Source organism: Streptomyces griseosporeus (assembly GCF_014656055.1).
In the GTDB taxonomy this organism is placed as follows: Bacteria; Actinomycetota; Actinomycetes; order Streptomycetales; family Streptomycetaceae; genus Streptomyces; species Streptomyces griseosporeus.
Genome location: NZ_BNBR01000008.1, coordinates 1 through 114,659, shown reverse-complemented (window position 1 = coordinate 114,659; position 114,659 = coordinate 1). Strand labels below are relative to the sequence as shown.

Below are 114,659 nucleotides of genomic sequence, written 5' to 3'. Positions count from 1 at the left end.
CAGCGGCTGGACGACGCGGGCGCCCGCGTGCTGCTCAACGCGGTGATCAACGCCCCGGACCCGAAGGAGGCCGGACCGGAGGCGCTGGACGCGACCCGGGTCGTACCGCTGCCCCCGCAGCCGGACGCGCCCTCGGGACGCGGCGGCGCGGCCCGGCCCGCCGGCAAGCGGGGCGAGGACGCGGCCGACCGGCTGCGCGGCGCGCTGCGGTCCGTGCGCAAGGCGGCCGGAGCGGTCGGGGCGTCCGGCGCGGCGACCGGCGCCGCCGGATCCGAGGCCGGTGCGGTCGGGACGGCCGCCGATGCCCGCACGACCACCGCGCGCGGGACGTCCGGCGCCGGTACGGCGGGCCCGGCCGCGGGCCCCGCAGCGGTCACCTCGGCGTCCCCGGCGCCGGGCATCGGGCAGCAGGGCACCGGCCGGCCGGGCGCCCGGTCCGGCTGGGGCGTCGTACCGCCGCCGGACCTCGACCTGCCGCCGCGGCCCGTGCCGCGGGCGCCGCTCACCGACGTCGTACCCCGCCGCACCCTGGTGATCATCGCGGTCGCGGTGGTGCTGGCCGTGCTGGGCACCGTCCTCGCCTTCGCGCTCAGCGGGGACGACGACGGCGGCTCCAACGGCGCGCGCGGCAAGGGCGGTTCGGGTGCCGTCGCCAGTGCCTCCCCCAAGGAGGACACCGGCGCCGCCACCGGCCCCGACGGGGGCGCGTCCGCCTCCGCGCCGAACGGCGCGGGCAGCACGCCCGGCACCGGCACGACGCCAAGCGGCGGCACGGCGTCCGCGAGCGCGGGCGGCGACGCGGACGCCGACGCGGTCGCCACCACCTACAAGGGCGGCCAGGGGTACGCGATCGGGCTGCCTGAGGGCTGGAAGTTCCAGAAGACGAGCTCTGCCGGCGACCGCTTCACCGGTCCGGACGGCCAGAAGCTGCTCATCGGCTGGACCACCACACCGAAGGACGACCCGGTCGCGGACTGGCGGAACCAGGAGCGCTCCATGCAGCGCGCCCAGTACGACCGCATCCGCATCGAGAAGGTGGGCTACCGGGGCTGGAACGCGGCCGACTGGGAGTTCACCTACGCCGACGACGGCACGACGTACCGGACCATCGACCGCGGCTTCGTCGTGAACAGCCACCTCGGGTACGGCCTGATGTACACCGCGAAGGCCGACGACTGGCACGGCGACCTGCGCAAGAACACCTGGCGGACGCTGACCGAGACGTTCGCGCCGAAGAAGTGAGGGAGCGCCCTCCGCAAAGTGGCAGCTGAGATACCGGCACAGGATCTCGCATCCCCTCTTTGCGGGTTGCCTCCGGCACGTATCGTGAGTGCTTGCGGACCGTACGCATCCGGGTAGAGGTGCGGAACGGGACGAGAGGCGAACGGAATTGACCGACCGGGCGGCCGGGGGAGGCACCGTGGACGACTACGCGGGACGGGTACTCGCCGACCGCTACCGCCTGCCGCTGCCCCCCTCCGACGAGTACGAACTCACCGAGACGCGGGCCTTCGACACCTACAGCGGACAGGAAGTCCTGGTCCGCCAGGTGCCGTTGCCGGAGGTCGTCGAGGCGGAGGTGCTCGACGCCGAGGGGCTGCCCGAGGGGTTCACGGCACGTGAGCGCACGGGCGGAGCGCGCGTCCCCGGTGCCCGCCGCCCCGGCGCCGGCCCAGGCACCAGCACTCGGCGGCCCGCCGACCCGGTCGTCCGGCGCGCGCTGGAGGCCGCCCAGGCCGCCGCGCGGATCCCCGACCATCCCCGGCTCGACCAGGTCTTCGACGTCTTCGCCGAGGGCGGCTCCCTGTGGATCGTCAGCGAACTGGTGGCCGCCCGGCCGCTGGCTGCGCTGCTCGCCGAGCAGCCCCTGACGCCGTACCGCGCGGCCGAGGTCGCCGCCGACGTCCTCACCGCGCTGCGCGCGCTGCACGCCCACGGCTGGGTGCACCGCAACATCACCGCCCGCACGGTCCTCGTCTGCGACGACGGCCGCGTGATGCTCACCGGCCTGGCGGTCGGCGCGGCGGAGGAGGCGCTGTGCGGGTACGACCCCGTGCCGCCGCCGGACGGCGAGGACGGGGGCGGGGGCGGGGCGGTGGCGCCAGGCGGCACGTTCGCCGGGCCCAACTCCGTACCCAATGGCCCGGGGTCCCGTCCCGGGTCCGTCGGTGCGCAGGGGGTGTCCGGGGCATACGGCGCTCCCGGTGGTCCCGGCCCGGGCAGCCCCGGTGGCCCCGGCGGTCCCGGTGGGGCACAGCAGCGCGCGTACGGCGGCCCCGCCGGCCCCGAGCCGCACGCCCCGTCCGGTCCCTACGGCGGCGCCGCAGCCCTGCGGCCCCCCGCGGGAGGCGCCTCCGCCGGAGGCGCGGGGCTTCCCGACCCCGAGGCCGCCCGGCGGGCCGCCATCCAGGCGCGGGTCTCCGGAGGGCTCCCGGCCGCCGGTGCCGAGCCGGGGCACGGGGCCTCGGGCGCCCTCGGCGACAGGACGGACGGCGGCGGGGACGTCCGCGCCGCCCGGGCCGGCGCCATCGCCGCCTACCGGGCCGGGGCACGCGCCGCCGCCCGCGTCCAGGAGGAGGGGCAGAACGGCCGTATCGCCCTGCCCGGCGCCCGGCCGCCCGCGGCCGGCGACACCGCCCCGGCGCCCCCGCCGGGCCAGATCGCCGACCCCTACGGCGTCCGTGGCGCCGCCGCCTGGCACGGCGCCACGCCCCGCCCCTCCGGCCCGGACCCGGCGGCCCCCGCCCCGGGCGCGCGGGACCACGCCCCCCTCGCGCCCGCCGGAGCGACCGCCCGCTGGGACGACCCGGCCGGCGCCGCACCGCCGCACCGGGGTCCCGCCACCGCGCTCGCCGCCGAGCGGGCCCGGCAGGCCCGGATGGCCGTGGTGGGCGCCGTCACCGAACGGTGGGCGCCCGAACAGGCCGGACCGGTGCACGAGAACTGGCAGCTGGCGGCGCCGATCGGGCCCGCCACCGACCTGTGGGCGCTCGGCGCGCTGCTCTTCCGCGCCGTGCAGGGGCACGCGCCCTACCCCGAGGAGTCCACGGCCGAGCTGGTGCAGATGGTGTGCGCCGAGCCGCCCGCGTTCGCCGAGGAGTGCGGACCGCTGCGCCCGGTCGTCGAGTCGCTGCTGCGGCAGGATCCCACCGAGCGGCCCGACGTGGAGGAACTGCGCGGCTGGCTGCGCTCGTTGGTGCGGTCCGCGCCCGAGCCGGAGGCCGGTGTGCACGTCATCGCCGCGCCGCCGGCCGACCCCAGCCGGCTGCCGATCGTGCGCCGGCGCGGCGAGCTGGTGCGCAGGCGGCGCGCCGGGCTCCCCGCGAACAGCGCGCACGGGCGGCACAAGCGGGCCCGGCAGGAGGGCCGTTCGGCCCGCTCCGGCTCCCCGCGCAGCCTCGGCCGTACGCTGCTCCTGCTCATCCTGCTGCTGCTGGCCGGAGCGGTCGCGTACGCCATGCTGTTCATGCCGAAGGCCGGCTCCGGCACCGGCGCGGGCGGCGGTGCCGCCGCCGACCGGACCGGCGCCGCCGGAGAAGCCGCCCCCGCCTCCGGTGCGCCCGAGGCGAGCAGCGAACCCCGGCCCGACCAGACGACCCCCGGCGACGACGACGAGGGCAGCCCCGCCCCGTCGTCCGACGCGCAGTCCGGCGGCGGCACCGAGGTCGCCGACGGCTTCACCCTGCGCACCGACCCCGCGGGCTTCCGGGTCGCCGTGGCCAACGGCTGGGAGCGCACGCCGGGCAACGGCCGCGGTCAGGTGGTCTACTCCCACGGCGACTTCGAGCTGATCGTCGTACCCGGCCGGGACAGCGCGGCCGCCTACGGCAGCGACCCGATGGTCTACCAGCGGGAGAAGGAGTACGAGATCCAGCCGTACCGCGACTCCACCTGGGCCACCGCGAGCGGCCTGAAGACCATTCAGGTCGGCGGGCGCACCATGGCGGAGGGGCAGTTCACCTGGACCGGCGCCGACGGACGCGAGCTGTTCGTGCGCAACCTCGCCCTCCTCGTGAACGGCCGCTACCACGTCGTCCAGGTGCGCGGGCCGGAGGCCGAACGGGACGAGGTGACGCGGCTGTACGAGCAGGCGTCGGCGACCTACCGCCCGGGGAAGTGACCTGAGGGAACCGTCACAGTGCGGTCACCGTGGCACCCCGCCCGTTCCCCGGACAGGGGCCTGTCTTTAGTCTGACCCTGTCAAGAGCATTGCGGGGCAACGTGAATCAGATGCAGGGCCTGCTCCTCGCGGGCCGCTACCGGCTTGCCGACTCCATCGGCAGCGGCGGCATGGGCCGCGTGTGGCGCGCGCACGACGAGCTGCTGCACCGGGCGGTCGCCATCAAGGAGCTGACCGCCGCCCTCTACGTCTCCGAGAGCGAGCGCGGCGTCCTGCTGGCGCGCACCCGGGCCGAGGCGCGGGCCGCCGCCCGCATCAACCACTCCGCCGTCGTCACCGTGCACGACGTCCTCGAACACGACGGCCGGCCGTGGATCGTGATGGAGCTGGTCGAGGGCCGCTCGCTCGCCGACGCCGTGAAGGAACAGGGCCGCGTCGAACCGGCGGAGGCCGCCCGGATCGGCCTGTGGGTGCTGCGCGCGCTGCGCGCCGCGCACGCCGCGGGCGTCCTGCACCGCGACGTGAAGCCCGGCAACGTCCTGCTCGGGCACGACGGCCGCGTCCTGCTCACCGACTTCGGCATCGCCCAGATCGAGGGCGACACGACCATCACCCGCACCGGCGAGGTCGTCGGCTCCGTCGACTACCTCGCTCCCGAGCGCGTCCGCGGCCACGACCCCGGGCCCTCCTCCGACCTGTGGGCGCTCGGCGCGACGCTGTACACCGCCGTCGAGGGCAGGTCGCCGTTCCGGCGGACCTCGCCGCTGTCCACCATGCAGGCGGTCGTCGAGGAGGAGGCGACCGACCCGCGGTACGCGGGCCCGCTCGCCCCGGTCATCAGCGGCCTGCTCCGCAAGGACCCGGCGGCCCGGCCGAGCACCGAACAAGTTGAGCACATGCTCGTCGAGGCAGCGGAGGGCCGTCGCCCATACGCGGTGCAGGCATTCGTGCCGACGCAGTCCGGAGGGTACGGACAGCAAAGGCGCTATGAGCAGCCGCAGGCCGTGGACACCCGGCCGCACTTGGCCCCCGTCACCCAGGCGGGTCCGCCAACAGCGCTCCGGAAGAAGCGGCGCCGTGTGCGTACGGTCGCGTTGGTCATTGCCGTGGCCGCGATCACCGGCGCTGGAGCCGCGGTCGGGTTGCGTGAGTGGAAGGCCGGCGACGCCAGCCATGCCAGTCAAAGTCCAAACCCCGGCCCCAGCCTCAGTGCCGGCCCCTCGCCGACGGTGGAGCCGCAGGGGACGGTTCCCGTGGGCTGGAAGCAGTACCACGATCCTGCGGGCTTCAGTCTCTACCTTCCGGAAGGCTGGAAGCGGTCGGTTTCCATCAAGAGCAAGAACGGCTTGCAGCAAATCGACTATTCGCCTGACGGGGGCGACCACCTGGTGCGCATTGCCGTCGATACTCTGCCGGACTTCGACGACCCCTATGCGCACCAAGTCGACCTGGACCAGCAGTTGAGCAGGCAACTGAAGGACTACGACCGGTTGGGCATGCAGCACCAGATTTACCGTGACCGCCAAGGCTCTCGGCTGGAGTACGAGTGGACAGCGGAGGCGACGGGTTTTCGTTCGCCTGGGGCGTACCGAGCCGTCGACCTGATGTACGTTGCGCGGAGCGGGGTCGAGTACGCGATCTACATGGCCTCTCCTGCCGGGGACTGGGCCACCACGCGTAAGCAGTTTGAGACCGTGCTGAAGACCTGGCGGGAGAACTAGTCTAGGGCGGAGTTCCGCACGGAGCTCCGCCCAACAGGGCCAATAGAGCGGCCTGGACGTTATGCGGTGAACGTAACTCAGGCCCAGAAGGTGCAACTGCGGAGAATGTGGCCTGTACTGTCAAAGACCGCCACCTGCCCGCCGATGTAGTCCAGCTGTCCGGCGGGCGTCGATGCATATGTCTTGAAGCTGATGGTCGACCCGGCCCCGCTGTTATTGTAGTGCCAGGGCCAATCCGTCACCCAGTCGTTGTCCATGGACCGGAAGCGGATTCCGACATTATGGCCATCTGCATAGGTGTCGCTGATATTAGCACTGATGTCGACGTAACTGCTGCTCCAGTTGGTGAACGTCATACCGCCCTTGGCGCCGGTAACAGAACAGGCGCCGTTGCCGCTTGCCGCGCTGGCGTCGGTCACTGTCGCCGCGCATATTGCCACCGCTGCGACGCCGGCAACGGAAAGGCGCTTCAATGTGTTTCTCATGAGGAGAAGCTAAGGCCTTCGTCATTCACAGGACAGCATGTTTTCAGCCGCCGTTTTGCCCCTTCTGGGGTGTACCTCCCGGTGATTTGCCGCAATTTGCGACCGTTTCCCAATCCGTTGTGGCTGGAAATGATTGTTCCCGAGGTGGGGCCACGGGCGGTGCTGAGTACGGTTGGGCTGTCACCCGCTGCCCACCACTGAGCCGTGGTGGCACATTCGGCCGGTCAGCGCCCCGGAGGCGGACCGTCCGGTGGGGCATGATGGGGCGCATGGGGACCGAGGGGGACGACGTCCGTGTGATCGCGGGCCGCTACCGGCTGCACACCCGGCTGGGGCGCGGCGGCATGGGCATCGTCTGGCGTGCCACCGACGAACTGCTCGGCCGCGAGGTGGCCGTCAAGGAGATCGCCCTCGACGAGCAGCTCGACGCGACCGAGGCGCGCCGGCAGCACGACCGGACCCTGCGCGAGGCGCGCGCGGTCGCGCAGCTGAGCCACCCGCACATCATCGTCGTCCACGACGTGGTGGAGTGCGGCGAACGGCCGTACATCGTCATGGAGCTGATCGACGGCGGCTCGCTCGCCGACCGGATCGCCCGGCAGGGCCCCGTCGATCCGGCCGAGGCCGCGCGGATCGGCGTCGCCCTGCTCGGCGCGCTGCGCGCGGCGCACGCGGCCGGGGTGCTGCACCGGGACATCAAACCCGCCAACGTCCTCGTCGAGTCCGCCACCGGCCGGGTCGTCCTCACCGACTTCGGCATCGCCCAGGTCGCGGGCGCCACCACGCTCACCGAGACGGGCTCCTTCGTCGGCTCGCCCGAGTACACCGCGCCCGAGCGGATGTCCGGCGCCCGGACCGGCCCGGAGTCCGACCTGTGGTCGCTGGGCGCGCTGCTGTGCACGGCCCTCAGCGGCGAGTCGCCGTTCCGCCGCGACTCCCTCGGCGGCGTCCTGCACGCCGTCGTCTTCGACGACATCCGTACGCCGCCGCAGGCCGCGCCGATCGAGGCCGTCATCCGCGGCCTGCTGGAACGCGACCCGGACCGGCGGATGAGCGCGGCCGAGGCGGAACGGCTGCTGCGCGCCTACCGCGACACCGGGCGTACCCCGGCCCCGCCCCCGGTCCCCTACACGCCCACCCGGCTCGACAACCCCGCGGACCCGCCGCGCCGGACGTACTCCACGCGAGGCGTGCTGGTGTCGGCGCTGCTCGTCGCCGCGATGGCGGGCGCCGGAGTGTCGGGGGCGGCGCTGCTGATGAACGAGCACGGCGACGGGGGCGGTACGCCCACCAGTTCGTCCCCGCACGGCCGGGACAGCCGCCCGGCCGGGACCTCGCCCCCGGCCGGCCAGGGCCCGGGCACCCATGCCCCCACCCCGACGGTCACCGTCACCCGTACCCCCTCCGCCGCCGGCGGGGCCTCCTCCGACGGCCGTCCCACCGCGCCCTCCGGTTACCGCCTCGCCCAGGACCCGGCCGGGTTCAGCCTCGCCGTGCCGGACGGCTTCACGCGCCGGCCGCAGGGGGAGCGCGTCTTCTACCTGTCGCCCGGGGAGACGTTCCGCCTGGGCATCAAGGTCGCCGCGCCCGAACCGGGCGGTCCGCTCGGGGTGATGGGCCGCGCCGCCGCCAAGGGCCCGGACACCAACCCCGGTTACCGCGACGGCCGGGTCAGCGCGACGACCCACGGCGGACGCCCCGCCGCGCTCTGGGAGTTCACCTGGGACGGCTTCAGCGCGGCGGAGGGCGCCCGGCACACGTACGACCTGTGCTGGGAGGAGAACGGGCGGATGTACGACGTGTGGGTGTCGGCGCCGGTCGGCAAGGTGCGCGAGGCACGGGAGTTCTTCGACGTCGCGGTCGACACGTTCGTACCGGTATGAGCGAGGGACGGGTGACGGTACGGGTCACGGGTCTGTGACCGGTCCGGCCCCTGGCTGGATACGGCTGCGGCGCGCGCGATATGGATGGACGCATGGACAACCACGGGGGCGCCGACGACACCACCAGCTTCGTGCTCCAGCCACCGAACCCGGCGATGGCCGTGCCCGCCCAGGGCCCGGGCGCGGGCGCTGGCGGCGGTGAGGGTGCGGGTTCGGGTTCGAGTTCAGGTGCGGGTGCCGGTACGGAACCCGGTACGGACGCCGGTGCCGGCCGGCTGATCGCGGGACGCTACCGGTTGCTCGCCAAGCTCGGGCACGGCGGCATGGGCACGGTGTGGCGGGCCAAGGACGAGACGGTCGACCGCGAGGTCGCCGTCAAGGAGCCCCGCGTCCCCGACCACCTCCCCGAGCGGGAACGCGCCAACGCCTACGAGCGGATGCGCCGCGAGGCGCGCGCCGCGGCCCGGCTCGACCACCCCGCGGTGGTGAACGTGCACGACGTGGCCGTCGTCGACGGCCGGCCGTGGATCGTCATGGAGCTGGTGCGAGGGCGCTCCCTCGGCGATGTCCTCCAGGAAGGCACCCTGGGCGCGCGCGACGCCGCCCGGATCGGTCTGGAGGTCCTCGGCGCGCTGGAGGCCGCGCACGCCGCCGGCATCCTGCACCGGGACGTGAAGCCGGACAACGTCCTGCTCGGCCGGTACGACCGGGTCGTCCTCACCGACTTCGGCATCGCCCAGATCGAGGGCGAGACCAACCTGACCGACACCGGCGGCTTCGTCGGCTCGCCCGAGTACATCGCCCCGGAGCGGGTGCTCGGCCAGCGCCCCGGCCCGGCCTCCGACCTGTGGTCGCTCGGCGTGGTGCTGTACGCGGCGACGGAGGGCGTCTCGCCGTTCCGCCGCAGCAACACGCCCGCCACCCTGCAGTCCGTCCTCAACGCCGTCCCCGCCCCGCCGGCCTCCGCGCAGGGCCCGCTCGCCGAGGCCATCAACGGCCTGCTCCAGAAGGACCCGGCACGCCGCCCCACCGCGGCGCAGGTCCGCGCACTGCTGGAGGCGGCCGCGCACCCGCCGGCGCCCGCGCCGGTGCCGCCGACCCAGGCGGTGGTGTACGCCGACGCGCCCCGGCGCGGCTTCCGGCCCGGCCGCAAGACGTGGCTCGGGCTCGGCGCGGTGGTGGTCGCGGCGGCCGTCGCCGGGTATCTGGTGGTCGCCGACCCGTTCGCCGGTCCGCTGCCCGATGGCTGGAGCACCCACCACGAGGGGACGCTGCGCGCGACGATCGCCGCGCCCACCGGCTACAAGCGTTTCGGCCCCGACTCCAAGACCGACCAGCGGCACTGGGTCGGCTACGGGGACCCCAGCGGCAGCATCTGGGTGGACCTGGCCCTGGAGAAGAAGTCCGAGGACACCTCGAACAACATCGCCGCCTCCGCGGCGGCCGAGATGTACCAGGACCAGGCCGAGTTCAAGGAGCGCGGCGCCTACGACTACGACATGCCGGAGAACCCGGAGACCGTCGTCGACGGCAACCGCACCTTCCAGGGGCACGAGGCGGCCCTGATGACGGTCACCTTCAAGACCGACGACAGCGAGCAACCGCGCCCGCGCGAGATGCAGTTCTTCTACTACCGGACCGGATCCGGTGACATGTACAAGCTCACCATCGGTTACCCGGGAGAGGGCGACTTCACCGAGCGGGGCCGTGAGGTGGCGCGGGAGGCGGTCGCCAACCTGGACGTGGACAAGCTCTGACGACGGGCGAGGGGCATGAGCGACGACGACGGCGCGCGCGGCGGCGACACGACCGGGGAGCGGCGGGTGGCCGGGCGCTACCGGCTGCTGGAGCGGGTGGGCGGCGCGGTGTGGCGGGCGCTGGACGAGCGTACGGGCCGTGAGGTCGCCGTACGGCAGCCGCCGTTGCCGTCGTCCGTGGCGTCCACCAAGGCTTCTTCCGTGGCCTCCTCCGTGGCCGGTGAGGAGCGCGAGCGCGTCGCCCATCGCCTGCTGCACGAGGCGCGCGCGGCGGCCCGCGTGGAGCATCCGTCGGCCGTCGCGGTGCACGACGTCGTCGCCGAGGCGGAGCCCGGGGGCGAGGGCGTAGGACCGCCGTGGATCGTCACCGAGTGGGTGCCCGGCGAGTCCCTGCGGGACCGGCTCGCCCGCGGCCCCCTCGACGCGGAGGAGGCCGCCCGCGTCGGCCTCGCCGTCCTCGGCGCCCTGCGCGCCGCGCACGCGATCGGCATCGTCCACCGCGACGTACGGCCGGCCAACGTCCTGCTGGCACCGTCGGGCCGCGTCGCCCTCGCCGGCTTCGGCTTTGAAGTGCCCGCGCGGGGCGGCGAGTTCGAGGCGCCCGAGCGGGGCGCGGGCCGGGGCGGCGGCCCGGCGTCCGACCTGTGGTCGCTCGGCGCGCTGCTGCGGGCGGCGGTGGCACCCGGGGACGCCGGTCCCCTGGAACCGCTGCTCGGCCGGCTGCTCGCACCGGAACCGGAGCGCCGCCCCGGGGCGGAGGAGACCGCGGCGGAGCTGGCGGCGGTGGCGGGGGAGACGGTGCCGGAGCCGGTGGTGGTGGGCGAGACGGCGTCCGAGCCGACGGCGGTGGTGTCCGAGCCGACGGCGGTGGTGGCGGAGCCGGCAGCGGTGCTGGCGGAGACAGTGCCCGAGCCGCCCCCCGAGCGGCGGCGGCCGCCAGCCGTGGCCGCGCTGCTGGAGGCGCTCGGCTGGGCCAAGGGGTAGCACCGCCGCGGGCCAAGGGGTAGCACCGGCGCGGACCGGCCGAGATCGAACCGTGGCCGACCCTCTTCGAACAATGGCCTGATCAGCGCATTTGTTGCCAGTGAGCACTGGCGCCATGTGAGCAGTCGGTGAATCCCGATTACCGACGGGTACACAAAGGCTCCGCGCGGGCATACCCTGCGCCCCATGACGGACTTGCAGGCCCCCGCAGAGACGGCCCCCGACGACCCGGCCCCTCAGACGACGACCAACCCCCTCGCCCCGGCCCCCGCGGGCGCCCGCACCGCCGCCGACGTGGTCACCCCCGAGCTGGTCGCCCAGCTGACCAAGGGCGTCGTCGGCTCGGGCCGTACCGCCAACCACACCCCGTTCACCGGGGAGAAGCTCGCCGACCTGCCCGAGTCCACCCCCGAGGACGTGGCCAGGGCCTTCGAGGCGGCCCGCACCGCCCAGGCCGTCTGGGCGAGGACGCCGGTGCGGGAGCGCGCCGCCGTCCTGCTCCGCTTCCACGACCTGGTGCTCGAACGCCAGGCGGAGATCCTGGACCTGATCCAGCTGGAGACCGGCAAGGCCCGGCTGCACGCCCACGAGGAGGTCCAGGCCGTCGCCGTCGCGGCCCGCCACTACGGCCGCCGGGCCGCCGCGTACCTGAGGCCGAAGCGGCACGCGGGCGCCGTACCGACGCTGACGAAGGTCGTCGAGCTGCGCCACCCGCGCGGGGTCGTCGGCCAGATCGCCCCCTGGAACTACCCGCTGGAGCTGTCGGTCGGCGACGCGCTGCCGGCGTTCGTCGCGGGCAACGCGGTCGTCATGAAGCCGGACACCGAGACCTGCCTGACCGCGCTGTGGGCGCGAGACCTGCTGATCGAGGCGGGCCTGCCGGCCGGGGTCTTCCAGGTCGTCATCGGCGACGGCCCGGTCGTCGGCCCCGCGGTCGTCGAGCACGCCGACTACGTCTCCTTCACCGGCTCCACCCGCACCGGCCGCGAGGTCGCCGAGCGCGCCGCAGCCCGACTGGTCGGCGTCTCCCTCGAACTGGGCGGCAAGAACGCCATGCTGGTGCTGGAGGACGCCGACATCGAGAAGGCCGCCGCGGGCGCGGTCCGCGCCTGCTTCTCCTCCGCGGGCCAGCTGTGCATCTCCATCGAGCGGCTCTACGTCCACGAGTCGATCGCGGACGCCTTCCTGGAGCGTTTCGCCGCCCGCACGAAGGCGCTGCGGCTCGGCACCTCTCTCGCCTACGGCGCCGACATGGGCTCGCTGGTCGGCGAACGCCAGCTGGAGACCGTGCGGCGGCACGTGGAGGAGGCCGTCGCCAAGGGCGCGAAGGTGCTGGCCGGCGGGGTGGCCCGCCCGGACGTCGGCCCGTACTTCTTCGAGCCGACGATCCTCGACGGCGTCAGCGAGCCGATGTCCGTCTGCACGGAGGAGACGTTCGGCCCGGTGGTGTCGGTCTACCGCTTCCGCACCGAGGACGAGGCGATCGAGCAGGCGAACGCCACGCCGTACGGCCTGAACTCCTCTGTCTGGACGAAGGACGCCCGCCGCGGCCGCGAGGTCGCCGCCCGCCTGCGCACCGGCACGGTCAACATCAACGAGGGCTACGCGCCCGCCTACGGCAGCGTCCAGTCCCCGATGGGCGGCATGAAGGACTCCGGCCTCGGCCGCCGCCACGGCTCCGAGGGCATCCTCAAGTACACCGAGGCCCAGACGGTGGCGCACCAGCGGCTGCTGCCGATGGCCCCGTCCCTCGGCATGGACGACGAGAAGTACGCGGCGTTCATGAGCACGAGCCTGCGCCTGATGAAGGCGTTCCGCTTCCGCTGAGCCACCCGGGCCGCCGGGCCGCCGGGTTCCCCCGCACTGCACACTCAAAGGAGAGAAGGCACGTGCCACAGGACGCTCCACAGGACGCTCCGCAGGACGCCTACGACTACGACGTGATCGTCGTCGGCTCGGGATTCGGCGGCTCGGTCTCCGCCCTGCGCCTCACCGAGAAGGGGTACTCGGTGGGCGTCCTGGAGGCCGGCCGCCGCTTCACCCGGGAGAGCCTGCCGAAGAACAGCTGGGACCTGAAGAACTACCTCTGGGCCCCCAAGCTCGGCCTCTACGGCATCCAGCGCATCCACCTGCTGGGCAACGTGATGGTCCTCGCCGGGGCGGGGGTCGGCGGCGGCTCCCTCAACTACGCCAACACCCTCTACGTACCGCCGAAGGCGTTCTTCGACGACCCCCAGTGGCGGGACATCACGGACTGGCAGGAGGAGCTGGAGCCGTACTACGACCAGGCCCGCCGGATGCTCGGCGTGCGCCTGAACCCGACCATGACCCCCTCCGACGTGCACCTGAAGGCGGCGGCGGAGCGGATGGGCTGCGGCGACACCTTCCATATGGCGCCGGTCGGCGTCTTCTTCGGCGACGGCGAGGACGCGGACGGCACCGCGCGGGCGAAGCCGGGGGAGCAGGTCCCGGACCCGTACTTCGGCGGGGTCGGCCCCGCCCGCAAGGCCTGCACCGAGTGCGGGGAGTGCATGACGGGCTGCCGCCACGGCGCGAAGAACACCCTCAACGAGAACTACCTCTACCTGGCGGAGAAGGCGGGCGCGAAGGTCCACCCGCTCACCACGGTCGTCTCGGTCACGGGCGACTCCCGGGGCGGCTACGCGGTCACCACGGTCCCGACGGACGACCGCCGCAAGGGCCGGGGCCGGACGTTCACCGCCCGCCGGGTGATCCTGGCCGCGGGCACGTACGGCACCCAGACGCTGCTGCACCGCATGAAGGCGACGGGACAGCTGCCGTACCTGTCGTCGCGGCTCGGCGAGCTGACCCGCACCAACTCCGAGGCGCTGGTGGGCGCGCAGACCGACGACCGCCGCTACCGCCGGGCGACCGGCGCGCCGAAGGCGGACTTCACGCGGGGCGTGGCCATCACGTCCTCCATCCACCCCGACGAGAACACCCACATCGAGCCGGTCCGCTACGGCAAGGGCTCCAACTCGATGGGCAGCCTGTCCATCCTCCAGGTGCCGTACGCGGAGGGCCGCTCCCGGGTCGGCGCATGGCTGGCCAACGCGGCCCGCCACCCCCTCCTGGTGCTGCGCTCCCTCTCCAACCGGCGCTGGTCGGAGCGGACGATCATCGGCCTGGTGATGCAGTCGCTGGACAACTCCCTGACGACGTACCTGAAGCCGAGCGGGGTCGGCAAGGGCCTGCTCACGGCCCGCCAGGGCCACGGCGCCCCCAACCCCAAGCAGATCAAGGCGGCGTCGGAGGGCGCGTCGGCGCTGGCCGCGGAGATCAACGGCTTCGCCGGCTCCAACGTGGGCGAGCTGATGGGCACCCCTCTCACCGCCCACTTCCTGGGCGGCTGCCCGATCGGCTCCTCGGCGGAGACGGGCGTCATCGACCCGTACCACCGCCTGTACGGCCACCCCGGCATCTCCGTCGTCGACGGGGCCGCGGTCTCGGCGAACCTGGGCGTGAACCCGTCCCTGACGATCACGGCACAGGCCGAGCGGGCGATGTCCTTCTGGCCGAACAAGGGCGAGGAGGACCAGCGTCCCCCGCAGGGCGCGGCCTACCGCCGCGTCACCCCGGTCGAGCCGAAGCACCCGGCGGTCCCCCCGGAGGCCTTCGGCGCCCTGCGCCTGCCGTTCCTGGGGATGCCGACGGTGCCGCCGAAGGCGGAGTGACCGTAAGCAAAAGGAAGGGACCTGCGCCCCCCTCCGAGCGCAGGTCCCTTCCGTTTTGTCTACTGCTGGTTACGCCTGAACGCCGGCCTTACGCCGCCGCACGACGAACATCGCACCGGCACCGGCGACGACGGCGACACCACCGACGAGCCCGATGACGGGGAGAGCGGAGCTGGAGCCGGTCTCGGCGAGGTTGCCGGAGATCTCCTTGACGCCGCCCTGCGGCTTCTTGTCCTGGTCCGGGCCGTTCGGCTTCTCACCGTTCGGCTTGGCGTCGTCGACGTCGCCCGGCTTGCTGCCGGCGGCGAGGATCTTGACGTCGTAGTAGTCGCCGTTGCCGTAGCAGGTTGTGTTCTCACCGGCGTAGACGGCGTTGCTCAGCGCGAGAGCGGAACCGGCCGGCGCCTTGGCGCTGACCTTGATCCGGAGGTCGAGCGTGGCGGTGGTGTTCTTCTCCAGGGTGTCGAGGACAGCGATGAAGGAGCCCGAGAAGTTGTAGGACTCGCCGCCTTCCTCGATGCCGTCCTGGTAGGCGTCAGTCCACTTGCCGTCCTCCTTGACCTGGATCTCGGCCAGGTCGGTGTAGAGGGAGGCGTCGGTCTCGTCGTTGTACTCCGCGAACGCCTCGATCCAGACGTTCTTCAGGTCCTTGTCGGAGCTGTTGTCGACGACGAACTCGAAGTTGTGCCAGCCGGAACCGGCGACGATCTTGTTCGGCAGGCCGGAGATCGTGGCGGTGAGCTTCTTGTCCTGCTTGTAGTCCTGGCAGTCGTTGTACGGGTCGAACGGCACGTCGTCGCCGGGCTTGGCGCTCGTGCTGGCGCTCGGGCTCGGGCTCGCGCTCGTCGAGGCGGCCGGGCTGCTCTGGCCGGCGGCGGGGGTGCTCTCGGCGGCGGCCGGGGTGCTCTCGTCCGCGGCGGGGGTGCTCTCGTCGGCCGCGGGGGTGCTCTCATCGGCGGCCGGGGTGCTCTCGTCGGCCGCGGGGGTGCTCTCGTCCGCGGCCGGCGTGTTCTCGTCGGCGGCCGGGGTGGAGGCGGTCGTGGTGGGCGTGTCACCGTCCGTCGCGAACGCGGCCGGAGCCGACAGCAGGGCGACCGGCGCGATGACAGCGGTCGCGGCCGCAACGGCCATGGCACGGCGAAGCTTCATGAAGACCTCAAGAGTCCAGTGTGATCCAGCGTGTGGAGGGCTCCGGCGTGGCGGCGCTTGGGGCCCTTGATGCAGCAGGTTTGATCCGTGAAACCTGTGAAGGGTTGTGCGATATTCACACGTCTCTTATGTGAACTGCGTCACGCCGGTCAGGCGCTACTCTGCCTCCCGCCTGATCACAACCCGCCAAGAGAGAGCGTCGCCGCATGTCCAACAGGTCGTCCGACGTGCCCGGTTCGGACTCCGGAGAGGAGCTTCCCTCCTCCATACCCGACGACGTCTGGGAGAAGTTCGTCCGTGACAGTGAGGCCGACATCCGGGCCTCCGCGCCCAAGGAGCCGTCCGCGCGTGCCCGCATGGTGACCGAGCGGCTGCGGCAGCAGGAGGCGCGGGGGGAGTTGCCCGGCGGGTGGCGTACGGGGCCCGAGCGGCGGGAGAGAGGGGCGCGGCGGCGCCGGTTGTGGGCCGTGATCGGGGTGCCGCTCGCGGTGGCCCTCGCCGTCGTGGCCGTACGGCCGTCCGTGCTGCCCGGCGACCCCTTCGGCACCGGCGGCGACGGTGACCGGGCCGCCTCCGCCACGCCCCTGCCGCCCGAGACCGCCGCGCCCACCGCCCCGCCCGAGGCGGCCGACCCGCAGACCCCCACCCTGGAGCGGCCGTTCGCCGGGTCCCCGGCCGAGCGGTGGGCCGATGGGGCGGACGGCATCCGGCCGCCGGCGGCGAGCGCTGTCGGGCCCTTCGGCAAGGAGCAGGTGAGCAAGGCCCTGGAGCAGACGAAGACGCTGCTCGTCGAGGCCAACCTCGACCCCGCCACCCTCCGCGGCTCCCGCCCCGCCGACGCGCTCGCCGTCATCGACCCCCGGCAGACCGATCTGCACGCCCACCTGGACACCGCCCTGCGCGCGCCGGACAAGGACCACGACCCGCTGACCATGTTCAGCCGCTTCGACCCGGCCGAGGTGCGCCTCGTCGGCACCGTCGTCAAGACGCGCGGCCGTATGACGTTCCGGCCCGGCAAGGAGAAGGACTCCGTCGACATCCACGCCGACTACACCTTCGTCTACCCGGTCGTCCGCGCCGAGCAGGGCGCCACCGAGGTCACCCGCACCGTCGTACGCCGCGTCCTCGACATCCGGCTCTACGACACCGCCCACTACCAGGCCACCCCCGGCCGGATCTCCGTCATCCGCTACGACGAGAACGCCGGCAACTCCGCCTGCGACGTGTACGACGGCTATCTGCACCCCCAGTTCCACTCCGCCGCCCCGACGGGCGCGCCCCCGACCGGCCCCACGGTCGACCCCTACGACCGCAGCAAGGAACTGGACCGTGACCGTCCGGAAAGCTGCGGCAGCGTCTCCCGGGTCTGACCCAGAACGCCGTACCGGCATGCGAAGGGCCCCGCGGGGTGCGGCCGCGGGGCCCTTCTTCTCGTCAGCACCGGCGTCAGGGCAGCGCCGGTGCCGGGGAAGCGGCGCCGGGGGGTCGCGCCGCCTGGGTGGCTGTGTGGGCCGTCCCGCCTCGGTGTCCGAGCCTCTGCCAGTGGGCCTTCAGAAGCCGGAGATACCGGGCAATGCAGTTGTGTTCAGGGGGACTTGGGTCTTCCACCGCTTTCTACGCATCGTGCTGGACGAACGCCGCCTCCGCAACCGTTTCACCCAGACTTGATGCATATATGCGCCGTTCCCGCCGGCCGGCCCCGGGCGTCCCCGGAGCCGGCCGTTCTCTTGGGTGACCGGGCTGCTGTCCCCTGCCGTCCGGTCACTTCCCTGGAGCGAGGTCCCACGACGCACGGCACGATCCGTACGTCTCATCGCTCCAGTGAGCCACGCGTGGTTCTTTCGGGCCCGCCCCTGGCTGGCACGGACACCGGTACCAACGAAGCCGTCCGGGACCGGTCACGCGCCGTACGGGTGAGAGGCGGGGGTGAACTCAAGTGCGACCGTGTGCCTCAGACGCGGCCCCGGCACAGCTCCAGCAGCGTCATCGCCAGCGCCGTACCCGGCTTGCCCAGCGCCTCCCGGTAGCGGCCGAGGACCTCCATCTCGCGCGAGAGGTTCACGCGCCGGCCGCCGGAGGCGATCCGCGCCTCCTGGATGACGGCGGACACGGCCATCCGCTCCTGGATCAGGCCGATGATCCGGTCGTCGAGCGCGTCGATGCGCTCCCGCGCGCCGGTGATCACATCGGCGGCCTCGGCCGTGTGCGCGCCGGTCTTCTCCGTGCTCTCGGTGGTGGTCGCGGTCATCTCTGGGGCTCCTCGTCTGGTGGCTGCGGTGCCCCGGAGCGGCAAGGTCCGGAAAAAACCAGGCGCCCCGGACCTTGTCGGCCCGGGGCGCCTGGGAAGTCGCTCGATCAGTTGCTCAAGCAGCACGACCATGGCAGCCGGCGGGCCGGGTGCCATAGGTAAAGACGTAGGTCACGTGCAGGAGCATGCGGTCAGTATGCCGCGCCCCAGCGGGGCGTCCAAGCCGGTTCGGATGGTGAGACGCCCGCCCGCTCCCGGCCCCGGCCCCGGCCCCGGCGCGTGAGATGCGCGACTGTCGGGCCGTACCGCTGGCAGACCGGACGGCGTCCCCCGGCCACTCGGTAGAATTGGCCAGCACAAGGACCCCGCCCCACCGCCGGAAGGCTCCCGTGTCATCAGCGACCCCCGCTGCCGCCGCCCCCGACACCGTCCTGGTCGTCGACTTCGGCGCGCAGTATGCCCAGCTCATCGCCCGTCGCGTCCGTGAGGCCCGGGTCTACAGCGAGATCGTCCCCAGCACCATGCCGGTGGCCGAGATGCTCGCCAAGAACCCGGCGGCGATCATCCTCTCCGGCGGCCCCTCGTCCGTGTACGAGGAGGGCGCCCCCCGCCTCGGCCGCGAGCTCTTCGAGGCCGGCGTCCCCGTCTTCGGCATGTGCTACGGCTTCCAGCTGATGGCGCAGGTCCTCGGCGGCACCGTCGACAACACCGGTGCCCGCGAGTACGGCCGCACCGACCTGCACGTCTCCAAGACCTCCTCCACCCTGTTCGAGGGCACCCCGGCCGAGCAGCACGTGTGGATGTCGCACGGCGACGCCTGCTCCGCCGCCCCCGAGGGCTTCACCGTCACGGCCTCCACGGACGTCGTCCCGGTCGCCGCCTTCGAGAACGACGAGAAGAAGCTCTACGGCGTCCAGTACCACCCCGAGGTCATGCACTCCACGCACGGCCAGCAGGTGCTGGAGCACTTCCTGTACCGCGGCGCCGGTCTGAAGCCGACCTGGACCACGGGCAACGTCATCGAGGAGCAGGTCGAGGCGATCCGCGAGCTGGTCGGCGACAAGCGCGCGATCTGCGGCCTGTCCGGCGGCGTCGACTCCGCCGTGGCCGCCGCCCTCGTCCAGAAGGCCATCGGCTCCCAGCTGACCTGCGTCTACGTCGACCACGGCCTGATGCGCAAGGGCGAGACCGAGCAGGTCGAGAAGGACTTCGTCGCCGCGACCGGCGTGCAGTTGAAGGTCGTCGACGCCGAGGAGCGGTTCCTCAAGGCGCTGGCCGGGGTCAGCGACCCCGAGGAGAAGCGGAAGATCATCGGCCGCGAGTTCATCCGCGTCTTCGAGCAGGCCCAGGCCGAGATCATCGCCGACGAGGGCCCGGCCGTGGAGTTCCTGGTCCAGGGCACCCTGTACCCGGACGTCGTGGAGTCCGGCGGCGGCACCGGCACCGCCAACATCAAGTCGCACCACAACGTCGGCGGCCTCCCCGAGGACCTCGAGTTCAAGCTGATCGAGCCGCTGCGCAAGCTGTTCAAGGACGAGGTCCGCATGGTCGGCCAGGAGCTGGGCCTGCCGGAGGAGATCGTCCAGCGCCAGCCCTTCCCGGGCCCCGGTCTCGGCATCCGGATCGTCGGCGAGGTCACCAAGGAGCGGCTCGACCTGCTCCGCGAGGCCGACGCCATCGCCCGCGAGGAGCTGACCGCGGCCGGCCTGGACCGCGACATCTGGCAGTGCCCGGTGGTCCTGCTCGCCGACGTCCGCAGCGTGGGCGTCCAGGGCGACGGCCGCACCTACGGCCACCCGATCGTGCTGCGCCCGGTGTCCTCCGAGGACGCCATGACGGCCGACTGGTCCCGCCTGCCGTACGACGTCCTCGCGAAGATCTCCACCCGGATCACCAACGAGGTGCGGGACGTCAACCGCGTCGTCCTCGACGTCACCTCCAAGCCGCCGGGCACCATCGAGTGGGAGTAGTCCTCCCGGTCAGGTCCGTCTGAGCGTGCGCACCGGCTCTCCGGGCTTCCAGACCTGGGCGACCAGATACGTGTCGTCCTCGACGTAGGTCCGCACGACCTCCGTCAGCTCGGTGCGGAAGAGGTGGAACGGCTCCGGCGGTTCCACCTCTTTCACGTACCGGTCCTTCACGGCCGGCTCCGTCACCTCGAACGCCCGCCCGGCGATCCGTACGTCCCCGCCGCCCATGCCCGTGCCCTCACCGGGGTTCGCCTGGAGCGCGAAGCGCGGGTCGCGGCGCAGGTCGAGCGCCTTGAGCGAGTTCCACATCATCCCCAGCCACAGCTCACCGCCGCGGAAGTCGGCCTCGATGCCGGAGGTGCGCGGGGCGCCGTCCTTGCGGAGCGTGGCGAGGACGTGATGCGTGAACGCCCGGAAACGGTCCTCGACGACCCCGGCGAGCGCGGGTTCGGCGGTGGCGAAGGTGTCCCAGTTTGCTGCCATACGACGAGTGTGGCGCCGAATCCCGACATCCTCTGTCGTCTTTCGGCGGGGTCTGTTCTCCTCGGCGGACCGGCGGTAACTTCCCGCCCGTACCGCACCCGAGTGCCGGAGGACCAATGCCCGGGCCCACTCCGCCCCCACCCCTGCCCACCGACCGGCTCCAGTTCGCGATGCCGCCGATGCACGGCTCCGTCGAGGAGGAGCGCCGGTACCGCAAGGAACGGCTGGCGGGCGCGCTGCGGATCTTCGGCCGGCTCGGCTTCGAGGACGGCGTCTCGGGGCACATCACCGCCCGCGACCCCGAGTTCAGCGACTGCTTCTGGGTCAACCCCTTCGGGCTGCCCTTCCGGCACGTCACCGTCAGCGACCTGGTCCTCGCCAACTCCGACGGCCAGGTCGTCGACGGCCGCTACCACGTCAACCAGGCCGCCTTCACCGTCCACGCCCAGGTCCACGCCGCCCGCCCCGACGTCGTCGCCGTCGCCCACTGCCACTCCGTGCACGGGCGGGCGCTGGCCGCGCTGGGCGAGGTCATCGAGCCGATCACCCAGGAGAGCTGCGCCTTCTACGAGGACGTGGCGCTGTACGACGCCTACACCGGTGTCGCCGTCGACGCCGAGGAGGGGCGGCGCGTCGCCGAGGTGCTCGGCAGCCGCAAGGCGCTGGTCCTGCGCAACCACGGGCTGCTGACCGTCGGCGACTCGGTGGACGCCGCCGCCTGGTGGTTCCTGTCGATGGAGCGCTCCTCCCAGGTGCAGCTCACCGCCAAGGCCGCCGGCCGGCCCGTGCTGATCGACCACCGGATGGCGTCCGCCACCCGTGAGCAGCTCGGCGGCGACCTGGTGGCATGGATCAACTACCAGCCGCTGTGGCAGGACATCACCCGCAGCGAGCCCGAGCTGCTGAGCTGACCAGGGGCGGCCGGCCGGCCGGTTCAGAAGCCGCGCAGCACGACCGCCTTCGTCCGCGCGAACTCCTCGTCCGTGAGCACCCCGTCCCGGTGCAGCTCGCCCAGCTCGCGCAGCCGGCGCAGCAGCACGTCGTGGTGGTCCGACCGCGACGGCGGACCGGCCGCGCCCGGCGGCCGGTCGCGGTCCGGCCAGGCGCCCCCGGTCCGGGCCGACGGGTGCGACAGCCGGGCCGTCACGGCCGTCGCGACCAGCGCCGTCAGCAGATCCCGGCGTACGTTGCCCCACAGGTCCAGGGCGTACGGGTCCTTCTCGGGCGGCAGCTTGGAGAACACCGTCTCCCGGGTCACGAACCGCAGGAAGCCGTCCTCGTACCCCGAGTTCGGCAGCCACTCCACCTGGAGCAGGTCGCCCAGGTCGATGATCCGCGGCCCGGTCGCGCGCTTGACCCGGTCGGAGGTGTCGGCCCAGTCGATGCGCACCCGCGTGCCGTCGAAGGACACCGTGCCGTCGGAGGAACGCACCGACACCGGCACCGGCGGCCCCGGCAGCAGATACGCCGCCGTCGGCTCCTTCGGCACCTGCTCCAGCAGCAGCGCGTGGCGGATCTCCTCCGCGACGTACTCCGCGATCCCCGCCCGGTCGACGTCCACCACCAGCCGGTACGGATCCGCCGCGTCCGGCAGCCGGCCGCCCGTCGCCTGCAGCAGCGGGTCGGCGCCCTCCCGCAGCGTCATCCGCAGCCGTCCGCGCCTGCGCTCCGGCTCGTAGACCACCCCCGCCACGGCCTCCAGCGGTACGGCGACCTCCCCGTATGTCTGCCGGAACAGCGGCACCGACCGGTGCAGGCCCGGCGTGATCCTGACCACCTGGCCGTCGAAGGCCCACGCCCCGTCGCGCTGGATGATCTCGGCCATACCGAAATTCTCGCAGCCAGGTCAACACGGCGGGCCCCACTTCACCCGCGCTGACCACACCCGTCAGCCGCGAGTGCCGTCCCGTAGGGCACAATTCGCTGTCGTCGCAGGGGAGTTGCCGGCCGTCAGGGCCGTACGGGACGTGGGGAAGGCGGGCATCGGCGTGGCGGTACAGGAGGCGAGAGGGGAAGCGGAGGCCACCGGGGCCCACGGGGGCGGCTGCACCTGCGGGGACTGCCCGCACGGCGCCCGGGAGGGACACCGCCGCGCGGTGGCCGAATTCCTGCTCAGGCGGGACGAGTTCGCCGCCGGACAGGGCCTGCCCGCGGCTGTGGCGCACTCGGTGTCGGCCTCCCGGCAGTGGGTCTCGGAGGAGCTGACCCAGTCCGCGGAGATCGTCGCCGCCCGCAGCCGCGCCGAGGGACAGGCCTGGCTCGCCCGGCTGGGGCGCCGCACCGTCCGCGCGGTGTGGGCGGCCGTCGTCGCCCTGCTGCTGGTGCAGGCGCTGACGGCGATCGGCACCGGCTGGACCGCCGCCCGCACCGCAGGTCTGTTCGCCGCGCTGGTGGTGGCGGGTGCCCTCACCGCGGCCTCCTGGTTCCACCGGGCCCGCGGCGGCGCCCTCGCCCCCGTCATCGGCGAGGACAACCGGCTGTCCACCTCCCGCGCGGTGGCCGCCGCCTGGGTGCTCTTCGTCGCCTACGCGGTGCTGGTGCTGGCCGGCCGCCTCGCCGCCGCCTCCGCCCCAGGGGAGCGGGACGCGCTGCTGTCCGGGCTGGAACTCGCCCGCGGTGCCGGTGTGGTGACCGTCCTCGCCGTGGTGTGCGGGATCGCCGTGCTGGTGCGGCGCGTGGTGGGCCTGCGGGTGCTCGCCCAGCGGCTGCAGAAGGTCCCCGCCGACCGCCCCCGGGCCGCCGACCTGCTCACCGACGACGCCGGACGGGGCACCTTCGCCGACCTCCAGTACGTCGTGATCGGCGCGGTCGCCCTGCTCTTCGCCGCCGTACGGCTGGCCCGCCGCCCCGACCAGTTGCCCGACCTGCCCTGGGGACTGGCCGTGATGGTGCTGATCTCGGCGGCCACCTACCTCGCCGGCAAGTGCGCCGAGGGCGGCCGCCCGGTGATCCTCTCCGTCGTCCGGGCCCGCGAGGCCGGCGACCTCGACGCCCCGATCCGCACCGGCGACGACATCGAGATCCGCGGCGCCGGGTTCGTTCCGCCGGGCGCGGGCGGCGCCGACCGGCTGTCCCGCATGGCGGTCCGCATCGGGCCGGTCCATGTGCACGTCCCCCTCGTCCCCGTCACCGGCGGCTTCAGCAACCCCACCGACACCGTCCTGACCGTGCCCGTCCCCGCCGACGTGGAGCCGGGGCGGGTGGAGGTGCAGGTGGTCACGGCGGCCGGGGTGGAGACCAACCGGTACGCCATCGACGTCACGGAGTGAACCGACCGCACCGAGACGGTTCCTCCGGCATTCCCGGGCGCCTGTCCTGCCGTTCATTGAGCACACCCCCCTTTGCGTACGTATCGTCTGGTAAGGGTTACGGCACTGCGGGCGAGAGGCGGCTGGGAGCAATGACCCACGGCATGCGCACGGACACGCGCACCCCCCATCTCGAAGGCGGCCGCGACTGGCGGGACACCGCCACCCGCTACGCCCTCCTTCCCCTACGCGTCTTCCTCGGCGTCACCTTCATCTACGCGGGCCTCGACAAGCTCACCGACAGCGCGTTCATGAAGGCCGACGGCGCCGGATCCATCGGCGAGACCATGCGCTCCGTGCGGGACTCCTCGGCCGTTCCCGCCCTCGTCGACCTGGCCCTGAAGAGCCCGGCCGGCTTCGGCTACGCCATTGCCCTCGGCGAGCTGGCCGTAGGACTCGGCGTCCTGTTCGGCCTGCTCACCCGTCTCGCCGCTCTCGGCGGCGCACTGATCTCCCTCAGCCTGTGGCTGACGGTCAGCTGGGCCACCGAGCCCTACTACTACGGCAACGACCTCATCTACCTGATGGCCTGGCTGCCCCTGGTCCTGGCCGGGGCGCCGCTCCTCTCCCTGGACGCGCTCCTGCGAGCGAGGCGACGAGCAGGCAACTACAGCTAGAGCCTGCTACGAAGGTCCGGGCATCAGAGGGCCGGGTCGCCCGCGGGGCCGTCCCCGTGGCCGCTCCGGCCCGCGCCGCGGCGTCTGCGGATCCCGCGGCCGATCACGCCCACCGCGGCGGCCAGGCACAGGCCCCCGACGACGAGCGGGATCAGCGCGAACCAGGGGGCGTCCCAAAGGCCGGCCGCGTCACCGGCGTAGACGGCGCCCGCGCTGGTGAGGAAGGTGCCGGCGACCAGTCGTCCGGGCTGGACGTCATGACGCAGCACGGCTCACCTCCGCCTGTCCCACGCCGACCTCAAGGTCGAGGTCGAGCGTGCCGGTGCTCTTGCCGCCCTTGACCGGGGCCAGGGTGATCCGCTGGTGCTTGTCCGGTGCCACGTCCACGTCCTCGCTGTCGTCCCCGGGCAACTGGATGTCGCCCACCCCCACCTCGATGTCCGCCCGCACCGTCATGCCCGGCGGCACGATCACCCGCACCCGGCCCACGCCGACCTCCACCTTGGTCGACACCGTCTGCCCCGCGGCCGGTCTCAGCCGGGACAGGTCCAGGGTGCCGACGCCGGTGCCGACGTCGTAGGACCGCTGGACGTCCGCGACCGTGGCCGGACTCCACGTCGTGCGGATCCACTGGGTGCCGATGTCCTTGGGCAGGGCCGCCGCGCCGGCCAGCAGGGCCGCCGTGACGATCGCCAGGAATATGGACCCGGCGCCGGTCCGGCCGAGGAACGCGCTGAGCGCGATGCCCAGCCCGAACACCATGAGCGCGCAGGCCAGGCCCGTCTGGAGACTGGTCCCGAGCGGCTGACCGTCCCACGTCAGGCCCGTGCCCAGCCCGGCCGCGAGCAGGGCCAGCAGGAAGACCCGGCCGCCGATCGAGCGGGGGCCGCGCGGTGCGGGCCGGGCGGTGTACGACGGGCGGGGGCTCTCCTGGGCGCCGCGGTGGCCGGTCAGGCTGACCTCGATGATCGAGGTGATGTCGGGCTCCCGGGTGTCCCGCGGACCCCACAGATAGCCGGTGCCGCCGTCATGCGTGCCGTCCTTGACGATCGGGTCCCGCCACCAGGACCAGGTCGCGGGCACAGGCGGCGCCTGCGCCTCCGGCGGGGCGTCGGCGGCGGCCTGCGCGGCGAGCGGGTCGGGGTCCGGGGCGCCGCGCCGCTGCGACCAGTAGCCGGCACCCGCGAGGAGGAGGGAGAGGACCACGGCGAACGCCAGCACGCTGCCGTTCTTCAGCATCGTCAGGAAGACCCCGCAGCCGACCAGCGCGAACAGCACCGCAGCCAGCGCCTGACCGTCGACGCGGCCGGTGAGCAGCTTGCGGACCTCGTTCTCCTCCTCGTCGTCGGCGGGCACGAAGAGCCAGGCGAAGCCGTAGAAGATGAGGCCGATGCCGCCGGCCGCGGCGAGCACCGCCAGCGTGATCCGGAAGATCACCGGGTCCATGTCGCAGCTGCGGCCCAGGCCCGCGCACACCCCGGACAGCATCTTGTGCCGCCGGTCCCGGCGGAACGGGCGCGGCGAGCCGGCCCCGTCGGCCGGGTCCGCCGCACCGCCCGCTTCCGCGTGCGCGCGCGGATCCTCTGAAGAGGAGGCCCGGGCGCCCGCGTCCGGCGCGGGGCCCCCGGTGGGCTCCGCGTCCGCGGCGTGCTGGTGATCAGTCATGCGTCCATGGTGACGGCCGAGCCGCCCCCGCGGCAGTCGGGATGACCCTGGCCCGACCCTGATATCGGCCCTGACCCGGGCCGGGGCCGGTGCGCGACGCCGGGCCCGGCGTCGACCGACGAAGATCAGGGGTGTCTCGGGGCTCGACCCTGATGCCCGGGGCGGGCCGTCGTGTGACCATCGATGGCATGCCGGAAGCCGCAGCGCCCCTCGTCGAACCGCGGCCGCCGCGCAAGCTCTACCGCAGCAGCGACGGACGCTGGCTCGGTGGCGTGGCGCGGGGGCTCGCCGGGCATCTCGGGCTGCCCGTGATCTGGGTCCGCCTGGTCTTCGCCGGGCTGTTCCTGGCCGACGGCCTGGGCGCGCTGCTGTATGCCGCGTTCTGGTTCTTCGTGCCGCTCGGCGTCGGCGGTGTCGAGACGCAGAAGCCGCCGTCGCTGGTCAGCACCGAGACCTCGCCGGACGGCCGGCGCCGCATCGTCACGCGCAAGCCGGACAGGGGCCAGATCGTCGCCCTGCTGCTCATGGTCGTCGTCGCGATGATCTTCGTCGGGAGCGTGGACCTGGGCAGCGGCACCAAGGCCTACCTGGTGCCCGCCGTCCTCGTGGCCGCGGGCGTCGCCCTGGTGTGGCGGCAGGCGGACAACGCCCGCCGGGCCCGCTGGGTCGAGGCCGGCCGCCGCCGGCGTACGCTCACGCTGCTGCGGGCGGGCGCGGGCGTCCTCCTCGTCACCGCGGGCGTCTCCGGCATCTTCGTGCTGCAGGGCTCCGCCGCCCACCTCGGCTCCGTCCTGCAGGCGGCCCTCGCGGTCCTCGTCGGGATCACGCTGCTCGCCGGACCGTATCTCGTGCGCATGACGCAGGACCTCTCCGAGGAGCGTCTGATGCGCATCCGCGCCCAGGAGCGCGCGGAGGTCGCCGCCCATGTCCACGACTCGGTGCTGCACACCCTGACCCTGATCCAGCGCAACGCGGACAACCCCGGCGAGGTGCGCCGCCTCGCCCGCGCCCAGGAGCGCGACCTGCGCACCTGGCTGTACAAGCCCGAGGGCACCGGCAAGGACGAGGCCGACGAGCCGGCCACCCTCGCCGACGCGGTCCGGCGCAACGCGGCCGAGGTGGAGGACAAGCACGGCGTCCCCATCGAGGTGGTCGTCGTCGGGGACTGCCCGCTCGACGAACGGATCGCCGCCCAGATGCAGGCGGCGCGCGAAGCGATGGTGAACGCCGCCAAGTACGGTGGCGAGGGCGGCGCCGTGCAGGTGTTCGCCGAAGTCGAGGGGAGGACCGTCTTCGTGTCGGTCCGGGACCGCGGTCCCGGTTTCGACCTCGACTCGATACCCGCCGACCGCATGGGCGTTAGAGAATCGATCATCGGCCGTATGGAGCGCAACGGCGGCACGGCGCGGCTGCGCGCGGTGCCCGGCGGCGGCACGGAGGTCGAGCTGGAGATGGAGAGGGCGGAGAAGACGTCATGAGCGACCCGACCGAGGCGAACACGGAGTCCGTGGAGCCGACCGGCGACGGCGCGGGCAGGCGGCATGTGCGCGTCGTCCTCGTCGACGACCACCGCATGTTCCGCACCGGGGTGCAGGCCGAGATCGGCCGCACCGAGGAGACCGGCGTGGAGGTCGTCGGCGAGGCGGCCGACGTCGAGCAGGCGGTCACCGTCATCACCGCGACCCGGCCCGAGGTGGTGCTCCTCGACGTCCATCTGCCGGGCGGCGGCGGGGTCGAAGTGCTGCGCCGGTGCGCCGCGTTGATGGCCGACGGCGAGCGGCCCGTCCGCTTCCTCGCGCTGTCCGTGTCGGACGCGGCGGAGGACGTGATCGGCGTCATCCGCGGCGGCGCACGGGGGTACGTGACGAAGACGATCACGGGCGCGGATCTCGTCGACTCCATCTTCCGTGTCCAGGAGGGCGACGCCGTCTTCTCGCCGCGCCTGGCCGGGTTCGTCCTCGACGCCTTCGCCTCCACCGACGCCCCGCCGGTCGACGAGGACCTGGACCGCCTCACCCAGCGCGAGCGTGAGGTGCTGCGGCTCATCGCCCGGGGGTACGCCTACAAGGAGATCGCCAAGCAGCTGTTCATCTCCGTCAAGACGGTCGAGTCCCATGTCTCGGCGGTGCTGCGCAAGCTCCAGCTGTCCAACCGGCACGAGCTGACCCGGTGGGCGACGGCTCGGCGCCTGGTCTGAGCCGGCCTCCGCGTCCGCACGGGACGGCCGCGCGCCGCGGTCGCCCCGGTGGTGCCTACCGGTGCTGCGGTGCCGCAGCGGTGCCCAGTGCCCGCAGTGCCCACCGGTAGTGCCGTACGGCCTTGGCCGCGCCCAGCATGCCCGTCAGCCAGAGGATCATGCCGGTGCCCATGCCGAGGAAGACCTCGTGGCCGACGGGGCCCGGGGCGGCGCCCGCCGCGGTGGCGAAGGCCGTCCACAGGCCGAGCGCGCACACCGCGAAGGAGGACAGCAGCCAGCACAGGCTCAGCCCGGGGGAGCGGAGTCCGGCGTCGGTGAGGGGGTGGCTGTCGAGGGCGAGCCAGGCGTCGAGCAGTCCGTGTATCTCCCGGTCGCGGCGGATGCCGGCGACGACACCGATGACGGCGGGGACGATCGCGGCCAGTCCGAGGACGACGCAGACGGGGCCGACGACGAAGAGGAGCGGGTCGTGCTCCTCGGCCTGCTGCATCGGCAGCGTCAGCAGGGCCCAGCCGACGATCGCCGCGAGGGCGAGCAGCCAGAGCAGCAGGAGCCGGTGGATGCCGAGGCTGCGCCGCCGCAGCACTTCCAGTGCCCGCCGCCGGTCGGCCAGCAGTGCCGTCCGGTCGGGCCAGGTCCGCAGAAAGGGCGGGGGAGGGGGCGGGGGCAGCGGGGTGCGGGGCATCGGGACGTCGGACCTCGGATCTGACGGACGGCAACGGCGTGACGGCATCGCACGTTACCGCGAGGCCCCGCTGGTCAGACCACCCGCGTCGCCCCCGTGAGCGGCATCTCGTCGATCGGGGCGATGCGCACCGGAGCGGAGGGATTGGGGGCGTGGATCATCTGGCCGTTGCCGATGTAGAGGCCGACGTGGCTGATGCCGGAGTAGAAGAACACCAGGTCGCCCGGGCGGAGTTCGGCGCGGGAGACGCGGCGTCCGGCGTCGATCTGCGCGTACGTCGTGCGGGGCAGGGACACTCCGGCGGAGCGGTAGGCCGCCTGGATGAGGCCCGAGCAGTCGAAGGCGTCCGGGCCGGTCGCGCCCCACACGTACGGGCTGCCGAGCTTGCTGTAGGCGTAGGCGATCGCGGCGGCGGCACGGGGGTTGGGGGCGGCCGAGTCCGGTGCGGTGAGGCCGTCGCGGCCGGTGGCCGTGGCGCGTGAGGCGCGGTCCGGGTGCGCGGAGCCGTCGCCGATCCGGGCGCGGTCCTCGGCGCTGAGCCGGTCCAGCAGCCGCTGGGCGGCGTCCAGTTTGCCGTCGATGGTCTTCTTCTGCCGGCTCAGTTCCGTCTGTCTGGAGCGCAGCGAGGCCAGCTGCACGCGCGCGGCACCGCGCAGTTGCTCGATCTCCCGCAGCTGCTTGCGGACGCGGGCGACGGCCGAGGCCTGCCGGTGGTCCGCGCGTTCGGCGAGGGCGGCGCCGTCGAGGTACCGGTCGGGGTCGGAGGACAGGACGAGCTGGATCGCCGGGTCGAGTCCGCCGCGGCGGTACTGCGCGGCGGCGACGGAACCGAGCGCGTCGCGCGCCTCGTTGAGCTGTTCCTGCCTGCGGGCCGCCTCGTCGCGCAGCGTGTTCAGCCGCCGCTCGGCCTTGCGGGCGTCCTCCTTGGCGCCGTTGTACTTCTCGGTGGCCACCTCGGCCTCCTGGTACAGCTTGTCGACCCTGGCCTTGACCTGGGCCGGTGTCAGGTTCGGCTCGGCGTGGCCGGTGCCTTCGAAGGCCGTCGCGGTCGCCGCTCCGGCGAGGGCGAGTGTGGCGGCCGTACGGGCCGTGTTGCCGCTGACCGAGCGCGGGCGGGGCTTGCGGTGCGCTGCCACGGGGACTGCACGTCCTTTCGGTGGGGTCGGTCACCTGGAGGAGGACGCTAGGCCTGCCGGTATCGGTCCGGTAACGCGATGTGCGGAAGTGGCGTCGGGGAATCGGCGAGTGACCACACCTGATCATGTGCGTGCACATTGGGGTGCATATATGCAGGCGAAGCTGTGCAACTAGGCTCCGGGCCCATGGACGTACTCATCCACCTCTTCGTCGGCCTGCACATCATCGGCATCGCCTCGCTCCTGGGCGGCTTCCTCACCCAGATGAAGGCGATGGGCCAGGGCACCGCCCGCTTCGTCCCCGCCATGCTGCACGGCGCGCTGACGATGCTGGTCACCGGCGTGGTCCTGGTCGGCCTCAACCAGGCCGACGACCACTCCGTCGACAACATCAAGATCGGCGTCAAGCTGGCCCTGCTGATCGTGATCCTCGGCCTGGTCTACGTGAAGCGGGACGACGAGAAGGTGGACAAGGGCCTCTTCGGGCTGGTGGGTCTGCTGACGACGGCGAACATCTTCATCGCCGTGCTGTGGACCTGACGTCCTCCCCGGCCGACCGCACCGCCCCGACGGCGACCACGATCCACGCGGCCACCGCCACCCACAGCAGCACCTGCCCCGGTCCCTTCAGCCACGGCACGTCCAGCGCGGCGGCGACGGACAGCGTCGCCGCCGCCGTCATGCCCATCGGGAACACGGTGGCCCAGCGCCGCACGTCGTAGCACGGCCGGGGCCGGGCCACCTCGGCGGCGAGCAGTACGACGTACCAGCCCAGGTCCAGCACGAGCAGCGTCGCGGTCACCGTGCGCAGGACGCCGCGGGCGTCGTCGTTCCACAGGTACAGGCCGGGCCCGTCCGCGGCGAGCAGCTTCGACCCGGCGAGCGCGCAGATCGCGAGCGCGCCGCCCGCCACCCACTGGTCCCCGGCGCCCTCCAGGACCTGCCGCGGGTCGAACCGCAGGAGGGCGAGGACGTACAGCAGCAGCCCGAGCCAGAACACCACCATCGCGGCCCGTGCGAGCCACCCCGTCGCCTCCTCGGCGGCCAGGGTGGCGCCGAGCACCGCGAGCCCCTGCGTGGCCACACAGCCCAGGAACACCGTCCCGGGCATGCCCCGCTCCCAGCGCCGTACGACACGGCCGATCAGCGCCGCCCACACCACCGTGGCCAGCGCCAGCAGTGCCCCGGCGAGGGCGGGCCGGTCGAGCGCGGCCACGCGCGTGCCCAGCACGGCGGTCGCCGCCGCCGACGTCAGCGCCGCGGGCGTCCCCGCCTCCGCCGTCCAGCGGGCGCGGTCCCGCAGCAGCTCCGCGGCGAAGTGCGCGGCGAGTGCCAGCCAGGCCGCGGCGGTCAGGGCGAGGGCGAGGCGCGACAGGGTCTCGTGCCCGGTCAGGTGCAGGCCGACCGAGAGGACGCCGGTCGCCATGACGGCGGCCCCGGCCGCCGGCGATCGCCGCGCCCACCAGGCGCGCAGGGGCAAGGGGGAGGAGCCGGGCATGCGGCCGATGCTAGGGAGCCGCCGGGCCGGCACGGTGCGGGCCACGCGCGCGGGGACGCGAAAACAGCGCGAAAACAGCCGGAAGGCCCGCCGCCCTCCGCACGCCGCCTCCCGGTGCCCCCTCGCGCCGGGCGGGGTCAGGCCGGCCGGACCACGCTGTGGATCGAGCCCTCGCCGTCGTAGTAGATCGACTCCTCGCGCACGTACGCGCCCGGCTTCGGGGCGTGGATCATCATGCCGTTGCCTATGTACAGGCCGACGTGGGTGACGTCGTCGTAGAAGAAGACCAGGTCACCGGGGAGCGCCTGGGAGAGCGGGACGGTCGTGCCGGCGTTCACCTGGTCGTAGGTGGTGCGCGGCAGGTCGACACCGGCGGCCTTCCAGGCGGCCTGGGTGAGGCCGGAGCAGTCGTAGGAGTCGGGGCCGGTGGCGCCCCAGACGTACGGCTTGCCGACCTGCGCGCGGGCGAAGGCGAGCGCCTTGTCGGCCTTGGTGGCGTAGGAGGGGTCCGAGGCGGAGGTGTCGCCGGACGTGCCGGAGGTGCCCGACGTGCCGGTCCCGGACGAGGCGCCCGACTGCTGCTCCTGCCGGGCCGCGGCGGCCTCCTCCTGGCGCTGCTGCTCCGCCTGCTGCTGCCGCGCCAGCTCGGCGGCCTTGCGCGCGGCCTCCTCCTGCTTGCGCTTCTCGATCGCGGCGAGCCGCGCCTTCTCCTCCGCGGTCAGCTTCGCCAGCAGTTCGCGCGCGTCGGTGAGCTTCTGCTGGACGGTGGCCTTGGCGGTCCTGAGGTCGTTCTGCGACGCGGTGAGCGTCCGCAGGCTCTCGGTGGCCTCCCAGCGCTGCTTCATCGTCTCGGACTGCTGGGTGACGTAGTCGTCGACCGCGGCTTTCTGGCGGCCGGTCAGCCGGTCCATGACCTGGGTCTGGTCGAAGTAGTCCTGCGGGGTGTCGGCGAGCAGGAAGGTCGCGGTGTCCGGCGCGGTGGCCCCGGTGCGGTACTGGGCGGCGGCGAAGGAACCCAGCTGCTCGCGTGCCTCGTTGAGCTTCTGGGTGCGCTGCGCGACGTCGTCGAGGAGGGTGTCGACGCGCTTGCGCTGCTTGGCGGTCTTCTCCTTGGCCGCGTTGTACTTCTCGGTCGCCGACTCGGCCTGCCGGTAGAGGTCGTCGACCTTCTTCTCGACCTCCTCCAGGCTCGGCCGGTCGTCGGCGGCCGGGGAGGCGTGGGCGGACTGGGAGAGCAGGGCGACGGAGGTGAGGGCGGCCGTGGCGAGGGCGGGGGTGCGAAGGCCGGCGACGAGGCTGCCCGTGGGGCGCGACTTGCGGTGCGACGCCAAGGGAGGCGACTCCTTCCGTGGTCCGCCTACCGGGTTAGCTGTCGGGTTCGGGCGGAAATCGGAAGGTTTGCCCTACGGCCGGTCCGTGCGGAAGGGCCGATTCACCCCAGGTCTCGGTGGGTCCCCGGCTCCGGGCGCGTACGGGCGCGCCGGACTCGGCGGAGGCCGCGCGGCCCGGCGACGTTCGCCGGTGGGGGTCGTACGGCCTGCCCGGCACGGTAGCCAACTCGTGTGGCGGCTGTGAAGGTTGGTGAGTGATATGCCCGATACATTTTCGTGACCTGGCGCTCGTTTCCGGCGGAATGCCCGACTCCGGCCGCTCTTCGGCGCTGACGTGACGAAGCTCTCGCGGGGCGGGCGGACCGGCGTGAAGGTGTCGTGTCCGGCGGGCGTCACCGTTCACCCCAGGGACCGAAAGGGCCGCGTCCCGGCCCGCACGGTCGCCGACCGTGAGCGCGGGGTCATCGACGGCGAGCGCACGTCGGGAAGATCGATTGCGCCCGACTTTCCCGGGCGGCGGTCGGCTGTCAGTGGGGCACCCTAGACTCGGAGAGCGATGAGCAGCCTCTTTGACGACAGCTTCCTGGCGGAACTCCAGGCCCCCCGGGCCCACGAGGAGGAACCCCCGCCGCCGCCCGAGGACGATCATGCTCCGGAGCAGGTTCCGGACGATCTGTTCGGCGGGAAGTTCGACGTGCCGCCGGACCGGGACGCGTACTACCGCGACGGCGCCCACCGGCCCCCGATCGACGCGTCCGCGCTGCTGGAGGGGCTGAACGACAACCAGCGCGCCGCCGTCGTGCACGCCGGCTCCCCGCTGCTCATCGTCGCCGGCGCCGGCTCCGGCAAGACCCGCGTGCTCACCCACCGCATCGCCCACCTGCTCGCCGAGCGGGACGTGCACCCGGGCCAGATCCTCGCGATCACCTTCACCAACAAGGCCGCGGGCGAGATGAAGGAGCGCGTCGAGCAGCTCGTCGGCCCGCGCGCCCACGCGATGTGGGTGATGACCTTCCACAGCGCGTGCGTGCGCATCCTGCGCCGGGAGAGCAAGAAGCTCGGCTTCACCTCCTCCTTCTCGATCTACGACGCCGCCGACAGCAAGCGCCTGATGGCGCTCGTCTGCCGTGACCTCGACCTCGACCCCAAGCGGTTCCCGCCCAAGTCCTTCAGCGCCAAGATCAGCAACCTCAAGAACGAGCTGATCGACGAGGAGGACTTCGCCGCCCAGGCCGCCGACGGCTTCGAGAAGACCCTCGCCCAGGCCTACGCGCTGTACCAGTCGCGGCTGCGCGAGGCGAACGCCCTCGACTTCGACGACCTGATCATGACGACGGTCAACCTGCTGCGCGCCTTCCCGGACGTCGCCGAGCACTACCGCCGCCGCTTCCGGCACGTCCTGGTCGACGAGTACCAGGACACCAACCACGCCCAGTACGCGCTGGTCCGCGAGCTGGTGGGGACGAACGAGCACCCCGTCGACGTCCCCCCCAGCGAGTACGACGTGCCGCCCGCCGAGCTGTGCGTCGTCGGTGACGCCGACCAGTCGATCTACGCCTTCCGCGGCGCGACCATCCGCAACATCCTCCAGTTCGAGGAGGACTACCCGGACGCGACGACGATCCTGCTGGAGCAGAACTACCGCTCCACGCAGACGATCCTGTCCGCCGCCAACGCGGTCATCGAGCGCAACGAGTCCCGCCGCCCGAAGAACCTGTGGACCAACGCCGGCGCGGGCGCCCGCATCACCGGCTACGTCGCCGACACCGAGCACGACGAGGCCCAGTTCGTCGCCGACGAGATAGACCGCCTGGTCGACGCGGGCGAGGCGAAGGCCGGAGACGTCGCCGTCTTCTACCGCACCAACGCCCAGTCCCGTGTCTTCGAAGAGGTCTTCATCCGCGTCGGCCTGCCCTACAAGGTCGTCGGCGGCGTCCGCTTCTACGAGCGCAAGGAGGTCCGGGACGTCCTCGCCTACCTGCGGGTGCTGGCCAACCCCGAGGACTCCGTCCCGCTGCGCCGCATCCTCAACGTGCCCAAGCGCGGCATCGGCGAGCGCGCCGAGGCGATGGTCGACGCCCTCGCCCAGCGCGAGAAGATCAGCTTCCCGCAGGCGCTGAAGCGGGTCGACGAGGCGTACGGCATGGCGGCCCGCTCGACCAACGCCGTCAAGCGGTTCAACACGCTGATGGAGGACCTGCGGACGATCGTCGAGTCCGGCGCGGGCCCGGCCACCGTCCTGGAGGCCGTCCTCGAACGCACCGGGTACCTCGCCGAGTTGCAGTCCTCCACCGACCCGCAGGACGAGACCCGCATCGAGAACCTCCAGGAACTCGCCGCCGTCGCCCTGGAGTTCGAGCAGGAGCGCGGCGAGGGCGAGCAGGGCACGCTCGCCGACTTCCTGGAGCAGGTCGCGCTGGTCGCCGACTCCGACCAGATCCCCGACGAGGAGGACGGCGACGGCGTCATCACCCTGATGACCCTGCACACCGCCAAGGGCCTGGAGTTCCCGGTGGTGTTCCTGACCGGCATGGAGGACGGCGTCTTCCCGCACATGCGGGCCCTCGGCCAGACCAAGGAGCTGGAGGAGGAGCGCCGGCTCGCCTACGTCGGCATCACACGCGCCCGCGAGCGGCTGTACCTGACGCGGTCGACGCTGCGCAGCGCGTGGGGGCAGCCGTCGTACAACCCGCCCTCCCGCTTCCTGGAGGAGATCCCGCCGCAGTACGTCGACTGGAAGCGCACCGGCGCCACCTCGCCCGTCTCCGCCGGACCGGCCTCCGCTATCGCGGCCTCGCTGTCCTCGTCGCGTTCACGGTCGTCCGCCTCGGGCGCGTCCGGGTTCGCCACGCGGCGCGCCGGGGGCAAGCCGCAGGCCTCGCTGGCCGTCGGGGACCGGGTCACGCACGACCAGTTCGGGCTGGGCACCGTCGTGGCGGTCAAGGGCGTGGACGACAAGGCGGAGGCGACCATCGACTTCGGCGACGGCAAGCCGAAGCGGCTGCTGCTGCGGTACGCGCCGGTGGAGAAGCTGTGAGGCGGTGAGCCACCGGGGGCCACGGCCCCCGGTGCTCGGGCTCAGGTCGGGTCGAGGCCGTGGCTGCGCAGCCACGGCAGCGGGTCGATCGCCGAACCGCCGTAGGGCCGGACCTCGAAGTGCAGGTGCGGGCCGGTGGAGTTGCCCGAGTTGCCGGAGTACGCGATCGGCTCGCCGGCCTTGACCGTCGTCCCCGACGCGACGCGGTAGCTGGAGAGGTGGCAGTACCACGTCTCCGTGCCGTCCTTCGCGGTCACGATCATCATGTTGCCGTAGGCGCTGTTCCACTGCGTCCGCACGGTGCCGTCCGTCGCGGCCATCACCGTCGTGCCGTAGGAGACGGGGAAGTCGATGCCGGTGTGCACGGACATCCAGTTGATGCCGGCCTGGCCGTAGTAGGCGCTCAGCCCGTGCTGCTCGACCGGCAGGGCGAACTTGGGCCGCAGCCGCTCCTTGCGGGCGGCCTCCTCCGCGGCCTTCCTCCGCTCCAGCTCCTGCTGCGCCTTGAGGTCGATGCGCTCCTGCGTGCGGCTGGCGCGGTCGGCGAAGTCGCTGGCGCCGGCGGACATGCTCCGCAGCTGGGTGTCCAGCTTGTTGTTGACGGCGGACGGTTTCACCGCGTGCGCGTCCGAGGCGGTGGCGGTCGTGTCCGAGCTGTCGTCGCCGCTGAAGGTGCCGACGGAGGCGGCGGCGATCCCGGCGACGCCCATCACACAGGCCGAGGGCACCGCGACGGTCAGCAGAGCGGAGCGCTTGGCGGGCGTACGGCGCCGGCCGCGCGAGCCGCGGGCGGCGGCACGCGGGGAGGGCGGCGGGGTGACCTCCTCCTGGTCGTCCAGGAGGAGCGTTCCGTCCGGTTCCACGACGGGCAGCTCGCCGGTCGCGGACAGCTCGGCCGGCTCGCCGCCGGCGGTGTCCTCGCCGTAGCCGACCTGCTCGAACCCGGCGGCCGGCGTGTCGTCGGGGAGGGCTTCGAAGGCCGAGGTCGCCTGCTGGTCGAAGTCCTCGTGCCGGTACGGCTGCTGGGCCTCGGGCTGGTACGGCTGCTGGGCCTCCGGCTCGTAGGACTGCTCGGCGCCGCCGGAGTTCCACTGCGTCGCGTCGTACGCGCCGGTGTCGAAGGCCTGGGTGCCCCACTCCCACTGCTGGGTCTGGCCGGCCGCGCTCTGGTCGGGCTGGAGCCAGGCGGAGGCGTCCCACTGGCCGGAGACGTCCGGGGCACCGGTCTGCGCCGGGATGGCCGCGACCTGCTGCTGGTCCGCGGCCCAGGCGGTCGTGTCGTAGGCACCGGTGTCCTGCGCGGCGTAGTGCTGGGCCGCGTACGGGTCCTGGTGGAACGTCGAGTGGGCGCCGGTGGCCCACTGGCCGGTGTCGTAGGAGCCCGTGGACTCGGCGGGCATGCTGCCGAAGAGCGGGTCGGCGTCGAAACCCGGCGCGGCGTGACCACCGGTGGAATAACCACTGGTGTCGTAGCCGCTGTACGTGGTGAAGTCGCCGTACGGGGCTTCCTGGGAGCCGTAGGACGCGTAGTGCGCGGAGGCGGCGTCGGAAGCCGGGGCCGGGGTGGTCATGGTCCCCGACGGGTGACGGTCGTTCACCAACTTCTCTTTCGCCTCGACAACAGGGGCTGCCAGAGCAGTGCGGCGACTGTACCCGGGGGTAGGCGGGCGGGACAATCTTCGGCAGGTTTCCGGGCGCAGGAAACGGGCAATCGGTCGTGTTTCGGCGTTGTGCGGACGTTCCCTTGGTGCTGCGTTCGAAGATTGTTCGACTTGAGGGGGTGTTCGGGTGGTGCTGAGCCCCCGGGCTCACGCCACCGTGAGCCCCCCGGCCTGCCCGGCGCTCCCCGCTTCCGGCAGCTCCGCGTCGAGGGCCTGGCGTATGCCCGCCGCGACGGCCGGGTGCACCGGCAGCGCCAGATGGCCGACCCCGGTGACCCGGACGTTCTGCGCGCTCAGGTCCGGATGGTCGATGCAGGCCGACTCCAGCGGGTCCATGACGTGGTCCAGATCGCTCCAGAAACTGACGAAGCGGGTACGGCAGCCCGGCGCCGGCCGGGTCAGCTCCTCGATGACCGGCGAGCCGGGGCGCATCTGGCGGACGATCGGGTGCGCGTCGGCCAGCGGGGCGACCCGCGTCCCGGAGTGCGGCGTACCGAGCGTGACCAGGGTGCGGACGCGCCGGTCACCGCCCAGGCGCTGCACGTAGTAGCGCGCGATCAGCCCGCCCAGGCTGTGCCCGACGACATCGACCCGCTCGCTGCCGGTGCGCTCGCAGATCTCCTCTATGTGCCGGCCCAGCAGATCCGCCGCGACACGGATGTCGCAGGTCAGCGGCGAGTAGTTGAGGGACTCGACGCGCTGCCGGCCGTGCTGGGCCAGGCTGCGGCGCAGCAGCACGAACACGGAGCGGTTGTCGATGAACCCGTGCAGCAGCACCACCGGCGGCCGGTCCGGGGCCGGCAGCCGCGCCGGACCCGGCGCGTCCCCCGCGGACGGCCGGACGGCCGGGGCACGGCGCTCCTGCGCGATGCCGGACGGGTAGAGCAGGAGGTGGCCCGCCAGGATCGCGAACTCCAGGGCCGTCGCCTTCAGCAGCGCCACGGACAGCCCCGCCAGTCTCGCCGGCAGCAGACGCCGGCAGAGCGGCACCAGAGGCGCGAGGAGAGGCAGGGAGAGAGTCGGGGAGAGAAGCGGGAAAGGGGGCTGCGGAACCCTGGTGACCTTCATGGCCGACCTCCTGTCGGCACGCGAAGGACGGCCTCGTCCCCCGTGTGCGCTCCTGGGCGGTCGCGGGGGCGGCCATCGGGGCTTTCGGCGGTTCCCCGCTGTCATGCCTTGTCCGTCCTGCGTGCCCCGCGTGCCCTAGCCGAAACTCCGCACCGCTCCGGCGGGCGGCCTGCGGCGCGGTGGTGGGACGACCTCGTCACGGCGCCCGTTGCGCGGCTCGGAACGGTGCGCTGCCGGTGTGTCCCTGTGTGTGATTTCCCCCTCCCTGTCCACCGCGAAACGGCCGCGTGCGGGATGCTGGCGATAACGTTCGTTCACTTCCTTGGCGCGTGCGGGTACCGCTGTACTCGTCGGCAGGGATGAATGCAGTCGCTTCATGGAGGCAGTGATGGGTGTGGCAGCCGGTCCGATCCGCGTGGTGGTGGCCAAGCCGGGGCTCGACGGCCACGATCGCGGGGCCAAGGTCATCGCGCGGGCGCTGCGCGACGCGGGGATGGAGGTCATCTACACCGGACTCCACCAGACCCCCGAGCAGATCGTCGACACCGCGATCCAGGAGGACGCCGACGCGATCGGCCTGTCCATCCTCTCCGGTGCGCACAACACGCTCTTCGCGGCCGTGATCGAGCTGCTGAAGGAGCGCGAGGCCGAGGACATCCTCGTCTTCGGCGGCGGGATCATCCCCGAGGCGGACATCCCGCCGCTGAAGGAGAAGGGCGTCGCGGAGATCTTCACGCCGGGCGCGACGACGCAGTCCATCGTGGACTGGGTCCGGGCGAACGTCCGGCAGCCCGCTCAGGCCTGAGCCGGGGGCGACCCGCACGGAGGAGCCGGCGTGGCCTCGCCCGGGGGCCGCGCCGCCAGCTCCTCCGTCATCGCCGCGCGCAGGCGCAGCGTCGTCACCAGACGCTGGAACGCCTCCGCCCAGTAGCCGCCGGCCCCGGGTGAGGCGTCCTCCGGTTCGTCCGGCACGGCCAGCAGGGCATCCAGCCGGCCCGCCTCCGCCGGGTCCAGGCAGCGCTCGGCCAGCCCCATGACGCCGCTGAAACTCCACGGGTAACTCCCCGCGTCCCGGGCGATGTTGAGCGCGTCGACGACCGCGCGCCCGAGCGGCGGGGCCCAGGGCACCGCGCACACGCCGAGCAACTGGAACGCCTCGGACAGCCCGTGCACCGCGATGAACCCCGCCACCCACTCCGCCCGGTCCCCGGCCCCCAGGGTGGCGAGCAGCTTGGCCCGCTCGGCCAGCGACACCGCGCCCGGCCCGCCCGCCTCCGGCGCCGACGGCGAGCCCAGCAGCGCCCGCGCCCACGCGGCGTCCCGCTGCCGCACCGCGGCCCGGCACCACGCGGCGTGCAGCTCGCCCTGCCAGTCGTCCGCCACCGGCAACGCCACGATCTGCTCCGGCGTCCGCCCGCCCAGCCGTGCCGGCCACGCCCCGAGCGGCGCCGCCTCCACCAGCTGGCCCAGCCACCACGACCGCTCGCCCCGCCCCGCCGGTGCCTTCGCCACCACGCCGTCCCGCTCCATCCCGGCGTCGCACTCGTGCGGAGCCTCCACCACGAGCGTCGGCGTCCCGAACGTGTGATCCACCGCCACGCACGACCCGGCCCGCACCGCCATCCGCGCCGCCAGCGCCGAGCCCGGCAGCGCCGACAGCAGCTCCGCCGCCGTCGCCCGCACATTGCGGCTGCGGTCCCCGAGCGCCTGCTCCAGGAACGGCTCGTCGTCCGGGCCGAGACCCGTACGCAGCGAGTCCAGGAACATCAGCCGGTCCTCGGCACGCTCCGTCGCCCACGTCGACGCCAGCAGCTCCCGCGCCGTGCGCGGATCACGCGCCCGCAGCGCCGACAGCAGCGCCACCCGCTCCGCGAACAGGCCCTCCTGCCACAGCCGGCCCGTCCCCTCGGTGTCACCGGAGTCCGGCAGCGCCGACCCTCCGCCCGGCGTGGCCCGCAGCGCGAACCGCCAGTCCGGGTTGAGCCGCGCCAGCCACAGCCCCCGCGTCCCGGCGAAGCGCAGAGCCGCCGGCCGCAGATCGGTACGCCCCCGCGCCGCGTCCAGCAGTGCCGGCAGCAGGTGCGCGGGGGCCGCGTAGCCGTGGGCGTTCGCCGTCGCCAGCCACTGGGGGAGCAGCTCCATCAGGTCCGGGGCCGTGCCCCGGCGGCCGACGCCCGCGCCCGGACGGTCCGCCAGCAGCGTGGCCAGCCGGCGGGCCGCCGCCGCGGGCAGCGCCGGGCGCGGGTCGTCGGGCGCCGGTTCGGGCCGCCGCGCCGCGGGCACGGAGGCCGGCCGCAGCCCGGCCCGCCGCCGTACGGTCGCCTCCGCCGCCGCGTCCAGCAGCGCCACGGGGGCCTCCCGGCCGGGGGCGGAGACGGGCGGGGTACGCCGCTCGGTGCCCAGCAGGGCCGCGGTGACCAGCTCTTCCCAGAGGTCCGGGGCCGGCCGGGCGGGCGGGGCCGGGGTGCCGTTCATGCGGGTCCTTTCCGTCGCATCCGCTGGTTCGGAGGTTGGGTCGCTTCGGTCGCTTCGGTCGCTTCGGTCGCTTGGGCACTTCTGTCGGGTACTTCCGTCGCCGCGCCGAGGGGATGGGCCGCGCGCGGCCGGATCACGGGTCAGTACAGGGGCACCGCCTCCCCCTCCCCCCGCGGCCAGGCCGTCAGCGGGGTGAAGCCCCGGTGGCCGCACTCGCCGAAGACCTTCACCGGGGCGCCGCCCGAGAGCGCGACCAGCCGCCACAGACCCGGCCGGGAACGCGCGACCGGGGTCAGGGGCAGGGCCGTGTCCTCGTCGGCGTCCGCCAGCTGCCAGGAGTCGCCGTCCGGCACCGGTACGACCCGCTCCAGCGTCACCGGCACGGACTCCAGCCAGGGGTCGGCGCGCAGGGCCTCGCCGTAACGGGCCGCGGCTTCCGCCGTCGTCACCCCCTCGGGCCGGGTCCCGGCCGGGGCGGGCGGGGCGAACCGTTCGCCCAGCGCCACCCGGCCGGCGGCGCCCGGATAAGCGGACACCTCCGCGTCCAGGGCCAGTCCGACCGGCAGCGCCAGCTCGGGCGCGCGGCCGGCCGCGCCGTACGACAGCAGCAGGGCCGTACGCCGGGAGGCGGTGCCGTACAGCCAGATGCGGCGGGTCGTCAGCTTGGCGTCGGCCGTGTCGTACTGCGCGAGGACCAGCCACCGGTCGCGCACCGGTGGACCCTGCGCGGCGCCGGGCAGGCCGACGCGAGAGCGGACCGTCGCCGCCAGCTCCTGCGGCAGCCGCTCCCGGCCGAGCCAGCCCTGGTCCAGCAGGTGCAGCAGCGCGCACTCCTCCAGCAGCCGCACCTGCCAGCCCGGCCCGGAGCCGGGTATCGCGCCCAGCTCCCGCACCCGGGCGGCCAGGCCCGGGGCCTGCGCGTCGACCATGCGGGCCGCCGTCTCCTCCCACAGCTCGTACCCCGCCTGCTCGGCCGCGGCCAGGCCGCCCCGCAGCAGATCGGCGAGACGCTGCTCCAGCTCGGTCGCGCCCGCCGTGATCCGCTCGGCGCGCCGCTCCGCCCGGCGCCGCGCCGCCTCCGGATCGGCGGTGCCGGACGACGAGCCCTCCGCGCCCGTCGTCCGCCGCTCCGCCGCCCGCTCCTCTCTCCCCTTTCTCCCCTGCACGGCCCAGGCCGGCGGTTCCCCCCGCGGCACCGCGCCGTCCCCCTCGGCCCAGAGCAGCAGCAGCCCCAGCGCGTGCTTGCACGGCACCTTGCGGCTCGGACAGGTGCATGCGCACGCGAGGCCCGACGCGTCGGCCGTGTCCACCACCGTCCGGTACGGCCCGCTGCCGCCGCCCTTGCACAGCCCCCACACCGTGCCGTCGGCGGAGCTGCCCGTCTCCGACCACGGACCCGCCGCGCCGAGCCTGCTGCCCGCCTCGCGTGACGCGGCGTCAGGCGCCAGCGCCAGCACCTGCTCCGCGCTCCAGCGCACCCCGTGCTCAGTCATGCCACCGACGGTAGGTCCCCCCACTGACAACGGGTCCCGCGAGCGGTCCCGCCGACCCCGCCACGAGGGCGTTTACGCAGGTCGGAACGCGTTGTCAGTGGGGTGGTGCACGGTGGATGACAGACCGAACCGGCCGAGCTGGAGGGGGACTTTGCCATGACCGTGTCCGGGGAGACGACGACCGCCCTGCCGGGCGGAGAACAGCCCGCGCAGGTGCTGCGGCCGCACGCCGAGGACGCCTTCGCCCAGGAACTCGCCGCGCTGGCCGCGCAGGACGACCGCCCGCGCCCGCCCCGCTGGAAGCTGTCGCCGTGGGCGGTGGCGACCTACCTGCTCGGCGGCACCCTGCCCGACGGCACCGTGATCACACCGAAGTACGTCGGCCCGCGCCGCATCGTCGAGGTCGCCGTCACCACGCTCGCCACCGACCGCGCCCTGCTGCTGCTCGGCGTGCCGGGCACCGCCAAGACCTGGGTGTCGGAACACCTCGCCGCCGCGGTCAGCGGCGACTCCACCCTGCTCGTGCAGGGCACGGCCGGCACCCCGGAGGAGGCCATCCGCTACGGCTGGAACTACGCGCAGCTGCTCGCCCACGGCCCGAGCCGCGACGCCCTCGTGCCCAGCCCCGTCATGCGGGCCATGGCCGAGGGGATGACCGCCCGGATCGAGGAGCTGACCCGGATCCCGGCCGACGTGCAGGACTCGCTCATCACCCTCCTGTCGGAGAAGACCCTGCCGATACCGGAGCTGGGGCAGGAGGTGCAGGCGGTCCGCGGCTTCAACCTCATCGCCACCGCCAACGACCGCGACCGCGGCGTCAACGACCTGTCCAGCGCGCTGCGCCGCCGCTTCAACACGGTGGTGCTGCCGCTGCCGGAGAGCGTCGAGGCCGAGGTCGACATCGTCTCCCGGCGCGTGGACCAGATCGGCCGCTCGCTGGACCTGCCGGCCGTGCCCGACGGCATCGACGAGATCCGCCGGGTCGTCACCGTCTTCCGTGAGCTGCGCGACGGGATCACCGCCGACGGCCGTACGAAGGTGAAGTCGCCCAGCGGCACGCTCTCCACCGCCGAGGCGATCTCCGTCGTCACCAACGGCCTCGCGCTCGCCGCCCACTTCGGTGACGGCGTGCTCCGGCCGGGCGACGTCGCCGCGGGCATCCTCGGCGCCGTCGTCCGGGACCCGGCCGCCGACCGGGTCGTCTGGCAGGAGTACCTGGAGGCCGTCGTCCGCGAACGGGACGGCTGGACCGACTTCTACCGAGCCTGCCGGGAGGTGAGCGCATGAGGGGTGCCCGGCCGCGCCGGGGTGGAGGCCGGGTCGCCGGCCGAGGCAGAGACGAGATCCACGGGCTGACGTGGGTGGGGTGACGTACGGGGGATGTGCGCTGTGACCAGTCGAGACATGCGGGGGATCCGGACGATGACCGATGGCGGGGTGCAGGCGATGCGGGGGACGGCCGTTGCCGACGTGCGAGTGAGGGCGACCGGGGACGAGGACACGCGCTGGCCGCGGAGGGTGAGGGAGGCCGGATGACGAGGACCGGGGCGGGGGTGCTGCTGCTCGGGGTGCGGCATCACGGGCCCGGGTCGGCGCGGGCCGTGCGGGCCGCGCTGGAGGCGGCCCGGCCGCGGATCGTGCTGATCGAGGGGCCGCCCGAGGCGGACCCGTTGATCCCGCTCGCCGCCGAGGAGGACATGCGGCCGCCGGTCGCCCTCCTCGCCCACGCCGTGGACGAGCCCGGCCGCTCGGCGTTCTGGCCGATGGCCGAGTTCTCCCCGGAGTGGGTCGCCCTGCGCTGGGCGCTGGACCACGGCGTCCCCGCCCGTTTCATCGACCTGCCGGCCACCCACACGCTGGCCTGGGAGCGGGACACGGACGGCACCGGCCGCGACGGGGACACCGGTCCGTCGGAACCCGACCTGCGGATCGATCCGCTCGCCGTGCTCGCCGACACCGCCGGGTACGACGACCCCGAGCGCTGGTGGGAGGACGTGGTCGAACACCGGGGCCTCGGAGAGGGGGACGCGTACGCGCCGTTCGCCGTGGTGGAGGAGGCGATGACCGCCCTGCGGGACGCGTACGGCAGCGGCGGTCACCAGCGGGACCTGGTGCGGGAGGCGTACATGCGCCTCCAGGTACGGGCGGCCCGGCGTGAGGCGGGGGACGACGCAGTGGCCGTGGTCTGCGGGGCCTGGCACGTGCCCGCGCTGCGGCGGCAGCCCACCGTCACCGCCGACAAGGCACTGCTCAAGGGCCTGCCCAAGACCAAGGCGGACCTGACGTGGGTGCCGTGGACGTACCGCAGGCTCGCCCGGGCCGGAGGGTACGGCGCGGGAATCGACTCGCCTGGCTGGTACGGGCATCTCTTCGCCGCGCCGGACCGGCCGGTCGAGCGGTGGATGACCAAGGTGGCCGGACTGCTGCGCGAGGAGGACCGGCTCGTCTCCTCCGCGCACGTCATCGAGGCGGTGCGGCTGGCGGACACGCTCGCCGCGCTGCGCGGACGGCCGCTGCCCGGGCTGGGCGAGACCACCGACGCGGTACGGGCGGTGATGTGCGACGGCTCGGACGTGCCGCTGGCGCTGGTGCACGACCGGCTCGTGGTCGGCGAGGTGCTGGGGGAGGTGCCGTCGGCGGCGCCCGCGGTGCCGTTGCAGCGGGACCTCGACCGGCTCCAGCGGCGGCTGCGGCTCAGACCCGAGGCACAGGAGCGGGAGGTCGAACTCGACCTGCGCGGGGAGACCGACGCCGAGCGCAGCAGGCTGCTGCACCGGCTGCGGCTGCTCGGCGTCGACTGGGGCCGGCGGCAGGCCTCCCGGGGCAGCACGGGCACGTTCCGGGAGACCTGGCGGCTGCGCTGGGAGCCGGAGCTGTCGGTGCGGGTCGCCGAGGCGGGCGTGTGGGGGACGACGGTGTTCGCCGCCGCGACCGGCAGGGCCGAGGCCGACGCGGTGGCCGCGCGGTCCCTCGCCGAGGTCACCGCGCTGGCCGAACAGTGCCTGCTGGCCGGGCTGTCCGACGCGCTCCCCGCGGTGATGCGGGTCCTGGCCGACCGGGCCGCTCTCGACGCGGACGTCGGCCACCTCGCCCAGGCCCTGCCCGCCCTGGTCCGCGCCCTGCGCTACGGCGACGTGCGCGGCACCGACACCGGGGCGCTCGCCGAGGTCGCCGTGGGCCTCGCCCGGCGGATCTTCGCCGGCCTGCCCCCGGCCTGCGCCGCCCTCGACGCGGACGCCGCCGACGAGATGCGCCGCCATGTCGACGCGGTGCACGGGGCGGTGGGGCTGCTGGACGACACGGACGACGGTGGCGGGACGGGCGGCACCCGCGGCCGTGGTGCCGATGGGCTGCGTCCCCGCTGGTACGGAGTGCTGCGCGGGTTGTCCGGGCGGGACCGTGTGGCCGGCGTGATCCGGGGGCGGGCCGTACGGCTGCTGCTGGACGGCGGGGAAGTGGACCAGGACGAGGCCGCCCGGCTGATGGGGCTCGCGCTCTCGCGGGGGACGCCGCCGGCAGACGCGGCCGCCTGGATCGAGGGGTTCGTCGGTGGCGGGGGCGGCGGGATGCTGCTCGTGCACGACGAGCGGCTGCTCGCCCTGGTGGACGGCTGGCTGACCGGGGTGCCGGCGGAGGCGTTCACCGATGTGCTGCCGCTGCTGCGGCGGACGTTCGGGGCGTACGAGCCGGCAGTGCGCCGCACTCTCGGGGAACTGGTCCGGCGCGGACCGGGCCGGCGGGCCGGGGGAGCGCCCGGCGGCTCCGGACTGCCGGGCTTCGCGGAAGACCTGGACGAGGGACGCGCGGACGCCGTGGTGCCGGTGGTGCGCCTGTTGCTGGGACGTGCCGAGGACGGAGAGAGGAACGAGCCGGTGGGGGTGGGGACATGACGACCGACGACAAGACGGGCACCGGCCCGCCGCACGAGGCATCGGAGCGGCTGCGGCGCTGGCGGCTGGTGCTGGGCGGGGGCGCGGCGGACGGTACCGGACACGTGCTGTCCGGGCGGGACGCGGCGATGGACGGCACCCTGGCCGCGCTCTACGGCACACAGGACAAGCCGCGCACCGGCCGGGACCGTGCGGCGGGGCTCGGCGCCTCGGCCCCGTCGGTGGCCCGCTGGCTCGGGGACATCCGCGCCTACTTCCCCACCTCCGTCGTCCAGGTCATGCAGCGCGACGCCGTCGAACGGCTCGGGCTGTCCGCGCTGCTGCTGGAGCCGGAGATGCTCCAGGCCGTGGAGGCGGACGTGCACCTCGTCGGCACCCTGCTGTCGCTGAACAAGGCGATGCCGGAGACGACGAAGGAGACGGCACGGGCCGTCGTCCGCAAGGTCGTCGACGATCTGGAGAAGCGGCTCGCCGCCCGCACCCGGGCCACGCTCACCGGCGCGCTCGACCGCAGCGCCCGCGTCGCCCGGCCCCGCCACCACGACATCGACTGGAACCGCACCATCGCGGCCAACCTCAAGCACTACCTGCCGGAGTACGGCACGGTCGTCCCGGAGCGGATCGTCGGGTACGGGCGGGCGGCGCGGTCCGTGAAGAAGGACGTCATCCTCTGCATCGACCAGTCGGGGTCGATGGCGGCGTCCGTCGTCCACGCCTCCGTCTTCGGTGCGGTGCTGGCCTCGATGCGGTCGATCAGCACCCGGCTCGTCGTCTTCGACACCGCCGTCGCCGACCTCACCGACCAGCTCGACGACCCGGTCGACGTCCTCTTCGGCACCCGGCTCGGCGGCGGCACCGACATCAACCGGGCCCTCGCCTACTGCCAGTCGCGGATCACCCGGCCCGCGGAGACGGTCGTCGTGCTGATCAGCGACCTCTACGAGGGCGGTATCCGCCACGAGATGCTCAAGCGGGTGGCGGCGATGAAGGCGTCGGGGGTGCAGTTCGTGGCGCTGCTCGCGCTGTCGGACGAGGGAGCGCCGGCCTACGACCGGGAACACGCGGCCGCGCTCGCGGCGCTGGGCGCACCGGCGTTCGCCTGCACACCCGACCTGTTCCCCGAGGTGATGGCGGCGGCCATCGAGAAACGGCCGCTGCCGATACCGGACACCGCGTAAGAGGGGGCAGGAATGCGGACATGACTACCCATCGGTAACAGGGGGCTTGCGCAACCGCGGGCGTCCCGTGCGACGATCGGCGTCCCACCACACCGGAGGAACCCGCCCCCTTGACCTGGCCGACAGCCCTGCCCGGTGCCGCTGCGCGCGTGTTGCGCGCGGTGGCCGGACGGCGTGCGCTCCAGGTCGCGCTGATGGTGGGGGCGTTCTTCGCGCTGGGCTTCCTCTGCGGGGAGAAGGCGCAGGCGGCCGAGACGGCGACCCCGGCCGTCCCGGCGGTCACCGTCCCTACGGTCACCGTCCCTACGGTCACCGTTCCGGGCGTGTCCGACGCCGTCCGTCCGCCCGCTGAACACGCGCCGGCGGAGGATGTCGTCCGGCCCGTGGCCGAGCGCACGGTGACCTCGGTGCGGGAGCGTGTGGTGCGGCCCGCCGGCGAGGTGGTGGAGTCGGTCACCGCCGCGACATCCCAGCTCCCCGAGCTGCCGTCCGCGCCGGCCTTGCCGAACGTGCCGGATCTGCCGTCCGCGCCGGCCTTGCCGCAGCTGCCGGATCTGCCGTCCGTGCCGGATGTGCCCTCCGTCTCCGACTTGCCGGCGCTCCCCGCACCCGTGCCCACGACGGCCGCACCGCACCCCGCCGCCCCGGCCTCCGCGGTGGCCCCTGCCACCGCCGCCCCGGCGGCAGCCCGCACCGCCCCGGCCGCAGCGCCGGACGCGATGCCCACCCCGGCGCGCACCGGCGACTTCCACGCAACGCCCGCCGAGCACGCCGCCGCACCGCATCGCCGCGCGGCCCGCACCAGCAACCCCAGCCGACTCCCCGCTCCCCACGCCCCCGAGAGCAACCTCGGCAGCAGCGCCTCGGGAGACGCTGGCAGTTCACGCCACGGTGACGCGCACGCCGTCACGCCGTGCCCGCGTCTGCCCGTGCGGCTCGCCGCCGGTGCCGTGGCGCGGTCCGGCGCCGCCGGGATCCGGGACCGGTACCGGGACATCCCCGTCTTCCCTGCCTAGCGCGACCCCTCCCCCCGCAGTGGACCTGCCGCGCGGGGGCGGAGAGGTCCGCCTGTCCGCGTCCGGACGCCCCTGACGCCGTCCCGACGCCCTGTGTCCCCCCAGTCCCTTCCGGCGCCCCGGAAACCGGCCCGGTCTTCCCGGCTCGGTGCCCCTCCGGAGGCGCGGACCCCTGTAGATCCGAGGATCTGACGCTCGTATGAACAAGAACATCCGCCGTTCCATCGTGATAGCCGCCGGCGTGACCGGCGCCTGGGCGCTCGGCTCCACCGTCGCCAGCGCCGACGAGCTGCCGAGCAGCTCCCTGTCCGTGTCGGACACGACCGCCGACGCCGGTGACACGCTCGGCGTGGTCGCCGACACCGTCGACGCCGTCGACGGTGTGGTCGCCGACGTGAGCAGCGGCGTGCAGGGCACGGTCTCCGGCCTCACCACCGGCAGCACGGCCACCTCCACGACCGGCAAGGTCACCGCCGGCGCGACCGGCACGGTCACCTCCGTCACCGGCACCGCCACCCACACCGCCGACCAGGCCCGCCGTTACGTCGAGGCCGACGTCACCGTCCCGCAGGCCGCCAAGGTCCGCGGTGCCGAGGCGATCAAGGGCGCGCAGGCGGCGCGGGCCGCCTCCGTCGCGTCCGGGAGCGCCACGGCCACCGCCGCTGCCGCCACCGCCGAGCACACCGCCGCCCCCACCGCCGACCGGGCCTCCGACGCGGCGTCCGCCACGCGGGACGGTCTGCCGCACACGCCGCAGGACGCCATCGACTACCTCTTCGGCCCGCTCGCCGCCTTCGCCCCCGAGCTGGAGCAGGCGCTGGCCGCCGCGCAGAGCAAGCTGCAGGCCGTGCAGACGGCGGCCCGCGGCCGGGTGCAGGGCGTCGACGGCGTCGTGCGGACGAAGGCGCAGTACGCGACGACGGGCGCGGGCCGCACGGCCACCGGCGCGCAGGCCGCCGCCCACGCCGCGGCCGCCTCCACGACCCGGGCCGCCTCCGGGACCGCCTCCGCCGCGACGTACACCGCCCAGGACGTGAAGGGCGCCGCCGAGGCCTCGGTCTCCGCCGTCCCGGCCCACCTCACCGGCACGGTCGAGGGCGTCGAGCAGCGCGTCGTCGGCACCGTCTCGGCGGTGCCCGGCACGGTCACCCCGGTGGTGCGCGAGACGGCGGCCGCGGCGGTGCCGCCGGTCGCGGGCGCCGCCGTGGACGGCGTGGTCCCGGTCGCCGGGCAGGCCGTGGCCGGCGTGCCGCCGCTGGCCGGGCCCGCGGTCGGCGGGGTCGCCGGCACCGCCACGGACGCGGTGCACGGCGTCCACCCCGTCGCCACCGGCGCGGTGCGGGGCGTGCAGCCGGTCGCCACCGGCGCGGTGGCCGGGGTCACCCCGGTCGCCGGGCAGGCGGTGCACGGGGTCGCCGCCACCGCCGACCACACCGTGGACGCCGCGACCGCGCTGGCGTACGGCGTGGTGGCGGACGTGCAGCCCGTCGCCGGCGGTGTCGCGCAGGGGGTGCCGCCGGTCGCGCAGGGCGCGGTGTACGGCGTCGGCCACGTCGCCGACGGCGCGGTGCGGGGCGTCCGGCCGGTCGCCGGGGACGCCGTCGGGGACGTGCGGTCGGTCGCCGGGGGTGCCGTCGGTGAGGCGCACGGGGTGGCGTACGGCGTCGTCGCGGACGTACCGCCGTACGCCACCGGGCTTGCCGGCCAGGCCGCGCACGACGTGACCGGCGCGGTGCTGCCGCCGGTGGCGAACACCGCCGTGCACGGGGTGCTGCCGGTCGCCGGGCAGGCCGCGGTGGACGCGGGGACGCTGGCGTACGGCGTGGCGGGCGACGTCGCGCCGTTCGCGGCCGGGGTGACCGGTGAGGTGGGCCCGTTCGCGCACGGGGTGGCCGGGCAGGCGGGCGGCCTCGCGTACGGCGTCGCGGAGGACGTGCCGCCGTTCGCGGCGGGCGTCACCCGGGCGGCGGAGCCCGTCGTCGGCCTCGTCCGGCCGGTGGCGGACGGCGTGGCCGGCAGCGCCACGGGACTGGCGTACGGCGTGGCGGGCGACGTCACGCCGTTCGCGGCCGGGGTGACCGGGGAGGTGGACCCGTTCGCGTACGGCGTCGCCGGGCAGGTGGCGCCGTTCGCGCAGGACCTGACGGGGACCGTGCGGGACACGGCCCACCCGCTGGCCGGCCACGCGGTCGACGGCGTGACGGGTGTGGTCCACTCGGCCACCCCTGGGTACGTGCAGGACGTACAGAACCCGCAGTACCGCCTCTGACGCCCGACGCGTCCGCGGACACCACGCAGACGCCGCGGGGCTGACGTACCCGGACGGCCGAAAGCCGTCGGTCGCGTCCGGCCGGAACCCCGCGGAAGGGGGCGGGCGGTCCCCATTGGGGTGGGGACCGCCGGCCCCGAGCCCCGTGCCGGCACCTGCCGCCGGGGCCTGTTCGAGGGGCCTCACCGGGCCTACCCCAACCCGGTGAGGCCCTGCCCGCACCTCGCCCGCATCCGCCGCGCACCTCGCCGCATCGGCCGCGCACCCCGCCCCGAGGCCCGCGCCGGCGGCACGCAGTGCCGACGAATCGAACAGATTCCGGCATCGTGTGACAGGTATCACCGCTCACGTGTGAGATGCGATTTAGAGAGGTCCGCCCAGCGGCGATAACCTGCGAGACGGACATGCCGCGCGCTCGGACACCGTGTGCGCCCCCCTTGTGACAAGCGGACGTCACGTTGCCCTTCGCGGCACGCCCACGCATCCAACGAACCGCGAGATCACTGATAGGGACGGAAGCGCGTGGACCTGTTCGAGTACCAGGCGAGGGACCTCTTCGCCAAGCACGATGTACCGGTGCTGGCCGGTGAAGTCATCGACACGCCTGAGGCGGCGCGCGAGATCACCGAGCGTCTGGGCGGCAAGTCCGTCGTCAAGGCGCAGGTGAAGGTCGGTGGTCGCGGCAAGGCCGGCGGCGTCAAGCTCGCCGCCACCCCGGACGAGGCCGTCGCCCGCGCGACGGACATCCTCGGCATGGACATCAAGGGCCACACGGTCCACAAGGTGATGATCGCCGAGACGGCTCCGGAGATCCTCGAGGAGTACTACGTCTCCTTCCTCCTCGACCGTGCCAACCGCACCTTCCTCTCCATCGCGTCCGTCGAGGGCGGCATGGAGATCGAGGAGGTGGCGGCCACCCGCCCCGAGGCCGTCGCCAAGATCGCGATCGACGCCATCGACGGCGTGGACGAGGCAAAGGCCCGCGAGATCGTCGAGGCCGCCAAGTTCCCGGCCGAGGTCGCCGACAAGGTCGTGAACGTCCTCGTCAAGCTGTGGGACACCTTCATCAAGGAGGACGCCCTCCTGGTCGAGGTCAACCCGCTGGCGAAGGTCGCCTCCGGCGAGGTCATCGCCCTCGACGGCAAGGTGTCGCTGGACGACAACGCCGAGTTCCGCCACCCGGACTTCGAGGAACTGCACGACAAGGCCGCCGCCAACCCGCTCGAGGCGGCTGCCAAGGCGAAGAACCTCAACTACGTCAAGCTCGACGGCGAGGTCGGCATCATCGGCAACGGCGCGGGTCTCGTCATGAGCACCCTGGACGTCGTCGCGTACGCCGGTGAGAACCACTCCGGCGTCAAGCCCGCCAACTTCCTCGACATCGGTGGCGGCGCCTCCGCCGAGGTCATGGCGAACGGCCTGGAGATCATCCTCGGCGACCCGGACGTCAAGTCCGTCTTCGTCAACGTCTTCGGCGGCATCACCGCCTGCGACGCCGTCGCGAACGGCATCGTGCAGGCCCTGGAGCTCCTGGAGAGCAAGGGCGAGGAAGTCACCAAGCCGCTGGTCGTCCGCCTCGACGGCAACAACGCCGAGCTGGGCCGGAAGATCCTGGACGACCGCAACCACCCGCTCGTGCAGCGTGTGGACACCATGGACGGCGCGGCCGACAAGGCCGCCGAGCTGGCTGCTGCCGCGAAGTAAGGGACGAGGTCACACAACACCATGGCTATCTTCCTCACCAAGGAATCCAAGGTCATCGTCCAGGGCATGACCGGCTCCGAGGGCCAGAAGCACACCAAGCGCATGCTGGCGTCCGGCACCAACATCGTCGGTGGCGTGAACCCGCGCAAGGCGGGCACCTCGGTCGACTTCGACGGCACCGAGGTACCGGTCTTCGGCTCCGTCAAGGAGGCCATCGAGAAGACCGGCGCCGACGTGACGGTCATCTTCGTCCCGGAGAAGTTCACCAAGGACGCGGTCATCGAGGCGATCGACGCCGAGATCCCGCTCGCGGTCGTCATCACCGAGGGCGTCGCCGTGCACGACACGGCGAACTTCTGGGCGTACGCCGGCAAGAAGGGCAACAAGACCCGCATCATCGGTCCGAACTGCCCCGGCCTGATCACCCCCGGTCAGTCGAACGCCGGCATCATCCCGGCCGACATCACCAAGCCGGGCCGCATCGGCCTGGTCTCGAAGTCGGGCACGCTGACGTACCAGATGATGTACGAGCTGCGGGACATCGGCTTCTCGACCTGCGTCGGCATCGGTGGTGACCCGATCATCGGCACCACCCACATCGACGCGCTGAAGGCGTTCCAGGACGACCCCGACACCGACCTGATCGTCATGATCGGTGAGATCGGCGGCGACGCCGAGGAGCGGGCCGCGGCCTTCATCAAGGACAACGTGACCAAGCCGGTCGTCGGCTACGTCGCGGGCTTCACCGCGCCCGAGGGCAAGACCATGGGCCACGCCGGCGCCATCGTCTCCGGCTCCTCCGGCACGGCCCAGGCCAAGAAGGAGGCCCTGGAGGCCGCCGGCGTCAAGGTCGGCAAGACGCCGACCGAGACGGCCAAGCTCGCCCGCGAGATCCTCGCCGGCTGAGCGCCTGAACCACGCCGGTGGGCCCGCTCCCCGTACAGGGGGGCGGGCCCACCGCCGTTCCACGGCCGGGCCGGCCGCCGTCCGGACCGCCCTCAGCCCGCCGTCCGGGCCGCCGTCCGGCTGCCGTCCGGGTCGCCCTCCGGCCGTCGTCCGGCCGCCGTTCCGCAGCCGTCAGGGTCGCCCGCCCAGCGCCGGGTCCGCCGCCGCCCCGGCCGCCCGTCCATCGCCTGGTCCCACTGCCGGGTGAGTCGCGCCAGGGGCCCTCACTCGGCGCGCGGGACCAGTCGCTCCGGGCCGTGGGCCGTCTCCGACCGCAGCTTGGCCTTCAGGGACAGCTCCTCCTCCGACAGCGGGCCGGGGGCCGACCTCGGAGGGACTCCCTGTACGGCCTCGCCCGGCGGCACGGGAGGTTCGTACTGCGTGGGGGCCGTCCGCAGGGTCAGGGCCGTCGCGCCGATGATCGCGACCGTGAAGGCGATGGCGGCCCGGGTCCAGAAGCGGGCGCGGCGTTCGCTGCCCGAGCGGACGACGGGCGGCCTCGGGGCGCGCAGTCGCTCGGCGGAGGCCAGGGCGGTCAGCCGCCGGTGCAGTTCGGCGGGGTCCGTCAGGTCCGGCAGGCGGGCGGCGACGGCCTGCCGGGCGTGCAGCAGGCGGCCGGCCGCGGCGGGCGTGCTCGCCTCCGTCTCGGCGGCGGTCTCCGGCAGGCCGAGGCCCACGCCGTCGTGCAGGAGCAGCGTGCGGCGGTACGACGGCGGCAGGCTCAGCATCACGTCCAGCAGCACCCGGTCGGCGGGCGCGGCGGGCGGCGGCTCGGGGTGCCGGTAGCGGGGGCGGAAGCGGTGCCAGGGGGAGAGGGCGTACTCGTACGCCGCCGCCCGCACCCAGCTCGCCGGGTCGCGGTCCCGGGCCACCTCGGGCCAGCGCTGCCAGGCGAGCTGGAAGGCCCGCTCCACCGACTCGCGGGCCAGTTCCCGCCGGCCGGTGAGCAGAAAGGCCTGGCGTACGAGGGCGGGGGCGCAGAACGCGTACAGCGCGTCGAAGGCCTGAGCGGGCGTCAGGGCGGGCGCGGGGGCGGAGGCCGCGGGTGAGGAGGGGGAGGGGGCGGCCTGGGGCTGGGGTACGGCCACCACCACTTCCTTGGCGAGGGACACCGGGGTGACGGGCTCCGGCGTCTGAGGGGCCGTCATCTCGGATGCCGCCTCGGGTGTCACCTCGGGTGTTACCTCGGACCGCTCGGCGAAGTCGGCCAGCAGTCTGCTGTACGCCTCCCCCTTCGCGCCGCGCGGTGCCGTACGGCCGGACTCCCACGCGCGCACCGTCTGCCGGGAGACACCCAGCCGTGCCGCGAGCTGAGCCTGCGTCAGCGAGGCCGTCTCGCGCAGGCGTCGGCGCTCCTTGGGCGGAGGAAGCGGGGTGGCAGGGCTCTGCGTCACAGGGCGCCCCTTCGTACGAAAAAGTACATAAACGTATATTGAGTGACACGGCGGAAGTTCGCCTGTTACGACGGGAAAGCGCGTGTCGTTGGGAGCATGACGGTCGTGATCCAGATGACCGCCCGCCGCCTGTCGTTGTCGCCCCTGCTCACCCGGATGCGCGACCGTTCGCCCGGTCTGGCCGCCAGCCTCCTGGGTGGCGCGGTCGCCGCCGGGCTCGGGCTCGGCGCGTCCGCCGTGCTCGTGATGGTGCTGTGGATCAGCTCGCCGTATCCCGACAGCGGGCCGGGCGGCGCGCTGCACATCGCGACGGCGCTGTGGCTGCTCGCGCACGGGGTGGAGCTGGTCCGCACCGACACCCTGTCCGGCGTGCCCGCCCCCGTCGGGCTGACGCCGCTGCTGCTGCTCGCGCTGCCGGTGTGGCTGCTGCACCGGGCGGCGCGGGACGCGGTGTACGGCGACGACGGCGAACCGCTCGGCTCCGCGCGGACGGCGTGGGCGGGCACCGTCCTCGGCTACCTCGCCGTCGGCACGGCCGCCGCGCTGTACGCCTCCGCCGGGACCCTGCGGCCCGACTGGCGGGGCGCGGCCGGGCTGGCCGGGGTGCCGCTGGTCGCGCTGGTGGCCGCCGGGTCGGGGGTCTGGACGGCGTACGGCCGTCCGCGCGAGCCCTTCGACAACGTGCTGGTGCTGCTGCCGGGGCCGCTGCGGCGAGCCGTCCTCGGGCCGGCGGCGCGGGAGCGGCTGGGGGCGGCCGGGCGGGCCGCGGCGGCCGGGGCGGTGGTGCTGGTCGGGGGCGGGGCGCTGCTGGTGGCGATGTCGCTGGTGTGGCACTGGCGGGCGGCGAGCGGGTCGTTCCTCGCGCTGACGGAGGGGTGGTCCGGGCGGTTCGCGGTGCTGCTGCTGTGTCTGGCGCTGGTGCCGAACGCGGCGGTGTGGGGTGCCGCGTACGCCCTCGGGCCGGGGTTCTCCCTCGCCGCCGGCCATGTCACGGCGCCGCTCGCCTCCGACCCGGCGCCGCTGCTGCCGCCGTTCCCGCTGCTGGCGGCGGTGCCGGAGGCGGGGGCGGGGACGTGGTGGAACTGGGCCGCGGGGGCGGTGCCGGTGGTGGCCGGGGTGGTGACGGGGTGGTTCGTGGCGGTGCGGGCGGCCGGGCTGCGGTGGACGTGTGGGCGGACCGCGCTGGTCGGGGTGCTGGCCGGGCTGGTGTGCGGGGCGCTGCTCGCGGGGTGCGCGGCGCTGGCGGGCGGGTCGCTGGGGGTGGCGGCGCTGGCGCGGTTCGGGCCGGTGTGGTGGCAGGTCGGCGGGGCGGGGGCGGGCTGGGTGGCCGGGGTGGGGGTGCCGGTGGCGGTGACGGTACGGGCGTTCCGCCGCCGTGGGGGTGAGGCGGCGGTGCCTGAGCCTCCGGCGGTACCGAAGTCGACGGCGCCGTCGCAGATGCCGGACGAGGACCCGGCCCCGTACGACTTCCTCCCCCTGGACCCCGACACCCCGTGACCCGGCGCCCACGTGCCGCCCCAGGGGGCTCCGCCCCCTGGACCCCCGGCCTATGCCCACCCACCACCCGACTCGGTGGGATGAGAGGTGAACGCCCCCCCGGCCCGGCTCGGCGGGTTGCAGAGTGAGCGCCCGCCCACCATCCGCCCGACAGGGTCGGCTGGGAGGCGATCCCCCTGCGTGCCCGCCCGCTCGGTCGGCTGGGAGGCGACCCCTGCCTGTCCGCCCGCTCGGTCGGCTGGGAGGTGATCCCCCTCCGTGCGCCCGCCCGCCCGCTAGGTCGGCTGGAGGCTGGGCGCCTCTCCGCGCCCCCGACCGGCCGGGGGCGCCGGAATGTCGCCCCGGTCTACCCCTCCGACCCCAGCAACCCCCGCAGCTCCTTCGGCAGCAGTTCGTTGCAGGACTGCTTCGCCTCCGTCGTCAGGGCGTCCTTCGTGCACGTGTAGTAGTCGTGGTACACCAGCTGCGCCGTGAAGCTCGCCGCGACCAGGGCCAGGGCCAGGGACGCGGTGACCAGGCCGCTGACGGCGGCGGTCGTCTGGGGGCGGGCGGTGTCGGGGGAGGCGTGGGGCTTGGCGCGCAGGGCGCTGATCGACCAGTACAGGGCCAGCGCGCCCAGCAGCAGCGCCACGTACGGCCAGCTGAAGAGCGCGAAGAAGAAGGCCCACATGCCGCTCAGCAGCGCGTACCGGGCGCGGCGCTGGGCGGGGTCGGTCGGGTCCCAGCGCAGGCCCGTGCCGGGGCCGCTGCCCGGGCCCCCGCCGGGGCCGCCCGGACCGTCGCCGGGGCCGTCCTCGGGGCGGGTGCCGGGGCGTTCGCCGAAGCCGCCGGGCTGGCGGCCGGGCTGGCGGTCGCTCCAGCCGCGCCCCCAGGGGTTGCCCTGGCCGTCACCGCCCTGGCCGCCCTGCCCGCCCGCGGGGTGCCGGGGCTGCCAGGGGCGGTCGGGGGTGCCCTCCGGCGGCGGGGCGAAGGGGTTGTCGTCCTGGTCGCCCTGGCCCCGCTGCCCGTCGGAGGGGGCGTCCGGCGGCGACGAGGGCCGCTCCCGCAGCAGCAGGGCGCCGCGTGTGTGCGTGAGGAGTCGCAGGCTGCGGTCCGGCATCAAGTGAGCGTCTTTCCCCTTGGCGATACGGCTGTCGTCCGGTGAACGTGCCGCCCACCGGCGGCGTTCCCGATCCCGTTCCTCCCAGACGCTACCGTCCGCCTCCGCCCCCGTCCCCGGGGGCCCGTCCGGTGTGCCGGTATCGTTGCTGACGGTCGGCCGCTTCGTAGGCTTCCCCGTATCCGGGAGTCCGAAGCATTCGTACGACCCTACAAAGACGCTTTCCGAGAAAGGGCTCCACCGTGGCCAAGCGCCTCGTCGTGCTGGTCTCCGGCTCCGGCACCAATCTGCAGGCGCTCCTCGACGAGATCGCCGCCGTCGGTTCCGCGGCCTACGGTGCCGAGGTCGTGGCCGTCGGCGCCGACCGCGACGGCATCGAGGGGCTCGCCCGGGCCGAGCGCGCCGGGCTGCCGACCTTCGTGTGCCGGGTGAAGGACCACGCCGACCGCGAGGCCTGGGACGCCGCCCTCACCGAGGCCGTCGCCGCCCACCAGCCCGACCTCGTCGTCTCCGCCGGGTTCATGAAGATCGTCGGCAAGGAGTTCCTGGCCCGCTTCGGCGGCCGGTTCGTGAACACGCACCCGGCCCTGCTGCCCAGTTTTCCCGGCGCCCACGGCGTCCGCGACGCGCTCGCGTACGGCGCCAAGGTCACCGGATGCACCGTCCACTTCGTCGACGACGGCGTCGACACCGGCCCGATCATCGCCCAGGGCGTGGTCGAGGTCCGGGACGAGGACGACGAGAGCGCTCTGCACGAGCGCATCAAGGAAGTCGAGCGAAGGCTGCTCGTCGAGGTCGTGGGGCGACTCGCCCGCAACGGCTATCGCATTGAGGGACGAAAGGTAGTTATCCAGTGACCGCCGAGAGCAACAAGCGGCCGATTCGCCGGGCGCTCGTCAGCGTCTACGACAAGACCGGCCTGGAGGAGCTGGCCCGCGGGCTGCACGAGGCCGGGGTCGAGCTGGTGTCGACCGGGTCCACCGCCTCCCGTATCGCCGCCGCCGGCGTCCCCGTCACCAAGGTCGAGGAGCTGACCGGCTTCCCCGAGTGCCTGGACGGCCGGGTCAAGACCCTGCACCCGCGCGTGCACGCCGGCATCCTCGCCGACCTGCGCCTGGCCAGCCACCGCGAGCAGCTCGCCGAGCTGGGCGTGGAGCCGTTCGACCTCGTCGTCGTCAACCTCTACCCGTTCCGCGAGACCGTCGCCTCCGGCGCCACGCCGGACGAGTGCGTCGAGCAGATCGACATCGGCGGCCCCTCCATGGTCCGCGCCGCCGCCAAGAACCACCCCTCGGTGGCCGTGGTCACCAGCCCCGAGCGGTACGCCGACGTCCTCGCGGCCGTCCAGGACGGCGGCTTCGACCTCGCCGCCCGCAAGCGCCTGGCCGCGGAGGCCTTCCGGCACACGGCGGAGTACGACATCGCCGTCTCCTCCTGGTTCGCCTCCTCCTACGCGCCGGCCGACGACTCCCAGTTCCCCGAGTTCATCGCCGCCACCCTGGAGCGCGCGCACACCCTGCGCTACGGCGAGAACCCGCACCAGCCGGCCGCGCTGTACGTCTCCGGCGAGGGCGGCCTGGCGGCCGCCGAGCAGCTGCACGGCAAGGAGATGTCGTACAACAACTACACGGACACGGACGCCGCCCGCCGTGCCGCGTACGACCACGCCGAGCCCTGCGTCGCGATCATCAAGCACGCCAACCCCTGCGGCATCGCGATCGGCGCGGACGTCGCCGAGGCGCACCGCAAGGCGCACGCCTGCGACCCGGTCTCCGCGTACGGCGGTGTCATCGCCGTGAACCGGCCGGTCAGCAAGGAGATGGCCGAGCAGGTCGCGGAGATCTTCACCGAGGTCATCGTCGCCCCGGACTACGAGGAGGGGGCCCTGGAGGCCCTCACCAAGAAGAAGAACATCCGGGTGCTGCGCTGCCCCGACGGCCCCGCGCACCCCGTCGAGGTCAAGCCGATCGACGGCGGCGCGCTGCTCCAGGTCGCCGACCGGCTCCAGGCCGACGGCGACGACCCGGCCAACTGGACGCTGGCCAGCGGCGAGGCGCTCGGTGAGGACGAGCTGCAGCAGCTCGCCTTCGCCTGGAAGGCGTGCCGCGCGGTGAAGTCCAACGCGATCCTGCTCGCCAAGGACGGCGCCTCGGTCGGCGTCGGCATGGGCCAGGTCAACCGCGTCGACTCGTGCAAGCTCGCCGTGGAGCGGGCGGGCGAGGAGCGGGCCCGCGGCGCGTACGCCGCCTCGGACGCGTTCTTCCCGTTCCCCGACGGTCCTGAGATCCTCATCGCCGCCGGGGTGCGGGCCATCGTCCAGCCGGGCGGCTCGATCCGCGACGAGCAGGTCGTGGAGGCCGCGAAGAAGGCGGGTGTCACGATGTACTTCACCGGCACCCGCCACTTCTTCCACTAGAAGGTCAGCACGTCAGCACGTCAGCAGGACGGCACGGGGTTGGTCTCGGAGGCGATGTCGTTGTCGCTCATCCAGCCCCACCGTCCGTTGTCGGCCTGGGTGTACAGCCAGCGGTTCGGGTGCGGGCCGCCGTGGTTCTGGCCGCCGTCGAACTTGCAGACGAACCAGGACGGGTTGGAGTACATCCGGCCGACGACCTCGTTCGTGTTGGCGCCCGCGTAGACCTTGGCGCCGGTGGCGTTGTTGCAGTAGTACACGGAGCCGTCCCGCCAGCACGGGTTGGCGGCCTGGGCGCTGCCCGCGGTGGTGAGCGTGAGGGCCGCGCCGGCGGTGACGGTGGCGGCGCCGAGGGCGAGAGCCTTGCGGATCAGGGTCATGAGGTGTTCCCCCTGTCGTGAGGTGGTGCGCGCGGTCTCCGGCCCTCCCCCGAGAAGGCCGGAGACCTGTGGTCGGCTCCCACCGTGCCGCCCCCGGCGGGCGGGTGGTACCTCGGAACTCACAGGGTCACGGGCGGCCCGGCGGCGTGTACTCCTGGAGCCAGTGGGCGACGCGGCCGGCGTAGTCGCGGTACTTCGGGGGAACGCCGCCCGCGTCGTTCACCTTCTTGTACGAGGTGCGGTAGGCGGCGGCGAGCAGCACCCGCCGGTCGCCCTTCAGGCCGTGGGCGTCCAGCCGCGGCTCGATGGAGCACAGGTAGCGGGCCATGGCGGGAACGGACTGGGCCGGGGTGAGGGGAGGGCGGGGCGTCTCGGCGGCGGGCACGCCGTCCGCGCGGATCCACCAGCGCAGCACGCCGGGCGTCCAGCGGGCGATGCCGTACTCGTCCTTGGCCGGATCGGACAGGTCCGGGTCGAAGTCGCTCTCCACCTTCAGCATCGCGGCGAGCAGCGCGGGGCTGACCTCGGGCTGGAGGCAGGTGTGCGCGGAGTCGACGATGAGCCGCCGGTAGGCGACCGGCACGCCCCGGTCGGTCCGCAGTTCGGCGGCGCCGTAGCTCGCGGCGGTGTCCTTCCCCGGACTTCCCGAACTCCCTGGGCTTCCCGGGCTTCCGCCCCCGCCGTCGGCCCAGGTGCTGATGCCGTACCCGAGCGCGGCCACCGCGACCGTGCCCGCCACCGCGGCGGCGACGGCGGTACGGCGGGAGCGGCGGCCGGGGCGGCGGCGCAGTGCCCGGGGCAGCCGCGGGGCGCGGGAGGCGGTTCCGGTGGCCGCGCGCACCCGGTCGAGCAACTCCTCGCCCGTAACGCGCTCGGCGTGCGTGCGGGCCAGGCAGGCACGCACGACGTCCCGCCAGGCGTCCGGCAGTTCCGGCGACAGCCGCAGCTCGTCGGTGCCGCGGGCGTACGCGGCGGCCGCGTCGCGGCGGGCCGTCGGAGTGCCGCCGGGCAGCGGGAAGGACCCGGTCAGCACCAGGTGGGCGAGGACGCCGAAGGCCCACACGTCGGCCGACGGGCGGATCCTGCGGCCCCGTTCGCCGATCTCGGTCCACAGCAGCTCGGGCGGCGTGTAGTCCGGGGTGGAGAAGGCGGGCGTGTAGGCGTGGGTGCCCTCCAACTCGGCGGCCATGTTGAAGTCGGCGAGCCGGACCGAACCGTCCGCCATCAGCAGCACGTTGGCCGGTTTCAGGTCGCCGTGCACCCACCCGGCGCGGTGCAGCTGGTGCAGGCCCTCGCAGACCTGCGCGAGCAGCGCGGGACCGCCCGGCGGGCGCGGGGAGGCCGTGAGCAGCGCGGCGAGGGACCCCTCGGCCTTCTCCAGGACGAGCACGGTGGCGCCGTCCAGCTCCGGCCGCCCGGGATCGTCCACGGTGAGGGTGTCGTACATGCGGATCAGCCGGGGCTGCTTCAGTCGCCGGTGCAACTCGACCTCCCGCTCGGCCAGTTCGCGCAGGTGGGCGAGTTGTCGCGGGGTGCCCGTGCCGGTGGGCAGGAACTTCAGGGCGGCCTCGGCGGGCAGCCCGGCGGGCGTCTCGCCGGTGCGGCGGGCGGCGTACACGCTGCCGAAGGCGCCCGTGGCGAGCGGCGCGCGCACCTCCCAGCCGCCGACCCGGTAGCCCCGGGGCACGGCCACGGCGTACGGCTCGGTCACCGCGCCGGTTCCCGCAGCAGCGCCAGGTCGTCCTCGCGGACCAGGTCGAACCGGAGCGCGAGGGAGACCAGCGACTCCTTCTTGCCGTTGAGCCGCGGGCCGCTCTCCGCGGCCTCCGGGCCGGGCTTGAGCCGCAGCTTCACGGCGAGGTAGTCGATGTTCCACTGCACGGAGGCGCGGGAGGCGGCCGGCCACACCGGGGCCAGCCGCTCCACCACCTGGTCCACGGTGGGCAGCGGGGCGTGCGGTGCGCCGCGCAGCCGCGGCTCGCACAGGGCCGCCAGCACCGCGAAGTACCGTTTGCCGCGGTCCAGGGAGAAGGCGGGCGCGGTGGTCTCGCCGTCCAGGCCCCCGCCGCCGCGCAGATAGTCGTGGCGGGGCGCCCACACCTGAATCGCCAGCAGGTCGCCCGCGGCGGGCAGCACGATCCGGGAGAACTCGAACGGCACCGGCGCCTCCAGCCGGCCCGGCCCGACCTTGATGTGCTCCCCGGCGCCCTCGGGGTTCTCCACGACGTACGTCTGGTGCGCGCACAGGTTGCTCAGTATCCAGTAGGCGCCCTGCGCGCGGATCTCCCCGGCGCGGCGGGAGACGCCCTCGTGGGGGATCTCCACGTCGTTGCCGGCGCTGCGCCCGAAGGTGATTCGCTCACCCGGTGCCAGGCGGATCTGAGCGGGGCGGCCGGTGTCCTCCGTGGTCGGCGGAGGTACCACGATGATGCTGTACAAGGTGCGACTCCCCGTGCCCGACAGCTACCGCTGTCAGAGTAGGGCGACGCGGCAGGGCCGTGTCCCCCTCGAACGGGTGAGACACGGCCCCGGAGACGTGATTGGCGCGAACCCTGCGGTGGCGCCGGGCGGTTCAGTAGCGCGGGCGGCGGAACCAGTCGGCGCTGGCCCGCTTCGCGGCGAAGACGATCAGCAGGATGGCGACCACGATGATGACCAGTCCGAGACCCCAGGCGGCGATCATCACGATGCCGGTGAGGATGGCGAAGGAGCCGTAGACGATCGAGCAGACGCGCACCGCGTTGCCGCCCTTGCCGTACTGGAGCAGCAGCACCAGACCGAGCAGCGCGAAGACGGTGGCCAGGCCCAGCAGGAAGACGACGACGCCCTTGCCGAAGTCCGCGAAGCGCTCGGCATCGGCGCTGCCGTTGACGCCGGCTTCCTCCATCGTCTTGTCCCAGATGGTCAGCGTGTAGCCGTAGAGGGCCGCGATGGCCGCGTGCGCGAGTGCGATGACACCCAGCATGATCTGCGCGGCGCGGGTGATGCCGGGCATCTGCGAAGGACCGACGGGCATCCCGTACGGCTGCTGCATCGGCGGGGCGGCCGGGTAGCCGTAGCCGCCGGGCTGCTGCTGCGGGTAGCCGTAGCCGGGAGCGGATTGCTGGGGCGGCTGCCCGTAGGGGTTGTTCGGGTCGCCGAAACTCATGGGGGTCATTCCTCCGTGGTGCGCAGGTGCGGGGACGCGCGGCGTGGTCGGAGGAAGGTCGACAGATGCGGTTGGTCCCCCCGGTACTGCCCGCGGCACTGTCGGCTCATCGTTCTTCAGTTCCGTACGACTTGTCCAGCGGCATTCGCCACGTGTTGTGCAAGTGCAACATCACCGATCATGGCGGTACACAGCGGGAGGGGTCCGGAACGCACCCGGATTGGAACCGGGGGCCGGTCATCCGGGAGGATGGGGCCATGACCGCCCAGATTCTCGATGGCAAGGCCACCGCAGCCGCGATCAAGTCCGATCTGACCGCCCGCGTGGCGGCGCTGAAGGAGAAGGGCGTCACGCCCGGCCTCGGCACGATCCTCGTCGGGGACGACCCCGGCAGCCAGAAGTACGTCGCCGGCAAGCACCGGGACTGCGCCCAGGTGGGCATCGCCTCCATCCAGCGCGAACTGCCCGCCACCGCCTCCCAGGAGGAGATCGAGGCGGTCGTCCGCGAGCTGAACGAGGACCCGGCCTGCACCGGCTACATCGTCCAGCTGCCGCTGCCCAAGGGCATCGACGAGAACCGCATCCTGGAGCTGATGGACCCGGCCAAGGACGCCGACGGCCTGCACCCGATGAACCTCGGCCGCCTCGTCCTGAACGAGCCCGCCCCGCTGCCCTGCACCCCCAACGGCATCCTCACCCTGCTGCGCCGCTACGGCGTCGAGCTGAAGGGCGCCGAGGTCGTGGTCGTCGGCCGCGGCGTCACCATCGGCCGCCCGATGCCGCTGCTGCTGACCCGGCGCAGCGAGAACGCCACCGTGACCCAGTGCCACACCGGCACCCGCGACCTGTCGGCGCACCTCAAGCGCGCGGACATCATCATCGCCGCCGCCGGCTCGGCCCACCTGGTGCGCCCCGAGGACGTCAAGCCCGGCGCGGCCGTCCTCGACGTCGGTGTCTCCCGCAACGCCGACGGCAAGATCGTCGGCGATGTGCACCCGGACGTCGCCGAGGTGGCCGGCTTCCTCTCCCCGAACCCCGGCGGGGTCGGCCCGATGACCCGCGCGCAGCTGCTCGTCAACGTGGTCGAGGCGGCGGAGCGCAGTGTCGGCTGAGGACCCGGGCAACGGCATCGAGGTCCGGGACGCGGTCAGCGCCCCGGACGCCGAGGGGCGGCCGGTGCGCGCGACGCGCCGCTTCCCCCTGTTCACCCGGGACACCGCGCGTCCCGAGGGCGGTGGCCGGGCCGCGTCCAAGGACGCCCCGGCGCCCGCCCGGCAGTGGCCGGTGCTCGCCGTGCTCGGCACGGTCGCGCTGGGCCTGCTGGTGACCGCCCTGGACGCGTTCCGGGTCGGCACGCTGCTGATCGGGCTGGCGCTGCTCGGCGGGGCGGTACTGCGCTGGCTCCTGCCCGGCGTCGGCATGCTCGCGGTGCGCTCCCGCTTCACGGACATCGCCACCTACGGCGTGCTGGGCCTGGCCATCGTGCTGCTGGCGCTGATGGCGCAGCCCGATCCCTGGCTGGAGATCCCGTTCCTCAAGGACACGCTGCACTTCACGCTGGAGAACTGACCGCCCCGCGCCGAGGGGATGTCCGGCGGCCCGTCCCCTCCCCCGAGCGGGGGCGGGCCGCCGTCCACCGACACGCTCCCGCAGGGCGAACCGCCTGTTCAACGCCTGTCAGCGCGCTGTGTCACGGAAGTGACCGTTCCGCTACCGTGTCCGCGCCCTGCCACAGCGACCGCCCGCGGAATCGTTTCCGCAGGGTGGCGCCTCCCCTCCCGCGCCGCCAGGTGCCGTCGCGGCCCGGTGAACGCGAACGCCTGCGGGGACGTACGGGACGGGCGAGGCGACAACGGTGTGACCGGCGTGTCGATGTCTTGACAAGTTCGCGGATATCCCGCTGATCGGTTGTACACCGGGGCTAACGTGTCCGATCGGGACGCTCCGGGACGTCCCACTGGACGCGGACCATCGGGCGTGCAACGGTGCATGCCCACAGCCCGAACGCTCCCGTGCGCCCCCACCCCGGGAACTGAGATCCTTAGTGGGCGCATCCCTGTGGGTAGCCAGACGGGGACTCGGCAGAGGGCGTCATGCGCGGGGGAGAAGACAGCACGTATGGGGGGAAGAGGGGGATGCAATGCCTCGTTGGAGGGCCTTGCCGGATGATCTGGATCCGCAGGTCAGGGAGTTCGCCAGTCAGCTGAGGCGGCTGGTGGACCGCAGTGGCCTGGGCATCGCGGCGCTGGCCGACCGCACGGGCTACAGCAAGACGTCCTGGGAGCGTTACCTGAACGGGCGGCTCCTCGCGCCCAAGGGCGCGATCGTCGCGCTGGCCGAGGTGACCGGGACCAATCCCATCCATCTGACGACGATGTGGGAGCTGGCCGAGCGCGCCTGGAGCCGCTCGGAGATGCGGCACGACATGACCATGGAGGCCATCCGGATATCCCAGGCGCGGGCCGCGCTCGGGGAGTTCGGCGGGGCCGGCGCCGCCGGCGCGCAGCCGGGCGGCAGAACGGCCCGCAGGAGCGGCAGCGCGACGGCCGTACCCGGCGTGGCGGGCCCCGCGGGCGTGGCCCCGACGGTGCCGCCGCAGCCGACGGCACCGGACGCGGACGCGCGGGAGGCGCGTGAGGCACGAGAGGCGCGGGCCGCCGCACGGGACGCCGTGACCGACGCGCGCCCGGGCACCGGCGCGGACTCCGCCGCCTCCCCGGACGGCTCGGGGCCCAACTCCTGGGGCATCGCCGGGTATCAGGGACCGGCACCCAAGGGCCCGCTGGCCGGACCCGGGGCCGGGGCCGGAGGGGGGACCGGGCCCGGCGCCGGAACGGGAGCCGGTGCACCGCACGCCGCCCCGGGGGCGTACGGCGAACCGCCGCGCGTCCCGCGCCCCGCGGACGCCGGCTCGGGCAGCGGCAAGCGGCGGCTGGTGATGTTCCTCGCCGGTGCCGTCGGCGTGCTCGTCGTGATCGCCGGGGTGTTCTACGTCACCGGCGACGGCGGCGGCAAGGACAAGGCGAAGGCCCCCACGCCGTCCCCGACCGTCAGCACGAACGTCCAGCTGCCGCCGGGCGTCAAGTGCAGCGGCGCCACCTGCACCGGCAAGGACGCCGAGGCCATGGGGTGCAGCGGCGACCTCGTCACCACCGCCAAGACCGCCACCGTCGGCACCACCGTCGTCGAGGTCCGCTACAGCAAGACCTGCGGCACGGCCTGGGGCCGCGTCACCCGGGCGGCACAGGGCGACACGGTTGAGGTCCGCGCGGGCACGGCCCGGCAGACCGGCTCCATCACCGCCGCCGGGGACACCATCGCCTACACCCCGATGGTGGCCGTGAAGGACGCGGGCGAGGCCACGGCGTGCGCCACGCTGGCGTCCGGCCGCAAGGGGTGCACCCCCTGACCCGCTGAAAGTAATTCCGGTACGGCACGCATGACTCCGGCGATACGGGGCACGCGAACCGTACCCCCACGGGAGTCCGGCAACGGAACCCCCACCGGCGGCCGCCACGTCCCTCCTCTCCCGGACCGGCGGCCGCCCCGCTTTTTCCCACCCGTTTTCCCGTCCCGTCGCACGTCAACCACGTCACCCGGGAGGCGGGCTGTGGGGTGGGCCACACGGACCCGGCCGTCCGGGATGCCGGATGCGCGATAGCCTGACCCGCGGATATCTCTTGACGCCGAGAGATCGATCATCCGAACCCCCGGGGCAGGGACGCCCCACCGCCAGCTGTCATACGGAGAACGCCATGACCCGCACTCCCGTGAACGTCACCGTCACCGGCGCGGCCGGCCAGATCGGTTACGCCCTGCTCTTCCGCATCGCCTCCGGCCAGCTGCTCGGCGCGGACGTGCCGGTCAAGCTGCGCCTCCTGGAGATCACCCCGGCCCTGAAGGCCGCCGAGGGCACCGCGATGGAGCTGGACGACTGCGCGTTCCCCCTGCTCCAGGGCATCGACATCACCGACGACCCGAACGTCGCCTTCGACGGCACCAACGTCGCCCTCCTCGTCGGCGCCCGCCCCCGCACCAAGGGCATGGAGCGCGGTGACCTGCTGGAGGCCAACGGCGGCATCTTCAAGCCGCAGGGCAAGGCCATCAACGACCACGCCGCGGACGACGTCAAGGTCCTCGTCGTCGGCAACCCGGCCAACACCAACGCGCTCATCGCGCAGGCCGCCGCGCCGGACGTACCGGCCGAGCGCTTCACCGCGATGACCCGCCTCGACCACAACCGCGCGCTGACCCAGCTCGCGAAGAAGGCCGGCGTCACCGTCTCCGACATCTCCCGCCTGACCATCTGGGGCAACCACTCCGCCACCCAGTACCCGGACATCTTCAACGCCCGGATCGGCGGCAAGTCGGCGGCCGAGGTCGTCAACGACGAGAAGTGGCTGGCCGAGGACTTCATCCCGACCGTCGCCAAGCGCGGCGCCGCCATCATCGAGGCCCGCGGCGCCTCGTCGGCCGCGTCGGCCGCCAACGCCGCCATCGACCACGTGTACACGTGGGTCAACGGCACCGCCGAGGGCGACTGGACCTCCATGGCCGTCCCGTCCGACGGTTCCTACGGTGTGCCGGAGGGCCTGATCTCCTCCTTCCCGGTCACCACCAAGGACGGCCAGTACGAGATCGTCCAGGGCCTGGACATCAACGAGTTCTCCCGCACCCGCATCGACGCCTCCGTCCAGGAGCTGTCGGAGGAGCGCGAGGCGGTCCGTTCCCTCGGCCTGATCTGACGCACCCCGCGGTTCGTCACGAGGCTGCACGGGCCCCGTTCCGGTTTCTTCCGGAACGGGGCCCGTGGCCGTTTTCGCCGCTACCGTCGAAGTGTCCCGTGCAGGGGTGATCGGGGTGATTCCGGGGGGCTCGCGATGGCGATGAGCGGCTGGGGCGCACACGACGGACACGACAGACACGACAGGCACGACGGAGGCGAGGGACGCGACGGCCACGGCGGTCACGGCGGGCACGGCGGTTACGGCGGTTACGGCGCCGGAGGCTCCGGCCCGGCTCACGGGCCGAGCGAGGAGAGCGGCCGGGCGGCGTGGCAGACGGGCCAACCGGACCCGCCGGCCTGGGCCTCCGCCGAGACGCAGGTCGGCGGGGTGTACCCGGCGGCCTGGACACCGCCGCCGCTCCCCCCGTCCCCACCGCCCTCCGGGCCGGTGGGCCGCAGCCACACCCGTGGCCTGCTCACCGCGCTCGCCGTCGCCGCCGTCCTCGGGGTCGGCGCGGGCGGCGGCGCCTGGTACCTGACCAGGGACGACACACCGGCGACGGCCGCCGCGCCCACCCCCGCCACCCCGTCGGCCTCCCCGCGCGCCGCCACCCCGCCGGTCCCTCCGACATCGCCGTCACAGTCGCCGTCACCGTCCCGGCGGTCCGGCTACCGCCACGCCCAGGACCCCGTCGGCTACGCCCTCGACGTGCCCGAGGGCTGGACCCGGCGGCAGAAGCAGGGGGAGAAGGCGCCGGTGGTGTTCTACGACTCCCCGGGCGACGGGCGCCAGTTGCAGATCTTCGCCCTCTCCGAGCCGACCCCGGCCGACTCGCTCGACCTCGCGGAGAACGACCCCGGCTACGGCTTCTCCGCCCAGCCCGGCTACCGCCCCCTGGACCGGGCGACGGGCGCCGGCTGGGCGGAGCTGACCTACCGCTACGACGACGCGGACAAGGGCGCCCGCCAGGTGATCGACCACCGCTTCCGGGCCGCCGACGGCACCCTGTACGCGATCCGCGCGGCCGGTCCGGAGGACGTCCCCCTCGCCCGCGTCCGCGCACCGCTGACGGCGGCCCTGGCGTCGTTCTGCCCGCAGGACGCGGCGGAGTGCGCGAGCTGAGCCGACGGCACGTCAGGCGGTCGGCGTCCGCCGGCGCCCCGCCTTCCCGGCGGCGGTCGGCCCCGTCCCGTCCGGCGCGCCCATCGCACCCGGTGCCGCCGTCCTCGCCGTGTCCGCCGTACGTGCCGTCGCCGTCGCCGTCCCTTTCCCCGCGCCCCCGTGCCCCGTCACCACGACCACCGTCGCCGCCAGGACCACCACGGCGACCGTGCGCAGGGCCGGGCCCATGCCGTGGGTGAGGTCGGGGTGGGCGGACAGGATCGTGCCGGTGACGGCGACGCCGAGGGCCGCGCCCAGTTCGCGGGCGGAGGTGCCGAGGCCGGAGCCCAGGCCGGCCTGGTGCGGCGGCAGCGAGGTGACGACGCCGAGCGTCAGCGCGGGCATCGACAGCCCCATGCCGGCCGAGATGACCAGCAGCCAGCACGCGTACAGCGGGTACGGCGTGCCCGCGTCCGCCGTGGACACGCCCAGCAGGCCGAGTCCGATGAGGGCCAGACCGCCGCCGATCACCGGCCGCGGGTACGGCGCCCAGCGCGCCGCCAGCCTCGGCACCAGGGTCATCCCGGCGACGAGCGGGGTGATCGCGACGCCGGTCAGGGCGGCGCCGTAGCCCTTGACTCCTTGCAGGTACTGGGAGTTGACGTAGAAGAGGGCGAACAGGCCGAAGAAGCCGGTCGCCATGCCGAGGGTGACCGCGCGCAGCCGGGGCGCGGCGAACACCCGCGGGTCGAACAGCGCGGTGCGCGAGCGCAGGGCGTGCCCGGTGAAGGCGGCGACGAGCAGCCCGCCCGCAGCGAAGGCCGTGAGGATGTCCGGCGAGGTCCAGCCGTGCTCCGGGCCCTCGATGATGCCGAACAGGACGGCGACCAGACCGCCGGTCAGCAGGACGGTGCCCAGCGGGTCGAGGTTGCTGTGCGGGGAGCGGGCGGTACGCGGCACCGTGACCGCCACGGCGAGGGCGAGCAGCGCGGAGAGCGGGAGCATGAGCGCGAACAGCGCGCGCCAGCTCAGGAACTGCCCTGCCAGGCCGCCGCCGAGGTTGCCGGCCAGGCCGCCCAGGCCGATCGCCAGCGTCCAGGAGGCCATGGCCCGCGCCCGGCGCTCGGGCCCGGCCAGCTGGACCATGACCGACATGGTCGCGGGCATGATGAGGGCCGCGCCGGCCCCGGAGACGCCCCGCCCGGCGATGAGCAGCGCGGGCTGCGGGGCGAGAGCGCTGGTGGCGGCGCCCGCGGCGAACAGCGCGAGCCCGGCTAGCAGGGCCCCCTTGCGGCCGTACCGGTCGCCGAGCGCGCCCGCGGGGACGAGGAGGCCGGCGAAGACGATGACGTAGGCGTCGACGGTCCACAGCAGCTGGGTGTGCGAGGGGTGCGGCGAGGACGCGGCCAGCTGCGGGATGAGCAGGTTGACGGCGGCGACCATGCTCTGCGCGACGAGCACACAGGCGCACAGCACGAGCACCACCGGACGGGTCAGGACGGGCGTCGGGGCAGGCGAGGGCAAGGCTCCTCCCGGAGTTGGTGGGTGGTGGGGATGCCCTGTCACCGTAGGCTCGGCCGCGTCCTTACCTCCAGTGCAACCTTTGCAGGAGACAGTTGCGCATGACGCAATCCATGGCCGCCGGTCCCGTCCCCGGCATCGACCTGAACCTGCTGCTCGCCCTCGACGTCCTGCTGGAGGAGCAGAGCGTGCAGGGCGCCGCCCGCCGGCTGCACCTGTCCGAGCCCGCGATGAGCCGCACCCTCGGCCGGATCCGCAAGGCGCTCGGCGACCCGGTGCTGGTGCGGGCCGGTCGCCGGATGGTGCCGACCCCGCGCGCCCTCGCCGTACGCGCCGAGGTGAGCGCGGTCGTGGAGCGGGCCCGCGCCCTGTTCGCACCCGCCGACACCGACCTCGGCACGGTCCGCCGCACCTTCACGATCCTCGGCCACGACGCCGTCGCCGCCTCCCACGGCCCCGCCCTGTACGCCCGGGCCGCCGCCGAGGCCCCCGGCATCCGCATCCGCTTCCTCGGCGAGGCCCTCGGCGACGCGCCGTTCCTGCGCGACGGCACCGCCGACCTGGAGGTGGGCGTCCTGGACACGGTGGCGCCCGAGGTGCGCCGGGAGGACCTGGGCGAGGACCGCATGGTCGGCGTCGTACGGGCGGGACACCCGTTGCTGGACGGCGAGTTGACCCCCGAGCGGTTCGCGGACGCCGACCACCTGTGCGTCTCCCGGCGCGGCCGGCTGCACGGGCCCGTCGACGCCGCGCTCGCCGGACTGGGCCTGGCCCGGCGGGTGGTGGGCAGCGTCAGCACCTTCCCGGCCTCACTGTTCGTCCTGCGCGAGACCGACCTCGTGGGCCTGATCTCCTCCTGGGGCCTGCCCCTCGCCCGCGCCCTGGGCCTGGTCACCTTCGACGTGCCGCTGCACCTGCCGCCGCTGTGCCTGGGCCTCGCCTGGCACCCGCGCCACGACGCCGACCCGGCGCACGCCTGGCTGCGCGGCGCGGTCCGGGACGTCCTCACGGCGCCGCATTCCGCTTCCACCGCACCAACTGCCCCTCTATGCTGATCGTTTGCCGACCTGCCGTCGGCCCTCTGTTTTCCCACGCATCGGGGGAGTGGCGTGAGCACCGCCTACGTGCCGCAGCAACCACCACCGGCGACGCCCGCAGGGGCGGCACCGCCGACACCGCCCACCACACCGCCGTACGCCAGCGAGGCGACCCGGCTGCTGTGCGCGGGCACCTATCTCGATTCCGGATACCGTGACCGGGTCATCGAGGAACTGCACCTGAACGAACAGCGGATCGTGGCGCCCTCGCTCGGCTTCGACGCCGCCCGGGTCCTCGCCCACGCGCTGCGCGCCCGCCGCCAGGAACTGCTGTGGTCGGCGGCGGTCATCGGCCTGTGGATCGTCGGCCTCGGCATCAGCGGCGGCCTGCTCGGCCTGTTCGTGTGGCCCAGCGTGGCCCTCGCCGTCGCCCCCTGGATCCGGGGCCGGGCCGCCGAACCGCCCCTGTGGCGCCTGGTGCCCGCCTTCCTCGTCCGCTGGTGGGGCCGCCTGTTCTTCGGGGCGCTGCTGGTCTTCACCATCGTCGCCGCGTTCGGCGGCGCCTCCGACGACGAGTACGCGTACGGTTCCTACGACTCGTACTACGACTACGGCTCCTCCGGCTCGCTCAGCCCGGGCGACGTGTTCGTGCCGGCCCTCGACGACGTGTCCGACCTGGTCAAGCCCTGGCAGGCCTGGCTCGCCCTCGCCGTGCTGGTGCTCATCGCGCTGTGCGAGCACGGCCGGCGCAGCCAGTTCGCCCGCGCCCTGGCCGCCGAACTCTCCCCGCAGCGCTTCCCGGACGCCGCGAGCGACCCCGCCGAACAGGCCGACAACCAGCGCTTCCAGCGGCTGAAGCAGCGCATCCGCACCGAACAGCACGCGCCGCTGATCATGTACCACGACGCGCGCCCGTTCTGCGGGGCGGGCGCGGCCTACGACACCTGGGTGCTCGCCGTCGAACTGAAGCCGGAGGAGCTGAAGAAGCCGCAGCCGCTCGGCAACCGCACCGTCCTGGAGAAGGTCCGGCCGCTGCTCGCACAGCTCCGCGTCCCCGCCGAGCACGCCGGGCCCGGCGTCCGCGACCGGCTGCGCTGGCTGGAGATCGACGAGTGCGTGTTCCTGCCCGCCGAGGGGCTGCTCCACCGCGAGCAGGCGCCGTACACCCCCGAGGCCTTCGAGGAGCACCGGGCCCGGGCCGTGGAGGAGGGCGGCGAGAAGCGGCGGCACTTCCTGCGCATCCGCGTCGGCGGCTGGGAGGAGGAGCTGGTCGTCACGGTCTTCGTGCGCATCCACACCCAGGGCCGCATGCTCATGCTGGAGATCGCCCCGCACGTGCTGACGCCGGTCCGGCAGGACTTCAAGGACGCCGACCGTACGGCCCACCGCTTCCGGAACAACAACGCCCTCGGCAAGGGCGCCGTCGCGCTCGCCCAGGTGCCGGGCTCCGCGGGCCGCTCCCTGGCCTCGCTGGGCCGCGGCCTGGTGTACGCGTGGCGGCTGCTGACCGGCGGCTACGCCGGCGCGCTGCCCGACGGGCCCGCGCTGTCGGTGCGCGAGCTGGGCTCGGTGCCGGCCGGGTCGCTGTTCCAGGAGATGGACGTCGCCCGCTATCTGCGCAGCGTCCAGGACCGGGTGGCGAACGGGGTGCGGGCCGCGCTCGCCGAATCCGGGTACGAGACCGGCGAGTTCGTCCAGAAGATCGTCAACATCAGCAACGGTGACGTGAACATCGGCCGCGTCGAGGGCTCCACCTTCGCCGTCGGCAGCCACGCCACCGCCTCGACCGTCACGGGCGGCCCCGCGCCGCAGAAGGGAGCCGGCAGCGATGGCAAGTGAGGAACCGACCGTCCGCTTCGGCGACGTCTCCCACAGCACGTTCGCCGTGGGCAGCCACGCGCGGGCCGTCAGCCACCACCAGAACGCGGGGGGCGCAGGGCCCGACGCGGAGACCGAGGCGCTGCTGAAGGCGGTCCGCGAGCTGCGGGCCGACCTGGAGCGGGTGAACGGCAGCGAGCAGACGGCCGCGCTGGGCGCCGCGCTCGCCGACACCGAGGCCGAGATCACCGGCACCGGCCAAGCCACTCCCACCCGCCGGGAGCGCCTGCGGGAGCTCCTGGCCGACGCCCAGTCCCTGACGGCCGTCCTCGCCTCGGCGGGCGCGCTGGCCGGCCTGCTCGGAATCTGAGAGGACGCGAGGCGATGCACGGGGGACAGCGGTACTGGAACGAGGACGCCCAGCGCTGGGAGGACTCCACCACCCCGCCCACCCATACGGCGACCCCACCGACCCCGCCGCCCGCGTCCCGGCCGGGGGTGGCGCCGGGCGGCGAGGCACCGGCGAAGGCACCGGCGGACGCGGGGGCGAGCGGTGCGGTGGTGAGCGGTGGTGGGCCGGCCGGCGGGATACCGGCGGACGCGGTGCCGAGCGGTGGTGGGCCAGCCGGTGAGACCCCGGCGGACGCGGTGCCGGACGACGTCGCGGTGGGCGACGTTGCATCGGCCGACGGGGCGTCGACGGGTGGGGCACCTGCGGATGCGGTGCCGACCGACAGGGCATCGGCGGATGCGGTGCGGGACCGCGAGGCGCCGGTCGGCGGGGCGTCGGCGGAGGATGCGTCCGCGGCCTCGGCCGAAGCGCGCCCGGAGGCGCAGGCGCCGCCGGAGTCGGCGGAGCCCCCGGCGGAGAAGCTGCCCTCGGCGGAGACACAGCCTCCGGCGGAGACACAGCCCCCCGCTGAGACGCAGCCCCGCCCGGATTCACGGGCGGCCGGAGCCGGAGCCTCGGCGGAACCGGTGCCCGGTGTCCCGGCCGGGTCGGCGGCTGGGCCGGCAGCCGGAGCGTCGGCCGGGCCTGCAGCCGGAGCGTCGGCCGGGCCGGCGGCCGGAATCCCGTCCGGACCGGTGCCTGATGCCCCGGCCGGGCCCGCGGGCGCAGGCGTCGCGTACGAACCCACCATCGCCTCGCCCGGCACCACGCCCGCCTCGCCCGGCACCCCCGGCTCGCCCGGCTGGCCCGGCACCCCCGGCTGGCCCGGTGCCGGGCCCGTCAGTGCCTGGCACGGGCCCGGCTCCGGCTCCGGCCCGGTGGCCGACAGCGGTCATGGCTGGTCGGCGGCCGACGCCGGTCAGGGCTGGTCCGTGGCCGAGACCGCGGGGACCGGTGGGACCGGGAACCCCCACGGGTGGGCCGGTGACGGATCCTGGCCGCCCGCGCCTCCGCAGGCCCCGGGCGGCCGGCCCGCACAGGCCGGGCGGTGGAACCGGCGCGTGCTGTGGACCGTGGTCGTCGGCGCCGCCGCGGCCGGTGTCGCCGTGAGCCTCGTCCTGACCCTGGTCGTCGGGAAGAAGGGCGACGGCACCCCGGACGCCCGCCCGGCATCCGCCGGTACGTCCGCCGCGCCCGGCCCCACCGAGGTGCCGACCGGGACGCCGACCGACGCGCCCACCGACCCGTACACGGAAGAGGCCTCCCCGAGCCCGTCCGCGCCCCCCGAGGGCTACGAGGCGCGCGACGACGCAGAAGGGTTCCGGATCGCCGTACCGAAGGGCTGGTCGCGCAGCACCGTCGACTCCTCGTACGGCATCGCCGTGGTCAACTACCGCAGCCCCGACCGCGCCCACCGCATCCAGGTCTACCAGGTGCAGGAGGAGTCGCCGGCGGCCTCCTTCGAGCTGTTCCTGTCGGACGACACGCCCAAGGCGGCCGGCTTCACCCCGCTCGGCCTGCAGACCCTGGACGACGGCGAGTTCACCGGCTCACGCCTTGAGTACCTGGCCGACAGGATCAGGGGCGAGCCCGACGTCGGCACCTGGCACGTGTACGACGAGCGGTTCGTCGCCGCCGACGGCAACATCTACGCCGTGACGGTGTACGGCCCCGACGGCGACGGCCGCGAGGACGAGCTGCTGCTGCTCAACACGGCGCTCGGCTGGTTCTGCCCGCCGTACACCAACTGCGACGCGCCCCCGGCGCTGTACTGACATCCGGGGTGGTCCGGCTCAGCTCCCCAGCTGCTGGTTGAGCCGGTCCACCTCCACCGTCTGGTCCGCGGGCGGCGTCTTCGACGGCACCGGCTTGTCGTAGTCCCCGAACTTCAGGTCCACATCGGTTCCGGCGCCCTTCTGCGCCGCCTCCGCCAGCCGGTGCGGCGAGCCGGAGGTGACGTACAGGACGCTGTCCTTGCCGTCCTCGCGGCCCTTGAGCGGGATCACCTTCGTGCCGTCGCGGGTGGTCTCCTCGCCCTTCGTCAGGGTCTTGTCGTCGGCGACGCCGCTGTCGACCTGCTTCTGGAAGGCGGCCAGGTCGCAGGTGTCGGCCATGCCCTTGAGCATGGCGTCCGCGGTCGTGCCGTGCACATAGCGGTCCTTGAACAGTTCCGCCACCGCGGCGCCCTGCGGGCCGGGCACCTGCGCCTTCCAGAACGCGGCGTCCGGTTTCATCCACACCTCGCGGCCGCGTTTGACCAGCTCGACGCTGCCGCCGCCCTTGCCCATGGTGAGCGAGCCGGCGCAGTTGCCGTCGCGGTCCAGGGAGAGGTCCATCGCGACGGCCTTCGTTCGGTCGGCGGCCGCGTTCTTGCTGTGGTCGGTGTACCCGAGGTGGACCGACTTCGCCTTGAGGAAGTTGTCCTTCGCCTGCTGGGCCAGTTCCTTGGCGCTGAGATCACCACCGTCGTCGGCGACGGCGAGGGCGGGAAAGAGCAGCAGGGCCGTGCCCGCTGCCGCAGATATCAGTGCTCCGCGCATCCTCCCAGCCTACTTTTGGGCCCTTTTGCCCGCATTTTCAGTGACGCAGCGCACTTTCGGCCACGGAACGCGCATGCAAACAGGGCGCCAGGGCAGGCGCTCCCGGTCCCGATGGGGCCCGTGTGTGACCAGCGGGTCACCCAGGGGCACGGAACAGGAACGGAAGGCAGAACCGGACATGGCGGACAGCACACAGCAGGCGGGGCGGACCATCCACGTGGCGGGGGAATGGCGTACGGCCGTCTCCGGCGCGACGCGCGAGATCCTCGACCCCGCGGACGGGCTGCCGTTCGCCGTGGTCGCCGAGGGTGACGAGAAGGACACCGACCTCGCGGTCGAGGCCGCCCGCGCCGCCTTCGCCGGCGGCGAGGGCACCTGGCCGCGCACCCCGGCCGCCGAGCGCGCCGCCCTGCTGCGCCGCGTCGCCGGCCTGCTCGTCCGCGACCGGGAGCGGCTCGGCCTGCTGGAGAGCCGGGACGCCGGCAAGACCGTCGAGGAGGGCCGCGTCGACATCGACTGCGTCGCGGACGCCTTCCGCTACTTCGCCGACCTCGTCGCCGCCGAGGCCCCCGGCCGGGTCGTCGACGCGGGCTCGCCCGACATCCACAGCGTCGTCGTCCACGAACCCGTCGGGGTCTGCGCCCTCATCACGCCCTGGAACTACCCGCTCCTCCAGGCCAGTTGGAAGATCGCGCCCGCGCTCGCCGCCGGCAACACCTTCGTGGTCAAGCCGAGCGAGATCACCCCGCTGACGACGATCGCCCTGATCGAGCTGCTCGCCGAGGCCGGCCTGCCCGCCGGTGTCGCCAACCTCGTCACCGGCCCCGGCCCCACCGTCGGCGCCCGGCTCGCCGAGCACCCCGACGTCGACCTGATCTCCTTCACCGGCGGCCTGGCCAGCGGCACCAAGGTGGCCCAGGCGGCGGCCGTGTCGGTGAAGAAGATCGCCCTCGAACTCGGCGGCAAGAACCCCAACGTCGTCTTCGCCGACGCCTGCGCCACCGACGACGGCTTCGACACCGCCGTCGACCAGGCCCTCAACGCCGCGTTCATCCACAGCGGCCAGGTCTGCTCGGCCGGCTCCCGCCTCATCGTCGAGGAGTCCGTCCGCGACCGCTTCGTCGCCGAACTCGCCCGCCGGGCCCGGAAGATCCGCCTCGGCCGCGGCACCGCCGAGGGCGTCGAGTGCGGCCCCATGGTCTCCGCCGAGCAGCGCGCGAAGACCGAGGAGTACGTCGCCTCCGCGCTCGCCGAGGGCGCGGTGCTGCGCTGCGGCGGCAAGCGCCCCGAGCCCGGCCCCGACCGACCGGAGAGCGGCTGGTTCTACGAGCCGACCGTCCTCGACCACTGCCACCGCGAGATGCGCGTCGTCCGCGAGGAGGTCTTCGGCCCGGTCCTCACCGTCGAGACCTTCCGCACCGAGGACGAGGCGGTCGCCCTCGCCAACGACACGGAGTACGGCCTCGCCGGCGCCGTCTGGACCGCCGACCCCGGACGCGCCCGCCGCGTCGCCGGCCGGCTGCGCCACGGCACCGTGTGGATCAACGACTTCCACCCCTATCTGCCGCAGGCGGAATGGGGCGGCTTCGGCAGGAGCGGCATCGGCCGGGAACTCGGCCCGGCCGGCCTCGCCGAGTACCGCGAGTCCAAGCACATCTACCAGAACCTCGCCCCCAAGCCGGTCCGCTGGTTCGCCGGCTGAACCACAGCGTCCTTCCCCCCGCAGAGCCCCCTGGAGCAGTCCCCCCATGCCCGAGAACACGCACGTCCACGACTATGTCGTCATCGGCGGCGGCACGGCCGGCTCGGTCATCGCCTCCCGCCTCACCGAGGACCCCGGCACCACCGTCGCGGTCATCGAGGGCGGCCCCAGCGACGTGGGCCGCGACGACGTCCTCACCCTGCGCCGCTGGATGGGCCTGCTCGGCGGCGACCTCGACTACGACTACCCGACGACCGAGCAGCCACGCGGCAACTCCCACATCCGGCACAGCCGCGCCCGCGTCCTCGGCGGCTGCTCCTCCCACAACACGCTGATCGCCTTCAAGCCGCTGCCGTCCGACTGGGACGAGTGGGAGGCGGCCGGCGCCAAGGGCTGGGGCGCGGTGCCGATGGAGGCCTACTACGCCCGCCTGCTCAACAACATCGTCCCCGTCGACGAGAAGGACCGGAACGCCATCGCCCGCGACTTCGTCGACGCGGCGCAGAAGGCACTGGACGTGCCGCGCGTCGAGGGCTTCAACCGCAGGCCGTTCACCGAGGGCGCCGGCTTCTTCGACCTGGCCTACCACCCCGAGGACAACAAGCGCTCCAGCGCCTCCGTGGCGTATCTGCACCCGGTGATGGACGAACGCCCCAACCTCCGCCTGTACCTGGAGACGTGGGCGTACCGTCTTGAGCTGACCGACGGCCGCGCCGAGGGCGTCCACGTGCGCACCGCCGACGGCGAGGAAATCCTCGTCCGCGCCCGCCGCGAGGTGATCCTCTGCGCGGGCGCCGTCGACTCGCCCCGCCTGCTGCTGCACTCGGGCATCGGCCCCCGCGAGGACCTGGAGAAGCTCGGCATACCCGTCGTGCACGACCTGCCGGGCGTCGGCGAGAACCTGCTCGACCACCCCGAGTCGGTGATCGTCTGGGAGACCCACGGCCCCATCCCGGAGAACTCCGCGATGGACAGCGACGCCGGCCTGTTCGTGCGCCGCGACCCCGGCCACGCGGGCCCGGACCTGATGTTCCACTTCTACCAGATCCCGTTCACCGACAATCCGGAGCGACTGGGCTACCGGCGGCCCGAGTTCGGCGTGTCGATGACCCCGAACATCCCCAAGCCGAAGAGCCGCGGCCGCCTCTACCTGAAGAGCGCCGACCCCGCCGAGAAGCCCGCGCTGGACTTCCGCTACTTCACCGACGAGGACGACTACGACGCCCGCACCCTCGTCGACGGCATCCGCATCGCCCGTGAGATCGCCAAGACGCAGCCGCTGGCCGGCTGGCTCAAGCGCGAAGTGTGCCCCGGCCCGGACATCACCGGCGACGAGGAACTGAGCGAGTACGCCCGCAAGGTCGCGCACACGGTCTACCACCCGGCGGGCACCTGCAAGATGGGCGCCCCCGACGACGAACTCGCCGTCGTGGACCCCGAACTGAGGATCCGCGGCCTGGACGGCATCCGCGTCGCCGACGCGTCCGTCTTCCCGACGATGACCGCCGTCAACCCGATGATCGGAGTCCTCATGGTCGGAGAGAAGGCCGCCGAGCTGATCGGTGGTGATGCGTGATGAGTACGGTCACGACCACTCCGGTGTTCTCCGTCGACGGCCTGTGGAAGGTGTTCGGCCCGAAGGCCGACCGCGTCCCCGCCGACCCCGAGCTGGCCGCCCTCGGCGCCGCCGAGCTGCGCGCCCGCACCGGCTGCACGGCCGCCGTCCGGGACGTGAGCTTCGACGTCCGCAAGGGCGAGGTCTTCGTCGTCATGGGCCTGTCCGGCTCCGGCAAGTCCACCCTGGTGCGCTGCCTGACCCGGCTCATCGAGCCGACCGCGGGCACCATCGCCATCGACGGCGAGGACGTCCGCGCGATGGACCGCTCCCGGCTGCGCGCCCTGCGCCGGCACCGCGCCGCGATGGTCTTCCAGCACTTCGGGCTGCTCCCGCACCGCACGGTCCTCGACAACGTGGCCTACGGCCTGGAGATCCAGGGCGTGTCCCGCGCCGAACGCCGCGAGCGCGCCGCCGAGTTCGTCGCCAAGGTCGGCCTGGAGGGCATGGAGCACCGCAGGCCCGGCCAGCTCTCCGGCGGCCAGCGCCAGCGCGTCGGCCTGGCCCGCGCACTCGCCGTGGACCCCGAGGTCCTCCTCTTCGACGAGCCGTTCAGCGCGCTGGACCCCCTCATCCGCCGCGACATGCAGGAGGAGGTCGTCCGCCTGCACCGCGAGGAGGGCCGCACGATGGTCTTCATCACCCATGACCTCGGCGAGGCCCTGAAGCTCGGTGACCGGATCGCCCTGATGCGCGACGGCCGCGTGGTCCAGCTCGGCACCCCGGAGGAGATCGTCGCGACCCCGGCCGACGACTACGTCCGCGAGTTCGTCCGCGACGTCCCGAGGGAACAGGTCCTGACGGTCCGCACAGCGATGCGCATCGCCACGGCGGAGGAAGCGGGCAGCGGTCCGGCGATCCGCCCCGAGGCAACGGTCTCGGAGGCGATAGAGGCAGTGGCAAGGGCAGGCACCCCGGCCCGTGTAGTGGACAGCGGAAGGTGCCTGGGCGTGGTGGACGCGGAGGGCCTGCTCGGCGTGGTCGCCGGCGCGACTCCCCCCGCGGACGCCGCCCCCGTCGTCGGCACCCCCTCTGACCCAGCTGCGGGCAGTCGTGCCGCTGGGGCGGCTCCCGACCCCATGAGAGCGGCACCCGGCCAGCGCCGGGAAGCGCCCCGCCCCCCGGCCGGCACCAACGCGGAGCAGATCTGATGGCGACGATCACCGCACCGACCTCCCCCCGCACACTCCCCAGCACCCTCAAGCGCCCCGCAGTCCGCAAACTGCTCACCCTGGCGGCCATCGCAGCGATCCTCGTCCCCCTGCTCACCACCCGCTGGCCGGGCACCACCTGGCCGGCCCAGCTCACCGTCGACCTCACCACCCCCCTCACCCACACCAGCGACTGGATCATCGACAACAGGGACACCCACCCCCTGTTCCTCTACGGCCTGGGCCACGTCAGCAACGCCGTGGTCCTCTCCGTACGCGCCGTCTACCTCGCCCTCCTCACCGCGGGCTGGCCCGGCGTCACCGCCCTCGCCGCCCTGACGGCCTGGCGTGTCGCGGGCCCCAGGCTCGCCGCGGGCACCACCGCCGCGTTCCTCACCTGCGCGGCCCTCGGCATGTGGGTCCCGACGATGCAGACCCTCGCCCTGATGGTCGTGGCGGTCGCCGCCTCCGTCGCCGTGGGGACCGTGCTCGGCCTCGCCGCCGGCCTGTCCGGGCGCACGGACCGCGCCCTGCGCCCGGTCCTGGACACCATGCAGGTGCTCCCCGCCTTCGCCTACCTTCTCCCCGTCGTGCTGGTCTTCGGCATCGGCGTCCCGGCGGCCGTCCTCGCCACCGTCGTCTACGCCGCCCCGCCCATGGCCCGGCTCACCGCGCTCGGCCTGCGCGGCGCGGACCGGGAGGTCCTGGAGGCGGTCGACTCGCTCGGCGCGACCGCCCGCCAGCGCCTGCTGACCGCCCGTATCCCGCTCGCCCGCAAGGACCTGCTCCTCGGCGTCAACCAGACGATCATGATGGCGCTGTCGATGGCGGTCATCGCGTCGGTGATCGGCGCCGGCGGCCTCGGCGACCGCGTCTACCAGGCGCTGGCCTCCGTCGACGTGGGCGCCGCGCTCGCGGCCGGCATCCCGATCGTGCTGCTCGCGGTCGTCCTGGACCGCGTCACGGCTGCCGCCGGAGCAGGCGTACGGCCGGTGCGCCGCGCGGTCTGGGTGCCGGCCCTCGCCGCCGCCGCGGCCGTCGCGCTCGCCGCCCGCCTCACCGGCCGCACGGACTGGCCCACCGGCTGGACCCTGCACATCGCCGAGCCGGTCAACCGCGCCGTCGACTGGATGACCGCGCACCTGTACTCCGGTGTCCCCGTCGTCGGCGGCACCGCCGACTGGGCGGCCCGCTTCACCACCTGGATCCTGGACCCGGTCCGCGCCGGACTGCTGTGGCTGCCGTGGTGGTCGGTGCTGCTGGCCGTCGCCGCGCTCGCCTGGCTGATCGGCACCTGGCGCACCGCGCTCACCGCCGTGCTCGCGCTGGCCGCGATCGGCGTCCTCGGCGTGTGGAAGCCGTCGATGGACACCCTCTCCCAGGTGCTGGCGGCCGTCGCCGTCACCCTCGTCGTCGGTGTCGCCACCGGCATCGCCGCCGCCCGCAGCGACCGCTTCGAACGGCTGCTGCGGCCCGTCCTGGACGTATGCCAGACGATGCCGCAGTTCGTGTACCTGATCCCGGTGGTGGCGCTGTTCGGCGTCGGCCGCGCCCCCGCCGTCGCCGCCGCGGTCGTGTACGCGCTGCCCGCCGTCGTCCGCATCACCACCCAGGGCCTGCGCCAGGTCGACCCGGCCGCGCTGGAGGCGGCCGGCTCGCTCGGCGCGACCGGCTGGCAGCAGCTGCGCCAGGTGCAACTCCCGCTCGCCCGACCGGCGTTGCTGCTCGCCGTCAACCAGGGCGTCGTCCTCGTCCTCGCCGTCGTCATCATCGGCGGCCTGGTCGGCGGTGGCGCGCTCGGCTACGACGTCGTCTTCGGTCTCGCCCAGGGCGACCTGGCGACCGGCCTGGTCGCCGGCGCGGCGATCGTCTGCCTCGGCCTGATGCTCGACCGGGTGACCCAGCCCACCGGACGCCGTACGACGAAGGGAGCGTGACATGCGACTGCGGACCACCGCCCTCGCGGGCACGCTGCTGCTGCTCACCGGCTGCGGCGCCGCCGACATGACCCAGCAGGCCTCGCCCTTCGCGGGCGCCCGGGGCGCGAAGACGGTCACCCTGTCCGTGCAGTCCTGGGTCGGCGCCCAGGCCAACGTGTCCGTCGCCCAGTACCTGCTGGAGCACGAGCTGGGCTACCGCGTCGACACCGTCCAGGTCGACGAGGTGCCCGCCTGGGACGCGCTCAGCCAGGGCCGTGTCGACGCGATCCTGGAGGACTGGGGCCACCCCGACCAGGAGCAGCGGTACGTCGACGACAAGGGGACGATCGCCCGCGGCGGCGGCCTCGGCGTGACCGGGCACATCGGCTGGTACGTGCCCACGTACCTGGCGAAGCAGCACCCGGACATCACCGACTGGAGGAACCTCGACAAGTACGCGCCGCTGTTCCGCACCGCCGAGAGCGGCAGCAAGGGCCAGCTGCTGGACGGCTCCCCGTCCTACGTCACCAACGACAAGGCCCTGGTGAAGAACCTGCACCTGGACTACCAGGTCGTCTTCGCCGGCTCCGAGGCCGCGCAGATCACCCAGATCCGCCAGTTCGCCAAGGAGAAGAAGCCGTTCCTCACCTACTGGTACGCCCCGCAGTGGCTGTTCGAGAAGGTGCCCATGACGGAGGTGAAGCTGCCGCCGTACAAGGAGGGCTGCGACGCCGACCCGGAGAAGGTCGCCTGCGCCTACCCGCACACCCCGCTGCAGAAGTACCTCAACGCCGGCTTCGCCAAGGACGGCAGCAAGGCGGCGGCCTTCCTGAAGAAGTTCCGCTGGACGACGGAGGACCAGAACGAGGTCTCCCTGATGATCGCCGACGAGAAGCTCAGCCCGGAGGAGGCGGCGAAGAAGTGGGTGGAGAGCCACCGCTCCACCTGGCAGGCGTGGCTCCCCTGACCCCCGTCACAGCCGGGCGGCGATGTCCTTCAGCGCGGCCGTCGCCGCCCGCTGCAGCCCCGGCCCGAACGTGATCCGCGTGGCCCCCCGCTCGCCCAGCTCGGCGGGCGAGGGGCCGTCGCCGACCCCGGCGCCGACGTTGACCGGGCCCTCGATCCCGGCCCGCAGCAACGGCAGCACCTCCACGGGGGCGAGGATCGGGTACACGCAGTCGGCGCCCGCCGCGACGTACAGCGCGGCCCGCTCGATCGTCCGGTCCGGGTCACTCACCCCCCTCAGGAAGGTGCCGATGCGGGCGTTGACGAAGAGCCGGTCGCCCGCCGCCGCCCGCACCTCCGCGAGGAACTCGGCCTGCTCCCGCGGGTCCAGGAGGACCCCGTCGCGGGAGTCCTCCAGGTTGCAGCCGACGGCCCCCGCCTCCAGCAGCCGCTCCACCAGCTCCTTCGGCGCGAGCCCGTATCCGTCCTCGACATCGACCGACACCGGCACGTCCACGGCCCGCGCGATCCGCGCCACCGCCGCGAACATCTCCTCGGCCGGGGTCGACCCGTCGGCGTACCCGAGGGAGGCGGCCACCCCGGCGCTGGGCGTCGCCAGCGCCGGGAACCCCGCCTCCACGAACACCCGGGCGCTCGCCGCGTCCCATGGGCCGGGCAGCACGAGCGGATCGCCGGGGACGCGCCCGTGGTGCAGGGCGCGGAAGGTCTCCGCCCGGCCGGGGGACGCGCTCACCACTCGGTGCTCCCCGCCGGTATACGACGGCTCACCATCAGCCGGTTCCAGCTGTTGATGACGGTGATCAGCCCGATGAGGTGGGCCAGTTGCCGCTCGTCGAAGTGCTCGGCGGCCCGCTCGTACACCGCGTCCGGCACGAACCCGTCCGTCAGGACGGTGACCGCCTCGGTCAGCGCGAGCGCCGCCCGCTCCCGCGCGTCGAAGACGTCGTCCCCGGCCTCCTCCCAGGCGGCCAGCAGATCCAGCTGACGCTCGCTCACCCCGTGCTTGCGGGCGAGGGTGAGGTGCATGTCGAGGCAGAAGGCGCAGTGGTTGAGCTGTGAGGCCCGGATCTGCACCAGCTCGGCGAGCGCGGCGTCGCCGAGACCCTTCTTCGTGGCGGCGCTCAGCGCCCGCATGGCCTCGCGCACGCCGGCGTCGAGCCGGGTCGTCCGTGCCGTCACTTGTGCTGCCCCGGCTGGTAGTGCCCCGGCGTCATCCGGCAGGTCACACCGAACCGGTTCCAGGCGTTGATCACCGTGATCGCGGCGATCAGCTGCGCCAGCTCGGTCTCCTCGAAGTGCGCCGCCGCCCGCTCGTACACGTCGTCCGGGACGAAACCGTCGGTCAGCACGGTCACCGCCTCGGTCAGCTCCAGCGCGGCCAGCTCCTTCCCGGTGTAGAAGTGCCGGGACTCCTCCCACGCGCTGAGCTGCACGATCCGCTCCACGCTCTCACCGGCCGCGAGCGCGTCCTTGCTGTGCATGTCGATGCAGAGCGCGCAGTGGTTGATCTGCGAGGCCCGGATCTTCACCAGCTCGTACAGCTTGGGGTCCAGGCCCTGCTTGGCCGCCGTGTCCAGCCGGATCATCGCCTTGTACACATCGGGCACCAGCTGGGCCCAGGGCAGGCGCGGGGCGATCTCGGGGGCGTACTCGGCGGTCCCGGCGGCGGGGGCATCGGTCTGTGTCGTCATGCCCTCGACCCTAGGAGCAAAGCAGCCCAGGGGTATGGTCCATTCCCATGGCGGAACGCTGGGCCACTTTCGGCATCGACCTGCATCTGGAGCCGGCCGGGCCCGGCCTGCGCCGCGGTCTGACCGACGCCCTGCGCGAGGCCGTCCGCACCGGCCGCCTCGCCCCCGGCACCCGCCTGCCGTCCTCCCGCTCCCTCGCCGCCGACCTGGGCATCGCCCGCAACACGGTCGCCGACGCCTACGCCGACCTGGTCGCCGAGGGCTGGCTCACCGCACGGCAGGGCTCCGGCACCCGCGTCGCCGACCGGGTCCCCGCCCGCCCGCCGGAGCGGCCCGCGCCGCGCCGCCGCGAGCCGGGCCGCCCCGCCTACAACCTCTTCCCCGGCACCCCCGACCTCGCGTCCTTCCCCCGCGCCGAGTGGCTGAAGGCCGCCCGCCGCGCCCTCGCCGCCGCCCCCCACGACGCGCTCGGCTACGGCGACCCACGCGGCCGCGCCGAGCTGCGCACCGCCCTCGCCGGCTACCTCGCCCGCGCCCGCGGCGTGCGCACCGACCCCGACCGCATCGTCGTCTCCAACGGCTTCGGGCCCGCCCTCGGCCTGCTCGCCCGGGTGCTGCACGCCCGCGGCCTGCGCACCCTCGCCGTCGAGCCGTACGGCCTGGACGCCCACTGGGACCTGGTGACCCGCGCGGGCCTGACCACCGTCCCGCTGCCCTGGGACGACCACGGCATCGTGGTGGAGGGCGGGGGCGAGGCCCGCGCGGTCCTGCTGAACCCCTCCCACCAGTTCCCGCTCGGCGGCGCGCTGCGCCCCGGGCAGCGGGCCGTCGCCGTGGACCGGGCGCGGCGCACCGGCGGGCTGATCCTGGAGGACGACTACGACGGCGAGTTCCGCTACGACCGCCAGCCCGTCGGCGCCCTCCAGGACCTCGACCCCGACCACGTCGTCTACCTCGGCACCGCCAGCAAGTCCCTGGCCCCGGGCCTGAGGCTGGGCTGGATGGTGCTGCCGCCGTCCCTGCTGCCGGACGTCCTGGAACACGGCGGCGCCCGCTCGGTGGGCGTCCTGGACCAGCTGACCCTCGCCCAGTTCCTCGCCTCGGGCGCCTACGACCGCCACGTCCGCGCCGCCCGGCTGCGCTACCGGCGCCGCCGCGACGCGCTCGTCGCCGCGCTCGCCGAACGGGCACCGCGGGTGAAGGTCACCGGCATCGCCGCCGGGCTGCACGCCGTGCTGCGGCTGCCGCCCGGCACCGAGCAGTCGGTCGTGCAGGCCGCGGCCTGGCAGGGCCTCGCCGTCCCCGGCCTGGCCCGCTTCCGCCACCCGGACGCCGTGACGCCCCCACAGGACGCCCTGGTCGTCGGCTACGGCACCCCGTCGGACCACGCGTGGAACGGCGCCCTGGAGGCGCTGCTGAGGGTGCTGCCCTGAGAGGGGAGCCCGCTAGCGGCTGGAGATGGTGCCGCGCTCCACACTGCCCGCCTGCGGCGGCACCGTGGAGCCGCCGAAGGGGAACTCGCGCAGCTTGCGCCAGACACCGTCGGGGCCCTGCTCGTACAGGGCGAAGCCGGTGCAGGACCAGTCGGCCTCGTAGTCGGCGAGTTCGGCGTAGGCGCGGTCCATGGCGGCCTCGTCGATGCCGTGGGCGACGGTGACGTGCGGGTGGTACGGGAACGGCAGCTCGCGGGCGACCGGCCCGGAGGTGTCACGGATCCGCTGCTGGAGCCGGGAGCAGTCCTCGCCGCCCTCGACGACCTGCACGAAGACCACCGGCGACAGCGGCCGGAAGGTGCCGGTGCCGCGCAGCCGCATCGGGAAGGGCCGCCCGGCCGCGGCGACCTCGGTCAGGTGCGCCTCGACGGCCGGCAGCAGCGTGTCGTCGATCTCGGTCGGCGGCAGCAGGGTGACATGCGTGGGGATACCGAAGGCCGCGGCGTCGCCGAAGCCCGCGCGCAGCTGTTGGAGCAGGCTGCCGTGAGGCTCCGGGACCGCGATCGACACGCCGATCGTTACGGTCCCCACGTCGTCTCCTGTCGTCGTGACGGATGTGTTCCCAAGCCGTGGGCTATCGACTGTACGGCCACGGCCGGGCTGCGGGCAGGCGCGAGCGGAGTGATGTACAGCGCTCGGCCCGTGGTACGTCTGTGCGAAGGGGTGCGTCAGTGCTTGGCCGGCAGGAAACCGACCCGGTCGTACGCCTGCGCGAGGGTCTCCGCGGCGACCGTACGCGCCTTCTCCGCGCCCTTCGCCAGGATCGAGTCCAGCGTCTCCGGGTCGTCCAGGTACTGCTGGGTGCGCTCCCGGAACGGCGTCACGAAGTCGACCATGATCTCGGCGAGGTCCGTCTTGAGCGCGCCGTACATCTTGCCCTCGTACTCCCGCTCCAGGTCGGCGATCGACGTGCCGGTCAGCGTGGAGTAGATGGTGAGCAGGTTGCTGACGCCCGGCTTGTTCTCGGCGTCGTAGCGGATGACCGTGTCGGTGTCGGTGACCGCGCTCTTGACCTTCTTCGCCGTCGCCTTCGGGTCGTCGAGCAGGTTGATCAGGCCCTTCGGCGTGGACGCCGACTTGCTCATCTTGACCGTCGGGTCCTGAAGGTCGTAGATCTTCGCCGTCTCCTTGAGGATGTACGGCTTCGGGACCGTGAAGGTCTCCCCGAACCGGCCGTTGAACCGCTCGGCGATGTCCCGGGTCAGCTCGACGTGCTGGCGCTGGTCCTCGCCGACCGGCACCTCGTGCGCCTGGTACAGCAGGATGTCGGCGACCTGGAGGATCGGGTACGTGAACAGGCCGACGGAGGCGCGGTCGGCGCCCTGCTTGGCGGCCTTGTCCTTGAACTGGGTCATCCGGGAGGCCTCGCCGAAGCCGGTGAGGCAGTTCATCACCCAGGCGAGCTGGGCGTGCTCGGGGACATGGCTCTGGACGAACAGCGTGCAGCGCTCGGGGTCCAGACCGGCCGCGAGCAGCTGGGCCGCGGCGAGCCGGGTGTTGGCCCGCAGCTCCTTCGGGTCCTGCGGCACCGTGATCGCGTGCAGGTCGACGACCATGTAGAACGCGTCGTGCGTCTCCTGCAGCGCCACCCACTGGCGGACCGCGCCGAGGTAGTTGCCGAGGTGGAACGAGCCTGCGGTGGGCTGGATTCCGGAGAGCACGCGGGGACTGTCAGAAGCCATGCTCACCATTCTCTCAGAGTGCCGGGGGCGATCAGGAACTGGTCGGGAACAGGTGGGAACCGAATCGTCTCCCACGGTGTAACAAGGGGTGAGGGCGCAGGAGGGGGAGCGTGGGGCATGGGCAGGACACGCGCGGCACTGTGGGCGGTGGCGGCGGCCGGGGCGCTGTGCCTCGGCCCGGCGGCGGGCGCCGCCGACGCGCGGGAGCCGGGCGGGCAGGCGGTCTTACCGGACGTCGCGCTGGTGACGGCGGGGGGCACGGGGCGCACGACGGCGGTACGGGCCGGGGATCCGGGCTTCGCCGGGCTGCGGCAGCTGCTGCAGCCGTCGTACACGGGCACGGAGCGGGTGCCCGACGCGTGGTCGGACGGCGGCCGGCCACCGGTGCGGGTCGTCGTGCTGTGGGGCCGGACCGGCGTCGGCGGCTGGCCGCAGACCGACCGGCCGCCGGGCGGTGACGTGGCGATGGAGCGCCAGGACGAGCTGTTCCTCGCCGGTGACGGCACCCCGTGGGTGCGCTCGGACCCGTCCCCCGAGGTGGAGGACGACGACATCCGCTGGCACCGGGCCTCCCGGCGGGCGTACGACGCCGTGCAGGCGTCGGGCCTGCTCGGCCCGGCCCCCGCGAAGCCCCACGGCCGCCCCGCGATGCACGGGGCCTGGTGGGCCCTGCCGGGTCTGGCGGTGGGGCTGGCCGTGGGCGCGGGCGGCACCGCCCTGGTCCGCCGGGCGTCCACCGCACGCCCCCGCGAGGACGGGCCGAGACACCAGCTGATCGACCTGTGAGCCCGCACGCGCCCCCCGGCGCACACCCGTGTCCCAGGCATCACCCCCGGCCCGCAGGGAACCCGGAGGCCCGGGTGGCCGAGGCATCGGCCGAGGCACCTGAGCGTTCCTCCGGTGATTCCTCCGGCGAACCCCGGTGACTCCTCCAGCGGTTCCTCCGGTGACGGGAGGCGGGCATGACGGGCGCGGGCGGTCCGCAGGATGCGGTGGCCAGGGCACTGGACGCCCTCGGCACGGGCGCCTACCTGGCCGACGAGCAGGGCGCGATCATCGCCGTCAACGCGCGCGGCGCACAGCTCCTCGCCCGGTCCGCCGCGGGCCTGGTCGGGCACGACGCCCACGACCTGCTGCACCGCAACAGCTGCGGCGAGCCCGTGCCGAGGGCGCAGTGCCGGATCCGGCAGAGCATCCTCAGCGGGCACACCGACCAGGGCCGCGGAGAGTGGTTCGAGCGCGGTGACGGCACGCTGCTGCCCGTGGCATGGATGACCACCCCTTGCGACACCGGCCTGCACCCGTCGCCCACCCTCGTCCTCTTCCACTCCGCGGGGAACTCCGGCCGGCCGGCCCAGCGGCCCCCGGCCAGCGGCCGCCTCACCGAGCTGGAACGGCTCACGCTGCTCGCCGAGACGACCACCCTGCTGACCTCCACCCTGGACATCGAGGAGGCGCTGCGCCGCCTGGTCCACCTGGTGGTGCCGCGGCTCGCCGACTGGGCCGTCATCGATCTGATCGGCGTGCGGGACGAGGTGTCCCGGTTCGCCGTCGCCCACGCCGAGGCCGGCACCGTCGTCTTCCGGGAGGACCTGCAAGGGCCCATGCCACCCGTGCCGCAGGAGTCCCGGATGCCGCTGTCCCGCGCGCTGCGCGGCGTCGCGTCCTCCTTCGCGGGCCCGGAGACCTACCAGGGGCCGCCCGACTCCGGCATCGCGGTGGAGCAGCGGCGGCTGTTCGACGCGACCGGCATGCACTCGGCGATCGTGGTCCCCCTGCGCAGCCTGCACGAGGTACTGGGCGCCCTCACCCTCGGCCGCGCCGACCAGCCCGAGCGGTTCGCGACGGCCGACACCACACTGCTGGAGGACATCGCCCGCCGCGCCAGCTTCGCCCTGGAGAACGCCCGCCTCTACCAGCGGCAGCGCAAGGTCGCCGAGACCATGCAGCGCCATCTGCTGCCCAAGCTCCCGCGGACGTCCGGCAAGACCATGACCGCCCGCTACCTGCCCGCGCCGGACGACTCCCAGGTCGGCGGCGACTGGTACGACGCGTTCACGCTGAAGGACGGCGCCACCGCCCTCGCCGTCGGCGACGTGGTCGGGCACGACCTGGACGCGGCGGCGGGCATGTCCCAGCTGCGGAACATGCTGCGCGCCTACGCGCTGTCCCAGCAGCAGCCGCCCAGCAAGATCGTGGAGTGGCTGGACCAGGCGACCCGCGACATCGCCGAGGTCTCGATGGCCACGCTGGTCTTCGCCCGGATGACCCACACCGACGCCGGCCGGTGCGAGCTGTCCTGGACCAACGCCGGGCACCCGCCCCCGCTCCTGGTCAGCCGCGACGGCTTGGCCCACTACCTGACCGACGGTCATGGCGTGCTGCTCGGCATCGCGCCCGAGCAGGTCCGCCCCGACGCGACGGCGGAGGTACCGCCGGGCGCGACCCTCGTGCTGTACACCGACGGGCTGATCGAGTCGCCCGGCCACTCCCTGGACGAGGGCCTGGAGCGGCTGCGCCGGCACGCCGCGTCCCTCGCCCACCGGCCGCTGGAGTCCTTCGCGGACGAACTGCTGGCCCGGTCCCGCCCGCCGGACAACGACGACGACGTGGCCCTGCTCGCCGTGCGCAACGCCCCCGACCCGACCGCGCCCGTCGGCTGAACCGCGCCGGGCCGGGCGGCCGGGAAACACGCCGCGGCCGGCCCCCGGGAGCGGGAGCCGGCCGCGGCGGACGGGGCGGACCGGGATCAGCCGAGGTCGATCTCCGGGTACAGCGGGAAGCCCGCGACCAGGTCCGTGGCCCGGCGGGAGATCTCGTCGGAGATCTTCGCGTCGAGGACGTGGGCGGCCTTGGAGGGGGCGCCGGACTTGGTGGTGCCGGGCTCGGCCGCGGTCAGGACGCGGTCGATGAGGCCGGCGACCTCGTCCATCTCGGCGGTGCCGAGACCGCGGGTGGTCAGCGCCGGGGTGCCGACGCGGATGCCGGAGGTGTACCAGGCGCCGTTCGGGTCGGCCGGGATGGCGTTGCGGTTGGTGACGATGCCGGAGTCCAGCAGCGCCTGCTCGGCCTGACGGCCGGTCAGCCCGTACGACGTGGCCACGTCGATCAGGTTCAGGTGGTTGTCCGTGCCGCCGGTCACCAGGGTCGCGCCCCGGCGCATCAGGCCCTCCGCCAGCGCGCGGGAGTTGTCGACGATGCGCTGGGCGTAGTCCTGGAAGGCGGGCTGCCGGGCCTCGGCCAGGGCGACCGCCTTGGCGGCCATGACGTGCGGCAGCGGGCCGCCGAGGACCATCGGGCAGCCGCGGTCCACCTGGTCCTTGAGGGAGTCGTCGCACAGGACCATGCCGCCGCGCGGGCCGCGCAGCGACTTGTGCGTGGTGGTGGTGACGATCTGGGCGTGCGGCACCGGGTCGAAGTCGCCGGTGAGGACCTTGCCCGCGACCAGACCGGCGAAGTGCGCCATGTCGACCATGAGCGTGGCGCCGACCTCGTCGGCGATCTCCCGCATGATCCGGAAGTTCACCAGCCGGGGGTACGCCGAGTAGCCCGCGACGATGATCAGCGGCTTGAACTCACGGGCCTGGGCGCGCAGCGCGTCGTAGTCGATGAGGCCGGTCGCCGGGTCGGTGCCGTAGGAACGCTGGTCGAACATCTTGCCGGAGATGTTCGGGCGGAAGCCGTGGGTGAGGTGGCCGCCGGCGTCCAGGGACATGCCGAGCATGCGCTGGTTGCCGAACGCCTGCCGCAGCTCGGCCCAGTCGGCGTCGGTGAGGTCGTTGATCTGGCGGACGCCGGTCTTCTGGAGGAACGGCGCCTCGACACGGTCGGCGAGCACCGCCCAGAAGGCGACCAGGTTGGCGTCGATGCCGGAGTGCGGCTGGACGTAGGCGTGGCGGGCGCCGAACAGCTCCCGGGCGTGCTCGGCGGCGAGGGACTCCACGGTGTCGACGTTGCGGCAGCCGGCGTAGAAGCGGCGGCCGATCGTGCCCTCGGCGTACTTGTCGCTGAACCAGTTGCCCATCGCCAGCAGCGTCGCCGGGGAGGCGTAGTTCTCGGAGGCGATCAGCTTCAGCATCTCGCGCTGGTCGGCGACCTCCTGGCGGATCGCGTCGGCGACCCGGGGCTCGACGGCGCGGATGACGTCGAGGGCGGCACGGTAGGCGGTGGACTCGGTGGACAGCGGCTCGGCTGACATGGGGACCTCCGGACGACGGCATTCAGCGTTCACGGTACGGCCCAGGCGCACGGCACTGATGTCACTCGGGCCGCTCCCCGATGGTCCGTCCCATCCTTGGGCCCTGGCGTCGCCTTCCCGCCCGCCCTTCGGGCGGACGACGGGAAGGCGACGCCAGGGCCCGGCGCGCCAGTCACGACCCGTTCGTCAGCCTACCGGGCGCCCCCCGGCCCCCGGCCCCCGCGTCCACCATGCGAGCGACGCGACCGACATGCGAGAAGGCCCTCCGCCTGACTTCAGGCAGAGGGCCTTCTCGATGGAGCGCCGGGCAGGCCTTGCACCTGCATCTCCCCACAGGAAGTGGGGCGTCTTTCCTTGGACCACCAACGCGAGGTTCAGCCACCGTGTTCCGCGGTGACCGGCTCAAGATCAACCTTAGCAGATCTTGAGCGGCCGTGCGCCCCCGTGGGCCTAGAGTCGCTTCGTGCTCTTCGGAATGGTGTGCGCGCTCGGCGCGGCGGTCTGCTTCGGTACGGCGACGGTGTGGCAGGCGATGGCCGCGCGGGCGGCGGCCGACGCCGGGGACGGCGGGGACGCGGCGCTGCTGCTGCGGGCGCTGCGGCAGTGGCGGTACCTGGCCGGGCTCGCCCTGGACGGGGTCGGCTTCCTGCTCCAGGTCGCGGCGCTGCGGTCGGTGCCCATCTACGCGGTCGGCGCGGCGCTGGCCTCCTCCCTGGCGGTGACGGCGGTGGTGGCGGCGCGGCTGCTGCATGTGCGGCTGAGCCGCGTGGAGTGGTCGGCGGTCGGCGTGGTGTGCGCCGGGCTGGCCATGCTGGGGCTGGCGTCGGGTACCGAGGGCGACACCGGCGGCTCCACGGCCCTGCGCTGGTCGATGCTCGCGGCGGCGGTCGCCGTGCTGGGCCTGGGCGCGGTCGGCGGCCGCCTCACCGGCCGGAGCCGGGCCCTGCTCCTCGGCCTGGGCGCCGGTCTCGGCTTCGGCGTGGTGGAGGTGTCGGTCCGTCTGATCGACACGCTCGCGCTGCCCGAACTCCTCACCAACCCGGCGGCCTACGCCCTCCTGATCGGCGGCGCCGCCGCGTTCCTCCTGCTGACGTCGGCGCTCCAGCGCGGCTCGGTGACCACGGCGACCGCCGGCATGGTCATCGGCGAGACCGTCGGCCCGGCGGCGATCGGCGTCCTCTGCCTCGGCGACCGCACCCGCGAGGGCTTCGCCTGGCTGGCGGTGCTCGGCTTCGTGGTGGCGGTGGCGGGCGCCCTGCTGCTGGCCCGGTTCGGGGAGGCGCCGGAGCCGGTGGAGGAGAAGGCGGCCGTCTAGGCGCCGGGAGCCCGGCATGATCGGCGAGACACCCCCTGTACCGCCCGGGTCAGATCGGCAGCCGCCGGAACACCCCCCGCGGCAGATGCCGCAGCGCCGACATCACCACGCGCAGGGCGCCCGGCACCCACACCGTCTCCGAGCGGCGGCGCAGGCCCAGTTCGATGGCGGTGGCGACGGCCTCCGGGGTGGTGGCGAGCGGTGCCTCCTCCAGGGCGGCCGTCATCTTCGTCCGGACGAACCCGGGGCGTACGACCATGACGTGGACGCCGGTGCCGTGCAGTGCGTCACCGAGGCCCTGGGCAAAGGCGTCCAGGCCGGCCTTGCTGGAGCCGTAGATGAAGTTGGCGCGGCGGGGGCGCTCGGCGGCGACCGACGAGAGGACGACCAGGGAGCCGTGGCCCTGGGTCTGCAGGGCGCGGGCGGCGACCAGGCCCGCCGAGACCGCGCCGGTGTAGTTGGTCTGCGCGACCCGCACCGCGGCGGACGGCTCGCGCTCGTCGTGCGCCTGGTCGCCGAGGACACCGAAGGCGAGCAGCACCAGGTCGATGTCGCCCTCGGCGAAGACCTTGCCGAGCACCGTCTCGTGCGAGTCGGCGTCCAGCGCGTCGAAGGCGACCGTGCGGACGTCGGCGCCCAGCGCGCCGAGCTGTTCGGCGGCCCGGTCCAGGGCGGGGGAGGGGCGGCCCGCCAGCCACACCGTGCGGGTGCGGCGGGCGATCAGGCGGCGCGCGGTGGCCAGGGCGATCTCCGACGTCCCGCCGAGGACGAGGAGGGACTGGGGCAGGCCGAAGGCGTCCTTCACGGCAGCTCCTGGGTTTCTAGAGGGCGAGGCGGCGGGCCAGGTCCGAGACGAACACGCCGTGCGGGTCGAGCCGGGCGCGCAGGTCGCGGAAGTCGTCGAGGCGGGGGTACATGGCGGCGAGCAGGTCGGGCCGCAGCCGGGAGTCCTTCGCCAGGTAGACCCGGCCGCCCGCCGCGGCCACCTCCTCGTCCAGCTCGTCGAGGAACGCGGCCAGGCCCGGCAGGCCCGCCGGGATGTCCAGCGCGAGCGTCCAGCCCGGCAGCGGGAAGGACAGCCAGCCCGGGTCGGCGTCCCCGAACCGTTTCAGGACGGCCAGGAAGGACGGGCAGCGGCGCTCGGAGATCCGGGCCACGATCCGGCGCAGGGCGTCCTCGTGGCCGTAGCCGACGACGAACTGGTACTGCACGAAGCCGCCGCGGCCGTAGATCCGGTTCCAGTGCGGGACCCCGTCGAGGGGGTGGAAGAACGCGGCGAGCGGCTGGAGTTCGCCCATGCGCGCGCGGGGCGCCTTGCGGTACCACAGCTCGTTGAACCAGCCCACCGTGCGCCGGGTGAGCAGGCCCTCGGGCAGGACCGGAGGCGGGGCGGGCAGCCGCGTGGTGCGGAAGGCCAGCGGCCGGCGGCGGGCGCGGCTGCCCGCGGGCAGGGCGTCGAGCGGCGCGTGGTCGCCGCGCGTGAGCACCGCGCGCCCCAGGGACACGCCCCGGGCCAGCAGGTCGATCCAGGCCACCGAGTAGCGGTAGCGGTGGTCGGTGGCGCTCAGCCGGGCCAGCAGGTCGTCGAGGTCGGCGGCGCGCTCGGTGTCGACCGACATCAGGGCCGTCTCCACCGGCTGGAGCTGCAGGGTGACGGTGAGGATGACCCCGGTCAGGCCCATCCCGCCGCAGGTCGCGTCGAACAGCGGGGTGCCGCGCCCGACGCTGTGCACACCGCCGTCGGCGGTGAGCAGCTCGAAGGACAGCACATGGCGGGAGAACGAGCCCGAGACGTGGTGGTTCTTGCCGTGGATGTCCGCGCCGATCGCCCCGCCGACGGTGACATAGCGGGTGCCGGGGGTGACCGGCACGAACCAGCCGAGCGGCAGCAGCACCTCCATCAGCCGGTGCAGGGAGACGCCCGCGTCGCACAGCAGCGTGCCGGTGTCGGCGTCGATGGCGTGGATGCGGTCCAGGCCCGTCATGTCGAGCACCGCGCCGCCCGCGTTCTGCGCCGCGTCCCCGTACGCCCGTCCCAGCCCCCGCGCGATGCCGCCGCGCGCCCCGCAGGTGCGGACGGCTTCGGCCGCCTCCTCGTAGCTGCGGGGGCGGATCAGCCGGGCCGCGGTCGGGGCGGTGCGGCCCCAGCCGGTGACGGGGACGGTGCGGGGAGCAGGCATACGGTGACCGTATCGCCCGGATATGCGGCCTTAGTTGACTGACATCCGCTTCCGCCCCAAGCCCTCCCCGAAACGGGTGATTAATGGTATGTCACGCAATATGTACGTAGGTCTGGCGCGGTGGGCGTGAACAGTGGGTCCACATGGAGGACCTTGACCACCGAATCCTCACCGCGCTGCGGGCCTGGGGCGCCGACCCCCGCGTGGCCCGCGCGACGCGCGCCCTGTCCTGGTCGGGCGAGCACGCGGCGCTGTGGATCGCGGCGGGCGCCCTCGGAGCCGCCGTGGACCGCGCCCGGCGCGGCACATGGGCGCGGGCGGCGGCGCTCACCGCGGGCGCGCACCTCGTCGGCATGGGCGTGAAACGGGTGGTGCGCCGCCCCCGCCCGGCACACACCGACCCGCTCGTGCGCACCGCCGGCCGGCACTCCTTCCCCAGCTGCCACGCCGCCTCCGCGGCCGCCGCCGCCCTCGCCTACGGCCCCCTCGGCGCCCGCGCCGTCCCCCCGCTCGCCGCCGCGATGTGCCTGTCCCGCCTGGTCGCCGGCGTCCACCACCCCTCCGACGTGCTGGCCGGCGCCGCGCTCGGGGCGCTCACGGCACGCCTGGGGGCCCGGTGGATGACGGGCGCCCGGACGGCACCCTCGGGTGAGGGGCACCGGTGACCGAGACCGCCCCCCTCACCGGCGCCCCGCGCGACGCACCACCCGGACAACGCGACCGGCGCGAACCGGCCATGCCGCCGCGCCCGCGCACCGGCGCCCTGCTCACCGGCCTGCTGCGCACCGCCCGCCCCAAGCAGTGGGTGAAGAACGTCCTCGTCGTCGCCGCCCCCGCCGCGGCCGGACGCCTCTTCGCCCCCGGCACCCTCACCCGGCTCGCGCTGCTCTTCGCGCTGTTCACGGCCTGCGCCGCCGCCGTCTACCTGGTCAACGACGCCCGCGACGCCGACGCCGACCGCGCCCACCCCACCAAACGCCACCGCCCGGTCGCCGCCGGACAGGTGCCGGTCCCCGTCGCCTACGCGGCCGGCGGCACCCTCGCCGTCCTCGCGCCGGCCGCCGCGGCCTGGCTGACAACCCCCGCCGTCGCCGCCCTGCTCCTCGCCTACGTCGGCATCCAACTGGCGTACTGCCTCAGCCTGAAGCATGTCCTCGTCGTCGACCTGGCCGTCGTCACCACCGGTTTCCTGATGCGGGCGGCGGTCGGCGGGCTCGCGCTCGGCATCCCGCTCTCCCGCTGGTTCCTCATCACCACCGGGTTCGGCGCGCTGTTCATGGTCGCGGCCAAGCGCTACTCCGAGGCCGTGCAGCCGTCCGCGCAGGCGGGCGCCACCCGCGCGCTGCTCACCGAGTACACCCCCGGCTACCTGCGCTTCGTCTGGCAGCTGGCCGCCGGCGTCGCCGTCCTCGGCTACTGCCTGTGGGCGCTGGAGGAGGGCGGCGTACCGGACACGAGCGTCCTGCCGTGGCGGCAGCTGTCCGTCGTGGCGTTCGTCCTCGCCGTCCTGCGCTACGCCGTCTTCGCCGACCGCGGCACCGCCGGCGAACCGGAGGAGGTCGTCCTCGGCGACCGCGCCCTCGCCCTCATCGGCCTCGCCTGGCTCATCATGTACGCGCTCGCGGTGGCCGATTGGTGACCCCGGGTGCGGACGCGGCCCCCTTCCGGGGAACACGGACATGGGGCTCCCGCCCCGAGGGAAGAACCGGATCATGGACTGGCTGAAGAGACTTCCCGTCGTCGGGCCGTACCTCACCCGCGCGATGGTCACGCACGCGTGGCGCTCCTACGAGCGGCTCGACCGGGTGAAGTGGACGCGACTGGCCGCGGCGATGACCTTCGTCAGCTTCGTCGCGCTCTTCCCGCTGCTCTCCCTGGCCGCCGCGATCGCCGCCGCCACCCTCAGCGAGTCCCAGCAGAACGACCTCCAGGACAAGATCGCCGAGCAGATCCCCGGCATCGCCGACCAGCTCGACATCAAGGGCCTGGTCGACAACGCCGGCACCGTCGGCCTCATCGCCGGCGCCGTGCTGCTGTTCACCGGCATCAACTGGGTCGGCCAGATGCGGGACTGCCTGCGCGTGGTGTGGGAGCTGCCCGACGAGGAGGACAACCCCGTCCTGCACAAGGCGAAGGACATGGGCGTGCTCCTCGGCCTCGGCGGTGCCGTCCTCGTCACCCTCGGCGCCTCCGCCGTCGCCTCCGCCCTGGTCGGCTGGATCACCGACCGGCTCGGCATCGACAAGGCCGGCTGGGGCAGCGTCCTGCTGCACATCGCCGCGTTCGCGGTCGCCGTCCTCGCCGACTTCCTGCTCCTGCTGTACGTGCTGACCCTGCTGCCCGGCGTCGAACCCCCGCGCCGCCGCCTGTTCGTGGCGGCCCTGATCGGCGCGGTCGGGTTCGAACTGCTCAAGCTGCTGCTCAGCGGCTACATCCAGGGCATCGCCGCGAAGAGCATGTACGGCGCGTTCGGCGTGCCCGTCGCCCTGCTGCTGTGGATCAACTTCACCAGCAAGCTGCTGCTGTACTGCGCCGCCTGGACGGCCACCGGCAGCAAGGCCGAGGAGGGCGTCGACCTCAGCGGCGACGGCGTACCAGATCCGGCAGCGGCCAGCGGCGGTTGACGAGGAACACACCGCCCGCCAGCAGCGCCAGCGCACCGCCGGCGATCCCCAGCGCGATCCCCATGCCGCTGGAGCCGCCCACGGCCGGCGCGCTCGCCGCCGCCTGCCCGGTGCCCGCCGCGCCGCCGGTCTCACCGCCCGCCTGGCCCGGGGAGGCGTTCGCGCCGGGCTGGGCGCTGGGCTGCGCGTTCGTCGGCGCGACCAGCTCGCCCACCGGACGCACCTTGCCGAGGGCCGTGAAACCCCAGTCGAGCAGCTTGGCGGTCTCCTTGTAGACCTCGTTGTGCTCGTTCTTCTCCGGGTGCATCACCGTGACCAGCAGCACATGCCCGTTCCGCTCGGCCACGCCCGTGAAGGTGGCGCCCGCGTTGGTGGTGTTGCCGTTCTTCACCCCCGCGATGCCCTGGTAGACGGGGATGTCGGAGTCCGTGCCGCTCAGCAGCCGGTTGGTGTTCTGGATCTCGAAGGTCGAGCGGTACGGCTTGCCCTTCTTGTCCTTCTTCGTCTCGCCGGGGAACGCGGCCCGCGGTGTCGCGCAGTACTCCCGGAAGTCCTTCTTCTGCAGCCCCGAACGGGCGAACAGGGTCAGGTCGTAGGCGGAGGACACCTGCCCCTCGGCGTCGTAGCCGTCGGGGGAGACCACGGTGGTGTCGAGGGCCTGCAGCTCCTCGGCGTGCTCGTTCATCTCCCGGACCGTGTTGGCCACGCCCTGGTTCATCGACGACAGCACGTGCACCGCGTCGTTGCCGGAACGCAGGAACACACCCAGCCACAGGTCCCGGACCGTGTAGGTCTCGTTCTCCTTTATCCCGACCATGCTGGACCCGGCGCCGACGCCCGCCAGGTCGGCGGTGGTGACCTTGTGCGTCATGGTCGCCGGGAACTTCGGCAGCACGGTGTCCGCGAACAGCATCTTCAGCGTGCTCGCCGGGGCCAGCCGCCAGTGCGCGTTGTGCGCGGCGAGCACGTCGCCGGACTCGGCGTCGGCGACGATCCACGAACGCGCGGTGACGTCCTTCGGCACGACCGGCGCGTCGGTGCCCAGGTCGACCTGGGTGCCCGGCATGCCGAGGCGGGCGCCGCCCACGGTCGACATGGCGGCGGGCGGCGTCGCCGAGGGGCTCGCCGACGGGGTCGGACTCGGGGCCGCGAGGGCCGCGGGCGCGGTCAGCGCGAGGGACGTCAGGGCAGCGGAAGTGACCAGCAGGGATCGCCTGAGGGTCTTCGTGGAGGCGGGCACGAACGAGAACGTACCCGCAGCGCCCGGCGCCGTCCCGGGCACCCCACCCCGGCCACCGGAGCGGACGTACGGCGGCGATACTGAACGTATGAAGCTCAGCCGACCCGTGTCCTGGTTCCTGCTCGCCTTCGGGGTGTGGTCTTGGATCATCTGGGTCACTTTCATCAAGAATCTCGCCGCGGACGGCAGCGGGCTCGCCTTCGACGACGGTCACCCCACCGCGTACTTCTGGGTGCACCTGCTGCTCGCCGTCGTGTCCTTCGTATTGGGGACGGCCATCGGGGTCATCGGGTTGCGCGGACTGCGCGCACTGCGCCGCACGTCATAGCGGAACGACCGGTCCGGCGGAGAAAGCGGGGGAACCCTCAGCGTGGTCATCGTCTTCGTGCTCGTCGCCCTGCTCGTCCTGGCCGTGCTCGTCGCGGCCAACTGGTACGTGTGGCGGCGCCTGTTCCGTGACACGACCGAGCGCCCCGGCCCGGTGCGCCGCGCGGGCGCCGTCCTCGTCGCCGGCGGCTGGGTGCTGGCGGTCGGCGCGCTGGTCGCCGAGCGCGCGGGGGCGCCGTTCCGGCTCCAGCAGGTGCTGGCCTGGCCGGGCTTCCTGTGGATGGCCCTGTCGATCTACCTGCTGCTGGCCCTCCTCGCGGGCGAGGCGGTGCGACCGCTGCTGCGGCGGCTGCCGGAGAGGCGGGCGGGCGGCGGGGCTGCCGTAGCGGAGCCGCGGCCCGAGCCGGTGACCGTGCCGGAGCCCTCCCAGCCGCAGCCGGACCCGGTGGCGGCCCCCGAGCCCCAGCCGTCCCCCTCCGCGTCCGAGCCCCCCGAGCCCCCGCACCCCGCCCCCGACGAGCCCGCGCCCCCCGCCCCCTCCCGCCGCCTCTTCGTCTCCCGCGTCGTCGCGGGCGCCGCTGCCGCCGCGGCCGTCGGCACGGTCGGCTACGGCACCTACGGCGTGCTGCGCGGCCCGTCCGTGAAGCGGGTCACCGTCCCGCTCGCCAAGCTGCCCCGGGCCGCCCACGGTTACCGCATCGCCGTCGTCAGCGACATCCACCTCGGTCCCGTCCTCGGCCGCGGCTTCGCCGAGAAGGTCGTCGACACGATCAACGCCACCCAGCCCGACCTGATCGCCGTCGTCGGCGACCTGGTCGACGGCAGCGTCAAGGACCTCGGCCCGGCGGCCGCCCCGCTCGCGCGGCTGAAGGCACGGCACGGCAGCTACTTCGTCACCGGCAACCACGAGTACTTCTCCGGCGCCGAGCAGTGGGTGGCGGAGGTACGGCACCTCGGCCTGCGCCCGCTGGAGAACGCCCGCACCGAACTGCCCTGGTTCGACCTGGCCGGCGTCAACGACGTGCAGGGCGAGAGCGAGGGCCACGGCCCCGACTTCGCCCGCGCCCTCGGCGACCGCGACACCACGCGCGCGTGCGTGCTCCTCGCCCACCAGCCGGTGCAGATCCACGAGGCCGTCCGGCACGGCGTCGACCTGCAGCTCTCCGGCCACACCCACGGCGGCCAGCTGTGGCCCGGCAGCCTCCTCGCCGAGCTGGCCAACCCCACCGTGGCCGGCCTGGAACGCTACGGCGACACCCAGCTCTACGTCTCCCGGGGCGCGGGCGCCTGGGGGCCGCCGACCCGGGTCGGCGCGCCCTCCGACATCACCGTGATCGAGCTGGCCGCACGCGACGCCTGACCGTGCCGGAACGGCACGGTAAGTGTTTTCTTTTTTCAACAAATCCCCCCTTCCCCCGCCGAAACACCTGTGATTAGGTGAGCGCGCCACCAGGGGAGGTGGCCGCCACAAGGGGAGTGGCACACGCGGGGGCCCGCCTGCGGGCCTGGGGAGGACACCAACACCATGCGATCGGTTCGCATGCGGATCCTGGCGGCGCTGCTGGTCCTGGCAGCCGCCGGTGTGGGCGCCTGGCAACTGCTGCCGTCCGACGAGGACGCGGGCAGCACCATCGTCGTCGGAACGACGGACTCCATCACATCGCTCGACCCGGCGGGCGCCTACGACGCCGGATCCTGGGCGCTGTTCAGCAACGTCTACCAGTCCCTGCTCACCTACGAACCCGGCGGCGTCCAGCCCGTCCCGGACGCGGCCGAGAGCTGCGCCTTCGACAAGGGCAGCCTCACGACGTACCGCTGCACACTGCGCGAGGGGCTCACCTTCCCCAGCGGGCGCGAGGTGACCGCGAAGGACGTGAAGTTCTCCTTCGACCGGGTCAAGAAGATCGACTCCGACGTCGGCCCGGCCTCCCTGCTGTCCACCCTCGCCTCGGTGGACGCCCAGGGCCTGAAGGTCACCTTCCACCTGTCCTCGGCGGACGCCACCTTCCCGTTCAAGGTGGCCACCGGCGCCGGCTCCATCGTGGACTCCGAGCGCTACCCGGCCGACGCCCTGCGCACCGACGAGCACGTCGACGGCACCGGCCCGTACACCCTGAAGTCGTACACCAAGGGCGCCTCCGCGAAGCTGTCGCCCAACGGCCGCTACCAGGGCGCGATCAGGAGCACCGGCAAGCCCGTCGACCTGCGCTACTACAAGGACCCCAAGGCGCTGGACGCGGCGTGGAAGGCCAAGCAGGTGCAGGTGGCGACCCGCCAGCTGCCGCCGGACGTCCTCGCGGGCCTCAACCCCAGCGACCCCGGGCAGCGCGTCACCGAGGCCGACAGCTCCGACACCCGCAACCTGTACTTCAACACCCGCAAGGGCTCACCCCTGCACGACGTCGCCGTGCGCCGCGCGATCGCCTGGCTGGTCGACCGCGAACGGCTCGCCGCCACCGTGTACGACGGGACCGTCGACCCGCTCTACTCGCTCATCCCGACCGGTCTGATCGGCCACACCACGTCCTTCTTCGACGCCTACCCGACGCGCAGCGCCGCCAAGGCGCGCGCCCTGCTCCAGGAGGCCGGCGTCGAGCTGCCGGTCCGCTTCACCTACGGCTACGGCACCGGCAGCGGCGCCGCCGAGGACGAGGCCAAGGAGATCAAGCGGCAGCTGGAGGCCTCCGGCCTGTTCCAGGTCACCGTCAAGGGCTACGAGTGGACCGACTTCCAGCAGCGCTGGGCCACCGGCAAACTCGACGCCTACGCCGTCGGCTGGGTCGCCGACTACCCCGACCCGGACACCTTCGGCTCGCCGCTCGTCGGCACCGACGGCACGATGAACACCGGCTACAGCAGCGCGGCCGTCGACCGTCTGATCAAGTCCTCGCAGCAGTACGCCGACCGCGGCCGCGCGGCCAAGGACTTCCGCGGCGTGCAGGAGCAGATCGCCCAGGACGTGCCGGCCCTGCCGCTGTGGCAGCGCAAGGAGTACATCGTCACCAGCGAGGACGTCGGCGGCGGCCAGTACCTGTCGGACGGCAGCGGCGTGTTCCGCCTGTGGAACCTGACCTGGATCTGACCCGGCCGGCCACATGTCCGGGCGGCCGCGGAGCCTGACCCGGATCCGGCCCGGTCCGCCCCTTGCCCGGGTGCCCGCGGAGCTACGGCCCCGCGGGCACCCGCGCCGGCAGGGTGACCGTCACCGCCAGCCCCTCGCCGGGCGCCGTGCGCACCGCCACCTCGCCGCCGTGCGCCCGCACCACGCCCTGCACGATCGCCATGCCGAGCCCGCTGCCCGCGCCGCCGCCCGCGCGGAAGAACCGGTCGAAGACCCGCGCCGCGTCCTCCCCGGCGAGCCCCGGCCCCGCGTCCTCGACGCACAGCCGCACCACCCCGTCCGCCCGCTCGGCGCACAGCCTGACCGGCACGTCGGCGGGCGTGTGCACCCGCACGTTGGCCACCAGGTTGCCCAGCACCTTGCGCAGCCCCGGCTCGTCCGCCTGCACCAGCAGCGCCCCGTCGGCGTCCGCGGTGACCGGCCGCAGCGGCTGCTGCGCCCGCAGGTCCTCGGCCGCCTCCCGCACCAGGCGGCTCACGTCCACGTTGCGGAACCGCAGTTCGGGCTGCTGGTCCAGACGGGCCAGCGTCAACAGCTCGTCCACCAGGTGCCCCATCCGGTCGGCCTCCGCCATCACCCGCGCCCAGGCCCGCTTGCGCTCCGCCTCCTCCCGCAGCATCCCCTTGTCGTACAGCTGGAGATAGCCGCGTATCGCCGACAGCGGCGTGCGCAGCTCGTGCGAGGCGTCGGCGACGAACCGGCGCAGCTGGGCCGCACTGCGCTCGCGCGTGCGGTACGCCGACTCCACCTGCTGCAGCATCGAGTTGAGCGCCAGCCGCAGCTGCTCCACCTCCAGCGTGGTCTCCCGGCTGGAGGGCACCCGCCGGGTCAGATCGCCCTCGGCGATCGCCGACGACGTCTCCACCATGTCCTCCAGCGGCCGCATCCGGCGCCGCACGCTGAACATCGTCAGGCAGGCGAGCAGCGCCAGCAGCAGCGTGCCGACGGCGAGATCGAGTTTGAGGGCCTTGGCGACGCCCTTGTGCAGGGCGTCGGTGGAGGCGGCGAAGACGAGATACGTGCCGTCGGCGAGCCGGGTCGCGGTGGCCCGGTAGGGGGCGCCGCCCACGGTCACGTCGTGCGGCTCGGGGTCGCGGGCCAGGGCGCCGGGATCGCCCACGGCACGGGTCAGCTCCCGCTGGGCGTCGGTCGGCGCGATCCCGAAGAGGCTGCGCGGCTCGCCCCGGCCGTCGAGGGCGGCGTAGATCGAGTCCGGCGCGGGCCGTTCCCCGGCGTGCTGGGGCGCGACCCGGTCGCGGACGAACGCCATCACGCTCAGCGAGTCGATCTGCCGCACGGTCAGGCTCGACGCGGCGAGCGAGTCACGGCTGCGGGTCAGCTCGCTGTCGATCTGGTCGAGCAGGTAGTGCCGCATGCCCATGAGGCTGACGGCGGTGGCGGCGACGATGCCGAGGGCGAGCAGCGCCACGTTGGCCAGGGTCAGCTTGGCGCGCAGCGAGTGCAGGCGGGGCGGCTGCCTCATGCCAGTCCGTACCCGACACCCCGCCGGGTGGTGATCACCGGCGGTCCGAGCGCGTCCAGCTTGCGCCGCAGATAGCTGATGTACGTCTCGACGACCGTCGACTCGGCCGGTGCGTGCTCGTACTGCCAGACGTGGCGCAGCAGTTGCTCCTTGGGCACGATCCGGCCGCCGTTGCGGACCAGGAACCGCAGCAGCGCGTACTCGGTCGGGGTCAGCTCGACCGTGCGGCCCGCGCGGTGCACGCAGTACGTCGTCTCGTCCAGCTCCAGGTCGCCGTAGCGCAGCGGGGGCCGCTGCGGCAGCACGTCGGCGGGCCGGGTGCGGCGCAGGACGGCCGTGACGCGGGCGACGACCTCGTCGATGTTGAACGGCTTGGTGATGTAGTCGTCGGCGAAGCCCAGCGCGCCGACGACCTCCGCGGGCGCGTCCCGCGCGGTCAGGAACACCAGCGCCAGCTCCGGCTGCTGCGCGCGCAGTTCGCGCCCCAGCGCCCGGCCGTCGCCGTCCGGCAGCATGACGTCGAGCAGCGCCGCGTCCGGCCGGGTCCGCCCGGCGAGCGCGAGCGCCTCGCGCACGGTCGGCGCGGTCATCACCTCGAAGCGGTGGTAGCGCAGCGCGATGGCGAGGACGTCCGCGATGGACTCCTCGTCCTCCACCACCAGCACGGTGCCGGGCGGTCCAGATGCCGTCGTCATGCCACCAGTATCGGCACCCCCGCGGGCCACGGGCCCGGCAGAGCCTTGGAGTTCCTTGAGAGTGAGCCTTGGAGTTCCTTGAGAGTCCCGCGCGCCGAGTGTCCCGCGCGTGCGCGGGCGCCGATGCTGCTGCCCAGGACCCGGGGGACCTGATTTCTAAGGAGCTTGAGCGTGGCTGCACTGGCACGCTGGTGTTACCGGCACCGGCTGGTGGTCCTGTTGCTGTGGGTGGGGGCGCTGTTCGGCCTGGGGGCGTCCGCCTCCACGGCGGGCAGCGACTACGCGAACGTGTTCTCCCTGCCCGACACGGACTCCAAGAGCGCGTACGACCTGATGGAGAAGGCGTTCCCGGCCCGCGCGGGCGACACCGACACGGTGGTGTGGAAGGTCGACGAGGGCAGTGTCCGGGACGCGGACGTCCGCTCCCGCATCCAGCCCGCCCTGGAGAAGATCGCGCGGATGAAGGGCGTCGGTGACGTCTCCGGCCCCTACTCCGGGCCGCAGGGCGCGGCGCAGATCAGCCGCGACGGGCACATCGCCTACGCCCAGATCACCTTCACCCAGCGCGCCAACGAGATCCCGAAGGAACTCGTCGAGGACGTCGTCGACACCGCGCGCGACGCCCGCCGCGACGGCCTCCAGGTCGAACTGGGCGGCCAGGCGATCCAGCGTGTGCAGGAACCGCCGCAGGGCCTCGCGGAGATGGTCGGCCTGGCCGCCGCCGCGATCGTCCTCTTCCTCGCCTTCGGCTCGCTCTTCGCGATGCTGCTGCCGATCGCGGTGGCCGTCTTCGGCGTCGGCATGGGCCTGTTCGGCACCCAGCTGCTCAGCCACACCACCGACATCCCCGACCTGGCGCCGCTGCTGTCCTCCCTGATCGGTCTCGGCGTCGGCATCGACTACGCCCTGTTCATCGTCACCCGGCACCGCCGCGGCATCCTCAAGGGCATGGACCCCGAGCAGTCGGCGGTCACCGCGCTCAACACCTCCGGCCGGGCGGTGCTGTTCGCGGGCGGCACGGTGTGCATCGCGCTCGCCGGCATGCTCGTGACGAACCTGCGCTTCCTCGACGGCGTGGTCATCGGCACCTCCCTCACGGTCGTCCTCAGCGTCCTCGCCGCGGTCACCCTGCTCCCGGCCCTGCTGGGCTTCCTCGGCCCGCGCGTCCTCAGCCGCCGCCAGCGCCGCCGGCTGGCCGCCGAGGGCCCGGAGCAGGAGCGCGCGAGCGGTCTCGCGGCCCGTTGGTCGGGCACGGTGCAGAGGCGCCCGCGCACGATCGCCGCCCTCGCGCTCGTCGTCATGGCGGTTCTGGCGCTGCCCGTGCTGTCCCTGCGCCTCGGCGCCACCGACCAGGGCAACGACGACGCCTCCACCACCACCCGCAAGGCCTACGACCTGCTCGCGGAGGGCTTCGGCCCCGGCTTCAACGGCCCCCTGCAGGTGGTGAGCGAGGGCGGCGACGCCACGGCCCTCGTCAAGGGCATCCAGGCCACCGAGGGCGTCGCCCGGGCCGTGCCGCTGCCGCCCGCGCATGGCGTGACGGTGATCCAGGTGATCCCGACGACGTCCCCGCAGTCGAAGGAGACGGACGACCTGATCGACACCCTGCGCGGCGAGGTGATCCCACGGGCGGGCGCCGAGGCCCACGTCGGCGGGGTGACCGCGGTGTCGAAGGACTTCGCGTCGGTGACGGGCGACCGCCTGCCGTACTTCATCGCGACGATCATCGGCCTCGGCTTCCTGCTCCTGCTGGTGGCGTTCCGCTCGCTGGTGGTGCCGCTGACGGCGGCGGTGATGAACCTGATCGCCGCGGCGGCCTCGTTCGGCGTGCTGGTGGCGATCTTCCAGTGGGGCTGGGGCCTGGACCTGCTGGGCCTCGGCAAGGAGGGCCCGATCAACGCCTTCCTGCCGGTCATCATGCTGTCCCTGCTCTTCGGCCTGTCCATGGACTACCAGGTGTTCCTGGTCAGCCGCATGCACGAGGAGTGGGTGCACACCAGGGACAACGCCCGCGCGGTCCGCGTCGGCCTCGCCGAGACCAGCCGGGTGATCAACTCCGCGGCCCTGATCATGGTCTGCGTCTTCCTCGCCTTCGTCCTCAGCGGTGACTCGGGCGCGGCGATGGCGGGCGTGGGCCTGGCGGCGGCGGTGGCCCTGGACGCGTTCCTGCTGCGTACGGCACTGGTGCCGGCGGCGATGCACCTGCTCGGCGCGTCCAACTGGTGGCTGCCGGCCTGGCTGGAGAAGCGGCTGCCGCACCTGGCGGTGGAACCGGCGGAGGATCCCGAACCGCGGTCCGCCGACGGCCCGGCCTCGGTGGTCCACGGCTTCGTCCGGGACGCGACGGGTGCCCCGGTGGACGGCGCGTCGGTGACGCTGCTGACGACCGGCGGCCGGCGCCTGGACCGGGTGCGGTCCCTGGCCGACGGCTCCTACATCGTCTCGGTCCCGGCCCCGGGGACGTACCTGCTGGCGGCGACGCGGTCGTCGTACGGCGCGCGCGCCCGGCACGTGACGGTGGGGGAGGGGCCGCTGGTGTACGACGTGGAGCTGGTGGAGGGGGAGGTGGACGCGGTCAACTGAACTAGGTCAGGCCGGCCTTGAGGAGGCGTTCGACGTCCAGTACGACCTTGCCGCCCACGGACTCGGGGAGCGTGACCAGCTCCCCGGGGATGTGGATCCCGTGCGTGGCGTAACGGCCGGCGGCTGGTTCGGTCAGCACGTGCAGGCGCTGGTGCTTGCGGTCGACGATGACGTAGACCGGGATACGGGCCTTGGCGTAGTACGCGACCTTGACCTGGAGGTCTGTTTTCCAGTTGCTGGAGGTGACTTCCATGACGAGACGGAAGCACGTCGGGTCGTAGCAGTTGTTCTCGACCAGGTGATCGCGGTAGTCGTCGTCGACCACGGACAGGTCCGGGATCGCGTAGTCCTCCGGTCCGCTGGGCAGCCACAGGCCGATGCCCGGCAGGGCTCGTACCAGGCCGATGTTCAGGAACGGCGCCGCGAACAACATCAGGGCTTCGGAGTGAGGGCCGTCCGGCGGTGGGGTCACGAGGATCTGGTCTCCGATGATCTCGACGCGGAGGCCCGGAATGCTCTCCATGATGTGGTTCGCGTCGGCGATCTGCGACCGGTTCTCGTGCGGCCGCTCGACAGCTGCTGCGGACATCAGGCGCCTCCCAAGGCTGGTGTCGAGAGCATCATCGTAGGCAGCCCCTACGCCGGGTGTCCCGTTACGGCGCTCTCACCCGAACGGATGATCACTCGCCCCGCCCCCTGCCCCCCGGGTCCGGCAGCACCCGTGTCATCCCCGGCAGGAAGTCCGTGAACAGCTCGTGCACCTCCTGCACGAGCGGCCGCAGCACCCGGAACCGGGCCAGCGCCACACCCCGCGCGGTCAGCTTCGCCCCCCGCTCGGCCAGCCGGTAGCTGCGCTCGCGCCCCTCCGTCCGGTCGAAGATCCAGTACAGGACGAGGCCCATCTGGGACAGCCACATCAGCTCGGGCAGCACGTCCCGCAGCTCCTCCGGGACCTTGGTCCTCCGCGCCCCCGCCAGCACCTCCCGGTGCACGCTGATCGCCTCCACGCGCGCGTGCTCCGACTCCTGGGAGAAGGGGCTGAGCGGGCTGTCGGGGTCGGCGGCGTTCTTGAAGAACTGCACCGCGAACTCGTGGTACGGCGCCGCCACGTCCAGCCAGGCCCGCAGCACCCCCGCGAGCCGCGCCTCCAGGTCGGTCTCGCGGTCCAGGATCTCCCGGACCGCGGCCTGGTGCTCGGCGGCGATCCGGTCGTAGAAGCCCTGGATCAGGTGCTCCTTGCCCGCGAAGTAGTAGTAGGCGTTGCCGACGGAGACGCCGGCCTCCTGGGCGATGGCCCGCATGGTGGTCTTGTCATACCCCCGCTCCCGGAACAGCCGCATCGCCGTCTCCAGGATCAGCGCACGGGTCTGCTCGGACTTGGGGGTCGCGGGGCCGTCGGCCACGGGGCCGTCATGCGGGCCGTCGTTCTTCTCGGGCAGGTTGTTCGCGGGCACGGAAAGAGCCTAATGGGCCGGGGAGACTGCCCGACCGGGGGCGCAGGCACCGCCGTCACAGCCCGCGGGCCCGGTGTACGTCCAGCCGTGGCGGGGGTCGTACGACCATCCGTCGGCCCTCCGGTACACCTGCCCGCCCCACCGGTCCCGGTGCCCCGGCCCGCCCCGCCACCGGGCGGCGGCGAGGACGGTTCCGCGGACGACCAGCGTGCCCGAGCCGTGGCTGAACCGGTGGGCCAGCGGCCGGTGCTCCCTCAGCGCCCACAGGACGACGATCCAGGCGGCGGCGTCCCGGTAGACCTGGCCGGCGTCGCCGACGACGGTGACCTCGTCGAGGGTGGCGCTGTGATCGAGGCCGGGAAAGCGCCGGCGGGCCTCCGCCGAACCGGCGGGAAGCAGCTCCACCGGCACGAGCTTGGGCTGCCGCGCGATCCAGTCCCGCAGGAAGGAGCACAGGCCGCACTCGGCGTCGTACAGGACGGTGAGCCCGCGCACCGGCACGCGGACGCGGGCTTCCGTGGCGGTCATCGCCGTCACGCCCCGGCCCCGGCCGAGGGCGCGACCCACTGCTGCGGGGCGACGGGCGGCACCTGCTCGCGCTCCATCACCCCGCGCCGCCGGATCCGGTTGAGCACGTACACGTTCCCCAGGTGCATCACGCCGAGCACCAGCAGCACCACGCCGAGCTTGGTCGACAGGGCCTCGAAGATGCCGCGGGTGTCCTCGATGGTGTCGTCGCCGCTGAGGTAGAGGGCGACGAACCCGAGGTTGACGAGGTAGAAGCCGACGACCAGCAGGTGGTTGACGGCGTCGGCGAGCTTCTCGTTGCCGTGCAGCACGTCGGCCAGGAAGACCCGCCCGTTGCGGCTGAGGGTCCGGGCCACCCAGACGGTCAGCCCGATGCTGACGACCAGGTAGATGACGTAGGCGATGACGGTGCGGTCCATGCCCCACCCCTTCTTGAACGCGTTCAAAACGCTGACGGGACTGACTGTAGCCCTGTTTTTGAACACGTTCAACCGAGGGGTGAGGGTCACCCGTGACTCACGCTCGGCGCCCCAACTCCGGCCGCTTGCTGTAGTCCGTGAACCCGATGACGTTCCCCCAGGGGTCGGCGACCTCCACGGTCCAGCCGGTCGCCACGGAGAACGGCTCCTCCAGCGGCGGGATCCCCACGGAGGCCAGCCGCCGGGCCGCCACCCGCGCGTCCGGCACCTCGATCCACAGCCGGGGGCAGGGCCACCCCGGCGGCCGGTGCGCGACCTCGTCCTCCTGTCGCAGCAGCACCCCCGGCGTCTCCCCGCCGACCCGCAGCAGCGCGATGCCCGCCTCGTCGAACCGGAACCCCACCCCGAACCCGGCCCGCTCGTAGAACCCCACGGCCTCCGCGAGATCCCCTACGGGCACCAGCACGTTGTCGAACCCGAGCAGCTCGTACGACTCGTCATCTGACATACGGTCAGAATAGGTACTGGTCAGTCCTTACCGGACGATTGACGACACCTCGGCGCAGAACATCCGCCGGTCGGCGCCGGTGGGCGTCGGCCGGGCAACCGGCGGCAATGATGCGGCTTCTCCGGCTCCGGGGGTGTCGGGCAAGATGGCGGTGGCTCGCGTCCGCGAGCGTCCACGGTCACGCGCAGAGGGCGCGGGAACCGCATCCCAGGAGCACGCATACCTTGAGCGAACAGCCACAGCAGCCGCCGAACCAGCCGCCCGGATACGGCTACCCGAACGCCGGCCCGTACCAGCAGCAGCCGGGCTACGGCTACCCGCAGGGCGGCTATCCCCAGGGCGGTTACCCGCAGGGCGGCTACCCGCCGGGCCCCGTGCCGCCCGGCGCGTACACCGGCGACCCCAACGCCCCCTACGGCTACGACCCCTTCGGCCGCCCGTACTCCGACAAGTCGAAGATCGTCGCGGGCATCCTCCAGCTCTTCCTCGGCACGTTCGGCGTCGGCCGCTTCTACATCGGTGACGTCGGTATCGGCCTCGCCCAGCTGTTCACCTGCGGCGGCTTCGGTATCTGGGCGCTCATCGACGGCATCATCCTGCTCACGAGCAACGACAAGACGGATGCCCAGGGCCGGGTCCTGCGGGGCTGAGGTGAACCGGTCGCTTTCCCGGGCGTCACTCCGCACCGCCGTGCGGCACCCCGCGGCGGGCCCCCTCGGTCTCCTGGCCGCGGGGGCCGCCGGGGCCGGCTACCTCTACGTCACCGACCCGCACGAATCAGGCCACTTGCTGCCCCGCTGCCCGTTCCGCCTCGTCACCGGCTTCCTCTGCCCCGCCTGCGGCGGCACCCGCATGACGTACGACCTGATGCACGGTCACTACGAGGCGGCCTGGCTCGACAACCGCCTGCTCCTGCTGGCGTCCCCGTTCGCGCTGGCCCTGCTGCTGCGCTGGACGCTGGAGGGCCTGCGCGGCAGACGCTGGCGCCCGGCCTTCTCCCGCCCCGCCCAAGCGGCGATCCTGCTGACGGCGGCGGCCTGGACCGTGACCCGCAACCTGCTCTGAACCCCCCTCAGAAGCCGGGCGTGGGACGGGTTTCCGGCCAAGTGATCACAGATTCAACACGATGCGCCCACAGGTCTCCCTCTCGCCCGCCCACCCCCTCTAGGCTCCATGATCCCCGGGGGGATGAGCGCACAGACCGGCTGTCACCACATGACATGCCGTGTGTCCCCACCTGCATTCACCCGGACTCCGTCCCCGTTATGCACCTCAGGAGCCACACGCATGTCTGCACCCACCCCGGACGCCCCCTTCGGCTACGACCCCCAGGGCCGCCCCTACTCCGACAAGTCCAAGGTCGTCGCCGGCGTCCTCCAGCTCTTCCTCGGCGGCTTCGGCGCCGGCCGCTTCTACGTCGGCTCCACGGGCGTGGCCCTCGGCCAGCTCTTCACCTGCGGCGGCCTCGGCATCTGGGCCCTGATCGACGCGATCATGTTCTTCACGAGCAACGACCGCACGGACAGCCAGGGCCGGGTACTGCGCGGCTGACGCCTCGCATCCGACATGAGGGCCCTGCCCGCGGGCTGACACTGCGGGCGGGGGCCTGGATGCCCGCCCCTACGGATGGGCGGGACAAACGGGGCCCGATGACCCATCTGCCAGGTAGGCGGTCCGTTCCTGCGAGGTCAGGTCCCGGTTGACGGCTCGGCAGATCTTCCGGATCGCTTCGGCGGGTTCAGGGAGGGCTACCCTCCACAGATGCACCGTCTTGTCGCCGCTGCCCGAGGCGAGGACACGGCCGTCCGGACTGAACGCTACAGAAGTCACCTCCTCGTTGTGCTGCCCGATCAAGGTCATGCGGTTCTTGCCGGTGCCGACGTCCCATAGACCCGTGGTCCAGCCGAAGTCGGCGGTGGCGATCGTACGGCCGTCCGGGCTGAACGCCAGCGACTCTGCGCGGTCGGTACGCCCTGCGAAGGTGGTTCGGGTTTTGTGGGATGAAGCGTCCCACAACCACACTGTGTAGTCACCGACGGCGCCGGCGAAAGTGCGGCCGTCAGGGCTGAACGTCACGTCGGACACTGCTTCCGGCATAGCGATGGTGTGGGCCTTACCGGTGGTGACATCCCACAGGCGCAAGGTCTTGTCGGCGCTTCCGGTGGCGAGGGTGCGGCCGTCGGGACTGAACGCCACGGAGAAAACGACGCCGGTGTGCCCCTTCAGGTCTTTGCGGCGTGTGCCGGTCTCGGCATTCCACAAGCGCACACTGCCGTCACGGCCCCCGGTGACGAAGGTCCGGCCGTCAGGACTGAACGCCACTGAGTGCAGCTGCGCGGTGCCGGTCAGAGGCGCGGTGCGGGGTCGGCCGGTGGTGACATCCCACAACCGCGCGGTACCGTCTGCGCCGGCTGTAGCGACGGTATGACCGTCAGGGCTGAACGCGACTCCGAGGACCTGGTCGCCGTGTCCGCTGAGGCGGAGGCGTTGTTTTCCGGTGGCGACATCCCACAGACGCGCCGTTTTATCGGCACTGGCGCTGGCCAGCGTTTTGCCGTCCGGGCTGAACTCCACCGAGTAGACCATGCCGGTGTGCCCGACCAGGGATGTGTCACCGCTGGTGGTGGCGTTCCACACGCGTGCGGTCTTGTCATCGCTTCCGGTGGCGAGTGTGCGACCGTCGGGACTGAACGCCACCGAGTTCACCGAGTCGGTATGGCCGATCAGCGTCCTGCTCATCGCTCCGGTGGTGACATCCCACAGCCGCGTGAGCCGGCTGGTGCCAGCGATGGCGAGAGCGCGGCCGTCGGGACTGAAGGCCACCGACAGCACCGCGTCGTCGAGCCCGCTCACCTCGGCGCGCTGTTCCCCCGTGGCAACATCCCACAGCCGCATGGTGCCATCACCCGCGCCAGTGGCGAGGGTGCGGCCGTCGGGGTTGAACGCGACGGAAAGTACCTGGGCGGTGTGCCCGGCGAGCTTGGTGCGGGGTTTGCCGGTGGTGGTGTCCCACAGCCGCGCGGTGCCGTCT

96 protein-coding genes and 1 riboswitch (1 of these 97 running past the window's edge) are annotated in these 114,659 nt (G+C 73.6%); of the genes, 56 read left to right on the top strand and 40 right to left on the bottom strand.

Translation table 11 applies throughout. The annotated features are described in order from the left end of the window. The 3 genes from IE308_RS31870 to IE308_RS31860 form a co-directional block, all read left to right on the top strand. Window positions 1-1,242, top strand: the 3' portion of a protein-coding gene (locus IE308_RS31870) for a serine/threonine-protein kinase (protein ID WP_190220573.1). 795 nt of this gene lie to the left of the window's left edge; 1,242 of the gene's 2,037 nt are visible here — the last part of the coding sequence; the start codon falls outside the window, past its left edge; it ends in the stop codon at window positions 1,240-1,242. A gap of 178 nt (window positions 1,243-1,420) precedes the next feature. Further along, window positions 1,421-4,120, top strand: a complete 2,700-nt coding sequence (locus IE308_RS31865) for a serine/threonine kinase C-terminal domain-containing protein (RefSeq protein WP_229909293.1) — start codon at window positions 1,421-1,423, stop codon at window positions 4,118-4,120. Window positions 4,121-4,230: 110 nt separating this feature from the next. Beyond that, on the top strand, window positions 4,231-5,841 hold the full coding sequence (locus IE308_RS31860; protein ID WP_190220571.1) for a serine/threonine-protein kinase: 1,611 nt from the start codon (window positions 4,231-4,233) through the stop codon (window positions 5,839-5,841). A 77-nt stretch (window positions 5,842-5,918) separates the two neighbouring features. Here IE308_RS31860 and IE308_RS31855 read toward each other — a convergent pair whose 3' ends face one another. Next, on the bottom strand, window positions 5,919-6,326 hold the full coding sequence (locus IE308_RS31855; RefSeq protein WP_190220570.1) for a hypothetical protein: 408 nt from the start codon (window positions 6,324-6,326) through the stop codon (window positions 5,919-5,921). Window positions 6,327-6,595: 269 nt separating this feature from the next. Between IE308_RS31855 and IE308_RS31850 the strand changes: the two genes are divergently transcribed. The 5 genes from IE308_RS31850 to IE308_RS31830 all read left to right on the top strand — a co-directional run bounded on the left by IE308_RS31850 (window position 6,596) and on the right by IE308_RS31830 (window position 14,645). After that, complete coding sequence (locus tag IE308_RS31850) at window positions 6,596-8,209, top strand: serine/threonine-protein kinase (protein WP_190220569.1); 1,614 nt, start codon at window positions 6,596-6,598, stop codon at window positions 8,207-8,209. Window positions 8,210-8,301: 92 nt separating this feature from the next. Beyond that, a complete protein-coding gene (locus tag IE308_RS31845) occupies window positions 8,302-9,966 on the top strand; it encodes a serine/threonine-protein kinase (RefSeq protein ID WP_190220568.1) in 1,665 nt (554 codons plus the stop codon). Between the two features lie 15 nt (window positions 9,967-9,981). After that, window positions 9,982-10,950, top strand: coding sequence for a serine/threonine-protein kinase (locus IE308_RS31840; RefSeq protein ID WP_190220567.1), 969 nt, complete (start codon window positions 9,982-9,984; stop codon window positions 10,948-10,950). 186 nt (window positions 10,951-11,136) lie between these two features. Continuing rightward, window positions 11,137-12,777 (top strand): succinic semialdehyde dehydrogenase, encoded by a 1,641-nt coding sequence (locus IE308_RS31835; RefSeq protein WP_190220566.1) that lies wholly within the window; start codon window positions 11,137-11,139, stop codon window positions 12,775-12,777. 62 nt (window positions 12,778-12,839) lie between these two features. Further along, on the top strand, window positions 12,840-14,645 hold the full coding sequence (locus tag IE308_RS31830; RefSeq protein ID WP_190220565.1) for a GMC family oxidoreductase N-terminal domain-containing protein: 1,806 nt from the start codon (window positions 12,840-12,842) through the stop codon (window positions 14,643-14,645). A 69-nt stretch (window positions 14,646-14,714) separates the two neighbouring features. Here the strand turns inward: IE308_RS31830 and IE308_RS31825 are convergent, their stop codons facing one another. Next, entirely contained in the window at window positions 14,715-15,794 is a 1,080-nt protein-coding gene (locus IE308_RS31825; RefSeq protein WP_190220564.1) for an LAETG motif-containing sortase-dependent surface protein, read from the bottom strand. A gap of 206 nt (window positions 15,795-16,000) precedes the next feature. Between IE308_RS31825 and IE308_RS31820 the strand changes: the two genes are divergently transcribed. Further along, a complete protein-coding gene (locus IE308_RS31820) occupies window positions 16,001-17,164 on the top strand; it encodes a hypothetical protein (protein WP_190220563.1) in 1,164 nt (387 codons plus the stop codon). Window positions 17,165-17,745: 581 nt separating this feature from the next. On the opposite strand, the gene IE308_RS31815 is transcribed toward IE308_RS31820, so the two are convergent. Next, window positions 17,746-18,042, bottom strand: a complete 297-nt coding sequence (locus IE308_RS31815; protein WP_190220562.1) for a chorismate mutase — start codon at window positions 18,040-18,042, stop codon at window positions 17,746-17,748. Window positions 18,043-18,431: 389 nt separating this feature from the next. Between IE308_RS31815 and guaA the strand changes: the two genes are divergently transcribed. Continuing rightward, entirely contained in the window at window positions 18,432-20,012 is a 1,581-nt protein-coding gene (guaA, locus tag IE308_RS31810) for a glutamine-hydrolyzing GMP synthase (protein ID WP_110629884.1), read from the top strand. A gap of 9 nt (window positions 20,013-20,021) precedes the next feature. Here guaA and IE308_RS31805 read toward each other — a convergent pair whose 3' ends face one another. Beyond that, entirely contained in the window at window positions 20,022-20,495 is a 474-nt protein-coding gene (locus tag IE308_RS31805) for a pyridoxamine 5'-phosphate oxidase family protein (RefSeq protein ID WP_110629885.1), read from the bottom strand. Window positions 20,496-20,611: 116 nt separating this feature from the next. On the opposite strand from IE308_RS31805, the gene IE308_RS31800 reads away from it, so the two are divergent. After that, the gene (locus IE308_RS31800) at window positions 20,612-21,406 is read left to right on the top strand and encodes a class II aldolase/adducin family protein (RefSeq protein WP_110629886.1); all 795 of its coding nucleotides are present in this window, start codon (window positions 20,612-20,614) and stop codon (window positions 21,404-21,406) included. Window positions 21,407-21,429: 23 nt separating this feature from the next. Here IE308_RS31800 and IE308_RS31795 read toward each other — a convergent pair whose 3' ends face one another. Next, the gene (locus IE308_RS31795; RefSeq protein WP_190220561.1) at window positions 21,430-22,320 is read right to left on the bottom strand and encodes a DUF4429 domain-containing protein; all 891 of its coding nucleotides are present in this window, start codon (window positions 22,318-22,320) and stop codon (window positions 21,430-21,432) included. A 163-nt stretch (window positions 22,321-22,483) separates the two neighbouring features. Here IE308_RS31795 and IE308_RS31790 point away from each other — a divergent pair, with 163 nt between their 5' ends. Together IE308_RS31790 and IE308_RS31785 are read left to right on the top strand one after the other, a co-directional pair. Continuing rightward, a complete protein-coding gene (locus tag IE308_RS31790; protein WP_190220752.1) occupies window positions 22,484-23,764 on the top strand; it encodes a hypothetical protein in 1,281 nt (426 codons plus the stop codon). Window positions 23,765-23,895: 131 nt separating this feature from the next. Next, window positions 23,896-24,420, top strand: a complete 525-nt coding sequence (locus tag IE308_RS31785) for a DoxX family protein (RefSeq protein WP_190220560.1) — start codon at window positions 23,896-23,898, stop codon at window positions 24,418-24,420. Between the two features lie 23 nt (window positions 24,421-24,443). Here IE308_RS31785 and IE308_RS31780 read toward each other — a convergent pair whose 3' ends face one another. Both IE308_RS31780 and IE308_RS31775 read right to left on the bottom strand, forming a co-directional pair. Continuing rightward, complete coding sequence (locus IE308_RS31780) at window positions 24,444-24,689, bottom strand: hypothetical protein (protein WP_190220559.1); 246 nt, start codon at window positions 24,687-24,689, stop codon at window positions 24,444-24,446. Continuing rightward, entirely contained in the window at window positions 24,676-26,085 is a 1,410-nt protein-coding gene (locus tag IE308_RS31775) for a PspC domain-containing protein (protein WP_190220558.1), read from the bottom strand. The genes IE308_RS31780 and IE308_RS31775 overlap by 14 nt, the downstream gene beginning before the upstream one ends. 152 nt (window positions 26,086-26,237) lie before the next feature. Between IE308_RS31775 and IE308_RS31770 the strand changes: the two genes are divergently transcribed. Then, window positions 26,238-27,563, top strand: coding sequence for an ATP-binding protein (locus tag IE308_RS31770; protein WP_190220751.1), 1,326 nt, complete (start codon window positions 26,238-26,240; stop codon window positions 27,561-27,563). Then, a complete protein-coding gene (locus IE308_RS31765) occupies window positions 27,560-28,282 on the top strand; it encodes a LuxR C-terminal-related transcriptional regulator (protein WP_110629892.1) in 723 nt (240 codons plus the stop codon). The genes IE308_RS31770 and IE308_RS31765 overlap by 4 nt, the downstream gene beginning before the upstream one ends. 55 nt (window positions 28,283-28,337) lie before the next feature. Here IE308_RS31765 and IE308_RS31760 read toward each other — a convergent pair whose 3' ends face one another. Then, on the bottom strand, window positions 28,338-28,967 hold the full coding sequence (locus IE308_RS31760; protein WP_190220557.1) for a hypothetical protein: 630 nt from the start codon (window positions 28,965-28,967) through the stop codon (window positions 28,338-28,340). 74 nt (window positions 28,968-29,041) lie between these two features. Beyond that, window positions 29,042-30,103: a C40 family peptidase gene (locus IE308_RS31755; RefSeq protein WP_190220556.1), complete on the bottom strand. Its 1,062-nt coding sequence runs from the start codon at window positions 30,101-30,103 to the stop codon at window positions 29,042-29,044. A 186-nt stretch (window positions 30,104-30,289) separates the two neighbouring features. Here IE308_RS31755 and IE308_RS31750 point away from each other — a divergent pair, with 186 nt between their 5' ends. Continuing rightward, complete coding sequence (locus IE308_RS31750) at window positions 30,290-30,643, top strand: hypothetical protein (protein ID WP_110629895.1); 354 nt, start codon at window positions 30,290-30,292, stop codon at window positions 30,641-30,643. Here IE308_RS31750 and IE308_RS31745 read toward each other — a convergent pair. Both IE308_RS31745 and IE308_RS31740 read right to left on the bottom strand, forming a co-directional pair. Beyond that, entirely contained in the window at window positions 30,621-31,601 is a 981-nt protein-coding gene (locus tag IE308_RS31745) for a tellurite resistance/C4-dicarboxylate transporter family protein (RefSeq protein WP_190220555.1), read from the bottom strand. The two genes, IE308_RS31750 and IE308_RS31745, sit on opposite strands and share 23 nt — an antisense overlap. 137 nt (window positions 31,602-31,738) lie before the next feature. Then, a complete protein-coding gene (locus IE308_RS31740; protein WP_190220554.1) occupies window positions 31,739-32,932 on the bottom strand; it encodes a C40 family peptidase in 1,194 nt (397 codons plus the stop codon). An 8-nt stretch (window positions 32,933-32,940) separates the two neighbouring features. Next, a riboswitch (cyclic di-AMP (ydaO/yuaA leader) is annotated at window positions 32,941-33,103 on the bottom strand. 385 nt (window positions 33,104-33,488) lie between these two features. Between IE308_RS31740 and pcrA the strand changes: the two genes are divergently transcribed. Then, window positions 33,489-35,969 carry a DNA helicase PcrA gene (gene pcrA, locus IE308_RS31735; RefSeq protein WP_190220553.1) on the top strand — a complete coding sequence of 827 codons (2,481 nt, stop codon included), beginning with the start codon at window positions 33,489-33,491 and terminating at the stop codon, window positions 35,967-35,969. Between the two features lie 41 nt (window positions 35,970-36,010). Here pcrA and IE308_RS31730 read toward each other — a convergent pair whose 3' ends face one another. Both IE308_RS31730 and IE308_RS31725 read right to left on the bottom strand, forming a co-directional pair. After that, a complete protein-coding gene (locus tag IE308_RS31730) occupies window positions 36,011-37,567 on the bottom strand; it encodes a M23 family metallopeptidase (protein WP_190220552.1) in 1,557 nt (518 codons plus the stop codon). Between the two features lie 210 nt (window positions 37,568-37,777). Continuing rightward, window positions 37,778-38,698, bottom strand: coding sequence for an esterase/lipase family protein (locus IE308_RS31725; RefSeq protein ID WP_190220551.1), 921 nt, complete (start codon window positions 38,696-38,698; stop codon window positions 37,778-37,780). A gap of 388 nt (window positions 38,699-39,086) precedes the next feature. On the opposite strand from IE308_RS31725, the gene icmB reads away from it, so the two are divergent. Continuing rightward, on the top strand, window positions 39,087-39,503 hold the full coding sequence (gene icmB, locus IE308_RS31720) for a coenzyme B12-dependent isobutyryl CoA mutase small subunit (RefSeq protein WP_110629901.1): 417 nt from the start codon (window positions 39,087-39,089) through the stop codon (window positions 39,501-39,503). On the opposite strand, the gene IE308_RS31715 is transcribed toward icmB, so the two are convergent. After that, the gene (locus IE308_RS31715; RefSeq protein ID WP_190220550.1) at window positions 39,494-41,173 is read right to left on the bottom strand and encodes a DUF5691 domain-containing protein; all 1,680 of its coding nucleotides are present in this window, start codon (window positions 41,171-41,173) and stop codon (window positions 39,494-39,496) included. The two genes, icmB and IE308_RS31715, sit on opposite strands and share 10 nt — an antisense overlap. Window positions 41,174-41,313: 140 nt before the next feature. Then, on the bottom strand, window positions 41,314-42,666 hold the full coding sequence (locus tag IE308_RS31710) for an SWIM zinc finger family protein (RefSeq protein ID WP_190220549.1): 1,353 nt from the start codon (window positions 42,664-42,666) through the stop codon (window positions 41,314-41,316). Between the two features lie 156 nt (window positions 42,667-42,822). Between IE308_RS31710 and IE308_RS31705 the strand changes: the two genes are divergently transcribed. From IE308_RS31705 to sucD, 7 genes are all read left to right on the top strand, one after another. Continuing rightward, window positions 42,823-43,953, top strand: coding sequence for an ATP-binding protein (locus IE308_RS31705; protein WP_110629904.1), 1,131 nt, complete (start codon window positions 42,823-42,825; stop codon window positions 43,951-43,953). 245 nt (window positions 43,954-44,198) lie between these two features. Then, entirely contained in the window at window positions 44,199-46,556 is a 2,358-nt protein-coding gene (locus IE308_RS31700; protein ID WP_190220548.1) for a DUF5682 family protein, read from the top strand. Continuing rightward, complete coding sequence (locus IE308_RS31695; RefSeq protein WP_190220547.1) at window positions 46,553-47,734, top strand: VWA domain-containing protein; 1,182 nt, start codon at window positions 46,553-46,555, stop codon at window positions 47,732-47,734. Before IE308_RS31700 ends, IE308_RS31695 begins: the two co-directional genes overlap by 4 nt. Window positions 47,735-47,844: 110 nt before the next feature. After that, complete coding sequence (locus IE308_RS31690; RefSeq protein ID WP_190220546.1) at window positions 47,845-48,750, top strand: hypothetical protein; 906 nt, start codon at window positions 47,845-47,847, stop codon at window positions 48,748-48,750. A 199-nt stretch (window positions 48,751-48,949) separates the two neighbouring features. Further along, on the top strand, window positions 48,950-51,019 hold the full coding sequence (locus tag IE308_RS37110) for a proline dehydrogenase family protein (protein ID WP_229909288.1): 2,070 nt from the start codon (window positions 48,950-48,952) through the stop codon (window positions 51,017-51,019). A 522-nt stretch (window positions 51,020-51,541) separates the two neighbouring features. After that, window positions 51,542-52,723, top strand: a complete 1,182-nt coding sequence (sucC, locus tag IE308_RS31680; RefSeq protein WP_110629907.1) for an ADP-forming succinate--CoA ligase subunit beta — start codon at window positions 51,542-51,544, stop codon at window positions 52,721-52,723. Window positions 52,724-52,744: 21 nt separating this feature from the next. Beyond that, a complete protein-coding gene (sucD, locus tag IE308_RS31675; RefSeq protein WP_110629908.1) occupies window positions 52,745-53,629 on the top strand; it encodes a succinate--CoA ligase subunit alpha in 885 nt (294 codons plus the stop codon). A 263-nt stretch (window positions 53,630-53,892) separates the two neighbouring features. Here sucD and IE308_RS31670 read toward each other — a convergent pair whose 3' ends face one another. Then, window positions 53,893-55,062 carry a helix-turn-helix domain-containing protein gene (locus IE308_RS31670; RefSeq protein WP_190220545.1) on the bottom strand — a complete coding sequence of 390 codons (1,170 nt, stop codon included), beginning with the start codon at window positions 55,060-55,062 and terminating at the stop codon, window positions 53,893-53,895. A 96-nt stretch (window positions 55,063-55,158) separates the two neighbouring features. Here IE308_RS31670 and IE308_RS31665 point away from each other — a divergent pair, with 96 nt between their 5' ends. Then, entirely contained in the window at window positions 55,159-56,559 is a 1,401-nt protein-coding gene (locus tag IE308_RS31665; protein WP_229909286.1) for a cell division protein PerM, read from the top strand. Between the two features lie 346 nt (window positions 56,560-56,905). Here IE308_RS31665 and IE308_RS31660 read toward each other — a convergent pair whose 3' ends face one another. Next, window positions 56,906-57,658: a hypothetical protein gene (locus tag IE308_RS31660; RefSeq protein WP_190220544.1), complete on the bottom strand. Its 753-nt coding sequence runs from the start codon at window positions 57,656-57,658 to the stop codon at window positions 56,906-56,908. Window positions 57,659-57,900: 242 nt separating this feature from the next. On the opposite strand from IE308_RS31660, the gene purN reads away from it, so the two are divergent. Both purN and purH read left to right on the top strand, forming a co-directional pair. Then, entirely contained in the window at window positions 57,901-58,515 is a 615-nt protein-coding gene (gene purN / locus IE308_RS31655) for a phosphoribosylglycinamide formyltransferase (protein ID WP_110629911.1), read from the top strand. Next, complete coding sequence (gene purH / locus IE308_RS31650) at window positions 58,512-60,074, top strand: bifunctional phosphoribosylaminoimidazolecarboxamide formyltransferase/IMP cyclohydrolase (RefSeq protein WP_190220543.1); 1,563 nt, start codon at window positions 58,512-58,514, stop codon at window positions 60,072-60,074. The genes purN and purH overlap by 4 nt, the downstream gene beginning before the upstream one ends. A 20-nt stretch (window positions 60,075-60,094) precedes the next feature. On the opposite strand, the gene IE308_RS31645 is transcribed toward purH, so the two are convergent. The 4 genes from IE308_RS31645 to IE308_RS31630 all read right to left on the bottom strand — a co-directional run bounded on the left by IE308_RS31645 (window position 60,095) and on the right by IE308_RS31630 (window position 63,599). Further along, a complete protein-coding gene (locus IE308_RS31645) occupies window positions 60,095-60,451 on the bottom strand; it encodes a hypothetical protein (protein ID WP_229909284.1) in 357 nt (118 codons plus the stop codon). Window positions 60,452-60,578: 127 nt separating this feature from the next. Then, window positions 60,579-62,162 carry a protein kinase domain-containing protein gene (locus IE308_RS31640; RefSeq protein WP_190220542.1) on the bottom strand — a complete coding sequence of 528 codons (1,584 nt, stop codon included), beginning with the start codon at window positions 62,160-62,162 and terminating at the stop codon, window positions 60,579-60,581. Next, window positions 62,159-62,890, bottom strand: a complete 732-nt coding sequence (locus IE308_RS31635) for an FHA domain-containing protein (protein ID WP_190220541.1) — start codon at window positions 62,888-62,890, stop codon at window positions 62,159-62,161. Before IE308_RS31635 ends, IE308_RS31640 begins: the two co-directional genes overlap by 4 nt. Before the next feature lie 133 nt (window positions 62,891-63,023). Further along, entirely contained in the window at window positions 63,024-63,599 is a 576-nt protein-coding gene (locus IE308_RS31630; RefSeq protein WP_190220540.1) for a hypothetical protein, read from the bottom strand. 257 nt (window positions 63,600-63,856) lie between these two features. Between IE308_RS31630 and IE308_RS31625 the strand changes: the two genes are divergently transcribed. The 5 genes from IE308_RS31625 to IE308_RS31605 all read left to right on the top strand — a co-directional run bounded on the left by IE308_RS31625 (window position 63,857) and on the right by IE308_RS31605 (window position 69,448). Then, window positions 63,857-64,711: a bifunctional methylenetetrahydrofolate dehydrogenase/methenyltetrahydrofolate cyclohydrolase gene (locus IE308_RS31625; RefSeq protein ID WP_110629916.1), complete on the top strand. Its 855-nt coding sequence runs from the start codon at window positions 63,857-63,859 to the stop codon at window positions 64,709-64,711. Next, entirely contained in the window at window positions 64,701-65,168 is a 468-nt protein-coding gene (locus IE308_RS31620; RefSeq protein ID WP_110629917.1) for a DUF3017 domain-containing protein, read from the top strand. Before IE308_RS31625 ends, IE308_RS31620 begins: the two co-directional genes overlap by 11 nt. Before the next feature lie 589 nt (window positions 65,169-65,757). Continuing rightward, entirely contained in the window at window positions 65,758-67,008 is a 1,251-nt protein-coding gene (locus IE308_RS31615; protein ID WP_229909282.1) for a helix-turn-helix domain-containing protein, read from the top strand. Window positions 67,009-67,354: 346 nt separating this feature from the next. Then, the gene (locus IE308_RS31610) at window positions 67,355-68,344 is read left to right on the top strand and encodes a malate dehydrogenase (protein ID WP_110629919.1); all 990 of its coding nucleotides are present in this window, start codon (window positions 67,355-67,357) and stop codon (window positions 68,342-68,344) included. Window positions 68,345-68,773: 429 nt separating this feature from the next. Beyond that, window positions 68,774-69,448 carry a serine/threonine kinase C-terminal domain-containing protein gene (locus IE308_RS31605; protein ID WP_190220538.1) on the top strand — a complete coding sequence of 225 codons (675 nt, stop codon included), beginning with the start codon at window positions 68,774-68,776 and terminating at the stop codon, window positions 69,446-69,448. Window positions 69,449-69,460: 12 nt separating this feature from the next. Here the strand turns inward: IE308_RS31605 and IE308_RS31600 are convergent, their stop codons facing one another. Then, window positions 69,461-70,951: an MFS transporter gene (locus tag IE308_RS31600; RefSeq protein WP_229909280.1), complete on the bottom strand. Its 1,491-nt coding sequence runs from the start codon at window positions 70,949-70,951 to the stop codon at window positions 69,461-69,463. Between the two features lie 98 nt (window positions 70,952-71,049). On the opposite strand from IE308_RS31600, the gene IE308_RS31595 reads away from it, so the two are divergent. The 4 genes from IE308_RS31595 to IE308_RS37105 all read left to right on the top strand — a co-directional run bounded on the left by IE308_RS31595 (window position 71,050) and on the right by IE308_RS37105 (window position 75,969). Beyond that, on the top strand, window positions 71,050-72,003 hold the full coding sequence (locus tag IE308_RS31595) for a LysR family transcriptional regulator (protein ID WP_190220536.1): 954 nt from the start codon (window positions 71,050-71,052) through the stop codon (window positions 72,001-72,003). Between the two features lie 54 nt (window positions 72,004-72,057). Continuing rightward, window positions 72,058-73,824, top strand: a complete 1,767-nt coding sequence (locus tag IE308_RS31590) for an AbeC-like domain-containing protein (protein ID WP_190220535.1) — start codon at window positions 72,058-72,060, stop codon at window positions 73,822-73,824. Continuing rightward, window positions 73,814-74,173 carry a hypothetical protein gene (locus IE308_RS31585; protein ID WP_190220534.1) on the top strand — a complete coding sequence of 120 codons (360 nt, stop codon included), beginning with the start codon at window positions 73,814-73,816 and terminating at the stop codon, window positions 74,171-74,173. The genes IE308_RS31590 and IE308_RS31585 overlap by 11 nt, the downstream gene beginning before the upstream one ends. Window positions 74,174-74,889: 716 nt before the next feature. Beyond that, on the top strand, window positions 74,890-75,969 hold the full coding sequence (locus IE308_RS37105) for a serine/threonine kinase C-terminal domain-containing protein (protein WP_229909278.1): 1,080 nt from the start codon (window positions 74,890-74,892) through the stop codon (window positions 75,967-75,969). Window positions 75,970-75,987: 18 nt separating this feature from the next. Here IE308_RS37105 and IE308_RS31575 read toward each other — a convergent pair whose 3' ends face one another. Beyond that, a complete protein-coding gene (locus IE308_RS31575; protein WP_110629924.1) occupies window positions 75,988-76,734 on the bottom strand; it encodes a hypothetical protein in 747 nt (248 codons plus the stop codon). A gap of 178 nt (window positions 76,735-76,912) precedes the next feature. Here IE308_RS31575 and IE308_RS31570 point away from each other — a divergent pair, with 178 nt between their 5' ends. From IE308_RS31570 to IE308_RS31550, 5 genes are read left to right on the top strand one after another with little or no spacing between them, the layout of a single operon-like run. Further along, on the top strand, window positions 76,913-78,436 hold the full coding sequence (locus IE308_RS31570) for an aldehyde dehydrogenase family protein (RefSeq protein ID WP_190220533.1): 1,524 nt from the start codon (window positions 76,913-76,915) through the stop codon (window positions 78,434-78,436). Window positions 78,437-78,482: 46 nt separating this feature from the next. Next, window positions 78,483-80,012, top strand: coding sequence for a GMC family oxidoreductase (locus IE308_RS31565; RefSeq protein ID WP_190220532.1), 1,530 nt, complete (start codon window positions 78,483-78,485; stop codon window positions 80,010-80,012). Continuing rightward, window positions 80,012-81,202, top strand: a complete 1,191-nt coding sequence (locus IE308_RS31560; protein ID WP_190220531.1) for a quaternary amine ABC transporter ATP-binding protein — start codon at window positions 80,012-80,014, stop codon at window positions 81,200-81,202. Before IE308_RS31565 ends, IE308_RS31560 begins: the two co-directional genes overlap by 1 nt. Next, complete coding sequence (locus IE308_RS31555; protein WP_190220530.1) at window positions 81,202-83,139, top strand: ABC transporter permease; 1,938 nt, start codon at window positions 81,202-81,204, stop codon at window positions 83,137-83,139. The genes IE308_RS31560 and IE308_RS31555 overlap by 1 nt, the downstream gene beginning before the upstream one ends. 1 nt (window position 83,140) lies before the next feature. Further along, the gene (locus tag IE308_RS31550) at window positions 83,141-84,088 is read left to right on the top strand and encodes an ABC transporter substrate-binding protein (protein ID WP_190220529.1); all 948 of its coding nucleotides are present in this window, start codon (window positions 83,141-83,143) and stop codon (window positions 84,086-84,088) included. Between the two features lie 6 nt (window positions 84,089-84,094). Here the strand turns inward: IE308_RS31550 and IE308_RS31545 are convergent, their stop codons facing one another. From IE308_RS31545 to IE308_RS31535, 3 genes are read right to left on the bottom strand one after another with little or no spacing between them, the layout of a single operon-like run. Then, complete coding sequence (locus tag IE308_RS31545; RefSeq protein ID WP_190220528.1) at window positions 84,095-84,820, bottom strand: isocitrate lyase/PEP mutase family protein; 726 nt, start codon at window positions 84,818-84,820, stop codon at window positions 84,095-84,097. Next, window positions 84,817-85,266: a carboxymuconolactone decarboxylase family protein gene (locus IE308_RS31540; protein ID WP_190220527.1), complete on the bottom strand. Its 450-nt coding sequence runs from the start codon at window positions 85,264-85,266 to the stop codon at window positions 84,817-84,819. Before IE308_RS31540 ends, IE308_RS31545 begins: the two co-directional genes overlap by 4 nt. Beyond that, window positions 85,263-85,778 carry a carboxymuconolactone decarboxylase family protein gene (locus IE308_RS31535; RefSeq protein ID WP_190220526.1) on the bottom strand — a complete coding sequence of 172 codons (516 nt, stop codon included), beginning with the start codon at window positions 85,776-85,778 and terminating at the stop codon, window positions 85,263-85,265. Before IE308_RS31535 ends, IE308_RS31540 begins: the two co-directional genes overlap by 4 nt. Before the next feature lie 47 nt (window positions 85,779-85,825). Between IE308_RS31535 and pdxR the strand changes: the two genes are divergently transcribed. Then, entirely contained in the window at window positions 85,826-87,211 is a 1,386-nt protein-coding gene (gene pdxR / locus IE308_RS31530; protein ID WP_190220525.1) for a MocR-like pyridoxine biosynthesis transcription factor PdxR, read from the top strand. 12 nt (window positions 87,212-87,223) lie between these two features. Here the strand turns inward: pdxR and IE308_RS31525 are convergent, their stop codons facing one another. Together IE308_RS31525 and trpS are read right to left on the bottom strand one after the other, a co-directional pair. Continuing rightward, window positions 87,224-87,802, bottom strand: a complete 579-nt coding sequence (locus IE308_RS31525) for a 2'-5' RNA ligase family protein (RefSeq protein WP_190220524.1) — start codon at window positions 87,800-87,802, stop codon at window positions 87,224-87,226. Between the two features lie 137 nt (window positions 87,803-87,939). Continuing rightward, window positions 87,940-88,953 carry a tryptophan--tRNA ligase gene (gene trpS, locus IE308_RS31520; protein ID WP_190220523.1) on the bottom strand — a complete coding sequence of 338 codons (1,014 nt, stop codon included), beginning with the start codon at window positions 88,951-88,953 and terminating at the stop codon, window positions 87,940-87,942. Window positions 88,954-89,070: 117 nt separating this feature from the next. Between trpS and IE308_RS31515 the strand changes: the two genes are divergently transcribed. Both IE308_RS31515 and IE308_RS31510 read left to right on the top strand, forming a co-directional pair. After that, window positions 89,071-89,739, top strand: coding sequence for a hypothetical protein (locus IE308_RS31515; RefSeq protein WP_190220522.1), 669 nt, complete (start codon window positions 89,071-89,073; stop codon window positions 89,737-89,739). Between the two features lie 176 nt (window positions 89,740-89,915). Then, window positions 89,916-91,616 carry a SpoIIE family protein phosphatase gene (locus IE308_RS31510; RefSeq protein ID WP_190220521.1) on the top strand — a complete coding sequence of 567 codons (1,701 nt, stop codon included), beginning with the start codon at window positions 89,916-89,918 and terminating at the stop codon, window positions 91,614-91,616. Window positions 91,617-91,702: 86 nt separating this feature from the next. Here IE308_RS31510 and IE308_RS31505 read toward each other — a convergent pair whose 3' ends face one another. After that, window positions 91,703-93,151, bottom strand: a complete 1,449-nt coding sequence (locus tag IE308_RS31505) for a glycine hydroxymethyltransferase (RefSeq protein ID WP_110629936.1) — start codon at window positions 93,149-93,151, stop codon at window positions 91,703-91,705. A gap of 475 nt (window positions 93,152-93,626) precedes the next feature. On the opposite strand from IE308_RS31505, the gene IE308_RS31500 reads away from it, so the two are divergent. After that, entirely contained in the window at window positions 93,627-94,466 is an 840-nt protein-coding gene (locus IE308_RS31500) for a DMT family transporter (RefSeq protein ID WP_190220748.1), read from the top strand. 49 nt (window positions 94,467-94,515) lie between these two features. On the opposite strand, the gene dprE2 is transcribed toward IE308_RS31500, so the two are convergent. After that, complete coding sequence (gene dprE2 / locus IE308_RS31495) at window positions 94,516-95,271, bottom strand: decaprenylphospho-beta-D-erythro-pentofuranosid-2-ulose 2-reductase (protein WP_190220520.1); 756 nt, start codon at window positions 95,269-95,271, stop codon at window positions 94,516-94,518. 16 nt (window positions 95,272-95,287) lie between these two features. Further along, complete coding sequence (dprE1, locus tag IE308_RS31490) at window positions 95,288-96,646, bottom strand: decaprenylphosphoryl-beta-D-ribose oxidase (RefSeq protein ID WP_190220519.1); 1,359 nt, start codon at window positions 96,644-96,646, stop codon at window positions 95,288-95,290. A gap of 143 nt (window positions 96,647-96,789) precedes the next feature. Here dprE1 and IE308_RS31485 point away from each other — a divergent pair, with 143 nt between their 5' ends. From IE308_RS31485 to IE308_RS31475, 3 genes are all read left to right on the top strand, one after another. Next, the gene (locus tag IE308_RS31485) at window positions 96,790-97,311 is read left to right on the top strand and encodes a phosphatase PAP2 family protein (protein ID WP_190220518.1); all 522 of its coding nucleotides are present in this window, start codon (window positions 96,790-96,792) and stop codon (window positions 97,309-97,311) included. After that, window positions 97,308-98,285: a decaprenyl-phosphate phosphoribosyltransferase gene (locus IE308_RS31480; RefSeq protein ID WP_373314639.1), complete on the top strand. Its 978-nt coding sequence runs from the start codon at window positions 97,308-97,310 to the stop codon at window positions 98,283-98,285. The genes IE308_RS31485 and IE308_RS31480 overlap by 4 nt, the downstream gene beginning before the upstream one ends. A gap of 73 nt (window positions 98,286-98,358) precedes the next feature. Then, window positions 98,359-99,270, top strand: coding sequence for a YihY/virulence factor BrkB family protein (locus IE308_RS31475; protein WP_190220517.1), 912 nt, complete (start codon window positions 98,359-98,361; stop codon window positions 99,268-99,270). Here IE308_RS31475 and IE308_RS31470 read toward each other — a convergent pair. After that, complete coding sequence (locus IE308_RS31470; protein ID WP_373314638.1) at window positions 99,224-100,510, bottom strand: D-alanyl-D-alanine carboxypeptidase family protein; 1,287 nt, start codon at window positions 100,508-100,510, stop codon at window positions 99,224-99,226. The two genes, IE308_RS31475 and IE308_RS31470, sit on opposite strands and share 47 nt — an antisense overlap. An 88-nt stretch (window positions 100,511-100,598) precedes the next feature. Between IE308_RS31470 and IE308_RS31465 the strand changes: the two genes are divergently transcribed. From IE308_RS31465 to IE308_RS31455, 3 genes are all read left to right on the top strand, one after another. Beyond that, entirely contained in the window at window positions 100,599-100,838 is a 240-nt protein-coding gene (locus tag IE308_RS31465; protein WP_110629943.1) for an SCO4848 family membrane protein, read from the top strand. A 42-nt stretch (window positions 100,839-100,880) separates the two neighbouring features. Then, window positions 100,881-102,197, top strand: a complete 1,317-nt coding sequence (locus tag IE308_RS31460) for a metallophosphoesterase (RefSeq protein WP_190220515.1) — start codon at window positions 100,881-100,883, stop codon at window positions 102,195-102,197. 165 nt (window positions 102,198-102,362) lie between these two features. Beyond that, entirely contained in the window at window positions 102,363-103,919 is a 1,557-nt protein-coding gene (locus IE308_RS31455; protein ID WP_190220514.1) for an ABC transporter substrate-binding protein, read from the top strand. An 82-nt stretch (window positions 103,920-104,001) separates the two neighbouring features. Here IE308_RS31455 and IE308_RS31450 read toward each other — a convergent pair whose 3' ends face one another. Continuing rightward, window positions 104,002-105,441, bottom strand: a complete 1,440-nt coding sequence (locus IE308_RS31450; protein ID WP_190220513.1) for a sensor histidine kinase — start codon at window positions 105,439-105,441, stop codon at window positions 104,002-104,004. Next, on the bottom strand, window positions 105,438-106,136 hold the full coding sequence (locus IE308_RS31445) for a response regulator transcription factor (RefSeq protein ID WP_110629946.1): 699 nt from the start codon (window positions 106,134-106,136) through the stop codon (window positions 105,438-105,440). Before IE308_RS31445 ends, IE308_RS31450 begins: the two co-directional genes overlap by 4 nt. A 180-nt stretch (window positions 106,137-106,316) precedes the next feature. On the opposite strand from IE308_RS31445, the gene IE308_RS31440 reads away from it, so the two are divergent. Continuing rightward, complete coding sequence (locus IE308_RS31440; RefSeq protein WP_190220746.1) at window positions 106,317-108,719, top strand: MMPL family transporter; 2,403 nt, start codon at window positions 106,317-106,319, stop codon at window positions 108,717-108,719. 1 nt (window position 108,720) lies between these two features. Here the strand turns inward: IE308_RS31440 and IE308_RS31435 are convergent, their stop codons facing one another. The 5 genes from IE308_RS31435 to IE308_RS31415 all read right to left on the bottom strand — a co-directional run bounded on the left by IE308_RS31435 (window position 108,721) and on the right by IE308_RS31415 (window position 111,628). Then, window positions 108,721-109,308, bottom strand: a complete 588-nt coding sequence (locus IE308_RS31435; protein ID WP_190220512.1) for a Uma2 family endonuclease — start codon at window positions 109,306-109,308, stop codon at window positions 108,721-108,723. 91 nt (window positions 109,309-109,399) lie between these two features. Then, window positions 109,400-110,158, bottom strand: coding sequence for a TetR/AcrR family transcriptional regulator (locus tag IE308_RS31430; protein WP_110636972.1), 759 nt, complete (start codon window positions 110,156-110,158; stop codon window positions 109,400-109,402). Window positions 110,159-110,182: 24 nt separating this feature from the next. After that, a complete protein-coding gene (locus IE308_RS31425; protein WP_190220511.1) occupies window positions 110,183-110,701 on the bottom strand; it encodes a thiol-disulfide oxidoreductase DCC family protein in 519 nt (172 codons plus the stop codon). 5 nt (window positions 110,702-110,706) lie between these two features. Continuing rightward, entirely contained in the window at window positions 110,707-111,120 is a 414-nt protein-coding gene (locus tag IE308_RS31420; RefSeq protein ID WP_110629948.1) for a hypothetical protein, read from the bottom strand. A 97-nt stretch (window positions 111,121-111,217) separates the two neighbouring features. Continuing rightward, window positions 111,218-111,628: a VOC family protein gene (locus IE308_RS31415; RefSeq protein ID WP_190220510.1), complete on the bottom strand. Its 411-nt coding sequence runs from the start codon at window positions 111,626-111,628 to the stop codon at window positions 111,218-111,220. A 224-nt stretch (window positions 111,629-111,852) separates the two neighbouring features. Here IE308_RS31415 and IE308_RS31410 point away from each other — a divergent pair, with 224 nt between their 5' ends. The 3 genes from IE308_RS31410 (at window position 111,853) to IE308_RS31400 (ending at window position 113,179) form a co-directional block, all read left to right on the top strand. Further along, on the top strand, window positions 111,853-112,278 hold the full coding sequence (locus IE308_RS31410; protein WP_110629950.1) for a TM2 domain-containing protein: 426 nt from the start codon (window positions 111,853-111,855) through the stop codon (window positions 112,276-112,278). Further along, window positions 112,250-112,693, top strand: a complete 444-nt coding sequence (locus IE308_RS31405) for a DUF2752 domain-containing protein (RefSeq protein WP_190220509.1) — start codon at window positions 112,250-112,252, stop codon at window positions 112,691-112,693. The genes IE308_RS31410 and IE308_RS31405 overlap by 29 nt, the downstream gene beginning before the upstream one ends. Before the next feature lie 222 nt (window positions 112,694-112,915). Continuing rightward, entirely contained in the window at window positions 112,916-113,179 is a 264-nt protein-coding gene (locus IE308_RS31400; protein WP_110629952.1) for a TM2 domain-containing protein, read from the top strand. 69 nt (window positions 113,180-113,248) lie between these two features. Here the strand turns inward: IE308_RS31400 and IE308_RS31395 are convergent. Beyond that, the coding region (locus IE308_RS31395; protein WP_190220508.1) for a WD40 repeat domain-containing protein at window positions 113,249-114,659 on the bottom strand (1,411 nt) is incomplete at its 5' end.

What these genes read in the sequence shown, in the direction of transcription:
- IE308_RS31860 (WP_190220571.1), top strand. Translation starts at nt 4,231, where the DNA reads ATGCAGGGCCTGCTCCTCGCGGGCCGCTACCGGCTTGCCGACTCCATC.
- IE308_RS31855 (WP_190220570.1), bottom strand. Translation starts at nt 6,326, where the DNA reads ATGAGAAACACATTGAAGCGCCTTTCCGTTGCCGGCGTCGCAGCGGTG.
- IE308_RS31850 (WP_190220569.1), top strand. Translation starts at nt 6,596, where the DNA reads ATGGGGACCGAGGGGGACGACGTCCGTGTGATCGCGGGCCGCTACCGG.
- IE308_RS31845 (WP_190220568.1), top strand. Translation starts at nt 8,302, where the DNA reads ATGGACAACCACGGGGGCGCCGACGACACCACCAGCTTCGTGCTCCAG.
- IE308_RS31840 (WP_190220567.1), top strand. Translation starts at nt 9,982, where the DNA reads ATGAGCGACGACGACGGCGCGCGCGGCGGCGACACGACCGGGGAGCGG.
- IE308_RS31835 (WP_190220566.1), top strand. Translation starts at nt 11,137, where the DNA reads ATGACGGACTTGCAGGCCCCCGCAGAGACGGCCCCCGACGACCCGGCC.
- IE308_RS31825 (WP_190220564.1), bottom strand. Translation starts at nt 15,794, where the DNA reads ATGAAGCTTCGCCGTGCCATGGCCGTTGCGGCCGCGACCGCTGTCATC.
- IE308_RS31820 (WP_190220563.1), top strand. Translation starts at nt 16,001, where the DNA reads ATGTCCAACAGGTCGTCCGACGTGCCCGGTTCGGACTCCGGAGAGGAG.
- IE308_RS31815 (WP_190220562.1), bottom strand. Translation starts at nt 18,042, where the DNA reads ATGACCGCGACCACCACCGAGAGCACGGAGAAGACCGGCGCGCACACG.
- IE308_RS31805 (WP_110629885.1), bottom strand. Translation starts at nt 20,495, where the DNA reads ATGGCAGCAAACTGGGACACCTTCGCCACCGCCGAACCCGCGCTCGCC.
- IE308_RS31800 (WP_110629886.1), top strand. Translation starts at nt 20,612, where the DNA reads ATGCCCGGGCCCACTCCGCCCCCACCCCTGCCCACCGACCGGCTCCAG.
- IE308_RS31795 (WP_190220561.1), bottom strand. Translation starts at nt 22,320, where the DNA reads ATGGCCGAGATCATCCAGCGCGACGGGGCGTGGGCCTTCGACGGCCAG.
- IE308_RS31785 (WP_190220560.1), top strand. Translation starts at nt 23,896, where the DNA reads ATGACCCACGGCATGCGCACGGACACGCGCACCCCCCATCTCGAAGGC.
- IE308_RS31775 (WP_190220558.1), bottom strand. Translation starts at nt 26,085, where the DNA reads ATGACTGATCACCAGCACGCCGCGGACGCGGAGCCCACCGGGGGCCCC.
- IE308_RS31770 (WP_190220751.1), top strand. Translation starts at nt 26,238, where the DNA reads ATGCCCGGGGCGGGCCGTCGTGTGACCATCGATGGCATGCCGGAAGCC.
- IE308_RS31765 (WP_110629892.1), top strand. Translation starts at nt 27,560, where the DNA reads ATGAGCGACCCGACCGAGGCGAACACGGAGTCCGTGGAGCCGACCGGC.
- IE308_RS31760 (WP_190220557.1), bottom strand. Translation starts at nt 28,967, where the DNA reads ATGCCCCGCACCCCGCTGCCCCCGCCCCCTCCCCCGCCCTTTCTGCGG.
- IE308_RS31750 (WP_110629895.1), top strand. Translation starts at nt 30,290, where the DNA reads ATGGACGTACTCATCCACCTCTTCGTCGGCCTGCACATCATCGGCATC.
- IE308_RS31745 (WP_190220555.1), bottom strand. Translation starts at nt 31,601, where the DNA reads ATGCCCGGCTCCTCCCCCTTGCCCCTGCGCGCCTGGTGGGCGCGGCGA.
- pcrA (WP_190220553.1), top strand. Translation starts at nt 33,489, where the DNA reads ATGAGCAGCCTCTTTGACGACAGCTTCCTGGCGGAACTCCAGGCCCCC.
- IE308_RS31725 (WP_190220551.1), bottom strand. Translation starts at nt 38,698, where the DNA reads ATGAAGGTCACCAGGGTTCCGCAGCCCCCTTTCCCGCTTCTCTCCCCG.
- icmB (WP_110629901.1), top strand. Translation starts at nt 39,087, where the DNA reads ATGGGTGTGGCAGCCGGTCCGATCCGCGTGGTGGTGGCCAAGCCGGGG.
- IE308_RS31715 (WP_190220550.1), bottom strand. Translation starts at nt 41,173, where the DNA reads ATGAACGGCACCCCGGCCCCGCCCGCCCGGCCGGCCCCGGACCTCTGG.
- IE308_RS31710 (WP_190220549.1), bottom strand. Translation starts at nt 42,666, where the DNA reads ATGACTGAGCACGGGGTGCGCTGGAGCGCGGAGCAGGTGCTGGCGCTG.
- IE308_RS31705 (WP_110629904.1), top strand. Translation starts at nt 42,823, where the DNA reads ATGACCGTGTCCGGGGAGACGACGACCGCCCTGCCGGGCGGAGAACAG.
- IE308_RS31700 (WP_190220548.1), top strand. Translation starts at nt 44,199, where the DNA reads ATGACGAGGACCGGGGCGGGGGTGCTGCTGCTCGGGGTGCGGCATCAC.
- IE308_RS31695 (WP_190220547.1), top strand. Translation starts at nt 46,553, where the DNA reads ATGACGACCGACGACAAGACGGGCACCGGCCCGCCGCACGAGGCATCG.
- IE308_RS37110 (WP_229909288.1), top strand. Translation starts at nt 48,950, where the DNA reads ATGAACAAGAACATCCGCCGTTCCATCGTGATAGCCGCCGGCGTGACC.
- sucD (WP_110629908.1), top strand. Translation starts at nt 52,745, where the DNA reads ATGGCTATCTTCCTCACCAAGGAATCCAAGGTCATCGTCCAGGGCATG.
- IE308_RS31665 (WP_229909286.1), top strand. Translation starts at nt 55,159, where the DNA reads ATGACGGTCGTGATCCAGATGACCGCCCGCCGCCTGTCGTTGTCGCCC.
- IE308_RS31660 (WP_190220544.1), bottom strand. Translation starts at nt 57,658, where the DNA reads ATGCCGGACCGCAGCCTGCGACTCCTCACGCACACACGCGGCGCCCTG.
- IE308_RS31645 (WP_229909284.1), bottom strand. Translation starts at nt 60,451, where the DNA reads ATGACCCTGATCCGCAAGGCTCTCGCCCTCGGCGCCGCCACCGTCACC.
- IE308_RS31630 (WP_190220540.1), bottom strand. Translation starts at nt 63,599, where the DNA reads ATGAGTTTCGGCGACCCGAACAACCCCTACGGGCAGCCGCCCCAGCAA.
- IE308_RS31625 (WP_110629916.1), top strand. Translation starts at nt 63,857, where the DNA reads ATGACCGCCCAGATTCTCGATGGCAAGGCCACCGCAGCCGCGATCAAG.
- IE308_RS31610 (WP_110629919.1), top strand. Translation starts at nt 67,355, where the DNA reads ATGACCCGCACTCCCGTGAACGTCACCGTCACCGGCGCGGCCGGCCAG.
- IE308_RS31595 (WP_190220536.1), top strand. Translation starts at nt 71,050, where the DNA reads ATGACGCAATCCATGGCCGCCGGTCCCGTCCCCGGCATCGACCTGAAC.
- IE308_RS31585 (WP_190220534.1), top strand. Translation starts at nt 73,814, where the DNA reads ATGGCAAGTGAGGAACCGACCGTCCGCTTCGGCGACGTCTCCCACAGC.
- IE308_RS31575 (WP_110629924.1), bottom strand. Translation starts at nt 76,734, where the DNA reads ATGCGCGGAGCACTGATATCTGCGGCAGCGGGCACGGCCCTGCTGCTC.
- IE308_RS31570 (WP_190220533.1), top strand. Translation starts at nt 76,913, where the DNA reads ATGGCGGACAGCACACAGCAGGCGGGGCGGACCATCCACGTGGCGGGG.
- IE308_RS31565 (WP_190220532.1), top strand. Translation starts at nt 78,483, where the DNA reads ATGCCCGAGAACACGCACGTCCACGACTATGTCGTCATCGGCGGCGGC.
- IE308_RS31560 (WP_190220531.1), top strand. Translation starts at nt 80,012, where the DNA reads ATGAGTACGGTCACGACCACTCCGGTGTTCTCCGTCGACGGCCTGTGG.
- IE308_RS31555 (WP_190220530.1), top strand. Translation starts at nt 81,202, where the DNA reads ATGGCGACGATCACCGCACCGACCTCCCCCCGCACACTCCCCAGCACC.
- IE308_RS31550 (WP_190220529.1), top strand. Translation starts at nt 83,141, where the DNA reads ATGCGACTGCGGACCACCGCCCTCGCGGGCACGCTGCTGCTGCTCACC.
- IE308_RS31535 (WP_190220526.1), bottom strand. Translation starts at nt 85,778, where the DNA reads ATGACGACACAGACCGATGCCCCCGCCGCCGGGACCGCCGAGTACGCC.
- pdxR (WP_190220525.1), top strand. Translation starts at nt 85,826, where the DNA reads ATGGCGGAACGCTGGGCCACTTTCGGCATCGACCTGCATCTGGAGCCG.
- trpS (WP_190220523.1), bottom strand. Translation starts at nt 88,953, where the DNA reads ATGGCTTCTGACAGTCCCCGCGTGCTCTCCGGAATCCAGCCCACCGCA.
- IE308_RS31515 (WP_190220522.1), top strand. Translation starts at nt 89,071, where the DNA reads ATGGGCAGGACACGCGCGGCACTGTGGGCGGTGGCGGCGGCCGGGGCG.
- IE308_RS31510 (WP_190220521.1), top strand. Translation starts at nt 89,916, where the DNA reads ATGACGGGCGCGGGCGGTCCGCAGGATGCGGTGGCCAGGGCACTGGAC.
- IE308_RS31505 (WP_110629936.1), bottom strand. Translation starts at nt 93,151, where the DNA reads ATGTCAGCCGAGCCGCTGTCCACCGAGTCCACCGCCTACCGTGCCGCC.
- IE308_RS31500 (WP_190220748.1), top strand. Translation starts at nt 93,627, where the DNA reads ATGGTGTGCGCGCTCGGCGCGGCGGTCTGCTTCGGTACGGCGACGGTG.
- dprE1 (WP_190220519.1), bottom strand. Translation starts at nt 96,646, where the DNA reads ATGCCTGCTCCCCGCACCGTCCCCGTCACCGGCTGGGGCCGCACCGCC.
- IE308_RS31485 (WP_190220518.1), top strand. Translation starts at nt 96,790, where the DNA reads ATGGAGGACCTTGACCACCGAATCCTCACCGCGCTGCGGGCCTGGGGC.
- IE308_RS31475 (WP_190220517.1), top strand. Translation starts at nt 98,359, where the DNA reads ATGGACTGGCTGAAGAGACTTCCCGTCGTCGGGCCGTACCTCACCCGC.
- IE308_RS31465 (WP_110629943.1), top strand. Translation starts at nt 100,599, where the DNA reads ATGAAGCTCAGCCGACCCGTGTCCTGGTTCCTGCTCGCCTTCGGGGTG.
- IE308_RS31455 (WP_190220514.1), top strand. Translation starts at nt 102,363, where the DNA reads ATGCGATCGGTTCGCATGCGGATCCTGGCGGCGCTGCTGGTCCTGGCA.
- IE308_RS31450 (WP_190220513.1), bottom strand. Translation starts at nt 105,441, where the DNA reads ATGAGGCAGCCGCCCCGCCTGCACTCGCTGCGCGCCAAGCTGACCCTG.
- IE308_RS31445 (WP_110629946.1), bottom strand. Translation starts at nt 106,136, where the DNA reads ATGACGACGGCATCTGGACCGCCCGGCACCGTGCTGGTGGTGGAGGAC.
- IE308_RS31435 (WP_190220512.1), bottom strand. Translation starts at nt 109,308, where the DNA reads ATGTCCGCAGCAGCTGTCGAGCGGCCGCACGAGAACCGGTCGCAGATC.
- IE308_RS31425 (WP_190220511.1), bottom strand. Translation starts at nt 110,701, where the DNA reads ATGACCGCCACGGAAGCCCGCGTCCGCGTGCCGGTGCGCGGGCTCACC.
- IE308_RS31420 (WP_110629948.1), bottom strand. Translation starts at nt 111,120, where the DNA reads ATGGACCGCACCGTCATCGCCTACGTCATCTACCTGGTCGTCAGCATC.
- IE308_RS31415 (WP_190220510.1), bottom strand. Translation starts at nt 111,628, where the DNA reads ATGTCAGATGACGAGTCGTACGAGCTGCTCGGGTTCGACAACGTGCTG.
- IE308_RS31405 (WP_190220509.1), top strand. Translation starts at nt 112,250, where the DNA reads ATGCCCAGGGCCGGGTCCTGCGGGGCTGAGGTGAACCGGTCGCTTTCC.
- IE308_RS31400 (WP_110629952.1), top strand. Translation starts at nt 112,916, where the DNA reads ATGTCTGCACCCACCCCGGACGCCCCCTTCGGCTACGACCCCCAGGGC.